The sequence below is a fragment of the Streptomyces sp. NPDC015220 genome (assembly GCF_043079345.1).
GTDB lineage: Bacteria > Actinomycetota > Actinomycetes > Streptomycetales > Streptomycetaceae > Streptomyces.
The window spans coordinates 1-112084 of sequence record NZ_JBIBUK010000013.1 but is presented as its reverse complement, the minus strand read 5'-3'; the positions used below and the strand labels follow the sequence as shown (position 1 = coordinate 112084).

General features: G+C 71.8%; 99 protein-coding genes and 6 pseudogenes (1 of these 105 cut by a window edge). 45 read left to right on the top strand and 60 right to left on the bottom strand.

The window, feature by feature from the left end; genetic code table 11:
- Positions 1-13: the 5' end (the start) of a LysR family transcriptional regulator gene (locus ACF061_RS24420; RefSeq protein WP_392269081.1), read on the bottom strand. Its footprint begins 932 nt before the window's first position; the window shows 13 of its 945 coding nt (coding positions 1-13); the start codon lies at positions 11-13; its stop codon lies off the left edge, out of view.
- Between the two features lie 206 nt (positions 14-219).
- On the opposite strand from ACF061_RS24420, the gene ACF061_RS24415 reads away from it, so the two are divergent.
- Positions 220-1368, top strand: a complete 1149-nt coding sequence (locus ACF061_RS24415) for an MFS transporter (RefSeq protein ID WP_392269169.1) — start codon at positions 220-222, stop codon at positions 1366-1368.
- Positions 1369-1443: 75 nt separating this feature from the next.
- On the opposite strand, the gene ACF061_RS24410 is transcribed toward ACF061_RS24415, so the two are convergent.
- The gene (locus tag ACF061_RS24410; protein ID WP_392269080.1) at positions 1444-2280 is read right to left on the bottom strand and encodes an alpha/beta fold hydrolase; all 837 of its coding nucleotides are present in this window, start codon (positions 2278-2280) and stop codon (positions 1444-1446) included.
- Positions 2277-2870, bottom strand: a complete 594-nt coding sequence (locus tag ACF061_RS24405) for a TetR/AcrR family transcriptional regulator (RefSeq protein WP_392269079.1) — start codon at positions 2868-2870, stop codon at positions 2277-2279. Before ACF061_RS24405 ends, ACF061_RS24410 begins: the two co-directional genes overlap by 4 nt.
- Before the next feature lie 310 nt (positions 2871-3180).
- Here ACF061_RS24405 and ACF061_RS24400 point away from each other — a divergent pair, with 310 nt between their 5' ends.
- On the top strand, positions 3181-3690 hold the full coding sequence (locus ACF061_RS24400) for a GNAT family N-acetyltransferase (RefSeq protein WP_392269078.1): 510 nt from the start codon (positions 3181-3183) through the stop codon (positions 3688-3690).
- Between the two features lie 81 nt (positions 3691-3771).
- Here the strand turns inward: ACF061_RS24400 and ACF061_RS24395 are convergent.
- Positions 3772-4654: pseudogene (locus ACF061_RS24395) on the bottom strand (NAD(P)-dependent oxidoreductase).
- A 96-nt stretch (positions 4655-4750) separates the two neighbouring features.
- Here ACF061_RS24395 and ACF061_RS24390 point away from each other — a divergent pair.
- Positions 4751-5113, top strand: a complete 363-nt coding sequence (locus ACF061_RS24390) for a winged helix-turn-helix transcriptional regulator (RefSeq protein ID WP_392269077.1) — start codon at positions 4751-4753, stop codon at positions 5111-5113.
- A gap of 9 nt (positions 5114-5122) precedes the next feature.
- Here ACF061_RS24390 and ACF061_RS24385 read toward each other — a convergent pair whose 3' ends face one another.
- From ACF061_RS24385 to ACF061_RS24375, 3 genes are all read right to left on the bottom strand, one after another.
- The gene (locus ACF061_RS24385) at positions 5123-5398 is read right to left on the bottom strand and encodes a hypothetical protein (protein WP_392269076.1); all 276 of its coding nucleotides are present in this window, start codon (positions 5396-5398) and stop codon (positions 5123-5125) included.
- A gap of 102 nt (positions 5399-5500) precedes the next feature.
- Positions 5501-6229, bottom strand: a complete 729-nt coding sequence (locus ACF061_RS24380) for an SDR family oxidoreductase (protein ID WP_392269075.1) — start codon at positions 6227-6229, stop codon at positions 5501-5503.
- 462 nt (positions 6230-6691) lie between these two features.
- Positions 6692-7045 (bottom strand): antibiotic biosynthesis monooxygenase family protein, encoded by a 354-nt coding sequence (locus ACF061_RS24375; RefSeq protein ID WP_392269074.1) that lies wholly within the window; start codon positions 7043-7045, stop codon positions 6692-6694.
- Between the two features lie 164 nt (positions 7046-7209).
- Here ACF061_RS24375 and ACF061_RS24370 point away from each other — a divergent pair, with 164 nt between their 5' ends.
- Entirely contained in the window at positions 7210-7950 is a 741-nt protein-coding gene (locus ACF061_RS24370; protein ID WP_392269073.1) for a class I SAM-dependent DNA methyltransferase, read from the top strand.
- Between the two features lie 503 nt (positions 7951-8453).
- Entirely contained in the window at positions 8454-8921 is a 468-nt protein-coding gene (locus ACF061_RS24365; RefSeq protein ID WP_392269072.1) for a DUF2690 domain-containing protein, read from the top strand.
- 438 nt (positions 8922-9359) lie between these two features.
- Here the strand turns inward: ACF061_RS24365 and ACF061_RS24360 are convergent, their stop codons facing one another.
- Positions 9360-9506, bottom strand: a complete 147-nt coding sequence (locus ACF061_RS24360) for a hypothetical protein (protein ID WP_392269071.1) — start codon at positions 9504-9506, stop codon at positions 9360-9362.
- A gap of 548 nt (positions 9507-10054) precedes the next feature.
- Here ACF061_RS24360 and ACF061_RS24355 point away from each other — a divergent pair.
- Complete coding sequence (locus ACF061_RS24355; RefSeq protein WP_392269070.1) at positions 10055-10930, top strand: patatin-like phospholipase family protein; 876 nt, start codon at positions 10055-10057, stop codon at positions 10928-10930.
- Entirely contained in the window at positions 10927-11988 is a 1062-nt protein-coding gene (locus ACF061_RS24350; protein ID WP_392269069.1) for a hypothetical protein, read from the top strand. Before ACF061_RS24355 ends, ACF061_RS24350 begins: the two co-directional genes overlap by 4 nt.
- A gap of 185 nt (positions 11989-12173) precedes the next feature.
- On the opposite strand, the gene ACF061_RS24345 is transcribed toward ACF061_RS24350, so the two are convergent.
- Positions 12174-12566, bottom strand: a complete 393-nt coding sequence (locus ACF061_RS24345) for a hypothetical protein (RefSeq protein WP_392269068.1) — start codon at positions 12564-12566, stop codon at positions 12174-12176.
- Positions 12567-13183: 617 nt separating this feature from the next.
- Here ACF061_RS24345 and ACF061_RS24340 point away from each other — a divergent pair.
- The 3 genes and pseudogenes from ACF061_RS24340 to ACF061_RS24330 form a co-directional block, all read left to right on the top strand.
- Positions 13184-14452 (top strand): pentapeptide repeat-containing protein, encoded by a 1269-nt coding sequence (locus ACF061_RS24340; RefSeq protein WP_392269168.1) that lies wholly within the window; start codon positions 13184-13186, stop codon positions 14450-14452.
- A gap of 43 nt (positions 14453-14495) precedes the next feature.
- Positions 14496-15104 carry a superoxide dismutase gene (locus ACF061_RS24335; RefSeq protein WP_392269067.1) on the top strand — a complete coding sequence of 203 codons (609 nt, stop codon included), beginning with the start codon at positions 14496-14498 and terminating at the stop codon, positions 15102-15104.
- Positions 15105-15307: 203 nt separating this feature from the next.
- Positions 15308-15430, top strand: a pseudogene (locus tag ACF061_RS24330) (hemin transporter); the annotation flags it as partial.
- A gap of 66 nt (positions 15431-15496) precedes the next feature.
- Here the strand turns inward: ACF061_RS24330 and ACF061_RS24325 are convergent.
- Positions 15497-16369 (bottom strand): helix-turn-helix transcriptional regulator, encoded by an 873-nt coding sequence (locus ACF061_RS24325; protein ID WP_392269066.1) that lies wholly within the window; start codon positions 16367-16369, stop codon positions 15497-15499.
- Between the two features lie 192 nt (positions 16370-16561).
- Between ACF061_RS24325 and ACF061_RS24320 the strand changes: the two genes are divergently transcribed.
- Complete coding sequence (locus ACF061_RS24320; protein WP_392269065.1) at positions 16562-17323, top strand: SDR family oxidoreductase; 762 nt, start codon at positions 16562-16564, stop codon at positions 17321-17323.
- Between the two features lie 356 nt (positions 17324-17679).
- Here ACF061_RS24320 and ACF061_RS24315 read toward each other — a convergent pair whose 3' ends face one another.
- From ACF061_RS24315 to ACF061_RS24300, 4 genes are all read right to left on the bottom strand, one after another.
- Entirely contained in the window at positions 17680-17949 is a 270-nt protein-coding gene (locus ACF061_RS24315; protein WP_392269064.1) for a hypothetical protein, read from the bottom strand.
- A gap of 312 nt (positions 17950-18261) precedes the next feature.
- Positions 18262-19512, bottom strand: a complete 1251-nt coding sequence (locus tag ACF061_RS24310; protein ID WP_392269063.1) for an MFS transporter — start codon at positions 19510-19512, stop codon at positions 18262-18264.
- Positions 19509-20645, bottom strand: coding sequence for a PLP-dependent cysteine synthase family protein (locus ACF061_RS24305; RefSeq protein ID WP_392269062.1), 1137 nt, complete (start codon positions 20643-20645; stop codon positions 19509-19511). The genes ACF061_RS24310 and ACF061_RS24305 overlap by 4 nt, the downstream gene beginning before the upstream one ends.
- A gap of 114 nt (positions 20646-20759) precedes the next feature.
- Complete coding sequence (locus ACF061_RS24300) at positions 20760-21203, bottom strand: hypothetical protein (RefSeq protein ID WP_392269061.1); 444 nt, start codon at positions 21201-21203, stop codon at positions 20760-20762.
- A 432-nt stretch (positions 21204-21635) separates the two neighbouring features.
- Between ACF061_RS24300 and ACF061_RS24295 the strand changes: the two genes are divergently transcribed.
- Positions 21636-22448, top strand: a complete 813-nt coding sequence (locus ACF061_RS24295) for a class I SAM-dependent methyltransferase (protein ID WP_392269167.1) — start codon at positions 21636-21638, stop codon at positions 22446-22448.
- A gap of 339 nt (positions 22449-22787) precedes the next feature.
- Positions 22788-23156 (top strand): hypothetical protein, encoded by a 369-nt coding sequence (locus tag ACF061_RS24290; RefSeq protein ID WP_392269060.1) that lies wholly within the window; start codon positions 22788-22790, stop codon positions 23154-23156.
- A gap of 180 nt (positions 23157-23336) precedes the next feature.
- On the opposite strand, the pseudogene ACF061_RS24285 reads toward ACF061_RS24290, so the two are convergent.
- Positions 23337-23633, bottom strand: a pseudogene (locus ACF061_RS24285) (helix-turn-helix domain-containing protein).
- Between the two features lie 60 nt (positions 23634-23693).
- Between ACF061_RS24285 and map the strand changes: the two are divergent.
- Positions 23694-24476, top strand: a complete 783-nt coding sequence (gene map, locus ACF061_RS24280; RefSeq protein WP_392269059.1) for a type I methionyl aminopeptidase — start codon at positions 23694-23696, stop codon at positions 24474-24476.
- A 679-nt stretch (positions 24477-25155) separates the two neighbouring features.
- Here map and ACF061_RS24275 read toward each other — a convergent pair.
- The 5 genes from ACF061_RS24275 to ACF061_RS24255 form a co-directional block, all read right to left on the bottom strand.
- The gene (locus ACF061_RS24275; protein WP_392269058.1) at positions 25156-25506 is read right to left on the bottom strand and encodes a hypothetical protein; all 351 of its coding nucleotides are present in this window, start codon (positions 25504-25506) and stop codon (positions 25156-25158) included.
- Between the two features lie 351 nt (positions 25507-25857).
- Positions 25858-28305 (bottom strand): DUF1963 domain-containing protein, encoded by a 2448-nt coding sequence (locus tag ACF061_RS24270; RefSeq protein ID WP_392269057.1) that lies wholly within the window; start codon positions 28303-28305, stop codon positions 25858-25860.
- Positions 28306-28449: 144 nt separating this feature from the next.
- Entirely contained in the window at positions 28450-29220 is a 771-nt protein-coding gene (locus ACF061_RS24265) for a sulfite exporter TauE/SafE family protein (RefSeq protein ID WP_392269056.1), read from the bottom strand.
- A 120-nt stretch (positions 29221-29340) separates the two neighbouring features.
- Complete coding sequence (locus ACF061_RS24260; protein WP_392269055.1) at positions 29341-30171, bottom strand: GntR family transcriptional regulator; 831 nt, start codon at positions 30169-30171, stop codon at positions 29341-29343.
- A gap of 830 nt (positions 30172-31001) precedes the next feature.
- On the bottom strand, positions 31002-31730 hold the full coding sequence (locus ACF061_RS24255) for a DUF4232 domain-containing protein (RefSeq protein WP_392269054.1): 729 nt from the start codon (positions 31728-31730) through the stop codon (positions 31002-31004).
- Between the two features lie 626 nt (positions 31731-32356).
- On the opposite strand from ACF061_RS24255, the gene ACF061_RS24250 reads away from it, so the two are divergent.
- On the top strand, positions 32357-32821 hold the full coding sequence (locus ACF061_RS24250; RefSeq protein WP_392269053.1) for an SRPBCC family protein: 465 nt from the start codon (positions 32357-32359) through the stop codon (positions 32819-32821).
- Between the two features lie 183 nt (positions 32822-33004).
- On the opposite strand, the gene ACF061_RS24245 is transcribed toward ACF061_RS24250, so the two are convergent.
- Complete coding sequence (locus ACF061_RS24245; protein ID WP_392269052.1) at positions 33005-33466, bottom strand: hypothetical protein; 462 nt, start codon at positions 33464-33466, stop codon at positions 33005-33007.
- 452 nt (positions 33467-33918) lie between these two features.
- Here ACF061_RS24245 and ACF061_RS24240 point away from each other — a divergent pair, with 452 nt between their 5' ends.
- Positions 33919-35259, top strand: coding sequence for a helix-turn-helix domain-containing protein (locus ACF061_RS24240; RefSeq protein WP_392269051.1), 1341 nt, complete (start codon positions 33919-33921; stop codon positions 35257-35259).
- Positions 35228-35596: pseudogene (locus ACF061_RS24235) on the top strand (hypothetical protein); the annotation flags it as partial. The gene ACF061_RS24240 and the pseudogene ACF061_RS24235, both read left to right, overlap by 32 nt.
- Before the next feature lie 121 nt (positions 35597-35717).
- On the opposite strand, the gene ACF061_RS24230 reads toward ACF061_RS24235, so the two are convergent.
- The gene (locus tag ACF061_RS24230; RefSeq protein ID WP_392269050.1) at positions 35718-36371 is read right to left on the bottom strand and encodes a CatB-related O-acetyltransferase; all 654 of its coding nucleotides are present in this window, start codon (positions 36369-36371) and stop codon (positions 35718-35720) included.
- A gap of 100 nt (positions 36372-36471) precedes the next feature.
- On the opposite strand from ACF061_RS24230, the gene ACF061_RS24225 reads away from it, so the two are divergent.
- From ACF061_RS24225 to ACF061_RS24210, 4 genes are all read left to right on the top strand, one after another.
- Entirely contained in the window at positions 36472-37098 is a 627-nt protein-coding gene (locus ACF061_RS24225) for a TetR/AcrR family transcriptional regulator (RefSeq protein ID WP_392269049.1), read from the top strand.
- The gene (locus ACF061_RS24220; RefSeq protein ID WP_392269048.1) at positions 37095-37283 is read left to right on the top strand and encodes a hypothetical protein; all 189 of its coding nucleotides are present in this window, start codon (positions 37095-37097) and stop codon (positions 37281-37283) included. Before ACF061_RS24225 ends, ACF061_RS24220 begins: the two co-directional genes overlap by 4 nt.
- A gap of 90 nt (positions 37284-37373) precedes the next feature.
- Positions 37374-37916, top strand: a complete 543-nt coding sequence (locus ACF061_RS24215; protein ID WP_392269047.1) for a dihydrofolate reductase family protein — start codon at positions 37374-37376, stop codon at positions 37914-37916.
- Between the two features lie 125 nt (positions 37917-38041).
- Positions 38042-38662 (top strand): hypothetical protein, encoded by a 621-nt coding sequence (locus ACF061_RS24210; RefSeq protein ID WP_392269046.1) that lies wholly within the window; start codon positions 38042-38044, stop codon positions 38660-38662.
- A 34-nt stretch (positions 38663-38696) separates the two neighbouring features.
- Here the strand turns inward: ACF061_RS24210 and ACF061_RS24205 are convergent.
- Positions 38697-38822 (bottom strand): annotated as a pseudogene (locus ACF061_RS24205) (IS630 family transposase); the annotation flags it as partial.
- A gap of 158 nt (positions 38823-38980) precedes the next feature.
- Here ACF061_RS24205 and ACF061_RS24200 point away from each other — a divergent pair.
- Positions 38981-39526: a GNAT family N-acetyltransferase gene (locus tag ACF061_RS24200; protein WP_392269045.1), complete on the top strand. Its 546-nt coding sequence runs from the start codon at positions 38981-38983 to the stop codon at positions 39524-39526.
- Positions 39527-39577: 51 nt separating this feature from the next.
- Here ACF061_RS24200 and ACF061_RS24195 read toward each other — a convergent pair.
- From ACF061_RS24195 to ACF061_RS24185, 3 genes and pseudogenes are all read right to left on the bottom strand, one after another.
- Positions 39578-40428: pseudogene (locus tag ACF061_RS24195) on the bottom strand (IS5 family transposase).
- Between the two features lie 68 nt (positions 40429-40496).
- Positions 40497-40925 carry a VOC family protein gene (locus tag ACF061_RS24190; RefSeq protein WP_392269044.1) on the bottom strand — a complete coding sequence of 143 codons (429 nt, stop codon included), beginning with the start codon at positions 40923-40925 and terminating at the stop codon, positions 40497-40499.
- A gap of 456 nt (positions 40926-41381) precedes the next feature.
- Positions 41382-42149 carry a glucose 1-dehydrogenase gene (locus ACF061_RS24185; protein WP_392269043.1) on the bottom strand — a complete coding sequence of 256 codons (768 nt, stop codon included), beginning with the start codon at positions 42147-42149 and terminating at the stop codon, positions 41382-41384.
- 178 nt (positions 42150-42327) lie between these two features.
- On the opposite strand from ACF061_RS24185, the gene ACF061_RS24180 reads away from it, so the two are divergent.
- Genes ACF061_RS24180 through ACF061_RS24170 form a run of 3 tightly spaced genes read left to right on the top strand, consistent with a single transcriptional unit; the run spans position 42328 to position 45184 of the window.
- A complete protein-coding gene (locus ACF061_RS24180; protein WP_392269042.1) occupies positions 42328-43461 on the top strand; it encodes an LLM class flavin-dependent oxidoreductase in 1134 nt (377 codons plus the stop codon).
- Entirely contained in the window at positions 43458-44201 is a 744-nt protein-coding gene (locus ACF061_RS24175) for a glucose 1-dehydrogenase (RefSeq protein ID WP_392269041.1), read from the top strand. Before ACF061_RS24180 ends, ACF061_RS24175 begins: the two co-directional genes overlap by 4 nt.
- Positions 44198-45184, top strand: a complete 987-nt coding sequence (locus tag ACF061_RS24170) for an alpha/beta hydrolase (protein WP_392269040.1) — start codon at positions 44198-44200, stop codon at positions 45182-45184. The genes ACF061_RS24175 and ACF061_RS24170 overlap by 4 nt, the downstream gene beginning before the upstream one ends.
- Positions 45185-45266: 82 nt before the next feature.
- Here ACF061_RS24170 and ACF061_RS24165 read toward each other — a convergent pair whose 3' ends face one another.
- The 7 genes from ACF061_RS24165 to ACF061_RS24135 form a co-directional block, all read right to left on the bottom strand.
- On the bottom strand, positions 45267-46928 hold the full coding sequence (locus tag ACF061_RS24165; protein WP_392269039.1) for an FAD-dependent oxidoreductase: 1662 nt from the start codon (positions 46926-46928) through the stop codon (positions 45267-45269).
- Between the two features lie 27 nt (positions 46929-46955).
- Positions 46956-47825: a MaoC/PaaZ C-terminal domain-containing protein gene (locus ACF061_RS24160; protein WP_392269038.1), complete on the bottom strand. Its 870-nt coding sequence runs from the start codon at positions 47823-47825 to the stop codon at positions 46956-46958.
- A 165-nt stretch (positions 47826-47990) separates the two neighbouring features.
- A complete protein-coding gene (locus ACF061_RS24155; RefSeq protein WP_392269037.1) occupies positions 47991-48491 on the bottom strand; it encodes a flavin reductase family protein in 501 nt (166 codons plus the stop codon).
- Complete coding sequence (locus ACF061_RS24150) at positions 48479-49372, bottom strand: VOC family protein (RefSeq protein ID WP_392269036.1); 894 nt, start codon at positions 49370-49372, stop codon at positions 48479-48481. The genes ACF061_RS24155 and ACF061_RS24150 overlap by 13 nt, the downstream gene beginning before the upstream one ends.
- Positions 49373-49389: 17 nt before the next feature.
- A complete protein-coding gene (gene hsaD, locus ACF061_RS24145; RefSeq protein ID WP_392269035.1) occupies positions 49390-50277 on the bottom strand; it encodes a 4,5:9,10-diseco-3-hydroxy-5,9,17-trioxoandrosta-1(10),2-diene-4-oate hydrolase in 888 nt (295 codons plus the stop codon).
- Positions 50278-50289: 12 nt separating this feature from the next.
- Positions 50290-51456 (bottom strand): 3-hydroxy-9,10-secoandrosta-1,3,5(10)-triene-9,17-dione monooxygenase oxygenase subunit, encoded by a 1167-nt coding sequence (gene hsaA, locus ACF061_RS24140; RefSeq protein ID WP_392269034.1) that lies wholly within the window; start codon positions 51454-51456, stop codon positions 50290-50292.
- Positions 51457-51710: 254 nt separating this feature from the next.
- Positions 51711-53330 carry a FadD3 family acyl-CoA ligase gene (locus tag ACF061_RS24135; protein WP_392269033.1) on the bottom strand — a complete coding sequence of 540 codons (1620 nt, stop codon included), beginning with the start codon at positions 53328-53330 and terminating at the stop codon, positions 51711-51713.
- A 678-nt stretch (positions 53331-54008) separates the two neighbouring features.
- On the opposite strand from ACF061_RS24135, the gene ACF061_RS24130 reads away from it, so the two are divergent.
- Complete coding sequence (locus ACF061_RS24130; RefSeq protein ID WP_392269032.1) at positions 54009-54884, top strand: IclR family transcriptional regulator; 876 nt, start codon at positions 54009-54011, stop codon at positions 54882-54884.
- A gap of 46 nt (positions 54885-54930) precedes the next feature.
- Here the strand turns inward: ACF061_RS24130 and ACF061_RS24125 are convergent, their stop codons facing one another.
- The 9 genes from ACF061_RS24125 to ACF061_RS24085 all read right to left on the bottom strand — a co-directional run bounded on the left by ACF061_RS24125 (position 54931) and on the right by ACF061_RS24085 (position 62697).
- A complete protein-coding gene (locus tag ACF061_RS24125; RefSeq protein WP_392269031.1) occupies positions 54931-55416 on the bottom strand; it encodes an SRPBCC family protein in 486 nt (161 codons plus the stop codon).
- Positions 55417-55438: 22 nt separating this feature from the next.
- The gene (locus ACF061_RS24120; protein ID WP_392269030.1) at positions 55439-56215 is read right to left on the bottom strand and encodes an SDR family oxidoreductase; all 777 of its coding nucleotides are present in this window, start codon (positions 56213-56215) and stop codon (positions 55439-55441) included.
- Between the two features lie 147 nt (positions 56216-56362).
- Complete coding sequence (locus tag ACF061_RS24115) at positions 56363-57460, bottom strand: 2Fe-2S iron-sulfur cluster-binding protein (RefSeq protein ID WP_392269029.1); 1098 nt, start codon at positions 57458-57460, stop codon at positions 56363-56365.
- The gene (locus ACF061_RS24110; RefSeq protein ID WP_392269028.1) at positions 57453-57680 is read right to left on the bottom strand and encodes a hypothetical protein; all 228 of its coding nucleotides are present in this window, start codon (positions 57678-57680) and stop codon (positions 57453-57455) included. The genes ACF061_RS24115 and ACF061_RS24110 overlap by 8 nt, the downstream gene beginning before the upstream one ends.
- Before the next feature lies 1 nt (position 57681).
- Positions 57682-58836 carry a Rieske 2Fe-2S domain-containing protein gene (locus ACF061_RS24105; RefSeq protein ID WP_392269027.1) on the bottom strand — a complete coding sequence of 385 codons (1155 nt, stop codon included), beginning with the start codon at positions 58834-58836 and terminating at the stop codon, positions 57682-57684.
- Between the two features lie 174 nt (positions 58837-59010).
- Positions 59011-60033: a 4-hydroxy-2-oxovalerate aldolase gene (dmpG, locus tag ACF061_RS24100; RefSeq protein WP_392269026.1), complete on the bottom strand. Its 1023-nt coding sequence runs from the start codon at positions 60031-60033 to the stop codon at positions 59011-59013.
- A 1-nt stretch (position 60034) separates the two neighbouring features.
- Positions 60035-60964, bottom strand: coding sequence for an acetaldehyde dehydrogenase (acetylating) (locus tag ACF061_RS24095; protein WP_392269025.1), 930 nt, complete (start codon positions 60962-60964; stop codon positions 60035-60037).
- A gap of 14 nt (positions 60965-60978) precedes the next feature.
- Positions 60979-61761 carry a 2-keto-4-pentenoate hydratase gene (locus tag ACF061_RS24090; RefSeq protein ID WP_392269024.1) on the bottom strand — a complete coding sequence of 261 codons (783 nt, stop codon included), beginning with the start codon at positions 61759-61761 and terminating at the stop codon, positions 60979-60981.
- 144 nt (positions 61762-61905) lie between these two features.
- Positions 61906-62697: an SDR family oxidoreductase gene (locus ACF061_RS24085; RefSeq protein WP_392269023.1), complete on the bottom strand. Its 792-nt coding sequence runs from the start codon at positions 62695-62697 to the stop codon at positions 61906-61908.
- Between the two features lie 213 nt (positions 62698-62910).
- Here ACF061_RS24085 and ACF061_RS24080 point away from each other — a divergent pair, with 213 nt between their 5' ends.
- On the top strand, positions 62911-63834 hold the full coding sequence (locus ACF061_RS24080) for a tyrosine-protein phosphatase (RefSeq protein ID WP_392269022.1): 924 nt from the start codon (positions 62911-62913) through the stop codon (positions 63832-63834).
- A 208-nt stretch (positions 63835-64042) separates the two neighbouring features.
- Here the strand turns inward: ACF061_RS24080 and ACF061_RS24075 are convergent, their stop codons facing one another.
- Positions 64043-64645 (bottom strand): helix-turn-helix transcriptional regulator, encoded by a 603-nt coding sequence (locus ACF061_RS24075; protein ID WP_392269021.1) that lies wholly within the window; start codon positions 64643-64645, stop codon positions 64043-64045.
- A gap of 628 nt (positions 64646-65273) precedes the next feature.
- On the opposite strand from ACF061_RS24075, the gene ACF061_RS24070 reads away from it, so the two are divergent.
- The 8 genes from ACF061_RS24070 to ACF061_RS24035 all read left to right on the top strand — a co-directional run bounded on the left by ACF061_RS24070 (position 65274) and on the right by ACF061_RS24035 (position 74823).
- Positions 65274-65735 carry a hypothetical protein gene (locus ACF061_RS24070; RefSeq protein WP_392269020.1) on the top strand — a complete coding sequence of 154 codons (462 nt, stop codon included), beginning with the start codon at positions 65274-65276 and terminating at the stop codon, positions 65733-65735.
- 837 nt (positions 65736-66572) lie between these two features.
- Entirely contained in the window at positions 66573-67886 is a 1314-nt protein-coding gene (locus ACF061_RS24065) for an ABC transporter substrate-binding protein (RefSeq protein ID WP_392269019.1), read from the top strand.
- 130 nt (positions 67887-68016) lie between these two features.
- Positions 68017-68982 (top strand): carbohydrate ABC transporter permease, encoded by a 966-nt coding sequence (locus ACF061_RS24060; RefSeq protein WP_392269018.1) that lies wholly within the window; start codon positions 68017-68019, stop codon positions 68980-68982.
- Positions 68979-69857, top strand: coding sequence for a carbohydrate ABC transporter permease (locus ACF061_RS24055; protein WP_392269017.1), 879 nt, complete (start codon positions 68979-68981; stop codon positions 69855-69857). Before ACF061_RS24060 ends, ACF061_RS24055 begins: the two co-directional genes overlap by 4 nt.
- Before the next feature lie 49 nt (positions 69858-69906).
- Positions 69907-72384: a glycoside hydrolase family 2 protein gene (locus tag ACF061_RS24050; protein ID WP_392269016.1), complete on the top strand. Its 2478-nt coding sequence runs from the start codon at positions 69907-69909 to the stop codon at positions 72382-72384.
- Positions 72377-73435 carry a LacI family DNA-binding transcriptional regulator gene (locus tag ACF061_RS24045; RefSeq protein ID WP_392269015.1) on the top strand — a complete coding sequence of 353 codons (1059 nt, stop codon included), beginning with the start codon at positions 72377-72379 and terminating at the stop codon, positions 73433-73435. The genes ACF061_RS24050 and ACF061_RS24045 overlap by 8 nt, the downstream gene beginning before the upstream one ends.
- 111 nt (positions 73436-73546) lie before the next feature.
- The gene (locus tag ACF061_RS24040) at positions 73547-74149 is read left to right on the top strand and encodes a hypothetical protein (protein ID WP_392269014.1); all 603 of its coding nucleotides are present in this window, start codon (positions 73547-73549) and stop codon (positions 74147-74149) included.
- Complete coding sequence (locus ACF061_RS24035) at positions 74146-74823, top strand: alpha/beta fold hydrolase (RefSeq protein ID WP_392269013.1); 678 nt, start codon at positions 74146-74148, stop codon at positions 74821-74823. The genes ACF061_RS24040 and ACF061_RS24035 overlap by 4 nt, the downstream gene beginning before the upstream one ends.
- 45 nt (positions 74824-74868) lie before the next feature.
- On the opposite strand, the gene ACF061_RS24030 is transcribed toward ACF061_RS24035, so the two are convergent.
- The gene (locus ACF061_RS24030; protein ID WP_392269012.1) at positions 74869-75876 is read right to left on the bottom strand and encodes a glycosyl hydrolase; all 1008 of its coding nucleotides are present in this window, start codon (positions 75874-75876) and stop codon (positions 74869-74871) included.
- A gap of 995 nt (positions 75877-76871) precedes the next feature.
- On the opposite strand from ACF061_RS24030, the gene ACF061_RS24025 reads away from it, so the two are divergent.
- From ACF061_RS24025 to ACF061_RS24010, 4 genes are all read left to right on the top strand, one after another.
- The gene (locus tag ACF061_RS24025; RefSeq protein WP_392269011.1) at positions 76872-78389 is read left to right on the top strand and encodes a phosphatidylinositol-specific phospholipase C domain-containing protein; all 1518 of its coding nucleotides are present in this window, start codon (positions 76872-76874) and stop codon (positions 78387-78389) included.
- 772 nt (positions 78390-79161) lie between these two features.
- Positions 79162-81336: a discoidin domain-containing protein gene (locus ACF061_RS24020; RefSeq protein ID WP_392269010.1), complete on the top strand. Its 2175-nt coding sequence runs from the start codon at positions 79162-79164 to the stop codon at positions 81334-81336.
- Between the two features lie 125 nt (positions 81337-81461).
- On the top strand, positions 81462-82550 hold the full coding sequence (locus ACF061_RS24015) for a DUF1996 domain-containing protein (RefSeq protein WP_392269009.1): 1089 nt from the start codon (positions 81462-81464) through the stop codon (positions 82548-82550).
- A 115-nt stretch (positions 82551-82665) separates the two neighbouring features.
- The gene (locus ACF061_RS24010) at positions 82666-85104 is read left to right on the top strand and encodes a beta-glucosidase (RefSeq protein WP_392269008.1); all 2439 of its coding nucleotides are present in this window, start codon (positions 82666-82668) and stop codon (positions 85102-85104) included.
- Positions 85105-85371: 267 nt separating this feature from the next.
- On the opposite strand, the gene ACF061_RS24005 is transcribed toward ACF061_RS24010, so the two are convergent.
- Genes ACF061_RS24005 through ACF061_RS23990 form a run of 4 tightly spaced genes read right to left on the bottom strand, consistent with a single transcriptional unit; the run spans position 85372 to position 89960 of the window.
- Complete coding sequence (locus ACF061_RS24005) at positions 85372-86733, bottom strand: GH1 family beta-glucosidase (protein ID WP_392269007.1); 1362 nt, start codon at positions 86731-86733, stop codon at positions 85372-85374.
- 29 nt (positions 86734-86762) lie between these two features.
- Positions 86763-87644, bottom strand: a complete 882-nt coding sequence (locus tag ACF061_RS24000) for a carbohydrate ABC transporter permease (RefSeq protein WP_392269006.1) — start codon at positions 87642-87644, stop codon at positions 86763-86765.
- Entirely contained in the window at positions 87637-88629 is a 993-nt protein-coding gene (locus ACF061_RS23995; RefSeq protein WP_392269005.1) for a carbohydrate ABC transporter permease, read from the bottom strand. The genes ACF061_RS24000 and ACF061_RS23995 overlap by 8 nt, the downstream gene beginning before the upstream one ends.
- 14 nt (positions 88630-88643) lie before the next feature.
- Positions 88644-89960: an ABC transporter substrate-binding protein gene (locus ACF061_RS23990; RefSeq protein ID WP_392269004.1), complete on the bottom strand. Its 1317-nt coding sequence runs from the start codon at positions 89958-89960 to the stop codon at positions 88644-88646.
- A 187-nt stretch (positions 89961-90147) separates the two neighbouring features.
- Between ACF061_RS23990 and ACF061_RS23985 the strand changes: the two genes are divergently transcribed.
- Positions 90148-91422: an ROK family protein gene (locus ACF061_RS23985; protein ID WP_392269003.1), complete on the top strand. Its 1275-nt coding sequence runs from the start codon at positions 90148-90150 to the stop codon at positions 91420-91422.
- Positions 91423-91649: 227 nt separating this feature from the next.
- Here ACF061_RS23985 and ACF061_RS23980 read toward each other — a convergent pair whose 3' ends face one another.
- Positions 91650-92690, bottom strand: coding sequence for a LacI family DNA-binding transcriptional regulator (locus ACF061_RS23980; protein WP_392269002.1), 1041 nt, complete (start codon positions 92688-92690; stop codon positions 91650-91652).
- Between the two features lie 417 nt (positions 92691-93107).
- Here ACF061_RS23980 and ACF061_RS23975 point away from each other — a divergent pair, with 417 nt between their 5' ends.
- Entirely contained in the window at positions 93108-94460 is a 1353-nt protein-coding gene (locus ACF061_RS23975) for a bifunctional folylpolyglutamate synthase/dihydrofolate synthase (protein ID WP_392269001.1), read from the top strand.
- 145 nt (positions 94461-94605) lie between these two features.
- On the opposite strand, the gene ACF061_RS23970 is transcribed toward ACF061_RS23975, so the two are convergent.
- From ACF061_RS23970 to ACF061_RS23960, 3 genes are all read right to left on the bottom strand, one after another.
- Complete coding sequence (locus ACF061_RS23970; protein WP_392269000.1) at positions 94606-95202, bottom strand: isochorismatase family protein; 597 nt, start codon at positions 95200-95202, stop codon at positions 94606-94608.
- A 1028-nt stretch (positions 95203-96230) separates the two neighbouring features.
- Positions 96231-97772 carry a M28 family metallopeptidase gene (locus ACF061_RS23965; RefSeq protein WP_392268999.1) on the bottom strand — a complete coding sequence of 514 codons (1542 nt, stop codon included), beginning with the start codon at positions 97770-97772 and terminating at the stop codon, positions 96231-96233.
- Positions 97773-98342: 570 nt separating this feature from the next.
- Entirely contained in the window at positions 98343-101792 is a 3450-nt protein-coding gene (locus tag ACF061_RS23960) for a CHAT domain-containing protein (RefSeq protein ID WP_392268998.1), read from the bottom strand.
- 337 nt (positions 101793-102129) lie between these two features.
- On the opposite strand from ACF061_RS23960, the gene ACF061_RS23955 reads away from it, so the two are divergent.
- Both ACF061_RS23955 and ACF061_RS23950 read left to right on the top strand, forming a co-directional pair.
- Positions 102130-102552, top strand: a complete 423-nt coding sequence (locus ACF061_RS23955) for a hypothetical protein (RefSeq protein ID WP_392268997.1) — start codon at positions 102130-102132, stop codon at positions 102550-102552.
- 2 nt (positions 102553-102554) lie between these two features.
- The gene (locus tag ACF061_RS23950; RefSeq protein WP_392268996.1) at positions 102555-103544 is read left to right on the top strand and encodes a hypothetical protein; all 990 of its coding nucleotides are present in this window, start codon (positions 102555-102557) and stop codon (positions 103542-103544) included.
- 678 nt (positions 103545-104222) lie between these two features.
- Here the strand turns inward: ACF061_RS23950 and ACF061_RS23945 are convergent.
- From ACF061_RS23945 to ACF061_RS23920, 6 genes are read right to left on the bottom strand one after another with little or no spacing between them, the layout of a single operon-like run.
- Positions 104223-104987, bottom strand: coding sequence for an ABC transporter ATP-binding protein (locus ACF061_RS23945; protein WP_392268995.1), 765 nt, complete (start codon positions 104985-104987; stop codon positions 104223-104225).
- Positions 104984-105784, bottom strand: coding sequence for an ATP-binding cassette domain-containing protein (locus ACF061_RS23940; RefSeq protein WP_392268994.1), 801 nt, complete (start codon positions 105782-105784; stop codon positions 104984-104986). Before ACF061_RS23940 ends, ACF061_RS23945 begins: the two co-directional genes overlap by 4 nt.
- Positions 105781-106650: an ABC transporter permease gene (locus ACF061_RS23935; protein WP_392268993.1), complete on the bottom strand. Its 870-nt coding sequence runs from the start codon at positions 106648-106650 to the stop codon at positions 105781-105783. Before ACF061_RS23935 ends, ACF061_RS23940 begins: the two co-directional genes overlap by 4 nt.
- The gene (locus ACF061_RS23930; RefSeq protein ID WP_392268992.1) at positions 106647-107612 is read right to left on the bottom strand and encodes an ABC transporter permease; all 966 of its coding nucleotides are present in this window, start codon (positions 107610-107612) and stop codon (positions 106647-106649) included. The genes ACF061_RS23935 and ACF061_RS23930 overlap by 4 nt, the downstream gene beginning before the upstream one ends.
- Entirely contained in the window at positions 107612-109126 is a 1515-nt protein-coding gene (locus ACF061_RS23925) for an ABC transporter substrate-binding protein (RefSeq protein ID WP_392268991.1), read from the bottom strand. The genes ACF061_RS23930 and ACF061_RS23925 overlap by 1 nt, the downstream gene beginning before the upstream one ends.
- Before the next feature lie 48 nt (positions 109127-109174).
- Positions 109175-109915, bottom strand: coding sequence for a DUF1684 domain-containing protein (locus ACF061_RS23920; protein WP_392268990.1), 741 nt, complete (start codon positions 109913-109915; stop codon positions 109175-109177).
- 225 nt (positions 109916-110140) lie between these two features.
- Between ACF061_RS23920 and ACF061_RS23915 the strand changes: the two genes are divergently transcribed.
- Positions 110141-110590, top strand: coding sequence for a VOC family protein (locus ACF061_RS23915; RefSeq protein ID WP_392268989.1), 450 nt, complete (start codon positions 110141-110143; stop codon positions 110588-110590).
- Positions 110591-110771: 181 nt separating this feature from the next.
- Here the strand turns inward: ACF061_RS23915 and ACF061_RS23910 are convergent, their stop codons facing one another.
- Positions 110772-111257: a hypothetical protein gene (locus tag ACF061_RS23910; protein WP_392268988.1), complete on the bottom strand. Its 486-nt coding sequence runs from the start codon at positions 111255-111257 to the stop codon at positions 110772-110774.
- A complete protein-coding gene (locus ACF061_RS23905) occupies positions 111185-111739 on the bottom strand; it encodes an MFS transporter (protein WP_392268987.1) in 555 nt (184 codons plus the stop codon). The genes ACF061_RS23910 and ACF061_RS23905 overlap by 73 nt, the downstream gene beginning before the upstream one ends.
- A 27-nt stretch (positions 111740-111766) precedes the next feature.
- Here ACF061_RS23905 and ACF061_RS23900 point away from each other — a divergent pair, with 27 nt between their 5' ends.
- Entirely contained in the window at positions 111767-111946 is a 180-nt protein-coding gene (locus ACF061_RS23900; RefSeq protein WP_392268986.1) for a hypothetical protein, read from the top strand.
- Positions 111947-112084 lie beyond the last annotated feature (138 nt).

Here is a 112084-nt window from a genome sequence, read left to right as displayed (position 1 = left end):
CGGTGGCGATCATGGTCATGTCCTCCAGCGGTACGGCCCGCGCGGGTGGCCGTGTCCCTGCTCCGCGCGGCATTCGATTAGCCCACCTCATGGAAGCATGAGAAGTTCGCGCTTGTTCCGCCCTCGGCCCGGGAGTTGGCTGGTGCCATGGCGAAGGTCGAGAATCTGTCCGTACGGCAGCCCGCACCGCGGCGGGCCGGGAGCAGCGGGTGGCCCGCGGTGGTGGCCGTGGCGGCCGGCACGTTCACCGTGGTCACGTCGGAGATGCTGCCGGTGGGGCTGCTCACTCCGATCGGCGGCGCCCTGGACGTCAGCGAGGGCACGGCCGGTCTGACGCTCACCGTCACCGGTCTGGTCGCCGCGTTCTCCGCGCCGCTGGTCACCTCGGCGGTGGGCCGGATCGACCGGCGTGTGGTGCTCTGTTCCCTGATGCTGCTTCTGGCGCTGGCCAATGTGATGGCCGCCTGGTCACCGAGCTTCGCGGTGATGATGGCGGCCCGTGTGCTGATCGGCGTCGGCATGGGCGGCGTGTGGTCGCTCGCGGGCGGACTCGGCGTCCGGCTGGTCGCGGCCAAGTCCGTCGGACCGGCGACCTCCATGATCTTCAGCGGGATCGCCGTCGCCTCGGTCCTGGGTGTGCCGGCCGGTGTGTACATCGGTGAACTGGCGGGCTGGCGCGAGGCGTTCCTCGCCGTCGCCGGGCTGGCCGTGGTGGTGACGGTCGCCATGGCCGTCCTGCTGCCCCCGCTTCCCGCCGAGAAGGCGGTCGCCCTGGGCGGTGTGATGCGGCTGTTCGGCGACTCCCGGGTGGTCACCGGGCTCGCCGTGGTGGCCCTGCTGGTGACCGGCCACTTCGCCGCGTACACCTATGTCCGGCCGGTCCTGGAAGAGGTGTCCGGCGTCCAGGACTCGGTGATCGGCACCCTGCTGCTCGTGTACGGCATCGCCGGTATCGCGGGTAACTTCGTGGTCGGCGCCCAGGTCGGGCGGTCGGTGCGGGGTGTTCTCGTGGTGATCAGCCTGGCGCTGGCGGCCTCCGTCATGCTGGTCCCGCTGCTCGGGCTCTCCGTGGCCGGCGCCGCGATCCTGCTGGTGGTGTGGGGTCTGGCCTACGGCGGTGTGTCGGTGAGCACCCAGACCTGGCTGGCGCTGGCCGCCCCCCAGGCCCGGGAGGGCGTGACCTCCCTGTTCGTTGGCGTGTTCAACGGGGCCATCGCCCTGGGCGCCTTCGTCGGCGGCCGGGCCGTGGACGGCCTCGGCACCGAGTCCGTGCTGTGGCTGGGCGGCGCGCTGGCACTCGGAGCCCTGCTGGTCAGCTCCCTCGGACGGGTCCCCTCGCCGGTCGCCCCGGCGGCCTCCGGGGACTGACCCGAGCGGCCGGACGGCTCCCCATGGGCCGTCCGGCTCGGCCCGGTGGCCGCGGCGAACCTCCGACTCGGGACACTATGCGCGGAACGCCTCGCGAAGGAGTTCGCCGAATTCGGTGGGGTGGGTGGTCAGGCCGGTGTGCCCGCCGGGAAAGAGCAGGAGTTCCGTTCCGAGACGCTCGGCCAGGAAGGCTGCCGGACGATGGGGAAGCTCGCCGCGCGAGTCCTGGCCGCAGGCGAGCACGAGCCGGTCCGACAGTGCCTCGAGCCGCTGGATGTCGGGGGCGTAGGACATGAAGCTCGGTACGATGCGTCCGACGAAGTACGGCAGGTCGCCCATGGTCTGCTCGGCCCGTGCCGCCGCCCGCGGCGGGAGCTCGACCTGGGCAGCGGGCCCGGTGATGTCACCGTCCTTCCGCATGCCCGCGGCGAACACGGTCATCGCCGGCATCAGCCCCTGGGTGCGGAATGTGTCCCGCACACGCGCGAGGAGTGCGCGGTGCGCGGCGGCGTCCGGGAGAACCTCCACCACCGGCGGTTCGTGCACGATGACACGTTCCACGCGCTCCGGGTGGGTGATGAGCAGGTGCAGGGCGGCGATCGCCCCCGAACTGGCGCCGAACACCCGGCCGGGCCCATCGGGTGACAGCACGTCCAGCAGCCGGAACGCGTCCTCGGCGTGCTCCTCCACCCTCTGCTCGGCCCCGGGATCGTCCAGCGTGCTCCGGGACATCCCTCGTGGGTCGTAGGTCGCCACCGTGTAGGCGTCGGCCAGGTCGGCGGCCACCGTGGCCAGGGAGGCCGCGCCGCCCGTTCCTCCCGGGATCAGAAGCAGGAGCGGGCCCTGGCCGCGCACCTCGTAGTGCAGGGTCGCGCCGTTGACACGCAAGGTCCCGACGGTCGGCTCGGTCATGCTCGGTCTCCTTCTCCTGACTGGGGCCAGCGCTCCAGAAGGGTGTGCAGGGCGTCGAGCGCGCGGACCCAGGAGTCCTGCGACGGGCGCTTGTGCGCGAAGCCGCCTGCCGCCTCCAGGGCGACGAACCCGTGGAACGTGCTGCGCAGCAGGCGGACCGCGTCGGTCAGGTCCGGTTCGGCCAGTCCGTAGCCGCGCAGCATGCCGTACGTCAGCTCGACCGCACGCCGCGGACCCGGCGCGTTCGCGGCCAGCTCGGGATCGATCTCGATCGAGACCTGGGTCGCCGCATAACGGCCCGGGTACCGGCGGGCGTAGTCACGCCAGGCGTCCGCGAACGCGACCAGCGCGTCCCTGCCCGCACGCCCGGCCGTCGCCTCCGCGATACGCATCGTCTTCTCGTCCGCCGCCAGCAGCGCGATCCGCCCACGCAGATCCTCGAGACCGCGAACGTGCGCGTAGAGACTCGCGTCCTTCACTCCGAGCCGCCGCGCCACCTGAGACATGGTCAGCCGATCGAACCCGACCTCGTCCGCCAGTTCGGCGCCCGCGATCGTCACCCGCTCCGCCGTCAGACCGGCCCGCGCCATACACACTCCACTCCCTAGGGGCATTAGCTTCAACCTAAGGCCCCTAGGATGGCAATCGGGAAGGCGTCCTGACAAGACCCGGCCCTTCCACGGGGTGATAACGTGTCCGGCGTTCGTGTCCTGTCCAGATCGAGGAAGTCGGGAGGTGGGGTCGATGACCGCGCCCAAGGCCACTGCCATGTGCTCTGCCCGGACCACCCTCACGTCCCGGGCCGTGGCCTGACCTCGTCCGGATCCGCCCCGCCGGGAGCGTGAGCCCGCGGGGCGACACACCGATACGAACCGACCATGAAACGGATCTCCGTCCATCATGAGCATCGACTGGATCACGCGCGCTGAGACCAGCGCCGACATCTCCACCCTTCGCGCCATCAGCCTCGCCGCGTTCGACACACCGCTGGAGGCCGACCTCATCGACGCCCTGCGCGCCGACCCCGCCTGGATCGACGGCCTGTCCATCGTCGCCACCGGCCACGACGGCAAGCTCGTCGGCCACGCGCTGCTGACCCGCTGTCACATCGACGACACTCCGGCCCTGTGCCTGGGCCCCGTCGCCGTCCGGCCCGAGTACCAGAAGACCGGCGCCGGCTCCGCGGCGATCCGCGCCTCGTTGCAGGCGGCCAAGGAACTGGGCGAGCGCTTCGTCACCGTCCTCGGGCACCCGGCGTACTACCCGCGGTTCGGCTTCACCCGCGCTTCCGAGCACGGCATCGGAATCGGCATCGACGTCCCGGACGAGGCCATGATGGCCCTCACCCTGGACGCCGACCACCCGCTGCCCAGCGGCACGGTCCACTACGCCGCACCGTTCGGCATCTAGGGCGTGCAGTGAAAGTGCTGGTCACAGTGGGTCGTTGTGTACTGTGACCAGCACGGTCGCTGCTGTGGCGGCGATGGGCCGTCACTTCACCAGCAGGTCGATCACACCCGTCAGGTCCTCCTCTCCGCTGCCCTCGGCCAGGCGGCGGCGCATCAGTTCGAAGTAGGGGGTGAGCAGTTCCGGGCTGACACCCTGCTGCTCGGCGGTGCCCAGGAAGGTCGGCGTGCCGGCCACCTGCATGGCGAGGTCGGAGACGACACCCTTGGTGTAGTCGCCGCTTCTCAGGTGGTCGGCGGTCCGGTGAACCGCCGGGGCCATCGCGATGAGCCAGTCGGCGAGCAGCGGGGCGAGCGCCGCGGGGTCGATGTCCTCCTTGCGGATCAGGGCGAAGGCGTGCGCGGCACCGGCGAACATCCCGTACATGGCGCTGAGCAGGGCCACGTCGTGCAGGGCCGCGAAGCCCGCGTCCTCGCCGACGTAGGTGGTGCCGACCGGGACGCCCAGGGTCTCCCGGTGCCGCTCGAACAGCCCCCGCGAGCCGCTGTAGAAGACGTAGCCGCCGGCGTCCGGGGCGCCGATCATCGGAGGGACGGCCATGATCCCACCGTCCAGGTAGCGGGCCCCGCGCTCGCGGGCCCACTCGGCGCGGGCACGGGCCTGGGCGGGGGTGCTGGTGGTCAGGTTGACCAGATCCCTGTCGGTCAGGTCGGTGCCGGCCAGAACCTCTCTTCGACCGAGGTGTCGTCCAGCAGGCAGACGACGATCAGGGTGTTCGCCGCGACCGCGTCGGCGGCGGTGTCCGCGACCCTCGCGCCCTCGGCGGCGAGTGCCGCGGCGCGGGCCGGGGTGCGGTTCCAGACGGTGAGCGGGTGGCCGGCGGCCAGCCAGGTGCGGGCCGCGCGGTGCCCATCGCGCCGAGGCCCAGCATCGTCACGGAAGTCTTCTCGACAGTGTGGTGTCCCATGCGGATTAGGCTGGTCGCAGGCCCGGTGGTGATCAAGTACGCACTTGGCGGTGGGTGGTTACCCCGGGGTGAGCGAGCACGTCGGAAGGGTGGGGCATGACGACGCTGAACCGGCCGGGCGCACCGGACGGACACGTCTGCGGGATCGACACCGTGATGGAGGTGATCGGCGGCAAGTGGAAGGTGCTGATCCTCTGGGCGCTCCACGAGCACCCCTGCCGTCGCTTCGGCGAGCTGCGTCGGCTGCTCCCTGGGATCACCGAGAAGGTGCTGGCCTCTCACCTGCGTGAGATGGAGGCGGACGGCGTCGTGCACCGCCTCTCCTACGACGAGGTGCCGCCACGCGTCGAGTACTCACTGACGGAGGACGGCATCCGCCTCAACGACGCACTCCAGCCGTTGGCCGCCTGGGGTCGTGGGCGGCCGGCCACTCGGGGACTGAAGGGGGCGGCGGGGTGAACGTGGCTGTCACAGCCGTTCGTTGACGGCCGCGACCAGCACGGTGGCTTCGTGGCGACGGGTCGGGGCGGTGGAGGCCGCGACCGGCGTACCGGAAGCGGATCGCGCAAGCCTCGCCGCCCGCCTCGACGTCGCCGGGCTCGCGGCAGTCGCCCGACAAACGGCGACCGACTGCGCCTCGATGCCGGCCGTGCTGCTGAACGGCGCCGGACGGCCGGATCGGTCGACGGTGTGCCTCCGGGTGGTCGTGATCGCCTGGCGTTCGGCTTCGAGGGCGCCTGTCATGGTGGAGTCGGGTACGGGAACTGTCCGAGTGCCTGCCGGCCGGGACGCCACGTGTCGTCCCGGCCGGTGTCGGTCACCGTGGGTGAGCATGCCGGGAACCGCTCATACCTGTTCGAAGTGGAACGCCTTGATGAAGCAGTCGCGGGGTTGGGCGACGGCGAAGAGGACGCACTCCACCAGTGACTGCGCGGTGAGGGCGTCCTTGGCCTCGCGCGGTGTGCTCTCCCACTCCTCGGAGAGCGGGTCGGGGTTGTCGAAGTCGGGCGGGTAGAGGGAAATCACCCGCACTCCTTGGGGCCGCAGTCGCTTGGAGAGGATCTCGGCGAACCCTGCCTGGGCGCTCTTGGCCGCGTAGAAGGCGTCGTGTGCGTCTGAACGGTGATGACCGGCTGTTCCGCAGGCGGAGATCATGGTCACCACATCCGGCTTGTCCGAGTTGAGCAGGAGGGGCAGGAAGTTCTTCACGGTCAGGACGGTGCCGGTGGCGCCGGATGCGATGGTGTCGACCACGTCGATGTCGGAGGCGGACCGGAGGTCCGGGCCTGCGAGGTAGCGGGAGCCGTTGTTGATCAGCACGTCGATGCGGTCGGTGAGGCGGGCGATGTCTGCGGCGAAGGCGTGGATCGAGGCAGGGTCTGTCAGGTCGCAGGCGAAGGCGTGCACCCGCTGGTTCCCTCGGTCCCGAATCTCGTCGCGCACACGCTCAGCGGCGGCTAGGGTTCGCGCGGAGAGGAAGACCTCGGCGCCGAGGTCCGCCAGCCGGATGGCCAGGGTACGGCCGAAATCGCGGCCTGCGGCGGTGATGACCACGCGGTGGTTGTCGAATCCCATATCGGTACTCCTGGTTCGTGGTCCGGATGCCGCGGTCGAGTGCGGCGGCTGACGTCGGCGGCGCAGCCGGCCCAGTCCCCGGCTGCGACCCGCCACGAAGTGCCCGCCCATGGTGCCGTTCTTCGAGGGGAGCCCAAGTCCAGGACGGCGTGGCTGGATCCGTCCCTCCCGGCGTTCCGAAGCGCCCTGGCCCCCTGGGTGAACGCGGTGAAGTCGCAGGCGCCAGCCCGTGCGTCCGCGTCATGGGTCGGCCGCTGCTCTCACTCAGGATCCCGGACTCCTCACAACCCGGCTGCCCTCACCAGTCACGGGCCCGCGCGGCCTGTTCCCGTCCCGCTCCGACCGGCACTCCCGCGCACCCTTCGGCGCGCCGGCCGGAGGAACTCGCCGCGCGATGGAGAGCCGCACGGGAGCCGGCGTCGGCCCGCTCCGGTCGGTCAGCCCCCGTCGGACTCCGCGGCCCTACGGTCGCGTGAATCCGTGGCTCCGCTCCACCTTCGCCACGTGCAGCGTGTAGTTCTGGTACCACTCTGCCTGCCCGCGCTTCTGCGCCGCGCGGTGCTCGGCGTTGTTCCGCCACTGCGTGAGGGCGTCGGCGTCGCGGAAGTACCCGACGGTGATGCCCAGCCCGCCAGGAGTCTGCGCGTGGTCCATCCCCAGGAACCCGGGGACGTCCTTCACCAGTTCTTCCATGCGTGCGTTGGTCTCGCTGTAACCGCTCTGCTCCCGGGTGCGCACCGTGGTGAAGACAGCCACGTAGTAAGGGGGTTCGAATGCCTCGACGGGCGCGACGGGCGCTTCCGAGTGATCGCTCATGGCACCACCGTAAGGCGGGCCGCGCCCAGCGCTCCAGCGTCTTTCCGCCCCCGGGCCGGGCGGTGTCCTGAAAGGACACCGTACCGCCGTGAACCGTGTGATCGGAGACGGTGCGAGGCAAATGCGTCGACAGCGCCCCGTGGCACCGGGCAAAGTAGCCGACCATGACGAGCAGTGAGCTCTGGACCCGTGCGACGGCGGACCGCTACGACGCCGAGGAGAGCGAGATGTCCTCGGCCGTCGTGCTCGCACCGACTCTCGCCTTCCTCGCCGAACTCGCCGGAGACGGCCGGGCGCTGGAGTTCGCCATCGGGACCGGACGAGTGGGCGTCCCTCTCCGGGAACGCGGCGTGCCCGTCGTGGGCATCGAACTGTCCGAGCACATGGCAGCGGTGCTGCGGCGCAAGATCGACGAGGAGACGCTCCCGGTCGCCGTCGGAGACATGGCCACCACCGCCGTCCCCGGCGAGTTCGCCCTGGTCTATCTCGTCTACAACACCATCACGAACCTGCTCACACAGGACGAGCAGGTCGAGTGCTTTCGCAACGCCGCACGCCATCTGAGGCCCGGCGGCCGCTTCGCCGTCGAGCTGGGCGTGCCGCCGCTGCGGTTCCTGCCGCCCGGCCAGGTCGCGGTGCCGTTCGACGTCTCCGAGCGGCATCTCGGCTTCGACACCCTCGATCCGGTCGAGCAGATCCTCGTCTCGAACCACTTCACCCGTGACGGCGACGACGGCCGCTACCGCCGCGGCAACTCCCGGCACCGGTACGCCTGGCCGGCAGAGCTCGACCTGATGGCACGGATCGCCGGCCTGGAGCTGGAACGTCGCGTCGCGGACTGGGACGGAGCGCCGTTCACCCAGGACTCCACGAAGCACATCTCCGTGTGGCGCAAGCCGGCCTGAGGTCGACCGCCCGGCCGTCGACGTACGCCGTGCCTTGTCGAGACTCCTACCGAGGGTTCCCGCGCCGCCGGTGCACCAGTGCGCATCCGGCGGGCGAGGCGGGCTTCGTGGATGTCGTCGCGCGTCTCCCAGCGGATCCGCGGGCGGCGGAACCAGTACAGGCGGGTAAAAGCTCCCTCAAAGAACCGGTGTCGAGTGCCAAGTCCGGATAACGTGCTCGATGCCCTCCGACAGGCGATTCACGACCGCCCAGGACGAATCAGCCGACCCAGCCTGCCCGGACGCGCGAACAGCACGCCTGACCTGCCGATCCCGCACATGAGCTGCGAAGAAGGAGGCTGTCTCTCGCAGCGCGGCCATCGATCAGAGCCGCGAAGCCGAGGGTCCGTTCAATCCCTCGGCTGCTGAAGTCGACCAGGTGAACGCAACGGGAGCACCCGTGGAAGCTCTCGGCCGAGGCTCTTCCGGTGACTCTCCCAGTGCATCGAGGAAGGGAAGACGAAATGCGCGCACTCAAGTCCGTCGGGATTGCCGCCCTCGCGCTGGCGGCGGGCACGACACTGGCCCTCGCCGGCCCCGCCGACGCCGCCACCCGCAAGTGGGACGGCAAGGATCCCATCGGCAGCGGCTGCAGCAGCACCGGACACATCGTCAAGAAGAAGACCGACAAGTACTACAGCTCGCGCTACCACCTGCACGTGTCGGTCACCGCGTCGCTGTGGTACAGCAGCGCCTGTCGCACCGTGTGGGCCATGGTCGACGCCAACGTCCCGGAGAAGTACTGGACCGGCAAGGGCTGCAACATCTGGCGCAACAGCGACATGAAGCACTACACGTGCAACCACACCACCGGCACCCGTGAGAAACTCTCGCCGATGCTCAACGACAAGAACACCACCGGCTTCGCCACCGCCTGGTCCTACATCGGCGACGACTCCCACGAGATGTTCGCCCGCACCGGCTCGTACTGACCCGCGGGACCCGGACCGCGCCGGGACGTCCCGCTACGCCACCGCCGAGCGCAGGCCACTGGCCACTGCGCCTCTGGCCACTGCGGATCGGAACCAGCGGTACCCGACGGACCACCGTCGGCGGGAGGCGTGCTTCGGGACGCCCCGGACCTGACCGTCCGGGACGTCGGCCGAACCGACGGCCGGTCGGCCCCGGCGCCGCCGGGCCCGACCGCCCCACAGGCCGGCCCGTCCCGCGCCGGCACCGGCTGCGAGACGACTGCCGTCATGACTGACGGCCACCACCGTGGACGTCGCCCGCCTGAGAACCTGACACGCTCCGCTCTCCCGCGGTGCCGTGATCAGCGCACGCGATACCGGTGTCGGACACCGGGCAGGGGACGCGGCTCGGCCACGGACACTCCCGCCCGGATCGGCCGGCCGGCGGGGCCGCCAGGCTCAGCGACGGGCGCGCAGCCGTTCGAAAAGCCGCTGCGCCTGGGCACGTCGGCGCGGGTCGCTCGCGGTGCGCCGCACCTGCTCGATCGTGCGCCGCCCCTGCGGGCTCCTCGCGAACTCCTTGATACGTCCCAGCACTCCGGACACGATGCTCCCTCCCTCGGTGGCCGCCCCGGCTCGGCGCCGGACCTTGGTCCTGCCCTACGGCTACCCGGAGACCGGCGTTCCAGCCCGGACGTCCAGCAGGGCGCCGCCGAATGCCGGACGGCCCGTTGCGCCGGCGGTGCTTCCAGCCGAGCGGTTCGACGCCTCGCCGCACCGAGTCGTGGCTCCGGGCCTCGGCAGAGGCCCCCTCACGCGGCTTGCACAGTGTCCTTGACGGCGTTGCCGGTCAGGCGTCCGCCACCACGGCCCGGCCGTGTCCATGATCTGGCTGGGCGGCGGTGCGGGGCCTCGTCGGGGCGCCGGTCCGTGGCCACCGGCCGCGCGGCGCGCCCGCGGGTTCGGCAGGCGGGCCGATCCGGCCCCGGGCCGGCGGGGGCGGGCGGTGCGGGGCGGGGCGTCCGATCACCGGCTCCATGCGTCCGGAGGCCGGCGACTCGCGCGAGGTCATCCGGGTGTGCTCCCACCCGTCATCGCGGTCGGTGGCAGGTTCCCCGGTGGTTGGCGACGCGGTGCCGGGGCACCCTTCGGCCATGGAGGACAGCCGGCCCACTCGCCCACCGACCCGCGCCTTCGTGCTGGGCGGCGGGGGTGCGCTCGGCGCGTACGAGGTCGGCATGCTCAAGGCCCTCTTCACCGCCGGCGTGCATCCGGACCTCGTCATCGGCACCTCCGTCGGCGCGATCAACGGGGCCGCCGTCGCGGCCGACCCTTCGCGGGCGTCGGTGGCCCGGCTCGCCGACCTGTGGACCGGCCTCGGACGCGCCGGCGTGTTCTCCGGGTCGCTGCTCGGGCAGCTGAGCACCGCCGTACGCAGCGGCACTCACCTGTACCACTCCACGCCGCTGCGCGAACTGCTCTCCACCCACCTCCCGGTGGCCCATGTCGAGGAACTGTCCCTGCCGTTCCAGTGTGTCGCCGCGAACATCGAACGGGCCGCCGAGCACTGGTTCACCGCCGGCCCGCTGGTGGATGCCGTACTCGCCTCGTGCGCGGTACCCGGGCTGCTGCCGCCCGTCCGGCTGGACGGTGAGCACTACGTCGACGGCGGCCTGGTCAACAGCATCCCCGTCGGCCGCGCAGTGGCCCTCGGCGCGAGCGAGGTCTACGTCCTGCAGGTCGGCCGCGTCGAGCGAGCCCTCTCCCCGCCGCGGGCTCCCTGGCAGGTGGCGCTGGTGGCATTCGAGATCGCCCGCAGGCACCGGTTCGCCCGCGACATGGCGGACCTGCCGCCCGGCGTCACGGTCCACGTACTGCCGTCGGGCTCCGGCCCGGAGGAGGGCACGGCCACCCTGAGGCAGTTGCGGTACCGCAGCTTCGGCCGCACCGCCGACCGCATCGAGCGCGCCTACGCGGCCTCCTCCCGGTACCTCGAAACCGCTCCCGACGCACCCGACGGAGCGCCATGAGCGCCGCCCGTGTGCCCCGGGCACGCCCGGTTCGACTGGCCGGCGCCGTGACGACGGGGCTGCGCCGCACGACCACCACCGCGCTCCTGCTGGCCCTCATACCCGTGGTGGCCGCGCTCCTCCTCGCCGCGGGCGTGCTGTGCGCTCCGGTCTCACTGGCCACGCGCGGCCCGTGGAGACCGGTGCGCATCACCGGCTTCGCCCTGCTGTACCTCCTGGTGGATCTGGCCGGACTGGTGGCCGCCGCCGGGATGTGGACGCGCCGGCTGCCGGACAGGCGGAACCGCGAGGAGCGGTGCGCCGCGGACGCCTTCGCCGTGCTGGAGAGGCTGCTGCGGCTACTTCGACGCGCGGGCGAGCGGATCTTCCGGCTCCGGGTGGAGGTGACGCCCCCACTGACGGACGCCCCCGGACACGGGGCGACGCCGGTTCTGGTCTTCGTGCGACACGCCGGGGCCGGCGACTCCTTCCTGCTGCTCCAGACGTTGCTCGGCCAGGCCGGACTGCGCCCCCACACCGTACTGAAGCGGACACTGCGCGCCGACCCAGCCCTCGACGTCCTGATCGGACGGGTCCCCCACTGCTTCCTTCCGCCCTTCGAGGGCCGGGCCGAGGAGGCGATCGGGGACCTGGCGGCCGGACTGGGCCCGGGCGACGCCCTCGTGATCTTCCCGGAGGGCGGCAACTTCACACCGCACCGCCGTCGGCGCGCGATCGCCTCGCTGCGTCGCCGCGGGTTGCGGCGCCGGGCGTCCCGCGCCGAACGGATGCACCACGTCCTGCCGCCACGGGACGCCGGCGCCCTCGCCGCGATCGCCGCCGCGCCCACGGCCGACGTGGTCTTCGTCGCCCACACCGGCCTCGACGTCGTCCACTCGGCGCGCACCGTCTGGACCGGACTGCCGCTGCGTGACGGTGTGCGGGCGCACTGGTGGCGCGTACCGGCGAGCCGCGTCCCACAGGGCGACGACGCCCGCAGCGAGTGGCTGCTCGCCCAGTGGGCCCGCGTCGACCACTGGATCGCCGACCACGCCACTCCGGACGCGACACACGCGTGAGACCCGACGGCATCCGCGTCGGCGTCCCTGCGGGAAGCGGCTCCACGCCGCGGCTCCCGCCCGTTCACGCGCCGGCACGGCGGGCTCGGCGGGCTCGGCGCCAGGAGCCGGCGGGGCCACGAGGGGCCTGCGCACCCCTGTGTCCCGGTTGTGTCCCGGTCCGCTGTCCGCCCGGCAGGCGGCGATCACGAGTGCTGCCCCGGTCCAGGAGACGGGTCGCTTCGCTTGTGCCGCCCGACGCGGACGCCACCGGCCCGACGGCGCGCCCGCCGCTGGGACACGCCCGCCGCCGTCACCGAGCAGGTCAGGAGCGGACCGGCGACCCAGTAGATAACGGCCAGCGGCCAGGCGGGCTCCTCACCGACCAGCATGGACGTCATCCTGACAGCCATACAGATGCCGAGCAGCACATAGCCGAGTCCCCAGGCGCGGACCACCCGCACGGGTCCCTGGATCGGCTGCGGGGGCCGGTCTGGCCGGAGCACAGCCAGCCCGCCCAGCCACGCACAGCCCAGCCCCACGGCCATCATGAACACTCCCCCGGCCGTCTCCAACGGATCGGTCTGGAAGTCGATCAACCCGCGCCTCGCCTTCTCACTTCACGCGGTCCCCAACGCCGAGGACCGCCGCCCTCGGTTCACCATGATGGCCGTCCGTCCCCGACCGTCTCGCCCACGGGGCACCACAAGCGGCTGGAGCAACTGCCCTCGGACCGTGGATCGTTCGGCTCCGACCCGTGATCGGTGGTAGCGCCCCGTGGCGGTCGCCGGAGCAGGACGCGGTGACGGAGGGGTTCGATGTGCGCTTCCCGGGGCGGGCGGTCCGCGTCCGTCCCCGTACACCTCTGCCTGCCGTGACAACTGCCCGCGAGCGCACCGCTGGTGCGGGTCCTCAGCGGAGTCGACACGACACCTGCAAGGTCGGGATACCGGGAACCGGCAGGGCGCATGGATCTCTTCCTCCGTACACGCGTCGGAACCAGGGTGCCGATGCGGCGCCGCCCCCGGTCCCGCATCGGCCATCGAGCTCGCGGAGCCCAGCTCGCGCTGCACCATCCGGGCGACTGATGCACGACATCTCGCTCTTTGCGCTATGAAATTCCTATTTACTCCTTTATCTAGATGCTGGAGCTGCCCTCACCGAAGACGGGCGTCCCGAAGCCGAGGAGAGTGGAAACGATGACGACATCACCTCGATGGCGATCTGTTGTGGCGTCAGCAGCCGTGGCCGGTGCGCTCTTCGCCGCACCGCTGGCCGGCGCGACGACCGCCTACGCCGACAGCCACCCCACCGCCCTGCAGCAGACACGCACACTCGACCGCGAGCACGGTTCCGACGAGCAGGGTTCCGACGAGCACGGTTCCGACGAGCACGGCTGCAAGGAGCGCGGCCGCGAGGAGCACGGCTGCGAGGAGCACGGCCGCGAGGAGCACGGCTGCGAGGAGCACAACTGCGACAACGACGAAAAGCGCCCGCACAAGCCGGAACTCGCCCGTACCGGCGCGGACCACACGAAGGAAGTGACCCTGGGCGGTGCGGCCGGCGCTCTGATCGCAGCAGGCGTCGGCACCATGCTGATCGCGCGCCGCCGCAGCAACCCGTAACACCTTTCCCAGCACATCCGTCGCCCCTGGAGCGTCCCGGTCGCACACCGAGCGCCCGGCGGACCCGGCGGCGCGTCCTATCAGTCGCCCACCATCCACCAGGGCGGCTCCCGGCGGCCGCGGGACAGGCCGTAGGCCGTCCGCCGCCGTCTCCACACCATGGACGAACTGCCGGCCCTCGCGGGCCGGCAGTTCGTCCATGGTCGGACCATGTTCTCCCGCGGCCGGCGGCCGGCCGCCTCGCAGAGGGCGACCCCCCGGCCGCCACCCGCGCCCTGGCCGTGACCGGACCCGAAGACAGCGTGACCGGCACCGCATCGAGGCAGGGCCGCCCCGCCCCGGCCGCTCGCCGACGTCGAGCAGCAGCTCGGCCCGCCGTTCGATTCCGTCCACTCGGCCTGATCCTGCGCGGCGCGCCGGACCGCCTTCTTCACGGCCCGCTCCAGCTCGTACCGGTTCTCCCCGGGTACCCCACCGCGGCGGAACCGGGTGCCACGCTCCAGGTGCGCTGGTCACCTTCGACGCTCTTGGCACTGACCCGCGAGCTCGTCAGGACGATGCGCGATGCCATTCCGCGACCGCGTGCTCGCCGACCGGGGTTGCCCGGGGAGACCGGCCCGGGCGAGCCGAAAACAGCCGCCGCCCTGTGCGACCAGCGCGCCCGAGTGGCCGACCGGAAGTCCATCGGCAGCGGGGTCGGCCGGGACCGGCGGGCGCCGGGTGAGAAGACGATCACTCTCCGGGAAGGATGCGCCGGACGGAAGGGCGCCCAGACACCGAAGACTGACGGGCCGACCCCGCCACAGATCATGTTGATGCATCTTGATAGTTGTTGCAAGTCATTCGCAATAAAGGCATAGGCTGTCCCCGGACGATCACCAACCCGGAAAGGGGACGTGCCTGATGGGCACCTACGCGCTTCCCGACCTGCCCTACGACTACGCCGCGCTGGAGCCGGCCATCACCGGGCAGATCCTGGAACTGCACCACGCCAAGCACCACGCCGCCTACGTCAAGGGCGCCAACGACACCCTGGAGCAGATCGCCGAGATCCGCGACAAGGACCAGATCACGCCCACCTCGCTGGTCGGGCTGGAGAAGACCTTCGCCTTCAACCTCTCCGGCCACGTCCTGCACTCGATCTTCTGGCAGAACCTCTCCCCGGACGGCGGCGACCGCCCCGACGGCGCCCTGGCCGACGCCATCGACGAGCACCTCGGCGGCTTCGAGCAGTTCAAGAAGCAGCTCACCGTCGCCACCAGCGGCGTCCAGGGATCCGGCTGGGGCGTACTCGCCTGGGAGCCCCTCGGCAAGCGCCTGATCGTGGAGCAGGTCTACGACCACCACGGCAATGTCGGCCAGGGCAGCACCCCGCTGCTGGTCTTCGACGCCTGGGAGCACGCCTACTACCTGCAGTACAAGAACGTCCGCCCCGACTACGTCACCAAGCTGTGGGACCTGGTCAACTGGGAGGACGTGGCCGCCCGGTTCACCAAGGCGGCCAACGGCTGACCAGCGGCACCGACGAATCACCACCGGGCCGGGAAGCGCCGGCGCTTCCCGGCCCGCCCCGCGTCGCCGGTGACCGGTGACCGGCCGGCACACCCGTCCACCTTCGGCGACGGCGGTCGCGGCGGGGGGCAGCCCGCCGCGGCCGGAGCCAGGGTGGGGCCGTGGTCAAGCGGACCCATGGCGGGCATGCTCTCGCACCTCTCTCCTACCTGTGCGGGCCGCTGCCGTTCCTCCAGGCCGTCCGCAGCCGGCTCATCGGCCACGGGGTCACCCCGTACGACATCCAGTACGAGGTCTTCGGCCCCGATCTGTGGCAGGCCGACACGGACTGGTCGTGGACGGTGCAGACGGCGTGGGTGCTCCTGCCGCGGCGCCGGGACGGCGCGTGTTCGTCAGGGTGCCTTCGCATGTGAATCGTCCGCCCGTCCGTCGTGCGCCGCGCCGGCGGACCCGGTGTGCGCGAGTGCGGCGAGGAGCCGCAGCTTCTCGTCGCTGTCGCTGTCCTTGTCCGGGTAGTAGACGACGAGGATGACGTCGTCGATGGGGAGTTTGTCGCGGTGGAGGCGTAGTTCACCGACGACCGGGTGGTGGACCGTGGTGGTGCCTCCGGCGAGACCGCGGACGTCGTGGCGGGCCCACAGGGTGCGGAATCGCCGGCTGGACAGTGCGAGTTCTCCGACGAGTTCGACGAACCGGGGGTTGTCGGTGTCGTCCCCGACAGTGGTGCGCAGGGCGGCGACGAAGTCGGCGGTGGCTTTGGCCCAGTCCTGGTGGAAGGCCTGTTCCTCGGGATCGAGGAGGAGGGAACGAAGCCGGTTCTGACCGGGCCGCAGGCGGGGGGAGAGCGCGACGGCCATGGGATTGGAGGCCAGGACGTCGAACGCGCGCCCTTCGACGAACGCGGGGATCTGGAGGTGGGCGAGCAGCTCGTGCACCCGCGCCGGTACGTGCTCGGGCCGTTTGCGGCGTGGCGCCCTGGGGCGTGTTGCGGCGAGGCCGTGCAGATATGTCCGCTCGATGTCGTCGAGCAGCAGGACGCGTGCGAGTGATTCGAGGACCTGGGGCGAGGGGTTCTTGTCGCGGCCCCGTTCCAGGCGCAGGTAGTAGTCGGGGCTGATCCCGGCGAGCAGGGCGACCTCCTCACGGCGCAGGCCGGGCACGCGGCGGTTGCCCCCGGGCGGGAGCCCCGCCTGCGCCGGGGTGACCAGCTCGCGCCGGGCACGAAGGTAGCTGCCGAGCCGGTTGCCGGATTCCTCGTCCTTCATACCGACACCGTAGTGCGATGCGTGTGTCTCGGAGGGGGCCCTGACAGGACCAGGTAGGACGGGGGTCCTGCCACACCTGTCGGATTGCGTCAAGACTGCGGTCGCACCGTTTCGAAAAGGACAGAGGTCATCGCTGTCCGCGCCGCGGGCCCGAACGCCACCGGCGCCCTGGACTGAAGAAGGGAAGATCCCATGGATCTCTCCAACCGCACCGTTCTCGTCGTGGGCGGAACCTCGGGTATCGGGCGGGAGCTGGCCCGCAGGTTCGCCGCGGCGGGCAGCACCGTGGCCGTCGGCGGCCGCAGCCAGGAGGCGCTGTCGGAACTCGCCGAAGAGGGTTTCGGCACGTTCGGCATCGACGTCACCGACAGCTCCTCCATCACGTCCGCCCGTGACGCCGCACTCGACCGGTACCCCGAGCTGGACACCGTGGTGATCATGTCGGGCGTCATGCTCCTGGAAGACCTGCGCGACCCCGCGCACTTCGAGGCGGCGCAGAGGACGATCGACACCAATCTGATGGGCACCATCCGGGTCATCGACGCCTTCACCCCCCACCTGGTCCGGCGGGGCGCCGGCACCTTCGTCACCGTCACCTCCGGCATCGCCTTCCTGCCGTTTCCGCCCATGCCAAGCTACGCCGCCTCGAAGGCCGCGGTGCACGCCTACTCCGAGGCACTGCGCGCGCAGCTCGACGGCACGGGCGTCGGCGTCGTCGAGCTCGTCCCCCCGGCCGTCGCCACAGCGGGCCAGGAAAAGGTGAACCCGCACGCGCTGCCGCTGGACGACTTCGCCACCGAGGTCATGCGCCTGCTCTCGCAGGAGCCCACCCCGCGCGAGATCCTGGTCAAGGGCGTCCTCATGCACCGCTGGGCCGAACGCGACGGCACCTACGACGGCCTCGTCGCACAGCGCTCCCAGGCCCTGGCCGTGCTCCGCGGCCACCGAGGCTGACTCCCCCGGCCGCGGCAGCCACCTCCTGCGTCACCCCGGGCCGCCGCCGAGCAGCCGGGCGTCCTGCACTCTCGAAGCTCCCCCCATTCGGTAGCGGTACGTAATGGCGGCTCGGCTGGTTCCCGCCACACTTCGGCGACGCTCCGCCCGGGTCCGTATCGGGAGGGACCGGGATGACGGACGGCTTCCCACACCGCGGACCGAGCCGGCGGGGCGGGAAGGGGGCGCTGCGGGGGGACCCAGGGAACAGTGCCTCGGCCAGCCGCTGGCGCGCGTCGAACCGCCGGTCGTCCACGGCACCCTGTACCGCCGGGTTCCCACCCTCGCCCTGGCCACCGGCATCGACCGGCTGGAGTTCAAGCACGACAGGCGCTGCGCCCGTGCGCGGAGGAGGGCCGCCGTACCATGGCCGCCACACCGGAGCGCAGCATCCGCACCCAGGCCTGCTCCAGTTCCACGCTCCAGTGCGCGCCGGCGCGGATCCGCAACGCCTCGCACAGTGCCGCCTCGAACGCCGCGTACTGCGCCGGGAGCAGACCGAGTCTGCGGTGTTCGCGGTCCCGACGATTTCGCCGGGCCGGTCCAGGTGCTCGATCAGATACCACAACGCCCTTGCATCGAGGCATCGGTGAACTCCTAGGGAAGTGACTGAAGGACAGTGGGCGACCGCACCCGAGCAACGGGCACTCCACCCGCAGAAACGCGGGCCAGTATGACACTTGGGACATATACCCCAACGTCCCGGCTGAGCAGGGACGTTGGGCCCTGGACAGGAGCCGGTCGGCTCGTTGTTCACCCGTTGATCGCCGCCCCCGCCCTGCCGGAAGGGGGGCGGCGACAGGGGCCCACCGTGCCCGCCGAGCCCGGGCGCCGGCGCGGTGACATGCCCGGGACCTCGTCGATCGGGAGTTTCCCGCCCGGTGCCCCGGTGTCGTGGCCTATCCCGCGGCGGGTAGCGCTTGCGGCGTGGCGAGGCGTCCGGTGCGGGCGAGGGCGGCGACCGCCGCGGCGCAGGCTGTGCCGGTCGCGGTCAGGAAAACCCAGGTCAGCCAGGTCGCGTCATGGTGTCCCGCGTAGTCCCAGAGCGCGCCGGTGCCCAGATTGCCCAGGGTGATGCCCAGCCCGGAGACGGTGTTGTAGAAGCCGTAGTGGGTGGCGACGAGACGGTTGCCGGACAGGGCGACGACGGTGCCCATCTCGAAGGGGTAGACGATGGCGGATCCGGCCGCGAGCAGGGCCACCGCCAGGATCAGGGAGACGAGTACGGCGGTTCGCGAGTCGCGGGGGCTGAGGGCGAGGGGGACGAACGCGAGTCCCATCGTCGCCAGCCCGCGTACCAGGGCTTCGCCGGGCCGCCACCGGTTCTTGGCCCAGTCGGTGAGGCGGAGCTGGCCCACCACGGCGACCGCGGCGGAGATGACGAACAGTCCGCTGGTGACGGCGGTGGCGCGGGTGCCGAGGGCGTCCGTCGCCGCGAGCGGGAGGGCGAGGTAGACCTGGAAACCCAGCACGTAGGAGCCGATCATGGCAGCGGAGAAGAGGAGGAAGGGCCGGTTGGCGACGACGCTGCGCCACTGGGTCAGGACGCCGTCCTGCCGGGTGGTCCCGGCGGGTGGGCGGTGAGCGGGCAGTGCGCGCCACTGCAGCACGGTGAGAGCGGCGAAGACTGCGGCGGCGACGGTGCACACGAGCCGGAAGTCGGCGGCCAGCAGGGCGAGTCCGACGAGCGGGCCGAGCAGCATGCCGGCCTGGTAGTAGACGTTGAAGGTGGCGAAGGCGTCCACCCGCCGCTCGCCGGCCTCGGCGGCGAGGTGGGCGCGGACGGCCGGGTTGAACAGGGCGCCGGCGAAGCCGGTCGCGGCGGAGGCCGCGATGAGGGTGGGGAGGTTGTCGACCCAGCCCAGCAGGGCGAAGCCGAGGGTGCGCAGGAGGCAGCCGGCCATGATGGGGATCTTGTGGCCGAGACGGTCGGCGAGGGTGCCGCCGATGAGGAACATGCCCTGCTGGGAGAAGTTGCGTACGCCCAGGACGAGGCCGACGGCCCAGGCGGCCAGGCCGAGCCCGCCCGAGAGGTGGGCGGCCAGGTAGGGCATGAGCATGTAGAAGGCGAGGTTGATGGCGAACTGGTTGGCCATCATCAGCCGTGCGCCCGGCGGGAAGGAGCGGGTCTGCGCCCACAGCTTCTTCATCGGCTGGCTCCCGCGAGGTCGTGGCCTTCGGACCGGGCGAGGGGATCGGTGACGCGGGTGCAGCGGGTCCAGCGGGTGACGGTGCGTTCCCGGCTGTCGGTGATCTCGTCGGGGTCCTCGGCGGGCAGGTGGCCGAGGAGGCCGTTGCCGCGGCAGTAGGCGTCGTCGAAGACGGTGCCGACGTAGCGCTGCGGCCCGTCCGGGAAGACGGTGACGATCCGGTTCTCCGCCGGGAGGGTGCGGGCCAGCCAGCGGGCGACCAGGGCGACGGCGCCTACGCTCCAGCCGCCGGTGGCGTAGTGGTGGCGGGCCAGCTTGCGGGCGGCCCACACCGCTTCGGGGGCGGCGACCCAGTGGACCTCGTCGAAGAGGCCGTAGGCGACGTTGCCGGGGTGGATGCTGGAGCCCAGGCCCCGCATGAGGCGGGCGGCGGCGGGCTGGCCGAAGATCGTCGAACCGGTGGCGTCGACTCCGACGACCCGCAGGTGGGGGAAGCGGTCACGCAGGACCGTGCCGACGCCGGCGGAGTGGCCACCGGTGCCGACGGAGACGACCAGGGTGTCGACGCGGCCGAGCTGGGTGATGAGTTCACGGGCGAGCGGGGCGTAGGCGGCGACGTTGTCGGGGTTGTTGTACTGGTCGGGGCACCAGGCGTCCGGATGGGCGGCGAGGAGTTCCCCGACCCGCTGCCGGCGGGCCTCCTGCCAGCCGCCCACCGGGTGCGGCCTGCTGACGAGGTCGATCTCGGCGCCGTAGGCGGTGAGCAGACCGGTCATCAGCGGTTCCATGCCGGGGTCGGTGACGATGGTGACCGGGTGCCCGTACTCCGCACCGGCCAGGGCCAGGCCGAGGCCGAGGGTGCCGGAGGTCGACTCGATGATGCGGGCGCCGGGCAGGAGCCGGCCGCGGTCGCGGGCCGCGCGGACCATGTGCAGGGCGGTGCGGTCCTTGATCCCGCCGGGGTTGTGGCCTTCTAGTTTGGCCCAGAAACCCCGTCCGGCGGCGGTGAAGGGTGCGCCGATCCACAGCAGCGGGGTGTCGCCGACGAGGCCGGCCGGGGTGTGCGGGGTGTGTTCGGCGTCGGCCGGCTGGGCCGGAGGCGTCGACGGCGCGATGCCGGTGGGGTGGTTCATGGCGTGCCTTTCCCTCGGCCGGTGCCTGTCGACGGCTGCCGGCCGGTGTGCGCGGAAGTGGACGTGATCGGTCGCCGTGCGGCCCGCCTCGCGGGTGCCCGGGCGAGGTTCCGATCAGGTCCGCCACACGCCGAGACCGGCCCGGGCCCGTTCGCCGGACGGCGCCGTGGACCGCGGCCCGCCCGGTCGAAGCGCCGCCGGGGCGAGGGTGGAGGAGCCACCGGCCGGGTCGGTCGGCAGAGCGGTGAGCAGTCCGGCTCCGGTCGGTTCCCCTTCGCGCGGTGTCCGCACCGCCGGCTGGTCCAGCCCCCGGCAGTGGCACCACTCGTCGGGCACCGGCGCGTCGTGCCCGGTGGCGGCCGTCCGCGGCGGCTCCGGGAGGAACTGAGCGCAGGAGGCCGCCCGGGCGCTGGACAGCGCGTCCGCTCGCGGAGCGTGGACCGGCGTCGGCCCGTGGGCGCATCCGAGGAGGTGCACGAGCGCGGCCAGCAGCACGACGACCACCGCTCCGGTCCATCCCACGGAGCGGTCGCCGCGCACAAGTGCCCCAGCCCGCATGACGACGAAGCGTAATCAGTCGAGCGCGTAAAGTTCTCGTCAGCGGCGTCGGGAGTCGCGGCCGGGTGGGCGGGCCCTGGATGCCCGGATCGCAGCCCCGCCAAGCTCTCCGGGGCCGGCACGACCGGGCGCGGGCCGGTGCCTTCCGTCACGACGATCACCGCATCGGGTGAGCCACGAACCCCGTCGCCGCCGCACCGGGCCCGGACCGGCGGGGGCGCCGACCAGGCCGGCCCGCGGAGCCGGGAGCGGATGCGCGGGCCGGCGGGCGAGCGGCCCCTGCTGAAGGCGATTCGGTTGCGTCGTAGGCGGTCAGCGCGCGCATGACCGGCCGGCCGCGCCTGAAGCCGCCTCCCCTCATCACGCCCCGTGGAATCGGTCGCCTAGGCTGACGCGGTGACTGATGAGCAGGAGCGGGTGCAGCCGTCGGGAGTGTGGGCCACGGCGGTGGGGGTGGCCAGAGTGCGGGCGCTGGAGACCGAGCGGGAGAACGCGCTGTTCCGCGACCCACTGGCACAGGCCTTCGCCGCCGCCGGCGGCCTGTGGCCCTCCTCGCCGCCGCCCGATGACGAGGCCGCGCGCCGCCGCCGGCTGGCCGTGTCGTTCTCCATCGTCGTCAGGACGAAGTTCCTCGACGACCTGTTGCGGCAGGCTTCCGCGTCCGGGGTCCGGCAGATCGTGCTGCTCGGCGCCGGCATGGACAGCCGGGCCTTCCGGATGGACTGGCCCGAGGGCACCCGGCTGTTCGAGGTCGACACCGCCGCGCCATTGGACTTCAAGGCTTCGGTGCTTCGTCAGGAGCGGGCCGTCGCACGCTGCGAGCGGATCACCGTCGCGGTGGATCTGCGTGAGGACTGGCCAGGCGCGCTGGCCGCCGCGGGGCACGACCCGGCGGTGCCGACCGTGTGGATCGCCGAAGGACTGCTGATCTATCTGCCCGAGGACGCGGTGGAGCTGCTGCTGGCCCGGATCGGCGCGCGGTCGGCGCCAGGCAGTCGGCTGGGGCTGACGTTGGGCTCGCGCGGCGTGATCGAGCGCTTCGGCGCGGACGCCGTGCCGGGATCGGCGGCGGCCATGTGGGTCTCGGAGATGCCCGACGACCCGGTGGGCTGGCTGGCCGGGCACGGCTGGGAGGCCGACAGCCACACCCTGCGCGAGCGCGCTGCCGCCTACGGCCGCCCGATCGGCACCCCGCCGCAGCACGAGGAGCGGCCCGGCGGACTGATCTCGGCGGTCCGCCGGTGAAGCGCCTCCCGGTTTCCCGGATGATCGATTCCAAGGGGGCCTGACGCAGGGGTGTCCGACTACGGCCACGCAACGGGCGGACAGCATCGCCATGTCCGCCTGCGCCGCGGACGGAGTACCGTTCGACGGCATCGTGGTCCAGAACAGCCCGGATCGGTGGACGACATGCTGGGGATCGAAGAGCTGGAGGCCGTGCTTCCGTCGATGACACGGTGGCGTGTGCCCGGGGGGCGCAGAGTGGACTGGGCCGCCCTGGAGGCGTGCCTCGGGACGGCTTTGCCTTCCGACTTCCGTTCCCTGGCGGAGGCGTATCCGGTGTTTGTCATCGACGATTTCCTCATGGTGTCCCTTCCGACGCACGGCGCCGAGGCATCATGGGCGTCCGAGTCCAGGGACGATGAGATCCTCCAGGATCTTTACGAGATGGGCGACACCGAGGACTACGTGCCCTACCCACGACCGGGCGGCCTGATCTCCTGGGCGTCGTCCAACTCGGGGGACGCCCTCTACTGGAGGACGAGCCCTGCGGACCCGGACGCATGGCCGGTGGTCGTCCGCACGGACAACGCCGAGTGGTTCGAGTTCCCGGTCGGTGCCGTCGAGTTCCTGGCCGGAGTGTACGGGCGCACCATCGACGTGCCGGGCATGCCCACGAGCTTCCCCGGCGGCTTCCCGCGGGTGCTGGCCCTGAGCGACCGCGTCGACTGATCGGCGACCGATCCGCAGGCGCAGGTGAGCGGCTCTCGCCCCCAGGGTTCCGGGGGGCGACGGTCATGGCTTCGAAGCGGGTGGGCAGGGTCTCGTCCTGTCCGGACCGCGGGAGGTTCCGACCTTCTCGTCACGCGCGGACCTGCGCCGGTTGGAACCGCCGGCTCTCCGGGCGCGGCGTCAGGAGACCGGCGATGGATGCCGAGTGACAGGCGGGACCGGCTGATCCTCGACGGTCCGCTCCGCCTGACTCACCCTGGGCCGGACGGCGTCGAGGGACAGGCCGAGGGTGTCGGCGATCGCCGCGACGGTCGGGAAGGCGGGGCAGCCACACGGTCGGATTCGATCTTCCGCGGAGTTTCCGGCGAGGTGTGCGAGGCGAGCGCCACGTCCGGCATCGAGCGGCGGTCCCGGGCTCGACGGAGCGTGGCGCCGGCCGCGTTCCACCTCGGCGGGGGTGAGCGGCAACCCGACCATGACCCCATTCTAATACCGGTAAAGTTAGGCGGGATAGTTATTGGACCAAAGGGGACCACCATGATCGAGATCCTCAACTCCGCGCGCCTGGAACGGGCGAGGGACACCGGCGCCCTGGTCGGGGACATCCTGCACTCGCTGAGGCAGCGCAGCACGGTCGGGACGAACCTGCTGGACATCGACCAGTGGACCAAGGAGATGATCAGCGAGGCGGGAGCGCAGTCCTGCTACGTCGACTACGCGCCCTCCTTCGGGCGCGGCCCGTTCGGGCACTACATCTGCACGGCCGTCAACGACGGAGTGCTCCATGGGCGGCCGTACGACTACACGCTGGCAGACGGGGATCTGCTGACCCTCGACCTCGCCGTGGCCAGGGGCGGGGTGGCCGCGGACGCCGCGATCAGCTTCCTGGTGGGCAGGGCCAGGCCGGCGGAGAGCGTAGCGATGATCGAGACGACCGAACGCGCACTCGCCGCCGGCATCGCCGCCGCCAAGCCCGGGGCGCGCATCGGCGACCTCTCCCACGCCATCGGCACGGTCCTCGGCAGTGCGGGCTACCCGATCAACACCGACTTCGGAGGCCACGGCATCGGCTCGACCATGCACCAGGACCCACACGTCGCGAACACCGGGCGGCCCGGCCGCGGATACAAGCTGCGCCCCGGACTGCTGCTCGCCCTGGAGCCCTGGGTGATGGCCGACACCGCCACACTCGTCACCGACGCCGACGGTTGGACGCTGCGCAGCGCGACGGGCTGCCGGACCGCGCACAGCGAGCACACCATCGCCATCACCGACGACGGAGCCGAGATCCTCACCCTGCCCACGCGGGCACGACCGTGAGGGAGCCCCCACCGCTGCCGCGTCGGCGGACCCGGCTGCCAGGCGCGGCCGGGCCTCGACCCACCCCGGCCGCCTTGCACAGGGGGTCGCCATGTCCGAGCCGATCGCCGCTCGCACACCGGACAGCCACCCGCACGGTGACGAGGAAGAGGGGGAACCGAGGAGGAGAGAAGGGCAGGGAAGGTGAGGGGAGACAGAAGGAACAGGCCGCCCGTCCGGGAAGGAGGGGCGGCCTGCAAGCGTGCCGGGGGCGCTACTTCGGGCAGGCGTCCTGGGTACCTTGCTAGGACGTCGGTGGTGACACCGTCCTGGACCGACCGGCAGCCGCCGGCGTGGTCGGACGGCACGCGGATGAGGCCGTTGGACGCGGACGAGTACGTCACGTACAGGTCACTCTCGGGGCGCTGTACCGCCTCGCGGACGTTGCCCTTGACGTAGCCCCACTTCTCCGGGACCGTCGACGCCGCCCAGCGATCTTCCTTGTGGGCGTTGAAGCCGTCGATCCCGTAGCCGTCGCCTTCGCTGTCGATGCTGTCGAAGCTGGCCAGGACCAGCTTGCCGCGGACCTGCCCGAGCGTGAGGGCGCGCGCCTTGCCGTTGCCCGCCACGGAAGGGGCGTAGAAGAGGTCGGGATACTTCGCCACGTAGGCGTCGAAGATCGATCGGGCCCTGGCCGGGGTCACCGAAGCCGGGTCGTTGGCGCAGTCCAAGGCGCCGACGTGCCCGCGCTGTCGCCGTAGTCCTCCTGCGTCTGCGCGGAGATCCCGACGTGGACGGCGAGCGTGTCATGGGTGCCGGGCAGGGACATGGCCGACAGCGGGGTGTCGCTCGCGATGCCCCACATCCACTCGGCCCGGTCCGCCTGCCCGAGGTTGCGGTAGGCGTCCTCGTTGGTCGACCCGGCCGCCCCGGCGGCGGTGGGCGTCAGCAGTGCCGCGCCCAGCGCGACACAGACCGTCATCAGACGTGCCAGTGGGCGGGACCGTCGGCGCGGTCCGGCGCCGGCGGCGTGAGGGGTGATGCGGGGCATGGGACTCCTGTCCGAGTGCGGGACGGTACGCGGCCCAGCCTGAGCCCCGCCGCTGTCGTGCCGCTGACGCCCCGCCCCGCACAGCGCAAACAGCCGGTCGGTCCAGGACCGGACCCGGATGACCGGCCGCCCCGGCAAGCGCCCGGGAGCGCGCGCCGGACGCCGCTCCTCGGGCGGACGCTGCCCTTCGCGGCACTTGCGGGCCGTCCGGCGGAAGGCGACACGCTCCTCCCACTCACATCCGAAGGCATGTTCCGGGTGCGGGGGGCCGTAGTAGCACGGCCCAGGTCGGCACGGCGCGTGGGATGCGGGAGGCGAACACCGCAGGGTCGCCGCCGGGGCCGGGAGACTTCACGGGTTGGCCCACATGGCGACCCGTACCGTGTCGAAGCGCTGTGCCGCGAGATCCTGCTCCCTGAGCGCCCAGAACATGGTGACGGACTCCAGGCCCGTCATCCGTGGGTGCCATTCGGCCAGGAGCAGCCAGTCCTCGTAGCGCGGCTCCTCGGCGGCTTCGGGGCGTCCGGCGTACACCGCCTCCGCTCCGGGGCCCTGCGCGCACGTCCTGACGGGGTCTCCCCATCCTTCGGAGTCCGACGCGTATCCGCCGATCTGAAGGTGTGACCACCGGTAGTGGTGGGTGCCGGAGCGGACGAACCGCCACACCTCGCGCAGTGCGTCGGCGTGCGGATGCGCGGCACCAATCGGGTCGTCCTCGAACTCGTGGTCCGGAAGCGACAGGTCGTACTTCATCCGCAGTTCGCCGCGGAGTTCGCCGTCGAAGTCCACATCGGCCAGGAAGTCGCCGGGCGGATAGTCGTAAGGCACGTCACGTTCCACGACTTCCGTTCCAGCCGGGACGTGGATGACGCTGCCGCCCGAACAGGTGGGGTCCGTGGACACGTCCAGATCGGGCCAGGCGAAGAACAGCAGGCTCCCGTCGGACGGAAGCCGCAGGTTCGTCGCGTCCTCGGCAATCGCCGCGAGGTCGAGGGTGGCGATCAGGTGCTCCGGTGCGAGGTCGTCGTCCTCGTCCTCCGCGGCCTGCCCGCCGGGTGCCCCGGGCAGGGGGACACCGCGCGGGAGCATCACCGGGGTGCCGAGGCGGCCCACGACCGGCCCGTCGACCTCCGGCGACACCACGACGCACCGCCGGGCCAGTCCCAGCCACGCCTCCACGTCCTCGGGCGGGACACCGCGCGCCAGCGCCTCGTCCCGGAAGCGGATCACGTCCTGTCGCATATCGGGCGTCCAGGAGTCGGGAAGCGCACGCCAGTCCACCTGAGGAAGGCCGGGCACCGAGGACCTGCGGGCGGGTGCGCCGGGTTCGGCCGGAGGGCGCGGGTGGGTCTCCACGGCGACGGAGGTCCCCCGATAGCCGACGGCGGGACCATGCCCGTACCGCAGTACGCCGGAGAACCCCCGCCGGGCGGGGGACCGGTCGTCCTGCTTCACCAGCAACTGCACCCGGTTGAGCTGGATCTCGCCGGCCCCCTCGGCGTTGGCGGTGATGTGCAGCCGGTACCGCCGGTACGGCAAGGCGTGAGCCACAGTGAATTCGCGCACCAGGAAGCGCTCGTGGAATGTCTCGTCGGCCCGCTGGTCCAGCGTCGTCCAGTAGTCGCCGTCGTACGACCCCTGCAGCACCCAGTCCTTCGGGTCCCGAGCGCAGTGGTCGTCGGCGGACGTCAGGGTGTACCCGGTGACGGCGGCCGGCTCGGGCAGCGTGAACTCCAGCCAGGCCGCCCGGGCGAAGACCAGCCACTTGGCCGCGTCGTCGGTGAGCAGGTTCGTTCCGTACTCGCGGTTCTGCCAGTTCTCGCCACTGGAGTCCAGACGGAGGCCGGACACGGGGGTGCCGATCATTCTGGCATCGTCCGTGGTGAGCAGTTCCACCCGGGTGAGCTGTGTCTCGTCGGCCCGGCCCCGATTGACGTCGATGTCGAGGCGGTAGCGTGTGTACGCCGTGGAGTTGACGACGGCGTACTCGCGGCTTTCCAGCCGTCCGGGGAACTCCTGGTCCGAGCGCGTGTCCAGGACGTACCAGGTGGTGCCGTCCAGCGAACCGCGCAGCCGCCAGTTGCGGGGGTCGCGATCCCGGTAGTCGTTGCCCGAGGTGAGTCGGTAGGCGGTGACGGCGGCCGGTTCGGCGAGGACGAAGTCCAGGGTTGCGGCCGGTTCGAAGGCGAGCCACTTGCCCGGCCCCGGGTCGAGCAGACGACCGGCGACCTCGCCGGCCGCCCGGTGCTCGGCGCTGGCGACGACCTCCTTCACCGTCACCGGCACGCAGGAGCGGACGGCGGGCCGGTCGCGCAGGACGACCGAGGCGAACGTGCCCCGTGCGTCGCGCCAGGTGACCCGCTCGACGGGGCCGCGGCCATCGTCCAGCACCAGACGCAGCCGGCGCGCGCCCGGCCGGCCGTCGCCGCTGCTCTCCCCGGTGTCCGTCCCGGTGTCCGTCTCCGTGTCCTCCTCGGTGGCGAAGAGGTACGACCGGCAGTCCTCTTCGATCTCCGCGAGGTCCCACCAGCGCCCGCGCTCGACGCCGCGGTACTCCTCCGGCGCGCCGTCGGTTCCTCTGCGGTGGCCGAGGAAGCTCCGCATCCCGCTGTCGAACGCGACGACGGCCTCGGCCCCGTTCCCCGAGCGCCAGGCGAGCTCCAGCAGCTCGGACGGCTCGTCCCGGTCCAGGTGGACCGTCAGCCGGGTGGCGCTGGCCCAGCCGGCACCGGTGCGCACCTCGGTGTCGTAGACGACGACCGGGGTGCCGGAGCGGCCGGCCACGGTCTGATTGTGCATGCGGTTCTCCTGTGTCGAGGTCCACCGGACGGAACACCCGTGCCGTCCGTGGTGCGGAGCACTCTCGCACAGGGGTGCGACAGACTCGCCGCCGCAGCGGCTGGGCACCTGCCCCCGTCCCGGCGCCCGCGGACCCGCACCTGGTCATCCGTGCAGGGCCAGGAAGGGGCCCAGCACCAGCAGGGTGACGACAAGGGCGTTCTTGAGCCGGTGGGCGGGGAGCGCTCGGGCGATCTTCCAGCCCAGCAGCACTCCGGCCAGTTCCGGGATCCCGACCACTGCCGCGAGGGGCCAGTCGATGGTGCCGTGCGCGAGGTATGCCAGCGTGCCGACGCCCGCGATGACGATCGACTGGGCCTGGGCGGAGGCCAGGGATTCCAGCACGGGCACGCCGAGAGCGACCAGCAGTGGCACGGTGAGCATGGGACCCCCGATGCCCACCAGGCCGCCGGCGGCGGACACCGCGAGTCCGAGCCCGGCGACAACGGTCGCCGAGGGGTGGGAAGTCGGTGCGGCCGGGGGCCGGCGGTGCTCGCGGAACCACACCAGCACGGCGGCGGCGACCACGAACAACCCGAGCACGAAGCCGAAGGCACGCTGGGACACCGCGGTGTTGAGCAGGACGCCGACCGGGGTACCGAGTACGGCGGTGCCGGCCAGCAGCGACGCCGTACGGCGGGTCGCGGGCTCGCGGAGTTCACCGGAGCGGGTGTACGCGGCGGTGGCCAACGCGCCGGTGGCCACGTGCGTGACGATGGCGGTCCCGGCCACTTCGGCGGGCGACATACCCGCCAGGAGGAACAGTGCGACCGTGGGCAGCACACCGCCCGGGCCGAGCGCGGTGATCCCGATACCGCCGCAGAGACCGATGAGCCCCAACGCCACCAGCACGGACGCGGACAAGTCGGCCGTCATCGCGTCTCCCGGGCGCGGATGTGGAATGTCGCCGGGCGGCAGGAAGCCATGGTGATCTCCCGTCGGGAAGGGACCGCGGAGGCGCGCCCTCGCGGCAAGCGGTCGCACGGGGCCGGGCGTTCAGCCGGCGAGGAAGGGGCGTTCGCGGTGCAGGGTGGTGTGCAGGGCCATCCGGTCGGCCCGGATGCGCAGCGACTCCACGTCGACCGGCCGCCCGTCGGACAGCCGGGTGAGACGTTCGATGGCGAACACCGCCGCCCCGACGGGAATCTCCAGCAGCGCGGCGGTGTCGGGGTCTGCGGTGACCGCGTGCACCGTCACTTCGGCGCGGCCCAGCAGACAGCCCGTGGTCTCCTCGATCAGGGCGAACACGTCCCGTCCGGTCAGGTCGCCCCGGAGGACACCGCGGCCGACTTCCGCGGGAAGGTGACTGGTGTCCAGTGACAGGGGCCTTCCGTCCAGGCGGCGCAGGCGCTCCAGGTGCAGCACGGCTGTACCGGCGGGGAGCTCCAGGCGTTCGGTGATCGCCGGCGGCGGGTCGGTGACGACTTCGGCGACTCGGACCTCGTTGGTGACCGTTCCGTGTCCGTTCAGCGTCTCGGCCAAGCCTGCCAGACGGTCCAGCCCGTGTCCGTACTTGGACGTCGTCACCGTGGTGCCCACACCGCGTCGCCGGGTGATCAGTCCCTCGTCCCGCAGGAGGCCCAGCGCCTCCCGGACCGCGTTTCGCGAGGCGCCCAACTGCGTGCCCAGGAGGCGTTCGTCCGGCAGCACCCCGCAGGGGAACGCGCCCGCCGTGATCCGTTGCCGGAGCACATCCGCCAGTTGGCGCGCCCGCTCGGCGCGCGGTCTCGACGACACCCACTCCGCGGGGATCCGGCGGGTCGTCGGGCCGGGTGGCCGCAGCCGGCCACCCGATGCCCGTCCGACGCCCTCGTTCATGTCACCCATGACTGAGAAGCTACGCCCGGGGTGTTACGCCGGAGTTACGCCACCCGATCTGACCTGCGCACTCCTGTGGCCAGCCCGTTCGACCGACGAGCGGAGCGCTCCGCCGGCCGGCGGGCCCCCTGCCGGTCATGAGCGATTCCCGCGGGACGAGGACGCACGGTCGGCGATCACGTGTGACGGCCGGGTCGCGGCTGACCGACGGCCGGAGCGGGTCGCCCGGATCCGTTCCACGTCCTCGGTGAACCGAGCGTCACCGAGCTGTCCGCCGGTGGCCGTGACGCCCAGGACAGCCGGCCCGCACCGGCCCCCGGCCCGCACCGGCCCCCGGCTCGCCGGGACGGCGCACACCCTGCCTGCTGTCGCCGCCCTGGTACGCGAAGAACCCCGCTTCCGACGTGTGGGAAGCGGGGCCTGTGTGGAGCGCCGGGCAGGCCTTGCACCTGCATCTCCCCGCAGGAAGCGGGGCGTCTTTCCTTGGACCACCGACGCACGGACGACCGACCGGAGTTCCGGCCGCCGGTTCGCGATCGATCGTAGCGCATGTGTTCGCGCGGTCCCGCGCCGGCCGGGGCGCTGGGGCCACGGGCGGCGCCGAGGGTGAGGGCGGCCCCTGCCCAGGGCGCGGAGTGCGGGCCCACCCGGGAACTCGGCCGAGCTGGACGACGAGGTCGAGGAGGGCGGCGCGGCCGGTGGCGCCGTGCCGCTCCAGGTGGTGCGTGTGTCGGCGCCCGCATGGCTGGTGGTTCACGCTCCCGCATTCGACGAGGCGGCCCGGCCGACTCGCCCACCGGACTTGACCTGGTCGCCACGACCGGTTCGGGTGCGGGTCCCTACTTGGTCGTGTGCGTGGGGTAGACCTGCACGTCGGTGTAGGCGCCCTTGATGCCACCCGCGCCCGTGGGCCACTTCAGGGTCACGGTGTGGGTCTCGTTCGGGGGCGTCACCAGGATGCCGGTCGGGGACGCGAGGCTCTTGCCGCTGTTGTCGATGTCGTAGGCGAGGTTGAAGACGGCGGCCTCGCCGGGCTTGAGGATGGTGACACGCGGCTGGGCGGGGCCGCGCTCGATGGGGTTCGAGGTGTGGTCGGCGTCCTTGATGTCGACGCCCGCGAAGCCCGTCGCCGAGCAGGTGGTCGAACCCCGGTTGACCATGGTGATGTCGATCCTGCCGGAGGCCGCGTCGGGCGCGGCGTTGCCGGCGTCGATGGCCAGGTCCTTCGTCTTGCAGAACGTGACCTTGCCGCCGGTCTCCGCAGCGCCGTCGGCGGCGCCGCCGCCGGCCTTGGCGCCCTCGCCGGAGCCCGACTTCGTGCCGCCGGCCCCCGCGCCGCCGGTGCCCGAACCGCCCTGCGAGTTCGCGCTGCCGGCCTGCGCGCCACCGGAGCCCGAACCGCCCTCCGGCTTCGCGCCACCGTCCGAGGACGAAGAGGACGAGGACGAAGAGGACGAGGAGCCCTTGGCGGACGAGTCGTTCCCGGAGTCGCCGCTGCCGCAGGCGGTGAGCGAGAGGGTGGCGGCGACGCCGATGGCGGCCAGAGCGGTGATGCGGGTGTACTTCACGGTGGTCCCCCAGGGGTTACGCGGTGCGTGCGGTCGGGAATATTTGTATCTCGCACCGAGTCACAGGCGGTCCTCCGCGATGTCTTCGTTCCGTCACAGGCGTATCGGCCGTACGGTCCGCCCAGGCATCCCCGTACGGTCACCTGCCTGGCCCGGGTTCCGACAACGACTCGAGCCCTCCATGTACGGCGCGCGAGCGGGGCGGCCCCGCAGCGCGCCTGCGGATTCCGCGGAGGAACCGCTCCCGACCGCCCAGTCGAAGGCCCGTCGACCGCTGCCGGAGGAGCCGCGCGGCATCGGTGGGCGCGAGATCGGGATCCAGGCGGTGCCGGGACGGCAGGTCACGCCGGCGTTGCTCCGACGTCCGGACGCTCTCGACGAGCAGTTGTTCCCCGGCGCCGAAACAGTGGATCAGCATGCGGTGACCGATGCCGATCGCGGCGCCCGGGCCGCGCATGCTCAAGTGCGCGATGCCGTCTGCCTCGACGATGCCGACGGCCGCGTCCACCAGTCGGCGCGCCGCTCCCCGCGCGTGCCGGGCGCGGCCTCGCCATCGAGGCGCCGACGCCGCATTCGCCACGTCGCGCGTCTCCCGATCGGTACGACTCCTCTGTACCGTCTGCCGCATGAAGCCCGTCACCGTGTCGATCGATGTACCGCAGACGCCCGAGCAGGTCTACGACTTCCTCGATGCCATGGCTCGCCACGAGCGCTTCACCGACCACTACCTGACCGACTGGCGCTACAGCGGTCCCGGTCGCGGCGTGGGATCGTGCGCCACGGTCACAGCCGCGCTGGGGGGCACGAAGACCGAGGTCGCCATAGAGGTCGTCGAGGCCGACCCGCCGCGGCGCATCGTCGAACGGAACGTCAGCGCGGCCGGCCGGCGCCTGGCCCACGGCACCTACACCATCGAACCGCTGCCGGGCGGCGGGAGTCACGTGTCGTTCACGTACGCCTGGGCGCGCGCCCCGCTCGCCGACCGCCTGCCTGCGCCCGTCGTCCGGGCCACGATGCGGCGCGCCAACCGCACGGTCATGCGACGCCTGGCCCTGGAGCTGGCTCGACAGGCGTCCACTCCTGGATCCTGACATCGGCACAGGCAGGCTCCTCTGGCCGGTGCGGGGCTCGATCCCCCCGGCTCCCCGCCAGTACCCGGGCCCGGACTGCCCGAGCCGGCGCCTCGTCCGGTGGCGCCGCGGGGGGCCACAGCCCGTCGCCCCCCGCGGCTCCACGAGGCGAACCTCAGTGACTGCGCTGCGTGGGTACAGCCGTCACTTCCCGCTGCTGCCCTTCTCCCCGATGTGGAAGATCCGGTGGCTGTCGCGGTTCATGTCGACGACCAGCGTGGTCGTGCTGGACTGACCCCAGGTGAGGGTGATCACGGCCTCCGTGCGGGTGGCGGTGGTGCCGTTGTCGGTGACCTTCCAGGCGAGCGGCACGTTCTGGGCGCGCAGGACGCCGTTGGCGTGGTTCTCCTCCTCCCAAACGTTCAGTTCCTTCTGGAAGCCGGCGGTGAGGTAGTGGCTGCGCAGGGCATCCCCGAGGCCACCGCTGTCCTCGTCGATCATCGCGTCGATGTAGGCGCCGTAGAAGTCGGCGATGCGGGTGATGTCGTCGGACGGCTTGCCGCTGACGCTGCGCGGGGTCCCGGCGGAGGCCTGGACACCGACGCCGACGCTGAGGGCGACGGCGAGGACGCCGACGGTGAGGGCGGTACGGGTCTTGCTGTTCATGTCTGTTCTCCGTTTTCGGGTGATCGGGTGGTCGGGTGGTCGGGTGGTCGGGTGATCAGGTTGTGCGGTGGTCGTCGGTGCCGGGCCGGCCTCCCGCCCCCGTGCCGGGAGGCCCGCCCCCGGCGGCCTCCTCGGCCGAGTCCGTTCAGGGCGTCGGTGGTCGTTCCTTGCTCGAACGCCTTCGCCGAAGCGCCCTCGGAGCTGCCGAGTCGCACCGGTTCACGACCGTGTCGGCGCGGCCGTCCCGCCCGGTCGACAGCGAGGGGGCGTCGCCCGGTTCGGCCGGTCGGTCCGGCCCGGTCGGTGCGACACCGAGAGCATCGGCGGTCACCGGAGCACGGCGCAACGGCTGTCGCCCTTTTGGCGACGGTGGAACCATCCCAGCCCACCTGACGTGCAGGTATGTGAGTGCCTGGGATACCGGATCGCGGGCGGACGGCGGGGGAACGGCGTTGGTTCGGGACGATGTCGAGGCATTCGCGGCGCTGTTGCGCAGGCTGAAGGACCGCACGGACCGGAGCTACGGCTCCCTGGCCCGCCGCCTCAACATGAACACCTCCACGCTGCACCGGTACTGCGCGGGCGAGGCGGTTCCGCAGGACTTCGCGCCCGTGGAGCGCCTCGCGGCCTTCTGCGAGGCGACACCTCAGGAACGGCTCGAGCTGCACCGGCTGTGGTTGTCGGCGGTGGCGGCCCGGCAACGGGTGCGCACGGCCGGTTCGGCGGAGGCGGCGGTTTCGGCGCCGGTACCCGGGCCGGCGCCGGACGGGGTGCTCGACGAGGAGAGCAGTTCCGCGGAGCAGCCCGGGGACGATCCCGGCCCGGACGAGGCCGCCCCGTACGCGCCCGCCCCTTCTCCGGTTCCCCGCCGCCCCTGGTACCGCCGTCGACGGGTCCTGGTGCGCACCGCCGTCGCCTGCGCGCTGCTCGCCACTGTGGGCGGCGTGTTCGCCCTGCCGGACGACCGTTCCGTCGAGGCGGACACCTCCCGCTCCGCGGGCCCGCGGACGACCGCCCCCGGCTCACCCCGCCGCTCGGCGGAACCGTCGGCCACCGACGCCCCCTCCTCTTCCCGGAGACTCGCGTCGCCCGGCCTCCGGCAGCAGGCCCCCGACCCACCCGCCACCGGCAGCGGTCCCACCAGGGCCGCGAAGCCGGCCACCGGCCTGCCCCTCACCTGGAGCGCCGACTCCCAGGTGTGGGAGACGGGCTGCGACCACGACTACGTCATCGCCAAGCCGCCCGCGCTGGTTCCTCCGCCGCCGATGCAGCAGGACGCCGGGGTGTGGGCGGCGACACAGGGCGCGGTGCACGGGCGGCAGACGATGGTGCAGATCGCGGTGCAGGGGCGGTCGTCCACGGCCGTGGTCCTGGAGGCGCTCCGCGTCCGCGTCGTCAGCCGCGGCGACCCGGTCACCGGGAACGCGTACTCCACGGCCCAGGGCTGCGGCGGCGAGCTCGCACCCCGCCGCTTCACCGTGAACCTCGACGTCGACCGTCCCCTCGCCCGCCCGGAGGACGGCGCCGACCGCGGACGCACCATCTCGGCCGTGCACTTCCCGTACCGGGTCTCCGCCGAGGACCCGGAGGTGCTGCTGGTCGACGCGACGACCCAGACCCACGACGCCCGCTGGTACCTCGAACTCGACTGGTCCTCCCAGGGCCGCACCGGCACGGTCCGCATCGACGACCACGGCCGCCCGTTCCACACCACCGGCATCAAGGGAAAGCCGCACTACTGGTACGGCAGGAACCCCGCGGGCGAGCGCGCCTGGGTCCCGTACGACGGCTAGCACCCCGGCGGCGGTCCGCTATCGAGCCTGGTCGGAGTGGCGCGGCGGATGGCGGGTGCCCCGGTTCCTCAAGGTCGAGTCCGCGTTCGGAAGGGTACGTCTGGATCTTTCCCGGGCGGTCATCGAGCATCCCGTCATCGGCATCGAGCCGCACCTCGGCACCGGCAGGGCCAGGATCACGGTGCCTGGCGACGCGGTCGTTGACGTCGAGGGTTCGCGCACCGGTCGGAAGGACCTGCGCCACGAGGCCACACGGCGTTCCAGCCCGAGCGAGCCGAGGATCCGGATCTCCGGGACCATGGGATGCGGTCGGCTGAGGATCCGCCACGCCCGACGTCGAGGCTCCATCCTGCACGGGGAACAGGCCGAACCTCGCGCCAGGGAGCGGCGACGGGGCACGGGCGATCACTCGTTCCCGGCGCGGGGACGGGTGCGGGCGGTGTGGCGAGGACGCGGTGTCAGGGCTGGTCGATCCGCGCGGCGGCCTCCTCCAGGTCGGCGACGGTCCCCGACATGATCGTCCGCACATGCCTGGTGACGTGCTCCACGGGCCAGTCCCACCAGGCCACGGCGAGGAGCCGGGCGATGTCCGCGGCGTCGTAACGGGTGCGGATGAGCCGGGCGGGGTTGCCGCCGACGATGCCGTAGTCGGGGACGTCGCCGGTGACCACGGCGCCGGCGGCGATGATCGCGCCGTTGCCGATGCGTACACCGGGCATGACCGTGGAGCCGTGGCCGAACCACACGTCGTTGCCGACGACCGTGTCGCCGCGGCCGGGCAGGTCGGTGATCAGGTCGAAGTGCTCTGCCCAGGAGCCGCCCATGGTGGGGAACGGGAAGGTGGAAGGACCGTCCATGCGGTGGTTGGCGCCGTTCATGATGAACCGGGTGCCCGTCCCCAGCGCGCAGTACTTGCCGATGACAAGCCGCTCCGGACCGTAGTGGTACAGGACGTTGCGCGTCTCGAACGCGGTCGGGTCGTCCGGATCGTCGTAGTAGGAGAAGTCACCGACCTCGATCAACGGCGACTTCACCAGCGGCTTCAGCAGAACCACGCGCGCGTGCTCGGGCATCGGGTGGAGCACGGTGGGGTCGGCGGGAACGAGCGGCATCGCGGAGGGGATTCCTCTCTGGTGAGCCTAGGGCGACAACTGTCGCGTTAAGATGCTGGCACAGCCCCGCTGCCTCGATCAAACCGGATACCGATTGCCGATGAGAGACCCACTGGACACGACGTCGGACCGCCGTCCGGGCGGTCGCACCGCCCGCGTCCGCGCCCAGGTTCTCGATGCGGTGCGCGCCGAACTCGCCGAGGGCGGTCACGAAGGACTCACGATGGAGGGTGTCGCCACGCGGGCCGGAGTGCACCGCGCCACGGTCTACCGGCGTTGGCGCGATGTCGGCGGCCTGCTCGTCGACGTCATCGACGCCGCTGGCGAGATCGACTGGCAGCCGCCGGACACCGGCTCGCTGCGCGGCGATCTGACCGCCCTCAACCAGGAGATCCACGACTCCCTGGTCCTGCGACCGTCGTTCGCCGTCGCCCTGATGGCCGCCTCGTTCCACTCCGAACAGGCCGCGCGGGCGCAGACGCGGTTGTGGACGGACCGGTACGCCCAGTGCGAGATCCTCGTCGAGCGCGCCACCGAGCGCGGTGAACTCCCCGCACGGCACACGGACGCGCGGAGCCTGCTGATCGCCGCCACGGCGCCGCTCTACCACCAGCTGGTCCTCCTGCGCGCCGATCCGGATCCGCAGCTCCCGGAACGGGCCGCGGAGGCGGCGGTCCTGGCGGCCGCCGCGGGCGCCTTCTCCGTCCGTCGGGAAGAGAGCGTGTGATCGAGGAGGCAGGTAGCGAACGCGGGCGCGGTCAGGAGCGCGACAAGACCTGGATCACGGTCCGGCAGGAGGCCGGCCCCGGGCGCGCGGCGGTGCAGCGCCTCTTCCTGCCCGGTTCTCCGCCGCCGGTTCCCGCACCGGCAGTCGACTTGGCCGACAGGCCGAGCGGACCGTTGTGGAAGTAGGTGCCGCCGAGTCGGATGCGTTGCCGTCGCCCTCCCCATCGGCCGGACTATGATGCGGCCCCGGGCCTCCAGAATCCTCGGAGAAGACGCATGAGCGATGTGAGCACCGGCACCGGCAAAGTGGTCGTGAACAGGGCGATGTCGCTGGACGGGTTCATCGCCGGTCCTGGCCACGCGATGGACTGGATCGCCGAGTACCTGACTGCGGACACGTTCCCGGAGGTCATGGCGGCCACGGGCGCCATGCTCGTCGGCCGGGGCACGTACGAGGTCGCCAAGCGTATGGCCGACCAGGACACCGCCTACGACGGGGGAGCACAGTTCGTCCTCACCCACGAGCCTCCCGCCGAGCCGGACCCCACCGTCACGTTCCTCACCTGTGACATCGAGGAAGCCGTTGCCACGGCCCGCGGCGCCGCGGGCGGCAAGAACCTGGAGATCCTCGGTGCCGACGTGGCCGCCCAGTGCCTGCGGCGCGGGCTCGTCGACGAGATCCTGGTGTACGTCCTACCGGTGCTGCTCGGCGACGGTGTCCGTTTCTCTCCGCCGAGCCTGGACAGGATCGGCCTGGAACCCGTCGGCAACACCCAGTCGGGCGCCGTCACGATGCTCCGCTTCCGCGTGCGAGAGTAGGCGCGGCGTCCAGTTGTCGACACCAGCACGTTCTGTCCGCGCCCGCCGGGGCGCTGTACGGACCGTCCCGTGACTGCCAGACCCCCGGGAGGGGCCATGTCAGTGGCTGGTGACAGGCTTGGCGGGTGTTGATCGAGGGATACGACGACGGCCCGTTGGACGCCGGGGAGTCACTACTGGCTCGCCCGGGCTTCTGGTCGAACTACCTATCGATGATCTGCGCTGGTGGAGCCGGCGCCGAGCGTCCCGTTCCGGAGTGGTTCGGCGAGGACGGTGCTGATGCCGATGCCTTGTCCGAGACCCTCTTCGATCCTGGACGCTGGCCGGTGCTCCGGGTCCCTGGTGCGGATGGCTCCGAAGTCGTGGTGGTCTTCCGCAACCTGGTCGGCGACTACGGCACCGACTTCCTGCTCATCCGTCCAGGCCGAAGCCATGCCCAGCGGATCGCCAGTTGGGAAGGGGAGCTCTCGGGGACCGGGCTGACATGGCGGGAACTGGTCCGCCTCGCCGACGACCCCGCACCACAAGCCGACGGCGTCGTCGAACCTGCCGCCCGCCTCCTGTTGCTCCTTCCACTTCTCGATGACCTGGAGGTGCCGGAGGAGGCGTCCGCACGGCTCAGTGCCGCCCTGACCGCAATGGGGCTGGCGCAAGACACAGCCCTGAGCACAACGGAGCGTCTGCTCACCGGCCTGGCCGGGAAAGCGTGGCACGATCCCGCGTGGGGCTCGCCCCTGAGCAGCTAGGGCTGCCGCGCGGGCCGCCGGTCACGAATGAGATGATCTCGTAGAACCGGTGGACCACACCGCGCACGGTGTCCTCGTCGGCCTGCACCAACTGGGCGACCACCGGCACACGGTTTCCGCCCCTCCTGGTCGGTCCGCGCACACGAACAGGCTCGGCCACCGCACATCCGGCGGTCGGATCGGACGTCACCGCCCATCCAACCGCCACACCCCCCGACCCGGCGCACCTACGCGGTCACAGCGGCCGGCCGGCCCCTAGTTAGGGCGTGTATCGAAAGTGGCTGGTTGTGACTCCGTGGCCTGTGCTTCCCTGCCGGAGTGAACATCGAGAATTCCGGGGTTGCTCTGGAGAGGCCAGGCCACTGGGTCCGGCGGAGGACAGATGGTGATGTCGAGAAGTGCGTGCGGGTTCTCGCGGAAGTCCATCAACGTGACGGTTACCCGGTGAACTGGCCTGACCAGCCTGATGAGTGGCTGTCGCACGCCTCCCTGTTGGGGGCCTGGGTCGCTGAACTCGGCGGCCGTGTCGTCGGCCATGTCAGCTTGTCCCGCAGCGGCGAAGGGGATCTGGCCCCCAGCTTGTGGAGCGACCGGAACGGGACGAGCAAGGACCTGACCGCGGTGGTCAGCCGGCTGTTCGTCGCCCCGCAGGCCAGGGGGTATGGAATCGGTGCACTGCTGATCGGCCAGGCCGTGGAGGAAGCACGAAGGCGTGGCCTGCACCCGGTGCTCGACGTCGTGGCGTCCGATGCCGCCGCGGCAGCCTTGTACGAGCGGCTGGGCTGGGAACTGATGGCCACGGTCGAGCAACGATGGAGCCCGTCTCAGCTGGTGGCCATCCACTGTTACGCGGCGGCATCGTGAGGTGGCTGGTCACAGCCACTCGTTGAAAGCGGCGACGAGAACGGTCGCCTCTTAGCGGACCGCGAGCTTGTCGTATCTCGTGGCCACGGCACGGTGTCTTTCGAGGCGGTTGATGCCGCACTCGACGGCGTGGCGCTCGCGGTAGTCGACCGGGTCGAACTTCGGCGGCCGGCCGCCGCGCGAGCCGCGTCTCTTGCGATTGCGGGCCTGGTCGGTCTTGTCCGGGATGGTGCAGCGGATCCCGCGCCGCCGCAGGTAGGCCCGGTTCTTGCGGGAGGCGCACGCCTTGTCGGCCCGGAGCCGCCGCGGCCGGGTGCGCGGTCGGCCCGGAGCCGCCTCGGCCGGGTGCGCGGTCGGCCCGGCCCGATCCTGGGAACCCGGACGCGGCCCAGGACGACCTCGAACTGCGGGGAGTCACCCCGCTGCCCGGCCGTGATGACGATCGACATGGGCTTCTGCCGCTGCTCGACGGCCAGGTGCAGCTTGGTCGTCAGGCCGCCGCGCGAGCGGCCGAGTCCATGGTCAGCGGGTTCGACGGCGACGCCGCCGGGTGGCTCCTTCTGCAGATCCCACCTTTGCGCGCCCCTGCGGCGCGTTGGTGGGCGCGGACGACGGTGGAGTCGACGTTGAGGTCCCAGGTGATCAGGTCCTTCGCGTCCGCCCGGGCCTGGAGGGCGCTGAAGATCCGCTGCCAGGTGCCGTTGCGCTGCCAGCAGCGGAACAGGTCGTACACCCGCCCCCAAGGCCCGTACTGCTCGGGCACGTCCCGCCATGGGATGCCGGTGCGGACCCGGAACCGTATGCCATCGATCAGCTGCCGCCGGGCCCATGTCGGCGGCCGGCCGGGCTTCTTGCCAAGGGGCAACCAGCGGCTCGAGCGCCGCCCATTGCTCGTCCGTCAGGTCTCCACGCGCCGCGAACCAAGATCATCTCACGCCAAGATCCACTTTCGATGCACGCCCCAGGACGCTCAGTCAATGCAGAACTCGTTGCCCTCGATGTCCAGCATCGGGATGCACGCGTCATTGCCGTCGTACAGCGTTCGCACGTGTACCGCGCCGAGCGGGAGCAGTCGCGCGCACTCTGCCTCAAGCGCGGCGAGGCGCTCTTCCCCTACGAGTCCGGTACCGACCCGCACATCGAGATGCAGCCGATTCTTCGCGGCCTTCCCTTCCGGAACGCGCTGGAAGAACAGTCGCGGGCCCACACCGGAGGGATCAACGCACGCGAACCATGCGTCCTGCTGCCCAGGTGGCAGCGAGCGCTTGAAATCGTCCCAGGTGGCGAACCCCTCCGGCGGCGGCGGGACGACGTACCCCAGCACCTCGCACCAGAAGCGAGCGAGACGCTCGGGTTCCGCGCAGTCGAAGGTGACTTGGAACTGCTTGGTCGATGACATCGGCGCACCCTACCGCGGAGGTTCCGTCACTCGTTTCCCCAGGCGGATCCGCATGCTGTCGGGAGGCCGTGCCCCAACTCCGCCGAGCCCGGGCCGGCTTGGACACCCGGTGATCGGTCCGAACGGCCCACGGGAACGACGCGGCCCTGGCGGCGTCGCTCACCGGCGGGGCCCGGGAGCCTGTCCCACCTACCACATGCCAAAGATCGGGACAGTCCCCAGCCCCGTCGGCAAACGTGGTCGGACCACCTCTGCCGGCGGTCCGCCGCGGCCGGGGCGGAGCCGAGTCCGGGGCCGGCGAGGCGGTCGCGGACCGTTGCCGGCGAGCGCCTCGTAGGCCGTTCCCGGGCTGCCGCGCGGGACGGGCATCACCACCGCCCTCCGGTTCCGAGCCCGCGAGACACCCGAGCGACCGTTCCGCTGGTTTTGGGGACCGGAGGGCCGGACCCGCACCCGTCACCCTCCGGCCGGTCGCCGCAGTGTCGGCCCCGCGGTCCACCCTCCGTCGACGGCCAGTTCGGCGCCGGTGATGTACGACGCCGCGTCCGACAGCAGGAAGGCGACGGCCGCCGCGACCTCCGGGGCTTCGCCGACCCGGCCCATGGGAGTGCGCGGGTACCTCCCCTCGCCCCGCTCGATGCCGACGTGGGCGGTCATCGGGGTGTAGGTCATGCCGGGGTGGACGGAGTTGACGCGGATCCGCGCGGTGCCCAGCTCCACGGCGGCGACCTTGGTCAGTCCGCGCACCCCCCACTTGGCGGCTCCGTAGCCGGCGGTCATGGCCAGGCCCATCAGGCCCGCCGCCGAGGAGATGTTGACGATCGAGCCGCCCGCGCCCTGCTTCATGAGCGGGACCACGGTGCGCATCCCGATGAAGACGCCGGTGAGGTCGATGTCCACGATCCGGCGGAAGTCCTCGACCGACTGCTCCTCGAGCAGGTGCGAACCACCCGAGATCCCGGCGTTGTTGACGAGGCCGTCGACCGCGCCGAACTCGGCGACCGTGTACCGCGCCACCCGCTGCCACTGCGCCTCGGAGGTGACGTCGTGCGGGACGAACCGGGCGGCGTCGCCGAGTTCGGCCGCGGTGCCGCGGCCTTCGTCCACCAGCACGTCGGTGAGCACCACACGGGCGCCGGCCCCGACCACCGCCCGGGCGGCCTCGGCGCCGAGTCCCCGTGCCCCGCCGGTGACGATCACCGTTCTGCCCCGGAGGTCCGTCATACGCCTCTCCCCTGTCCGGCCTGTCCACACGTCCACGGCGCCAGGACGGTACGTCCCCCGCGTCCGGGGGCGGAACCCGGTCCTCCCGCTGAGCGGGAGCGGGCGCTGTCCGTCCCTCCCCCGACGGGGGTATTACTGCTAGGCATATACCGAACCGAAACAACGAAGAGGAGTCGCCGTGAAGTTTTCGATGATCTTCGAGGCGCAGATCGCGGACCCGTCCCCCGAGCGGGAGCGTCAGGTCCTCCACGACTGCGTCGAACAGGCCGTCCTGGCGGAGGAGATGGGCTTCGACCGGATCTGGGCGGTCGAGCACCACGCGCTGACGCAGTACGCGCACATGAGCGCCTCCGAGGTGTTCCTCGCCTGGGTCGCGGCGAGGACGTCCCGCATCCGCATCGGCCACGGAGTGGTCACCATGCCCTTCGGCTACCAGCACCCGGTGCGGGTCGCCGAGCGCGCCGCCATGCTGGACGTCCTCTCGGGCGGCCGGGTCGACGTCGGCGCCGGCCGCGGCGCCACCCGGCAGGAGATGTCCATGTACGGGGTACGGCCCGAGGACACCTACCCGCAGATGGAGGAGGCGCTGCGGATCTTCAGCAGCGCCTGGCGCGAGGAGCGGTTCGAGTGGCACGGGTCGCTCGACATCGGTCCGGGGGCAGTCCTGCCCCGCCCGGTGCAGACCCCGCACCCGCCGCTGTTCATGGCCTGCAGCAAGCACGACACCCTCAGGCTCGCCGCCGAACTCGGCATCGGCGCGCTGGTGCTGGGCTTCGCCGGGGCCGACGACATCCGGGAGATGCGCACGATCTACGACGAGGCCATCGCCGGGCGCCGCGGCGACCGGTTCGTCTCCACCGAGGTCAACGACCACTTCTCCGCGCTGTGCCCGACGATCGTGCTGGACGACGCCGAACGGGCGTACCGCATCGGCACCCGCGGGCAGCGGTTCTTCGCCGAGTCCATCGCCCACTGGTACGGCAACGGCCCCGCGCCCACCGCGTACGACGAGGAAGAGGACCACGTGGCCGCCATGGAGCGCGACCGCGAGGTCCTGGTCGCCAAGCTGCACGAGGCGAACATCCCCGTCCGCCCGGCGGACACGGGCCAGTTCAACGCCGAGCACGCGTACGGCAGCGCCGAGACCGCCATCGCCTACGTCGACCGGCTGCGCCGGATCGGCGTGGACGAGGTCATGTGCCTGGTCCAGATGGGCACCGTCCCCCAGGAGGCGTGCGTGGAGACCATCCGGCAGTGGGGCGAGAAGGTCATCCCGCACTTCCGGGACCTGGAGAAGGAGCCGGCGGCATGACGGGGCGGCTGGAGGGCGGGACCGTCGTCGTCACCGGCGCCGGGCGCGGTCAGGGAGCCGCCGAGGCACGGCTGTTCGCGCGGGAAGGCGCACGGGTCGTGGTCACGGACGTACGGGAGGAGGAGGGCCGAGCGGTCGCGGAGGAGCTGGGCGACCGGGGACTGTTCGTGGCCCACGACGTGTCCGACGCGGCCGGCTGGCACCGCGTCGTCCGGGCGGCTCTCGACGTCTTCGGCCGGATCGACGCCCTGGTCAACAACGCGGCCCTGTGGCGCACCGCCCCGATCGAGGAGGACACCGAGGAGAACCTCCGGCGCCTGGTGGACGTGAACCTCGTCGGGCCGTTCCTCGGCATACGGGCCGTCGTCCCGGCGATGCGCGCGACCGGCGGCGGGTCCGTCGTCAACATCTCCTCCACCGCCGGCCTGGTCGGCATCGAGGGACACGCGTCCTACGGGGCCACGAAGTCCGCTCTGCGCGGACTGACCAGGTCCGCCGCCCTGGACCTGGCCCCGCACGGCATCCGGGTCAACTCCGTCCATCCCGGTGCCATCGACACGCCCATGGTCGCGGGCACGCTCGGCCCGGACGCCGGGCGGCGCGACTGGCCGAACGTGCCGCTGCGGCGCATGGGCCGTCCGGAGGAGGTGGCGGAGCTGGTGCTGTTCCTGGTCTCGGACGCCTCGTCGTACGTCACCGGCGCCGAGTTCACCGTCGACGGGGGGCTGACGGCGAAATGACCGATCGCTGCGGTCCGCGTGCCAGGACCGATCCGCTGACCGTCCGGGCCCGGGAACTCGCCGACGCCATGTCGGCGGGGTTTCCCGATCCCGCCCTGGGCCCCGTCGAGCCGGCCGCGATCCGGCGGGCCTCACGCGCCGGCGCCGGGAGGCGACCCGTGCGCGAACTGCCGCGCGTCACCGACCGGTCCGTACCCGGGCCGGCGGGCGCCCCCGAGGTGCCGGTGCGGATCTACGAGCCGGTGGTCGCCCCGGCCGCCGCGCCTGCGGTGGTGGTCTTCTTCCACGGGGGCGGCTGGGTGCTGTGCGGCCTGGACTCGCATGACGGTCTCTGCCGCGAACTGGCCGCCCGTACGAACGCGGTGGTGGTCTCGGTGGACTTCCGTCTGGCACCGGAGCACCGTTTCCCGTCCGCCGCCGAGGACGCCTGGGCCGCCACCGCCTGGGTGGCGGCCCAGGCGGCCCGGCTGGGCTGGGACCCCGGGCGGCTGGCCGTCGCGGGCGACAGCAGCGGCGGCAACCTGGCGGCGGCGGTGGCCCTGATGGCACGGGACCGCGGCGGCCCGGCCCTGGCGGCGCAGTTGCTGGCGTACCCGGTCCTGGACCACCGGATGGCCACCGAGTCCTACCGCGCCTACGCGACGGGGTTCTTCCACACGACCGCGCACATGCGGTGGTACTGGGAGCAGTACCTGGGAGAGGAGGGAGACGGTTCGCACCCCTACGCCTCCCCCGGTCTCGCCGCGGACCTGGCCGGGGTGCCCCCGGCGGTGCTGGTGCTGCCGGAGTGCGATCCGCTGCGCGACGACGCCCTGGCCTACGCGGGACGCCTTGAGGCGGCGGGCGCCGCCCCACGGGTGCGGGTGTGGCCCGGCACCTTCCACGGCTTCCTCGGTCTGACGGGGCTGCTGCCGGAGGCGGACCGGGCGCTCGCCGAGGCGGCGCGCGATCTGCGGGCGGCGCTGGAGCCGCCCGGTGGGTGATCCCGCGCGCACCACGGCCGGGGGACGCCGGGCGCGTACCAGGTACTGCCCGGCCTCCCCCGCCGCTGATGGGGTCGGAGGGTCATGAGCGTGCGATGTGGTCGGCCGCCAGCCAGCCGAACGTCATGGCGGGACCGATGGTCGCGCCGGGGCCGGGGTAGGTCTCCCCCATGACGGCGGCGGAGACGTTGCCGGAGGCGTACAGGCCCTCGATCACCGTGCCGTCCTCCCGCAGCACCCGCGCGGTGGCGTCGGTGACCAGGCCGCCCTTGGTGCCGATGTCGCCGGGGTGGACCGGAACGGCGTAGAAGGGGCCCTTCCGCAGGGGCGCGAGGCTGGGGTTGGGCAGGGTGGGGTCGCCGTAGTAGCGGTCGTAGACGCTGTCGCCGCGGTGGAAGTCCTCGTCGCGGCCGGCGCGGGCGAAGCCGTTGAAGCGGTCCACGGTGGCGCGCAGCCGTTCGGGGGCCGCACCGATCAGCCCGGCCAGTTCCTCGACGGAAGGGGCCTGCTTGACGAAGCCGCTCCTCCGCCACGCCTTGGGGAACGGCTGCCCGGGGAAGAGACCGAGGAAGAGGTAGCGGGCCTTGGAGGCGGCGTCGAGGATCAGCCAGGACGGCACGGTGGACGCGCCGGGCCGGTCGGCCGCGTACATGGCGTCGACGAACTCATGGTAGGGCGCGGCCTCGTTGGCGTAGCGTTCGCCCGCCGCGTTCACGATCACCATGCCCGGGATGCCGCGGTCGGCGACGAGGAAGAACGGTCTGCCGCCGGGCGGCACCACGGACGGCGCGCCCCACACCCTGTCCATGAGGTCCACGGCGGCGCCGGCGGCGATGCCCAGTTCCAGGCCGTCGCCGGTCTGCCCCTCGGGGGCCGAGCTCCATTCGGCGCAGGTCGGCGACGGCAGGTACTTCTCGCGCAGTCGCTGCTGGTGCGAGAAGCCGCCGGAGGCGAGGACCACGCCTCCCCCGGCCCGTACGGTGACCTCGCGGCCGTCGCGCAGGACGCGGACGCCCGCGATCCGGCCGCCGTCGGCGACCAGGCCGGTCAGCGGGGCGTTCAGCCACAGCTCGCCGCCGAGCCGGTCGAGCGAGTACCGCATCCGGGCGACCAGCGCCTCGCCGAGCGCGAGCAGTTGACGGCCGGTGGCCAGGGCGCCCAGGGCGCGGACGCCGACCTTGAGGGAGGTCCGCTTGCCGGCCCAGGTGCGGGCGACCATGTTCAGGTGCCGGAAGTCCCTGGAGGTGATGGTGAGCCCGTAGGTGGGCAGCCCGGCGCGGCGCAGCGTCGCGCGCTGCTCGGGCGCGAGCCTGTTCAGGTCGAAGATTCCCGGTTCGACCGAGCGGCCCTGCGGGGAGCCGCCGAGCCGTTCCGGGTAGTAGTCGCTGTAGCCGGGGGTGTGGACGAACCGTACGGCGGTGCGGTCGTGGAACTCCCGCACCATGCGCGGCCCGTGGGCGAGGTAGGCGTCCTTGCGTTCGGCGGGGACGCGGTCGCCCACGGTGGCGTCCAGGTAGGCGCGGGCCTTCTCGGGGGTGTCGGCGAGGCCGGCGGCGTCCAGGTGGAAGTTGTTCGGCACCCAGATCGCACCGCCGGACAGAGCGGTCGTGCCGCCGTAGCGGTCGGTCTTCTCCACCACCAGGGCGGTCAGTCCGCGCAGCCGCGCGGTGAGGGCGGCGGCCATGCCGGCGGCGCCGGAGCCGGCCACCACCACGTCGTAGGTGTGGTCCCACTCGGTGCTCATGCGGTCCTCTTTCGTGGGGCGGGGGTTTCAGTGGGCGGTGACGCGGGCGTCGGTGAGGACCGGCGCGTCGTCGCGGTCCGCCGCGGTCGCCGTGAGCCGATACCCGTCCGGGGTGTCCCACACGCGCAGCCGCAGCGTCTCGCCGGGGAAGAAGACGCCGGCGAAGCGGGTGCGGCACTGTGCCACTCGGGTGGCGTCGCCGCCGAGCAGGTCGTCGGTGACGGCCTTGACCGCCATGCCGAAGGTGCACAGGCCATGCAGGACGGGGCGGTCGAAACCGGCGCGGCGGGCGGTGGCCGGGTCGGCGTGGAGCGGGTTCCAGTCTCCGGTGAGGCGGTAGAGCAGGGCCTGCTGACGCAGTGTCGGGATCTCCAGCACCAGGTCGGGATCGCGGTCCGGTGCGGGCAGGCGGTCGGAGGGGCCGCGGTCGCCGCCGAAGCCGCCCTCGCCGCGGACGAAGACCTGGTTGCGCTGGGTGAGCAGCGGTTCGCCGTCCTCGCCGAGGAGGACGGACTCCTGGACGACGACGGCGGCGCTGCCCTTGTCGTACACGGCCGGGATCCGGGTGAGTGTGGTCGCCCGGGCCGCCGCGGGCAGGGGGCGGTGCACGGTGATCTCCTGGCCGCCGTGCAGCACGGCGGCCAGGTCGATGTCCACGCCCGGTGCGTCGAAGACCTGGAAGCCCACTCCCCCGGTGCCCCCGGCCACCACGCCGAAGGTGGGCAGCACCCGCAGGCCCCGCTCGTGTCCTTCGTGGACGTAACGGAGTTCGCCCGGGTCGGTCTCGGGGACGCCCGCGCCCAGCGCCAGGTGGTACAGGCGTACGTCGCGGTCGTCCCAGACCGCGGCGGCGCGCACGGGCGGGGCGGAGGTGGCCTGGAAGGGGTCAATCGGCATGGGACGGGTTCCTCCGCGCTCGGCCGGCGGCGGTGCCGGCTCGTCGTCCGGTTCGCGGCTGACTCAGGTCGGGGCTGTGGTCAGGTCGAGGCTCTGGTCAGGTCGCGGCTCTGGTCAGGTCACGGCTGTGCTCAGGTCACGGCTGTGCTCAGGTCACGGCTGTGCTCAGTTCGAGAACGTGCCGGTGGCGTAGCGGCTGCGGAAGTAGAGCAGCGGGTGCCCGTCCTCCCGGGCGGCGAGATCGAGGACCTCGCCGGTGACGATGTGGTGGTCACCGGCCTCGTGGACGTCGGCCAGGCGGCAGTCCACGGTGGCCAGGGCGCCGTCGAGGCGGACGGTGCCGTGCCCGGTGACGCTCCAGGGCACGCCGGTGAACTTGTCGGGGCCGCTGCGGCCCAGTGCCGAGCAGGTGGCCTGCTGGTCCTCGGCGAGGATGTTCACACAGAAGCGGCCCGCGCGCTCGATCCTCGGCCAGCTCGTGGACGACCTGCCGACGGCCAGCATGACCAGCGGCGGGTCGAGGGAGAGGGAGGCGAAGGACTGGCAGGCGAAGCCGACGGGTTCGCCCGCGTCCAGTCCCGCGACCACCGTGATGCCGCTGGCGAAGCGGCCGAGGACGTCCCGGAAGACGGCCGGAGCGATGCGTGGTCCGTTCAGCCGTTCCACTGGTGGCCCCAGAAGCTGTCGGAGGTGATCTCCTTGGCCACCCAGGTGGCGGGGTCGACGATCAGGCCGTCCCAGCCGTACTCCACCTGGAAGCCGCCGGGAGCCTGGGCGTAGAAGGAGACCATGTGGTCGTTGGTGTGCCGGCCGAGGCTGGAGGCGATCGGGATGCCGGCCGCGTTCATGCGGTCCAGGCCGTGGCCGACGTCGTCGAGGGTCTCCAGCTCCACCATGAAGTGCACGATGCCGGGCGGCAGCGCGCCGGGGTACAGGCCCAGGCTGTGGTGGCGGCGGTTGGGGCTCAGGAAGTGCATCCAGTGGAAGTCGCGCTGCTCGGCCGCGGCCGGGACGGCCTGCGGGGGCAGCTTCATCGAGTCGCGGAGCTGGAAACCGAGCACGTTCTCGTAGAAGTCCAGTGCGGCGTCGATGTCCGGCACCGGCAGGACCACGTGACCGAGGCCGAGGTCGCCGGTGACGAAGCGGTTGCCGTAGGGGGTGCCGAGCGGGGTGTGGTCCTGGGCCTGGCCCCAGTAGAGCTCCAGCGGGTTGCCGCAGGGGTCGGTGACGTGGATCAGGCCGCGTACGCGGCGCTCGGCGAGTTCGGCGGCGTCGGCCTGCTTGACGGGGAAGCCGGCGTCCTCCAGCTCCCGGGCCGCCTCGTCGAGGGCGCGGGCGTTCGCCACCTCCCAGCCGGCCGCCAGCAGCCGGTCGCCGGCGCCGGCCTGCACGACGAGGCGCTGGACGCGGTCGTCCATGCGCAGGCGGAGGGTGTCCTCGGTGGTGCCGGACGCCTCCACCATCCCGAGCAGGTCGAGCGCGTAGGTGCGCCAGTCGGCGAGCCTGGTGGTCTCCAGGCGCAGGTAGCCGAGAGCACGGATGTCCATGGGTCACCTTTCGGGGGTCAGTGCGAGAAGAAGTCGAGGGCGAGGCGGTTGAACTCGTCGGCCTGCTCGGCCTGCGCCCAGTGGCCGCAGTGCGGGAAGACGTGCAGGCGGGCGTCGGGGATGGTCTTCAGCGCGACCAGCGCGCCGTCCAGGGGATTGACGCGGTCCTCGCGGCCCCAGGTGAGCAGCACGGGGTGGGTGATGCGGTGGGCCTCGCGCCAGAGCATCCAGTCCTCGGCCCAGGCGGGGTCGGCGAAGGCGGCCGCCATGCGGGCGGTGCCGAGCCGGGTGTCGGGGTCGGTCGCCGACGCCCAGCGCTCCTCGACCAGTTCGTCGGTGACGATCGACTGGTCGTACGCCATCACGCCGAGGAAGGCGCGCAGTCGCTCCTTGGTCGGCTGGGGTGCGGCGTTGAACTCGAAGAGCCGCCTGACGCCCTCGGTGGGGTCGGGGGCGAAGAGGTTCAGGGAGACGCCGCCGGGGCCCATCAGGAGCAGCTTGCCGACCTTTTCCGGGTGGTTGAGGGACATCCGGACGCTGGTGCCGCCGCCGAGGGAGTTGCCGACGAAGTGGGCGCGGGCGATGCCGAGTTCGTCCATCAGGGCGGCGACGGCGTCGGCGCTGTAGGTGAAGTAGTCCCGGTCGAGCTCGGGCTTGTCCGAGCGTCCGAAGCAGGGCTGGTCGACGAGGAGGGTGCGGAAGCGTTCGGCGAAGACGGGAAGGTTGCGGCCGAAGTTGGACCAGGCGGAGGCGCCGGGGCCGCCGCCGTGCAGCATGATCACGACCGGGGCGGCGGCGTCGGCCGCCGATGTCCGCGTCCGGGGGGCCGCCTCGTGGTAGTGCAGGGTGAGTCCCGCTGCCTTCACGGTGCGGGAGGTCGATTCCCGGGTCGGTTCCTCTGTCATCTGGGGCACCTCTCAGGCCATCGAGTCGTGGATGTCCATGCCGAGCGCGGCCTGGCCGAACATCACCAGGGCCCGCTCGGGGTCGTTGGCGGCGTGGCCGCGACCGGTGTGGGCGTCGCGCCAGGCGCGCTGGACGGGGCCGGGACCGGTGCGCATGGCGTTTCCGCCGGAGTTCTCCATCAGCAGGTCGAGGGCGGCGACCGAGCGCTCGGTGGCGAGCACCTGGTCGCGGCGGGCGCGGGTGCGCAGGGCCATGGGGAGTTCCTCGCCCCGCGCGGCGAGGTCGTACATCTCGGCCATGTTGCGGGACATCTGCAACCAGCCGGCGTCGATGTCACTGGCGGCGCGGGCGATGCGGACCTGCGCGAACGGGTCCTCGGCGACCTTCTGCCCGTAGGAGACGCGGATCCGCTTCCGGGTGGCCTCGATGTAGGACTCGTAGGCGCCCTCGGCGATGCCGACGATCGGGGTGGAGATGGTGGTGGTGAACACGGCGGCGTAGGGCAGCCGGTACAGCGGCTCGGGGTTGAGCTCGTGGCCGGGCACCCGCAGGGCGGTGACCGGGCCGAAGCTGAGCGCGCGGTGCTCGGGGACGAAGACGTCCTCGACGACGATGTCGTTGCTGCCGGTGCCGCGCAGGCCGACGGTGTCCCACACGTCGTCGATGCGGTACTGCGAGCGGGGGACCAGGAAGGTGCGCATGTCGACCGGGGTGCCGTCGGCGTCCGGGACGAGACCGCCCAGCAGCGCCCAGTCGGTGTGGTCGCAGCCGGAGGAGAAGTGCCAGCGGCCGGTCAGCCGGAAGCCTCCGTCGACCGCGCTCACCTCGCCGGTGGGGGCGTAGGAGGAGCAGATGCGCGTCCTGGGGTTCTCGCCCCACACCTCCTGCTGGGCCCGCGGGTCGAACAGGGCGACGTGCCAGGGGTGGATGCCGACCACCGAGGCGACCCAGCCGGTGGAGCCGCACGCCTTGGCGATCTCCTTGACCGCGGCGTAGAACACGGCCGGGTCGGCGGCCCGGCCGCCGAACGGCTTGGGCTGGAGCAGCTGGAAGAAGCCGGTCTGCTCGATCTCCTCGACGGAGGTCTCCGGCACGCGGCGCAGGGTCTCGGCCTCGGCCGCGCGCTCGCGCAGGGTCGGTGCGAGGGCGCGGATCGCTGCCAGTACGTCTTCGGCCATGAACATCCCCTCTCGGGCGGTCGTGGTGGCGGAAGTGCCAGGAACGTACGCTTCGTTGTTCCGGAACGAAATACCTGGCTCCCGCTGAGCGGGAAGGAGGGGCGGCCCGGCGGGCGGGGTCCGCCCGCCGTCACCGCGCGAGGTGCGCGGCGGCGAGGTGCGCGAAGACCATGGCGGAGCCGGTCGGTGTGCCCGGGGGAGATGGCGCCGGCTGCCGTGCGCGCTCGGGCGCGGTGGACTTCGGGTGCGTGGGGTCAGGACGCCGCCGGCTCGCCTGCCGTCAGGCGCAGTTGCGCTTTGAGGATCTTTCCGGCGGCGTTGCGCGGCAGGTGCGGCACGGGGTGGAAACGGCGCGGGACCTTGAAGTTGGCGAGCCGTTCGCGCGCCCAGGCGGTCAGCTCCGCGGGGTCGGGCTGCGCCCCCGGGACGGGGACGTAGAAGGCGACACCGACCTCGCCGAGACGGGGATCGGGGGCGCCGACGACCGCGACGTCGGCGATCTGGGCGTGGCCGCGCAGAACGTTCTCCACCTCCGCCGGATAGGCGTTGAAGCCGCCGACGATGTACACGTCCTTGAGGCGGTCGGTGATGGAGAGGTAGCCGCGTTCGTCGAGCACGCCGATGTCACCGGTGTGCAGCCAGCCGTCCGCGTCGACGGTCCGGGCGGTCGCCTCGGGGTCGTCCAGGTAGCCGCGCATGACGTTGTAGCCGCGCACCACCACCTCGCCGGGCCGGCCGGGCGGCAGGGGCGCGCCCCCGGCGTCCACGACCCGCACCTCGGTACCGGGCAGCGCCGGCCCGGCGGTCGTCGCCACGGTCCGGGCGTCCTCGTCCGGAGGGCACACGCACACCACTCCGGTGGACTCGGTGAGGCCGTAGGCGTTGAAGACGGCCTGGACGTCCAGTTCCGCGCGCATCCGCTCGACCAGTTCGGGGCCGACGCCGCTGCCTCCCACGCCGGCCAGGCGCAGCGCCGTCAGGTCGTGCCCGGCGCGCCGGGGATGGTCGAGCAGGCTGTGGAAGACGGTCGGCGTGCCCATCAGGACGCTGATCCGTTCCTCGGCCACCCGGGGCAGGATCCGCTCCAGGTCGAAGACCTCCTCGGGGACCATGGTGACGCCCTTCAGCAGGCAGGCGACGATGCCGGCCTTGTAGCCGAAGACGTGGAAGAACGGGTTGACGAGCAGATAGCGGTCCCCGGTGCGCAGGGTGACCGCGCGGGACCACTCCCGAAAGACCCGCAGGGTGCGGCCGTGCGTGGTCAGCACGCCCTTGGAGCGTCCGGTGGTGCCCGAGGTGAAGAGGATGTCGCACAGGTCGTCGGGGCGGACGGCGGCGCTGCGGGCGGCCCGTTCGGACTCCGGCACCAGCTCGCCCCCCGCCAGGTAGTCGGCCCACCCGATCGTCCCTTCCGCCGGCTCCCCGCGCAGCACCACCGTGCCGCTCAGCCGTCCGAGGTCCTCGCCCGCGTCACGCAGCATGGCCACGTAGTCGATGCCGAGGAAGCCGCGTTCGGTGAGGAGCAGCCGGGCCCCGCTGCGGCGGATGACGTCGGCGGCCTCGGCGGCCTTGTAACGGGTGTTGAGCGGGACGAGGACGGCGCCGACGGACACCGCGCCGAGCACGGCGGTGATCCACTGGCGGGTGTTGGGCGCCCAGACGGCCACCCGGTCGCCGGGACGGACCCCTTGGGCGAGGGCGGCCCGGGCGCAGGCCGCGATCTCGTCCCGCAGCCGGGCGAAGGTCCAGCGCACCTCACCGTCGACGAGCGCCTCCTGCCGGCCGTAGGCGTCCGCGGCGAAGTCGGCGAGCTGCGCGAGGGTGGCGGGGGCCGGTGTGTGTGTCCCTGTCAGGTCGTTGAACACGCTGGTCATGCCTTTCCGTGGTACGTGACGGGGGTGCCGGGCGGCATGCTTCTTCCGGGAGCGACCGGTGGAGCGGCGCACGTGCGGGCGGGCCGAGGCCGCGCCGGGTTCGTGCACGGGGCGTCGGCCCGTCGGCGGGCGGTGGGGCCGTCGCGCTCGCCGGGGCGGGTGAGAGCAGGTGCCGTCGCGTTCCCCGGGCGCGCTCCCGGGGCCGCGGCCTGGCGCCCCGGGGCCCGTGCGCGCCGGGCGGCGGCGCGTCGGCGAACCGCTTCGTGCACGTCGTCGTCGCACATGCGCGTCCCTCTCGGGTCGTGCGGATGGTCCGGTACGGCCGCGCGTCGTACGGCCGGCCGGTCGTGACGGGCCGGTCCTACGGGCCGGATGCCCGGGCCGGCCGCCTGCCGTCCGGGTCACTCGCCCGGACCACCGGTCAGGCGTCCGGTCGTCCGCCGCGGTCGTCCGGGCCGCCGCGGTCGTCCGGGCCGGCGTCGGTCGTCCGGGCCGGCGTCGGTCGTCCGGTCGGGCATCCGGTCGTCGGGGCTGACGCGAGGGAAGGTACGCGTTACTGTTCCGAAACGAAACAACCTCTTCCCAGCAGGTGGGATCGGCTGGCAATCTCCCCGCAATACCGGAGATCACGGCCGCGGCCCGGGGCTGTCGGCCGTCCGTGTGTGAGGTGAGGTGCCGATGACGACGCAGGCCGCCACGACCGGATTTCCGCCACTGTCCCTGCTGGAGAAGGCGGCGAAGGTGCTGAGCGCCTTCCAGAGCGCCGAGCCCCGGCTCACCCTGACCCAGGTCGTGCAGCGCTCGGGCATCCCCCGGTCCTCCGCGCACCGCATCCTGGACCAACTGGTGCAACTGCGCTGGCTGGAGCGCGAGGGCCACGACTACCGGCTGGGCATGGGAATGCTGGAGCTGGGGGCGCTGGCCTCCCATCACAACCGGCTGCGGCGGGCTGCGCTGCCCCATCTGCACGCGCTGCACGAGTCCACCGGCCATCTGGTGCACCTGACCGTGCTCGACGGCGCGGAGGTGGTCTACCTGGAGCGGATCGGAGGCTCGGACGACGGCGGTGTGCCGTCGCGGGTGGGCGGGCGGCAGCCGGCGCACTGCACGGCGGCGGGCAAGGCGATCCTGGCCTTCGGCGACGCCGCCCTGGTGGAGCAGGTGATCCACGGCGGGTTGCGGGCGCGCACCCCGCGCACCATCACCCGTCCCGAGTCGCTCCGCAGGGAACTGGCGGCGGTGCGCGAGCGCGGCGTCGCCTTCGACCACGAGGAGGGGTTCCGCGGCGTGTCCTGCGTGGCGGCGCCGCTGCGCGGCGCCGGCCGGGCCGTCGCCGCGATCTCGGTGTGCGGCAACGGCGCCCACCGGGAGCTGGAGCGGATCGCCCCCTCCGTCCTCGGCTGCGCCCGGTCGGTGTGGCAGGACATGTTCGGTCCGGGCCGACGCGCGAAGAACCGGGCACGGTCCGAGCGTGCGGCGCCGTCCGTGCCCGCCGTGCCGCCGCACGCGATGGACGGCATGATGTCCTGGCTGCGGTTCAGCGAGTGGATGTGACACCGTCGCCGGTGACGTCGTGGCGGCGGCACCGGGCGCGGTCGCGTCAGCCCCGCGCGAAGCGCGCCCGCAGGGCCGCGAGACCGGCCGCGTAGGTGCCGTCGCCGAAGAGCGACTCCGTCCGCGCCGCGACCGCCTCGGTGCCGCGGTAGACGGCGGACCAGACGACCTCGGCGCCCTCCGGGTGCGGGTGGACCGCGAGGGTGGCCAGGTAGTCCGCCACCGGCAGCGGCACCGGGTCCAGGAGGGTGTAGCGGTACCAGTGGGCACCGGTGTCGCGCTCCAGCAGGCGCTCGCGGGCGACCACCTCGCCGTCGACGGTGAAGACCCGTACCGCGCCGAGGGCTTCCGGATCGCCGCCGTCCTCGGTGGTGGACGGCGGCACGAGCGGATGCCAGTCGGCGAGGCCGCCGAAGGCGCCGACGGCCGCCCACACCTCGGCCGGGGTGGCCGGGAGCACGGTGGAACGGCGCAGCGTGCGGGTGTCCGCGCAGGGCCCCGTGGGCCGGGTGTCCTTCCGGGGTGTGTTCACCGGGTCTCCTTCTCGGGTGCGCTCACCAGGTGACGTCGCCGCGCAGGACGGCGTCGGCGCCGCCGTCGGCGAAGACGACCTGCCCGGTCACATGGGTGTTCTCGGGGGAGGCCAGCCAGGCGACCAGCGGGGCGATCTGCTCGGGGCGGGCGTGGCCGTGCAGCGGCATGGGCACGCTCCGCTCGACGAGCCGGCGCATCTCGGGGTCGTCCAGCAGGGGCCGGGTCAGGGGCGTGAGGACGACGCCGGGTGCGACCGCGTTGAGCGGTATGCCCGCGCCCGCCCACTCGGCGGTGACCGCCGCGCGGCGGACCCAGCGGGAGACGGCGGCCTTGGAGGAGGAGTAGACAAGGTGTCCCTCTCCCCGGTCGACGGCCGCCCGGGACGCGGCCGCCGCCGTCTCCTCGTCGGCGGCGAGCGCCGCCTCCACGATCGCGGGGTCGGCCGGGTGCACGGAGTCGATCGAGCCGATGACCACGGCACGCGGGTCGTTGCCGGCGGCCAGCAGCGGGCGCAGTCCCTCCAGCGTGGCCACGGCACCGAAGTGGTTGACCCTGACGGTGAGCGCACGGAATTGCGCGGTGCCCGCGCAGCTGATGACGGCGTCGAGGCTTCCGCCGGACAACTCGGCGGCGCGCTGCACCAGTTCGGCACGTCCCTCCCGGGTGGAGAGGTCGGCGCGGATGTCGCCGTCCTGGAGGTCGGCGCCGATGACGGTGTGTCCCCGCGCGCGCAGGAGCGCGGCGGTGGCACGGCCGATGCCGGAGGCCGCTCCGGTGACGAGGTGGGTCCGGGGCATGGTCTGCTCCCTCGAAGGCGGGTTCGGGTGGTCGGGTGGCCTGTGGTCGGGGGATGAGCGTCGGACGCGCTCCGCGGCGGATCACGGGTGGCTGATCTCGACATGGTTGGCCTGCGGGCGTGGGCGTCGGACGCGCTCCGCGGCGAATCAGGAGTAGCTGATCTCGACATGCTCGGTCAGCGGCACCGCCTGGCAGGCCAGGACGTAGCCCTCCGCGATGTCCTCGTCGTCCAGGACGTCGTTGCGGACCATCTTCACCTCGCCGGAGACGACCCGGCAGGTACAGGCGCCGCAGCCGCCCTCCCGGCAGGAGTACGGCGCGTCGACGCCCGCGGCCAGCAGGACGTCGAGGAGGGGCGTGGACCGCGGCCACAGGACCGTGCGGGTCTCGCCGTCGAGTTCCACCCGCGCGGTGCTCGCGCCCTCGGCGGGCGCGGCCTCGGCAAGCGCGGCCTCGGGTACGGCCGGCACCTCGAAGACGTCCGCGCCGAGGGAGAAGAACCGCTCCCGGTGGACGCGGTCGCCCGGCGTGCCGAGGGCGCGCAGGCTCTGCTCGACGGCCCGCGTCATCGGCGCGGGGCCGCAGAGGTACGCCTCGCGGTCCGCGTACGGCGCGAGGACGGTACTCAGGCGGTCCGCCCCGGGGAGGCCCTGGAGCGACTCCAGCCAGTGGAACAGCACCAGCCGGTCCGGGTGGTCCTCCGCCAGCCGGCGCAGCTCGTCGCGGAAGATGACGGAGGATTCGTCGCGGTTGGCGTAGAGGAGCGTGAGCCTGCCGCGCCCGATCGCCAGGGCCGACTTGGCGATGGACAGCACCGGGGTGATGCCGCTGCCTCCGGCGACGAGCAGCAGATCGGCGTCGAGGGAGTCGGGGGTGAAGGTGCCGGCCGGCGGCAGCGTCTCCAGGTCGTCCCCCGGCCTCACCACGTCGCACACCCAGTTGGAGCCGTATCCGCCGGCCACGCGCTTGACGGTGACCTTCATGGGTTCGCCGGTGTGCGGCGAGCTGGCGAGGGAGTAGCAGCGGGCCTGTGGTCCCGCGCCGGTCCCGGGCAGCCTCAGGGTCAGGAACTGCCCGGGGCGGTAGGTGAAGCGATCCGCGCTCTCCGGGGGCGCCTGGAGCACGAGGGAGTGCGCGTCGGCCGTCTCGGCGATCACCTCGGTGACCCGCAGGCGGTGCGTGCGCGGCCCGGCCCCCGGGTCCAGCGTCGGTGGTGACGCCCGGTCGGGCTTCGATTCAGACATCGGCGACCTCCAGCGTGCCGTCCTCGACCGCGCGGTCGATGCTGTCGCGCAGCGCCCGGCAGGTCGGGATGCGGGCGGTGGTCCGCCCCTCGGTCACCCGGCCGCGGAACTCCGCGCAGACCACGGCCGCCTCCGAGGTCCACTGCACCGAGGTGTGGGCGATGCTGAACTTCTCGCACAGGACCTGATTGCCGCAGGTCGCGCACTCCACCGGCTGCATGTCAGACCTCGGTCCCCGTCCGTGCGGACCGGCGGGCCAGGTTCTCGGCGACCTCCGCGCGCCAGGCCTTGTTGGCCCGCTCGGTGTCGACCTCGAACTCGAAGCGGCGGACCATCTCGTCCTCGACGTCGTCGACGTCGACGTAGAACTGGTCGTACCAGCGGCGCAACTGGTAGACCGGGCCGTCCTCCTCGGTCAGCAGCGGGTTGTCGATCCGGGTCTTGTTCCGCCAGATCCGCACGTCCTGTTCGAAGCCGACGGTCGCGCCCTCGGCGGTGAGCCGTGCCGCCTCGGCGGCCTGCTCGTCGGTCATCCCGGGCAGCCGCTTGACGATCGCCCCGTACTGGAGCATGAAGCTGTCGGCGGTGATCGGATAGTGGCAGTTGATGAGGACGATCTCCATCTCGGTGCCGCCGCCGACGTCGCTGTAGAGGTGGTCGATCATGTAGGAGGGGCCGTAGTAGGAGGCGTCGGAGCGCAGGCGCCCGGCGCTCAGGGTGCCCAGCTCCGTGTCGCCGCGCGGGCTGCTCTCCATGTACTGGGTGGCGACGTGCCCGTCGAAGACGTTCTTGAAGTACTCGGGGAAGGCGTAGTGGACGTAGTAGAAGTGCGCCATGTCCACGATGTTGTCCACGATCTCACGGCAGTTGGCGCCCTCCACCAGGAGCGTGTTCCAGGTCCACTCGCTCCACCGGTCGGCTTCGGGGCCGTGGACGCCGGCGATCTCGGGGACGGTGACCTCGGGCGGCGGGGGGTTGCCCTGCGGGTCGTGCCAGACGAAGAGCTGTTCGTTGCGTTCCAGGGTGAGCCAGGAGCGGGTCTTGGCGCGCGGCGGGACCCGGCGGGCGTACGGGATGCCGGCGCAGCGGCCGTTGCCGGACCAGCGCCAGTCGTGGAACGGGCAGGCGACCGCGTCGCCCTTGACGCTGCCCTGGGCCAGGTTGCCGCCCATGTGCGGGCAGTAGGCGTTCAGGACGTGCAGGCGTCCGTCGTTCTCGCCCTGGAAGACCACCAGTTCGGTGCCGAAGGCCTCGATCTGGTGCGGTCGTCCGTCCTTGAACGCCTCGGCCAGGCCCAGGCAGTGCCAGCCCCGGGCGAAGCGGGTCGGTGGCGTGCCCGCCTCGATGACCCGGACCCCTTCGTTGAGCGCAGTCATCTCGTCCCTCCGATGTCTTTCTTCCGGACCTGCCTGCGGCCGTGTCGTCGCGTCCCACGGCCCTGTCTGTCGTCCCCGCTGCCGTGTCCGTGGGCCCTGCGGCCGTGTTCCCGGACCCAGCGGCCGTGATCGCGGCCCCCGCGAGGTGTCTGTGGACCCTGTCGGCGGTACGGCTCAGTTCCGTGCGGCGAGTTCCACGGCGATGTCGATGAGCTGGTCCTCCTGGCCGCCGACCAGGCGGCGCTCGCCCGCCCGCAGCAGGATCTCCGCTCCGGAGACGCCGTAGCGCTCGGCCTGGCGGTAGGCGTGCTTGAGGAAGCTGGAGTAGACGCCGGCGTGGCCCATCAGCAGGGCGAGCCGGTCGAGTCGGCATTCCTCGTCCATGACCGGGCGGACCACGTCCTCGGCCGCGTCGATGATCCTCAGGACGTCGATGCCGGTGCGGATGCCCATCTTGGCGCAGACGGCGACCAGCGCCTCGACGGCGGTGTTGCCGGCGCCCGCGCCGAGGCGGCGGGTTGAGCCGTCGATCTGCAGGGCGCCGGCCCTGATGGCGGCGATCGAGTTGCCCGTGCCCAGGGCGAGGTTCTCGTGGCCGTGGAAGCCGACCTGGGCGTCGTCGCCGAGTTCGGCGACCAGGGCCTCGACGCGGTCGGTGACGTCGTCCATGACCATGGCCCCGGCCGAGTCGACCACGTAGACGCACTGGCAGCCCGCGTCGGCCATGACGCGGCCCTGCCTGGCCAGCGCCTCGGGGGTCGTGGAGTGGGCCATCATCAGGAAGCCCACCGTCTCCAGGCCCATCTCACGGGCGAGTCCGAAGTGCTGGACGGCGATGTCGGCCTCGGTGCAGTGGGTGGCGACGCGGCAGACGCTCGCGCCGCCGGCGTGGGCGGCGCGGATGTCGTCCTTCACCCCGAGTCCGGGCAGCATCAGGAAGGCGATCTTCGCCTGCCGGGCGGTGTCCACCGCGACCTTGATGAGTTCCTGCTCGGGGGTCTTGGAGAATCCGTACGTGAACGACGAGCCGCCGAGCCCGTCGCCGTGCGTCACCTCGATCACCGGGACGCCCGCGTCGTCGAGGGCGGTGACGACGGACCGTACGTCGTCGGCGGTGAACTGGTGCCGTTTGGCGTGCGAGCCGTCGCGCAGCGAGGAGTCGGTCACGCGGATGTCGAGCGTGTCGGAGTAGGGCATCTCAGGACTCCCCGTGGGACTGGCCGGCGGTGATCCGCCGGGCGAACTCCTCGCCCACCTCGGTGGCGGCGGCGGTCATGATGTCGAGGTTCCCGGCGTACGGCGGCAGGTAGTCGCCCGCGCCCTCGACCTCCAGGAAGACCGCGACGCGCGCCATGCCGCCGTTCTCCGGGCGCGGGTCGTCGAACTGCGGCTCGCCGCGCAGCCGGTAGCCGGGTACGTACGCGGCGACCTGCTCGGCGATCTCCTTGACGGACTGGGTGATCGCGTCCCGTTCGGCGTCCTCGGGGATCGCGCAGAAGACGGTGTCGCGCATGACGACGGGCGGCTCGGCCGGGTTGAGGATGATGATCGCCTTGCCGCGCTCGGCGCCGCCGATGGTCTCGATGCCGCGGGAGGTGGTGCGGGTGAACTCGTCGATGTTGGCGCGGGTGCCGGGTCCGGCGGAGACGGAGGCGACGGACGCGACGATCTCCGCGTACGCCACGGGGACGACGCGGGAGACCGCGTGGACCATGGGGATGGTGGCCTGCCCGCCGCAAGTGATCATGTTGACGTTGGGTTCGTCGAGGTGCTCGCGCAGGTTGGCGGGCGGGACGACGGCGGGGCCGACGGCGGCCGGGGTCAGGTCCACGGCCCTGATGCCGAGTTCGGCGTAGCGGGGGGCGTTGGCACGGTGGACGTGGGCGGACGTCGCCTCGAAGACGATGTCGGGGAGTTCGTCCTGCGCGAGCAGCCAGTCGACGCCCTCGTGGCTGGCCTCGAGGCCGGCCCGGCGGGCGCGGGCCAGGCCCTCGCTGTCCGGGTCCACGCCGATCATCCAGCGCGGTTCGAGGAGTTCGGAGCGTCGCAGCTTGTACAGCAGGTCGGTGCCGATGTTGCCGGACCCGACGATCGCTGCGGTCGCCTTGGTCCTGGTGGTGGGTGTCATGGGGGTGCATCACCTCAGGTGAACGAGAGGGACACCGGGCCCAGCCCGGTGAAGTCCGCGGTGAAGGCCGCTCCCGCCGTCACGTCGACGGCCCGGGTGCAGGAGCCGGGCAGCACCAGGTGTCCCCTGCGCAGGGACACGCCGAAGCGGGCGACGGTACGGGCGAGCCAGGCGACGGAGCGGGCCGGGTCACCGAGCACGGCGTCGCTGCGGCCCTCGGCCAGCACCTCGCCGCCGCGGGTGAGCCGTGCCTCGATCGCCTTCAGGTCCAGTGCGCGCGGGTCGCGGCCCTCGCCGATGGCGAATCCGGCGGAGGACGCGTTGTCGGCGATGGTGTCGGCGATCGAGATCCGCCAGTCGCCGATCCGGCTGTCGATCAACTCCAGTGCGGGGACGACACGTTCGGTGGCGGCCAGTACGTCCGCCGTGGTGCAGTCCTCGCCCGGCAGGTCGGCGCCGAGGACGAAACCGACCTCGACCTCGATCCGGGGGAAGCAGTAGCGGGCGACGGGCACGGGCCGGTCGGCGCTCAGCTCCATGTCGTCGAGCAGATGGCCGTAGTCCGGTTCGTCCACGCCCATCATCTGCTGCATGACCGGGGACGACAGGCCGACCTTGTGCCCGCGCACCCGGGCCCCGGCATCGAGCCGGCGGCGGATGTTGACGAGCTGGATCCCGTACGCATCCTCGGTGTCGATCCCGGGGAAGGTCTCGGTCAGCGGGGCGACCGGCGTGACGCTGTGCTCGGCGGAGCGCAGGATCCGCGCCGCCTGCTGTCTTGCGGATTCCGTGAGCATGGGGGTCCTCTGCGGGGCGTCGGGCTGTGCCGGGAGGCTAGGCGAGGGCCGTTGCGCACGGGGAGCGGTAATTCCCGCTGACCGGGAAAGACGCGGACAGGGCCGGGGCGGGGAGGCTCGGGGCGGCGGGCGCCGCCCGGTGGCTCAGGGGCCGTCGGCCCGCCTGTCGACGTCGGCCGCGTCGAGGAAGGCGGGGCGTTCCCCTCCGCCGTGGACGTGCAGGCTCGCCCCGCTGATGTAGGCGGCCCGGTCGGAAGCCAGGAAGACGCAGGCGTCGCCGATGTCGGCGGGCGTGGCGAGGCGGCCGAGGGGCACGGTGCGGCCGACGGCGGCGATGCCGTCCTCGTCGCCGTAGTGCAGGTGCGACAGTTCGGTCCGGACCATGCCGGGGACGACCGTGTTCACCCGTATCCGCGGTGCCCATTCCACGGCCATGGAGCGGGCGAGGTGGTCCAGGCCGGCTTTGGCCGCGCCGTACGCCGCGGTGCCCGGCGAGGGCCGGTTCCCGCTGACGCTGCCGATCATCAGGATGGACCCGCCGCCGGCCTGGCCGCGCATCGCCTCGTACGCGGCGAGCGAGGCCGTCAGCGGCGCCAGGAGGTTCAGTTCGACGACCCGGGCATGCCGGGCGGCTCCGCCCTGGCCGAGCATCCGGAAGGGAGTGCCCCCGGCGTTGTTGACGAGGGTGTCCAGGCGGCCGTACTCCTGCCGCACCCGGCCGAAGAACGTGTCGGCGGCCTCGGGATCGCGCAGGTCGACGGGGAGGAAGCGGGCGGTGCGGCCGGCCGCCTCCACGGGCCGGTCCGGGGGGCGGCGCGCGCAGGTCACGACGTCCGCGCCGGCCGCCAGGAACGCCTGGGCGATGCCGGCGCCGACGCCCCGGGTTCCGCCGGTGACAACCGCCACGCATCCGGTGAGATCGATGATCGCCGTCAAGGGACACCTCCCGCAGCGCGCACTCCGCTGCTACCTTCTCGCCTAACAAATGTTTGGTGGGAAGGTAGCCGATGTTCATGGGTGTCTCCACCTCCGTCGAACTCCTCGACCGGATCACGGCGCGGACCCGGGCTTCGTCCTCGGCCGGCTGAGATCCGGCCTCCCTCCCCACTCGACCCAGGGAACTTCCGCTCTCCCCAGGGAGTCGATCCGATGCGTGCAGCCCGTCTCCGCCGGTCCGTCGCGGTCCTGATCTCCGCCGTGGCCTTCAGTTTCCCGCCCGCCCCCGCCGTGGCCCACACCGCGCCCCGCCCCCACGCCACGGCCTCGTACGGCACCACCGCCCCGGTACGCCACATCGCCCTCCAGGGCGCGGTCAACGTCCGCGACCTCGGCGGCTACCGCACCGAGCGGGACCGCCACGTCCGCTACGGCCAGGTCTTCCGCTCCGACGGACTCGGCAGGCTGACCGACTCGGACGTGGTGCGGCTGTCCCGGCTGGGGCTGCGCACCGTCGTGGACTTCCGGGTCCCGCAGGAGGTCCGGGGCGACGGCGCCGACCGCCTGCCGACGGGCCCGGCCGTGACCTCCCGGCCCGTACAGGACCGCGGTCTGTACGCCACGACGATGGAGGTGATCGGCTCGCGTGACCCGGTGAAGCAGCGGGACGTGCTCGGCGACGGCAAGGCGGCAAAGCTGATGCGGTCGATCTACCGCGCCTTCGTCACCGACCCGGGCGACCGCCGCGCGTTCGCCGAGACGCTCAGGGACATCGCGCACCACCGCCGGACCCCGCTGCTGTACCACTGCACCTCCGGCAAGGACCGCACCGGCTGGCTGAGTTACGTCCTGCTGCGGGCCGTCGGCGTCCCCGCCGCCACCGCCGAGAGGGACTACCTGCTCTCCAACGACTTCCGCGCGGCGGCCGACCTCCGCGTCCGGGAGGGACTGAAGCAGTCCGGTCTCATGCAGGACCCGGACCTGCTGGTCCCGCTGCAGGAGGTCCGCCCGGACTATCTCGGCGCGGCCCTCGACCAGGCCGAGCGGGACTACGGCGGCCTGCACGGCTACCTCACCCGAGGCCTCGGCCTGGGCGCCGCTGAACTGGCCGGGCTCCGTGCCCGGCTGGTCAGGTGACGGCTGATCCCGCGGCCGGCCACGAGTTCGCCGGGGCGGCCCGCCATGGCGGCGCGAACGGCGCGCCGCCGCTCGGCGGCGAGAGCGCGACAAGAGAGCGCGACCTGGGCGGCACCCTCCCCGGCGGCGACCACGCGAACGTCCTGGACCGGTCACCGCCCTGGCCCGGCGCACCCCTGCCACCGGCCCCGCCGTACCACCGCGGGACCTACGGCTGCCCGCGGTGGAGTTCCTCGATGTCGGCCAGCATCGCGTCGGCCAGGTCCCGTTCGGCGGCGTAGTGGCGCTCGGCCCACTTCAGGGTGAGCTCGGGGTAGGCCCACGCCTCTTCGCCACGGGCCCCCTCGACGTCGGCCGCGGCGCGCCGTCGCATGGACTCCGCGTAGGCCCGGTGCCGGCCGAGCACCTCGCGCATCTGCTCGGGCTCCAACAGGTGCCCCAGCCACATCCGGAGCATGACGCCGTGCTTCAGGACCGGCGGCTCCACCGGCGCCTCGCGGGCCCAGGTGCGGACCGCCTCCAGCCCCGCGTCGGTGATCCGGTAGACACGCTTGTCGCGGTTGCCGGTCTCCTGGGCGACCATCCGGGAGGTGGCGTAGCCGGCCTTCTCCAGCCGTTTGAGCTCGCCGTAGATCTGGCTGAACGACGGGCTCCAGTAGAAGAAACGCAGCGACCAGTCCGCCCACTTCTTCAGGTCGTAACCGGACAGCTCCTCACCGAAGGAGAGCAGCCCCAGAACCGCCCAGCTCGTCGCCGGCAGAGCCGGCCGCTCGTCACCGCTGTCCGCGCCACTCGTCCCGTACTCAGCCACACCCGCAGTCTACGAGGAGCTGTTCGGGCGATCACGTGCGGAGCGAGGTACGGAAGTCGGCCGGCACCGGCGACCGGTCTCGCACACCGACCCCGCCCGCCGCTCCGCCTTCACGCCCGCCCGGGACCGCCGGGGTCGCGAACTCGCGTCGCGTTCCCCCGGCGGCCGCCCACACCTGACCGCACCGGCGCGCGATCCCCCGATCGCTCGCCGGTGCGGACGGATAGGCCAAGCCGACGTGGAGACACGTCGGCACGACGGTCCGGCATCCCTGCCGAGGGCTCCTTCGCTCGCCGCCCCGGGGCGGTCCGCAGCCCTGGCCGGTCAGGCGCCGCGCTGCACCGGACCGACGAGGATGCCGCGGGCCACCTCGAGCCCTCGTCGGGCGAACTTCCCCTACGGCAGCGGGTGTTCGTCCGGGAGCTCTCGACCCTCTCCACGGTAAGCTGCGAGCCGCGGTCACCCGGGGCGCCGCCGGCCCGGCCGCCGCCCTCGCCACGGTGTTCGAGCTGGTCGAGGACCTCCAGGCAGGCCGGCGGGCGATCACCGGTGTTCAGCTGGTTCTGCGGGTTTTGGCGAGCGCCGGGTTCGAGAACGGCATCCTGGTCGAGCGAGGGGAGCAGGCCGCATGCATCACCACGAGGCCACGGGCGACGAGCCGGCCGAGCACCTTCGCTTCGCCGCCCATCTGAGCCGGCTCGCACAGGTCACCGCCGCCGAGGAAACCTCCGTGATCAGCGCCGTCCTCTCCGATCCGGACCAGGTGATGGCCCGGTCCGCCGTCCTGCGGCACCTGGACCTCCGGGCCGACCGCCTCCACCTCGACCCCACCTATCAGCCGTGGCAGGAGTCGATGGCCCACACGATCGCGCGCCACCCCTTCCTGGCCCGTCGTCTGCGGGAATGGACCCTCTTCCGCGCCATCGTGCTCAAGCAGTCCTGGAGCCCCGATGCTCTGCTCGCCTCGTCCGACTGGCTCCAGCGCAAGGTGGCCGCTGCATCGAATGCCCACGCCGTCGAGGTTCTGGCCGAGCGCGGTCGCACCAAGCGCGTTCGCGACATCGCCAGGACCACCGGCAAGCACCTGTGAACGCGTTGGACCGCGCATCAGCCGGTCCGTGACCCTTGGCACGCCTTGACGGATGCGCATCTTCGACGGCGGGAGCCGAGGGGCGGCCCCCGCCCCGGGTCGCGGCGGAGTGCGGGGCCGCCACAGCCGCCGTGACGTCCTGTCAGCGCCAGGCACGTCGAGGCCAGTACTCCAGCGATGTTTCGCTATCTGGCCTGGTCAGAGGCATGGTCGGAGTGTAGTCGGCTGGCTGGGTGTCAGGGGCGGTCTTGCCGGAATGCCCCTCCACCGTGTGCAACCGCCGCTGGTACTGATGACACCGGCGGGCGACGACCTGGCGTCTGCGGCTGCTGTCGGCGGTACCGACCGCACGGACCAGTGGACACCCGGAGGCAGACCGGGCCCCAGGCCGTGGTGGTCTCGCCATGTCCCGGCTCGGGCCATGGCGGAAGTGGGCTTTTGTGCTCATGTGCCGCCCCGCCCCGCCGGATGCTCTCCTGCGCCTCAGCCGATGAACCGAACGTCCGGTTCGCCGACTACTCATAGTGATGACCCTCCGAAGAGTGAGACGCGCAGCCAGGTCAGGACGGGCCACATCCGACCACGAGCGTGACAACGTTGTCCACATCTCTCGCACACCGGCTCCCGAAGCGCCTCCCGATCTCGTCCCGTTTAGTCAAAGTTTAGTAAACTCGCAGTTCAACGCGCCTAAGGTTGGCGAAAAGGATCTAGACCGGTCTATGGACATGGCCGCGAAGTTACGTCTACGTTGAGCGCTCGTCAGGGCCGGGCCCCGGGAGCCGATGGGGGCGATCCCCCGGCCCGGCATCGAAGTTCACGCAATGAGAGGTGACGGGGATGCGTAGGAGTTGGGTGGTTCTCGCGGCTGCGATCATGGTGGCGGCCACAGCCTGTAGCGGACAGGGAAGCGGCGACCGTGGTGAGATCGCCGCTCCCCCGAGCGACCCGGCGAAGGTGTCGGGCGAGATCACGGTCCTGACCAACAGGACCGACCAGATAGCCGACGGCACGCTGAAGAAGTACGCCGCCGAGTTCCGCAAGGTGTACCCGGGTGTGAAGGTCAAGTTCGAGGGACTGACCGACTACGAGGGCGAAACCAAGATCCGGATGAACACCGACAACTACGGTGACGTCCTGCTGATCCCGAACTCCCTCTCCATCAAGCAGTACCCCACCTTCTTCGCCCCCCTGGGCAAGAGCGCCGACCTGTCGGCGAAGTTCGACTACACCGACCACGCGACGGTGGACGGCCAGGTCTACGGTCTGGCCAACATCGGTGTGGCCAACGGGTTCGTCTACAACAAGGCGGTCTGGGCGAAGGCCGGCATCACCAAGTGGCCGGCCACGCCGCAGGAGTTCATCACGGACCTCGAGTCGATCAAGGCGAAGACCGGCGCCACGCCGTACTACACGAACTACAAGGACGGCTGGCCGCTCACCAACTGGACGAACGCCATCGGCTCCCCCACGTGCGACCCCGACTCCTACGACTCCCTGGCGACGACCAAGAAGCCCTGGAGCAAGGGGTCGGACCTGTACGCGATCGACAAGCTCCTCTACACCATCGTCGACGAGAAGCTGTCCGAACCCGACCCCACCACGACCAACTGGGAAGACTCGAAGGCGCGGATCGGGACGGGGAAGGTCGCCTCGATGTGGCTCGGCTCCTGGGCGATCTCCCAGATGCGGGCCGCGGCGAAGGCGGCTGGCAAGAGCCCCGACGACATCGGGTTCATGCCCTTCCCCGCGCAGAAGGGCGGGAAGTCCTGCTCCGTTCTGCGGCCCGACTACCAGTACGCGGTGAACGTCCACTCCGCCAAGAAGGCCGCCGCCCGGGCGTGGATCGACTGGTACATCACCAAGTCGGGCCAGGCCGCCGCCGAGGGATCCATCTCCTCCGTGAAGGGCGCCCCGCTGCCAGGGACGCTCAAGGCGTTCTCTGACAACGATGTCACGCTGATCCAGCAGCACCAGAAGAACCTCGCCCAGGTCAACACGATCGACAAGGCGTCCGAAATCGGCATCACCGCGCAGGACTACCGGCAGAAGCTGGTGGACGTCGCCCGCGGCGCGGCCGGCGGGGACATGAACAGCTACTTCGACGAGCTGAACGGAAAGTGGTCCGAGGCCCAGCAGAACCTCGGCGGCTGACCGCGTCCCGGCACGGCGAGACCACGTCCTGGGGAGCCGTCCCGGCAGCACCGGGATCCCGCGCTAACCGCCGCTCGCCGTGCCGCCACTCAGCACGCCCGACCGTGAACTCCTCACGAGGAACCATGAGATGACCGCTGTCCAGAAGACCCGTCCCGGCGCGCACGCCGCCGGCCGGCCCAGTGCTCCGCCTCCCGAGACCGCCGCCGACCGGCCACGCGGCCGCGGCCGCCACCGTGTCGCCGCCCTGACCCCCTGGCTCTTCCTGGCCGCACCCCTGACGCTGCTGGTGATGTTCACCTACCTTCCGGTGGCCGACATGGTGGGCTACAGCTTCACCGACTGGGACGGCGTCAGCCCCACCAGCTCCACCGTGGGTCTGGAGAACTACACCGACCTGCTCACCCGGCCGGCCCGGTTCGAGGTGTTCCTCGTCAGCGGCTTCTACCTGGCCGCCTCGGTCGTGCAGATCGCGGTCGCCCTGTACTTCGCGACGGTCCTCAGCTTCGACACGCGGTTCCGCAACCTGTTCAAGGGCCTGCTGTTCTTCCCCTACCTGATCAACGGTGTGGCCGTCGGGTTCGTGTTCCTGTACTTCTTCCAGCCCGACGGAACCCTCGACACGCTGCTGGGCCTGATCGGCGTGGACGGCAGACACTTGTGGCTGGGCGACCCGGACCTGGCCAACCCCTCGCTGGCCGGGGTGTCGGTGTGGCGCTTCACGGGGCTGAACATGGTGCTCTTCCTGGGCGCCATCCAGTCGATCCCGCCGCATCTCTACGAGGCGGCACAGCTGGACGGCGCGAATCGCTGGCAGCAGTTCCGGCACATCATCGCGCCCAGCATCAAACCCGTGATCAGCCTGAGCTTCATCCTCGCCGTGTCCGGTTCGCTGGCCGTCTTCGAGATCCCGTACATCATGACCGGCGGCGCCAACGGCACGGAGACGTTCGTCATCCAGACGGTCAAGCTCGCCTTCCAGTTCGACAAGGTCGGTCTGGCCTCGGCCTCGGCCGTCGTCCTGCTCGTCCTGCTCCTGCTGATCACCTGGGTCCAGCGCCGGCTGATCCCCGAGGAGAGGGTGGAACTCTCGTGACCGCCGACATCACGACCCCGGCCCGGCGTCCGGCCGGCACCGAGCGCGGCGCGCTGTCCCGGACCGCCGTCGCCCTGAAGTACCTGACCCTGCTGGCGGCATCGGCCGTCGTCGTCGTTCCGCTCGTCGTCGTCCTGCTGACGTCGCTGAAGACCCAGTCGGAGGTGGCGAACAGCGGTCCACTGTCGCTCCCCGGCAACTGGTTCAACTTCGCCAACTACACCACCGCCTTCCGACAGGGCGCGATGCTGCGGGCCTTCGGCAACACGGCCCTGATCCTGGTGGTCTCCACCGCCGGGACCGTGCTCATCGGCTCGATGACCGCCTACGCCCTCGACCGCTTCCGGTTCCGCCTGAAGAAACTGGTGATGGGGCTCTTCCTGCTGGCCGCACTGGTTCCCAGCGTCACCACCCAGGTCGCCACCTTCCAGGTCATCGACGATCTGGGCGCCTTCAACACCCGCTGGGCGCCGATCCTCCTCTACACCGGCACCGACATCGTCTCGATCTATGTCTTCCTGCAGTTCATCCGGTCCATCCCCACCTCCCTGGACGAGGCCGCCCGCATCGACGGCGCCAACTCCTGGACGATCTACTGGAAGATCATCCTTCCGATGCTGCGGCCGGCCGTCGCCACCGTCGTCATCGTCAAGGGCATTGCCGTCTACAACGACTTCTACGTGCCCTTCCTCTACATGCCCGATCCCGAACTGGGCACCATCTCCACCGCCCTGTTCCGGTTCAAGGGCCCCTTCGGCGCCCACTGGGAGACCATCTCCGCCGGCACCGTCCTGGTGATCGTGCCCACCCTGATCGTCTTCCTGGCGCTGCAACGCTTCATCTACAGCGGATTCGCGGCCGGGTCCACCAAGTAGCCCGCGCCCGTCCACCGCGCCCCGCACCACGTCTCACGAGGAGTCCCGCATGAAGGTCCGCACCCCGCTCTCCCAGGGTTGGACGCTGCGCCTGAACACCGACCGGCACACCCCCGAGCAGGCGCCCCCGGGGCTGGCCGGGACCGCCGTGCCGGCCCGGGTGCCCGGCTGCGTCCACACCGACCTCATGGCGGCGGGATGGCTGGTCGACCCCTACCTCGACCGCAACGAGCACGAGGTGGCCTGGGTGGGCCGTGCCGACTGGACGTACACCACCGAACTGCCGCGCCGGGACGCCGCCTTCGAGCGCGCCGAGCTGGTCTTCGACGGCCTGGACACGGTCGCCGCCGTCCACGTCGGCGGTCGGCTGCTGGGCCGCACCCGCAACATGCACCGGTCCTACCGGTTCGACGTCACCGAGCAACTCACCGACGGCGCCGCCCCGCTCGAAGTCGCCTTCACCTCCGCCTACACCGAAGCGGAGACGGTCCGGGCCACCCTCGGGCAGCGGCCCAACTCCTACCCGGAGCCGTTCAACTACATCCGCAAGATGGCCTGCTCCTTCGGCTGGGACTGGGGCCCCACCCTGGTGACGGCCGGTGTGTGGCGCGAGGCGCGGCTCGAGCAGTGGTCCACGGCCCGGCTGGCCACGGTACGCCCGCACGTCACCGTCGCCGAGGACGGCACCGGCGCCGTCGAGATCGTCGTCGGCCTGGACCGCACGGCGACCGGACGGGACAGGGAGCTGCGGCTGGTGACCGCCGTCGGTGACGCGTCCGCTGAGGTCGCGGTCGCACCGGGGCAGAACACCGCCACGGTGACGGTGCGGGTCCCGGACGCGGAGCTGTGGTGGCCGCGCGGATACGGCGCCCAGGCGCTGCACGGATGCACGGTCGTCCTCAGCGACCCCGACGGCGGCGGGGTCCTCGACACGTGGGAGCGCCGCATCGGCTTCCGCACGATCGAACTCGACACCTCCGCGGACGCGTACGGCAGCGCCTTCACCCTGGTCGTCAACGGCACACCCGTATTCGCCCGCGGGGTCAACTGGATCCCCGACGACGCCTTTCCCAGCCGCGTCACCGCGGACCGCTACCGCGACCGGCTCACCCAGGCGGCCGAGGCCGGTGTGGACCTGGTGCGCGTGTGGGGCGGCGGCATCTACGAGGACCGTGCCTTCTACGACCTCTGCGACGAACTGGGGCTGATGGTCTGGCAGGACTTCCTGTTCGCCTGCGCCGCCTACCCGGAGGAGCAGCCGCTGCGCTCGGAGATCGAGGCCGAGGCCCGGGAGAACGTGACCCGGCTGATGCCCCACCCGTCGCTGGTCCTGTGGAACGGCAACAACGAGAACCTGTGGGGCTTCGCCGACTGGGAGTGGGAGCGGACCCTCGCGGGCGACTCCTGGGGCGAGGGCTACTACCTGGGCCTGCTGCCCCGCGTCGTGGCGCAGACGGACCCGACCCGCCCGTACTGGGCGGGCAGTCCGTGGTCCGGGTCCTGGGCCCACACGCCCAACGATCCCGGCCACGGCACCAGCCACTCGTGGGAGGTGTGGAACCGCCGCGACTACAGCGACTACCTCACCACGGTGCCGCGCTTCGTCGCCGAGTTCGGCTGGCAGGCGCCTCCGGCGCTCGCCACCCTGGAGCGCGCCCTGGCCGAACGCCCGCTGACGGCCGACGCTCCCGGCATGCTGCACCACCAGAAGGCGGAGGACGGCAACGGCAAGCTGAACCGCGGGCTCGCCCGGCACTTCGCACAGCCCGCCGACTTCGACACCTGGCACTATCTGACTCAGCTCAACCAGGCGCGCGCCGTCGCCGCCGGCGTCGAGCACTGGCGCTCCCACTGGCCGCGCTGCGCCGGCACGGTGCTGTGGCAGCTCAACGACTGCTGGCCGGTCACGTCCTGGGCGGCGATCGACGGCGACGGCCGGCTCAAGCCCCTCTACTTCGAGATGCGGCGCCTGTACGCCGACCGGCTGCTGACGATCCAGGACCGCGACGGCGACCTGGTCCTCGCGGGCTGCAACCAGAGCGCGGCGGTCTGGGAGACCACCGTCACCGTCCGCCGGATGGCGGCGGACGGCACGGTGCTGGCGACCGCCGTGGTCGCGCTGAAGGCCGCGGCGCGGAACGTGGCACTGGAGCGGTTGCCGGAGTCGGTCGCGCGCCTCGGTGACGTGCGCGGGGAATTCCTGGTCGCCGACGCGGACGGCCTGCGCGCGGTGCGCTTCGCCTGCTCGGACCGCGAGTTCGCCTACCCGGCCGCCTCCTACGAGGTGCGGGTCGGTGAGGACGGCGAGGGCGGTGCGCTGGTCACGGTCACGGCCGGCGGGCTCGTGCGGGACCTGCTGCTCCAGGCCGACCGGCTCGACGCTCAGGCCCGCACCGATCAGGGCCGGGTCACGCTCCTGCCCGGCGAGAGCGCGACGTGGCGGGTCGCCGGCTGGCGGCGGCCCGACGCCCGGGCCGCCCGTGCGGCGCTGTTCTGCGTGAACGGGGGCGGATACGTCCATGGGTGACCCTCGCGCACGCCGGTCCAGGCGCGTCACGATCACGGACGTGGCGGCCCGGGCCGGCGTGTCCCGGGGAGCGGTGTCCCTCGCCTTCAACAACCGCCCCGGTGTCTCGGAGGCGACGCGCGAACGCATCATGGCGGCCGTCGCCGAGCTGGGGTGGGTGCCGAACCATGCCGCGATCAAGCTGTCCGGCTCGACGACCGGCGCGGGGGACACCGTCGGTCTGGTCATCGCCCGGCCCGCGCGGCAACTCGGCCTGGAGCCCTTCTACATGGAGTTCATCTCGGGGGCCGAGTCCGTGCTGGAGAGGCAGGGGTGCTCGCTGCTGCTGCACCTCGTGCGGGACACCGCCCAGGAGATCGCCGTCCACCGCCAGTGGTGGCAGTCCCGCCGGATCGCCGGTTCCGTCCTGGTCGACATCCAGCGGGACGACCCACGGATCACCGAACTGGCGACGATCGGGCTGCCGGCCGTCGCGGTCGGCCACCCGTCCCTGACCGGCGGCTTCACCTCGGTGTGGACCGACGACGAAAGCGCCGTGCACGAGGCGGTGCGCTACCTCGCCGCCCTCGGGCACCGGCGGATCGCGCGGGTGGGCGGTCATCCGGCGCTCGGCCACACCTTGATCCGTACCGCCGCGCTGAACGCGATCGTGGCCGAACTGGGCCTGGAGCCGGCCCGCAGCCTCACCACCGACTACTCCGGAGAGCAGGGCGCCCGGGCGACCCGGTCGCTGCTCGCCTCCCGGGAGCGGCCCACCGCGATCGTCTACGACAACGACATCATGGCGGTCGCGGGTCTGTCCGTGGCCGCCGAGATGGGCCTGAGCGTGCCGAGGGACGTCAGCCTGATCGCCTGGGACGACTCCCAGTTGTGCCGGCTGACCCATCCGAACCTGTCCGCCATGACCCACGACGTGTTCGGCTTCGGCGCCGATGTCACCCGTCGGCTGTTCGACGTCGTCCACCGCCGCGACCCCTCGTCGGGCCCCGCCGCGAAGCCCGTCCTGCTGCCCCGCGGCAGCACCGCGCCCCCGGCCGACACCACCGCCTGACCGCGGGCGGCCACCCGCGCGGGTGGCCGCCGTCCGACGTCCGCGCCCAAGGGCCCGGTACCGCCCACTTGTCCCCCGCTGCCTCCTCCTGGGCCGAAAGGCAGGGCCGCCATGCCCCGAAACCGCCGAAGAACCCTCGCCCGTCTCCTCGCGGTGAGCGCCCTGGCCGTCCCCGCCGCCGCGTACGCCACCGTGGCCGGCGACTTCCCCGGCGACCCCGGTCTGCTCGCGGCACCGCTGTTCGGCCACGTCCGCCTGGACGCGGGGGAAGCCCCGTATCCGGCGGCGGGGGTGCCGCACGCCTGCCTGCGGGGAACAGGCGTGGAGATCATGGCCGACTCCGACAACGTGCTGCGCCGCGGACTCACCGACAAGCACGTGGACACCGCGCTGCTGAGCGACGTCGTCGACCTCCGCGCCACCGCGCCGTCCGTCGTGCGTCCCGCGCCGGCGGCCGTGGCGGGCGAGCAGCGGTACGGCTGCCCGGCGGCGGAGTTCGCCCTGTCTCGGGTGGACGCGGGCGCCGAGGCGGTGTGCCTGACCGCCGCCGGGCCGCAGGTCCTGCTCTGCCTCGCCGGCCGGGCCCGGCTGGACGCGGGCCCGGCTCTCACCGCGGGTGCCGCCGCCTTGGTCCCGGTCGGCTCCCCCTGTCGGGTGTCCGGTGAGGGAGCGGTGCTCCACCGCGCCCGGGTGCCCCTGGGCGGGTCCTCATGAGGCTCGCGACCCGGGTCTGGGGCAACGGCCCGCGGACGGCCGTACTGGTGCACGGCATCATGACCGACTCGCGCAGCTGGAACCGCGTCGCGCCGGCGATCGCCCGGCACGGCTACCGGGTCGTCGCCGTGGACCTGCCCGGTCACGGAGCAAGCGGGCCCGCCGCGGACTACACACCGCACGCGCTCGCCGCGGCGCTGCTGGACGCCCTGCCCCCTGCCCCGGATCTCGCCGTCAGTCACTCGCTGGGCTCGGCCGCGCTGTTGCCGGCCGTTCCCCGGCTGCGCTGCGCCCGCGCCGTCCACTGCGACCCCGCATGGCTGCCCCGACCGCGGGACCTGGACGCCCTGCGCGCCGTCAGACACGCCACCTGGGCAGACCTGCGTGCCGCGCATCCGCGATGGCACGACGACGACATCACCGCCGAACGGCACGCCCTGGACTCCTGGGATCCCGCGTCCGTCACCGCTCTTCAGCATCTGCCGGGTCTGCCCGGCGCCCCGGCCGTCCCCTCGCTCGTCCTGCTCCCCGGCCCCAGCGAGCGCATCCCGCCCGCCGAAGCCGCGGCGCTGAGCCGGAGCGGCTGGCACCTACGGACGGTGGACGGTGCCGGGCACACCGTCCACCGTGACGATCCGGCCGGTTTCCTCCGGGCTCTGCGCGGTTGGCTGTGACCGGCCGGCTCCGCCGGCCCGGTCGTGCCGGGCCGGCGGAAGGCGTCAGGGCAGCGTGATCTCGCCCTGGTTCAGCACCCGGGGCAGGAAATACGCCGTCTGGATCTCGGCATTGGTGTTGTTCCCGCGCAGCTGTTCGGACCACATCATGAACCAAGCCCACTGCGGCTGGCTGTCCAGCAGCGAGGCAGTGGGCACCTTGCCCATCTCCGCGATGGCCATGGGCTTCGTTCCCGCGATGCTTCGCATCTGCTGGTAGTCGGCGGCGCTGGGGTAATTCTTGTACCAGGCGTCCAGCGAGACGACATCCACGTACTGATCGCCCGGATAGTAGTTGCTCCAGCCGCCGGCGGGATTGTCCTGAACGTTCCAGACCCATATCAGATTGTCCAGGCCCTTGGTCTTGGCGAGATAGTCATGGGTGATCTGGTAAAGGCGCGGACTGCCGTTGGCTCCCGGCCGGTTCCCCCACCAGTTCCATGACTCGTTCATCTCGTGCAGCGGCCGGAAGAGGACCGGGACGCCCGCGTTCTTGAGCTGCTGGAGATAGGGGACGACCTCGTCGAGGCGCCGCTTCCAGGCGGTGTTCAGGGCGCTGCCGTCGGTGATGATCTGCGAGAACTGCGCATTGGAGATGTTCGACTTCACGCCGCCCTCGAACGCGCAGGTCGAGCCGCCGGTCGGCGGGCAGACGTGCCAGGTGAGCGCGACCAGCGAGCCGTTCGTCCACTCGGTCCTCGCCTGGTCGATCACGCGCTGGCGGTTGGCCACGTCGGTGGCGTTGAACATCAGGTCGCCGCCCCACAGACCGGGATATTGCCCGGTCACGTCCTTGACCTGCTGCGTGTACTGGCCGGGCGCGGTGGCGGGTTCCTTGTTGTGCTGTCCGGAAACGATGTGGTTCCCGGAAATGGAGCGGAGGTAGTTCAGCACATTCTGCTTGGGAGTGGCCGGAAAAGCCTGCGCGGATCGCGTCGCCGGCCCGACGAAGATCGCCGCAGCGACAGCCGCGGCGGCCACCATGAAGGTGACGCGATGCCGAATTCTCCTCATGAGCACAGAAACTCCCTCGGTCGAACGGAATACGTGCCACCAAGTTGGCTACTGCGCCGGGTGCCCGTCAATGGTTCAGAGGGACATCGGCATCGCGCTCGCGGAATTATTTACTTAACGCTTTCTGAACGCCGTCTATTAGCCGGCCCTTTGTCCCGCATGCGCGTTTTCGCGCCGCGACCCGTCGGCCGGCCCGCCGAAGGCACTTGATCGCAGGGGGAGTGAGGTTCTCTCAGAGGCCAGGACCGCGTCCTGTGCGGTGAGCGCTCGTTGGCCGTCCATGGGGCGTGAGGGCTTTACGGCGGCGGGGCCGACGACGCCGGCTGCTCGATGCCGATGAGCGGGGCGGCACATGCCACTGCACGGCAGGGGAGGGCGTCGGCACGGACCGTCGGCGACCGACGGCGACGCCGCGCCTCCCGGATGCCCGACACGATCAGGACCGCGGGGGCGACGGGCCTCAGCAGCGTCACCAGGGTCGGGTCCGGTCCGGGCGGGCTGCGCCTCGCGCGAGGGCCACCTGGCGACACTTCGCCATCGGCGCGCCGCGGCTGACGGGGACGACCGGCATCGCCGCCCTCTTGCGACGGAAGGCCCATGAAGCGAACCGAACCGCCCGCTCACCGGCCTGGGTCCCGTGTGATCACGAACCGGACACCACAGGGCTTCGCGGAATCCCCGCACCCCGTGTCACGGCGGAGGAACGAGGTTAGCGCGGCGGCAGCGGAGCGTTAGCAGGAGCCGCCACCATGGATTCGCCGTGGCGGCACGGCCGTTGGGCCGTTCTTCGGGTGCGCGGACAAGACCTGCCGACGAAAGCCGGGCGATGAAGGGCAGAGCGGGATTGCCAGTGCCGTGGCCGCCTCGCGTCCGGGGATCCGAGCAAAGCCCTCCGTAGCTTCTCCTTGACCCTGAATGGGAGTCCCATGCCTCGTTCCTCTCCTCCCGATGTCCGCAACACCTCGTTGCCGTGGCTTCGTCGGCTGGCGCGCCGGATGACGACCGGTGTCTCGGCGGGCGCGATCGTGCTCGGTGTCGCAGGGAGTACGACGCTTCTGGCGCCTGCGCCCGCCCAGGCCCACGGCACGAACTGGGGGGACGCGTTCTCCAACCTCGGGCCGGCGACGCAGGCGGACTGGATGAAGGACCTCGCCGGCGGAACATGGCTCGCGGCGCTGTCCTTGCCCGGCACCCACGACACCCTCTCCATCAAGAACCTGCCGATATCGCAGACGCAGCAGGACTTCGGCGAGAGCGGCAACACTCTGACGGCGCAGTTGGAGCGGGGGATCCGTGCCATCGACATCCGGGTGCGTGTCACCGAGAACGGGTACTTCACGGTGCATCACGGAAAGGTGTACCAGAACGCCAATTTCGACGACGTGCTGACCAAGGCCCAGGATTTCCTCGGCAAGCACAAGACCGAGACGGTCGTCATGCGTTTGAGGGCCGAGTGCTCTCGCGGGACCGAGTCCGTCGGCGCCGGGGACTGCGAGAACGATCCGAAGACCGTCGACAGCGCGAAGATCGAATCGATCTTCGCGAGTTATGTGTCCCGCTACCCCGACCTGTTCTACGCCCCGTCGGTCTCCCAGGGGAAACCGGCTGGAGTGCCCCGGCTCTCGGATGTACGGGGCAAGATCGTGCTGGGCAGCTTCGACCACGTCGACCACCAGTACGGGATCAGGTCCTTCAACAATCACCAGGAGGACCACTACGAGCCGAACGGCATTCCGGAGAAGTGGAACTTCGTCAAGGCGAACATCGATCAGGCAGTACGCGACGGCAGTGGTGAGATGTTCGTGACGTACACGTCCGCGTCCGACTACAACGGGGACCTCATGTCCCCCGCCGATTTCGCCGGCGGCTACGGATGGGACGGCAAACAGCCTGCCGTCCAGGGCGTCAACTTCCGACTGATGCAGTACCTGAACGACGGCAACGGCAACGGCCATCTCGGGCTCGTCATGATGGACTTCCCCGGCTGGGCCGTGATCCAGGACATCATCGACCGCAACCAGAACTACGTCGTCACCGGTGGCCATCAGGCGATCTGGCTGGTCAACGCCGACAAGACCTACGTGGACACCAAGTACAACCGGTGCATGGTCCGGGGACCCGAGTTCGACAGTTCCAAGACCGGCGGCCTGGTCACCCAGCACGCGTGCCAGGCGACGGCGCCCAGCAGCCACCAGTGGGGCGCCGAGAAGCCGCCGTACGACGGCAAGGGCTACTACTGGATCAAGGCGAGCAACGGCAAGTGCCTGACCGTCCCCTACAACAACGGCACCCCGCCGGGCGCCGGCACCCAGCTGTTCTGGTGGGACTGCGAGACCCGCTGGTTCTCGGGCAGTCAGCTCTGGAACATCATCCCGACCCAGGTCGAAGTCGGGAGCGAGCGCAGGACGGCGTACAAGTTCATCAACAACTGGACGGGCCAGTGCCTGTCCGTGGACCCCGCCACCGCCCTCACCTCCGGCGGCAAGGTGACCCAGGACGTCTGCCCGAAGTAGACGTCTGCCCGAAGTAACGGCCCCATCGCGCCTGCGGCGCCCATGTCCTGGACATGGGCGCCGCAGGCATGCGCTGTGCGTGGTCGCCGTCGTGGTGGTCTGGGGCGCCGCGGGCATTCGCGTCTGCCACGCGGTCACGCCCGCGGTCCTCGGGCGGCTTCGCGATCGTCACCAGGGGTCCGGGATCTCGACGCACCGGGATCTCCGAGGCCGGGGTCCGCCGACCGCGTGGTGAGCCCGCGGGGTGTGCACTTCATGGCCGCGGGAGAGCCGGACGTCTCCCGGCCCCGGCCTGCGGCCGGTGCCGGCGTCTCGGCATGACGAGATCACCGCCCCGCCACCCGACATGATCGCCGAGGTGCTCGCCCCGCCTCGCACCCGGACGACCTGCGGCGCCTTCGTCCTCCAGTGACTGCGACGGGGTGTCGACGTGCGGACCCGCGTCGGTCCCGTCCGCGTCGTACCGACGCCGCCCCGCGCCTGCTTCGGCCCGATCGCACGGTCCTCGCCGCCTCGAACCCGGACCCCCGCGCCCCGTCCCGTCTCAGGACGCCTAGTCGCCGCATCCCCGGCCGGAGGCGCCTCGAACCCTGGCACCGACACCTTAAGTGAAGGCTAAAGAAAAGTCGGTTCAACTTCTTGACCGAGGCACGACTGCCGGGCATGGTTCCCGGAGAGCGCTCTCCCGACCGGTTCGAGGGCGCCGGAAAGCACGGCCCCCCTCCGGCACCACTTCCTGTCCCCGGCAACCCGACCCCACCAGGAGCACCCGTTGTCCAGATCGGCTTCCCCCACCTCCCTCCCACGCCGTGCGGCCGTGCCTCTTCTCTCGCTGGGCGCCCTCCTCGCGTCCTCGCTCACCGTCGCTCTCGCCCCGAGCGCGCACGCGGCCGACACCCTCCTGTCCCAGGGCAAGGCCGCCACCGCCTCCTCGCAGGAGGGAGCCGGCTACGCGGCCGCCGCCGCCGTGGACGGCGACCTCACCGGAACCCGGTGGGCCAGCCAGTGGAGCGACCAGCAGTGGCTCCAGGTCGACCTGGGTCAGGTGTCCACCCTCAGCCGTGTGGTCCTGACCTGGGAGTCGGCCTATGGCAAGGACTACGAGATCCAGGCGTCCGACAACGGCACCGACTGGCACACCCTGAAGACGGTGACCGGCGGCGACGGCGGCACCGACGACCTCGCCGTGTCCGGGAGCGGCCGCTACGTCCGGATGCAGGGCCTGGCCCGGTCCAGTGGATACGGGTACTCGCTGTGGGAGTTCCAGGTGTACGGCTCTGCCGGCGGAACCACACCGCCGCCCGCGGCCGGTGCCGTGAAGGTCGAGGGCACCCAGGGCAACTGGCGCCTGACCGTGGGCGGCCAGCCGTACACCGTCAAGGGAGTCACCTGGGGCCCGGCGATCTCGGACGCCCCCAAGTACCTGCCGGACGTCAAGGCCATGGGCGCCAACACGATCCGCACCTGGGGCACCGACGCGTCCAGCAAGGCGCTCCTGGACGCCGCCGCGGCCAACGGCATCCACGTGATCAACGGTTTCTGGCTGCAGCCGGGCGGCGGGCCGGGCTCGGGCGGCTGCGTCGACTACGTGACCGACGCGGCGTACAAGAGCAACATGCTCACCGAGTTCGCCAAGTGGGTGGACGCGTACAAGAGTCATCCGGCGACGCTGATGTGGAACGTCGGCAACGAGTCGGTCCTCGGTCTGCAGAACTGCTACAGCGGCAGCGAGCTGGAGGCGCAGCGCAACGCCTACACCAGCTTCGTCAACGACGTCGCCAAGAAGATCCACAGCATCGACCCCGACCACCCGGTCACCTCCACGGACGCGTGGACGGGTGCCTGGCCGTACTACAAGCGCAACGCGCCCGACCTCGACCTGTACGCGATGAACTCCTACAGCAACGTGTGCAAGGTCCGCCAGGACTGGATCGACGGGGGCTACACCAAGCCGTACATCGTCACCGAGACCGGCCCGGCCGGTGAGTGGGAGGTGCCCGACGACGTCAACGGCGTCCCCGACGAGCCGACCGATGTGCAGAAGGCGGACGGCTACACCAAGGCCTGGAACTGCGTGACCGGCCACCAGGGCGTGGCCCTGGGCGCCACCCTCTTCCACTACGGCACCGAGCACGACTTCGGCGGCGTCTGGTTCAACCTGGTGCCCGACGGGCTGAAGCGGCTGTCGTACTACGCCGTCAAGAAGGCGTACACCGGCTCGACGGCCGGTGACGACACTCCCCCGGTCATCAGCGGCATGACCGTCAGCCCGGCCTCCGCCGCGCCGGCCGGCGGCGAGTTCACCGTGCACGCCGATGTCCGCGACCCCGAGGGCGACCCCCTCACCTACAAGGTCTTCCTCAGCGGCAACTACGCGAGCGGTGACAAGCGGCTCGTCGAGGCGCAGTGGCGCTCGACCGGCAACGGGAACTTCGTCGTCACCGCGCCCCAGAAGCTCGGCGTGTGGAAGGTGTACGTCCAGGCCGAGGACGGGCACGGCAACGCCGGCATCGAGACCAGGTCCGTCAAGGTCGTCGCCCCGCCGGTGAGCGGGACCGACCTGGCGCTGAACCGGCCGGCGACGGCCTCCTCCTTCCAGCAGTCCTACGGCGACTGCCCCTGCGCTCCGGCGCTGGCCGTCGACGGCCGCGCCGAGACCCGCTGGGCCAGCGACTGGAGCGACCCGCAGTGGTTCCAGGTGGACCTCGGCGCGTCGAAGACCCTGCGCAAGCTGCAACTGGTCTGGGACCCGGCCTATGCCAAGTCCTACGAGGTGCGGGTCTCGGACGACGGCACCAACTGGCGCTCGGTGTACTCCACGACCGCCGGCGACGGTGACGTCGACACCGTCGACGTCTCGGCCTCCGCGCGCTACGTGCGCCTGCAACTGACGGCGCGCGGCACGAGCTGGGGCTACTCCCTCCACGAGCTGGGGATCTACAGCTGACGGCTGTGCCCCCGGACGCCGGTGGCACGGCCCGTGAGGGCTTCGCCACCGCCGCACCACCGATCGCACCACCCGCGTGACACGTGCGCGCGGGCCCTCTCCCCATCCCACGGGCAGGAGATCCCATGAGATCGAGTCCGAAACGGCTCCCCGCACTCCTCCTCGGCACCGCGCTGCTCGCCGGCGCCCTCGGCTTCGGCACCCTCGCCCGGGCCACCTCCGACAGCGACCGCGAGGCCTCCGTCGCGGCGGTCGTCGCCCACACCGGGCACACGATGGCCCTCTCCACCCAGGCGTCCGCCGACGACCCGGACGGCGACGGCTACATCCCGGCGGTACCGCAGGTCACGGGCGTCACACCGTCCACGGCCAATCCGCCCTCACGCTACTTCCACGAGTTCCAGGCGAACTGCTCGGTCACGCACACCGCCCCGGACGACCCGATCGTCTACCCGGGCCAGCCCGGCAAGTCCCACGACCACACCTTCATGGGCAACACGTCGACGAACGCGGGCAGCACCACCGCCTCCCTCTACGGCGGCGCCACCACCTGCAAGGCGCCCGCCGACGCCTCGGGTTACTGGATGCCCTCGCTGTACAAGGGCGACCAGAGGATACTGCCGACGGGCCCCCAGACGATCTACTACAAGTCCGGCGTCACCGACTACACCAGCGTGCGGCCCTTCCCCAAGGGGCTGCGGTTCGTCGTGGGCGACCCGATGCAGAGCGCCGACGCGTTCCGGCACCACCGCGGCTTCGTCGAGGGCTGGGAATGCGGCGACAGCTACTTCAACACCGACTTCCCCGCGAGCTGCCCGGACCGGGCCGACGTCCAGCTCAACATCCGTTTTCAGGCGCCCAGTTGCTGGGACGGAAAGTACCTCGACACCCCGGACCACAAGAGCCACATGGCCTACCCGGTCGTCAAGCCCGGCACCAACGACAACATGTGCCCCGCCGACCACCCGGTCGCCGTGCCGATGATCGAGTTCAAGATGGCCTTCCCGGTCAACGGCGACATGAGCCAGGTCCACCTGGCCAGTGGCCGCGGCTACTCCTTCCACTACGACTTCTTCAACGCGTGGGAGGAACGCACGCTCAAGGCCATGGTCGACCACTGCATCGTGGGCGGTCTCCAGTGCGACGCCCGCGGCTACGACCAGACGCACCCGGAGGCGGGCGCGACCCTCGGCCAGGACTACCGACTGCCCTGACCGCCGGCCCGATCCACCGGGCCCGGCCGGTCCCGTGCGCCACGCGCGGGGCCGGCCGGGCCCTCGGCCTGCTCCCGCCGCGGGAGCCGGCCTTCACGTCACACATGGGGTGGGGATGAACGACGACATGATCGACCGGTTGGTCGACGAGCTGAGCCTGGCGCGGAAGGTGCGGCTGCTCACCGGCGACACGACCTGGCGGACCGCCGCGGAGCCCGGGATCGGGCTCAGGCAGATGATCTGCTCCGACGGACCGGCGGGGGTGCGCGGGGAGAGCTGGGACGAACGGCGGACCGCCGCGCTGCTGCCCTCGGCCTCGGCCCTCGGCGCCCTCTGGGACGACGATCTGCTGGAGGAACTGGGCGGCCTGCTCGGCGCCGAGGCCGTCCGCAAGGGAGTGGACGTCGTCCTCGCTCCCACCCTCAATCTGCATCGCAGCCCGCTGGGCGGCCGCCATTTCGAGTGTCTCTCGGAGGATCCGGAACTGACCGGGCGCACCGGTGCCGCGCTGATCCGGGGCATCCAGGCGCAGGGGGTCGCGGCCACGGCGAAGCACTTCGTCGCCAACGACTCGGAGACCGAGCGGCTCACCGTCGATGTCCGGATCCGCGAGCGGGTGCTGCGCGAGGTGTATCTCGCACCGTTCGAAGCGGCGGTCGAGGCCGGGGTGTGGCTCGTCATGGCCGCCTACAACGCCGTCAACGGCACGACGATGACCGCCAGTCCCCTGCTGGAGGACGTCCTCAAGGGCGAGTGGGGTTTCGACGGGGTCGCCGTCTCCGACTGGGCGGCCGTCCGGACGGTGGAGGAGCCGGCCCGCGCCGCGCTCGACCTCGCGATGCCCGGCCCTGACGGTCCGTGGGCGACACACCTGACCGGTGCGGTGGAAGACGGCCGGGTACCGGAGAAGGCGGTCGATGACAAAGTACGGCGGCTGCTCCGGCTCGCCCACCGCGTGGGCGCCCTCGCTCCGGGCGCGTCCCGCAGGAAGCCGGTGATGCGCACGCGTGACACCAGGGCGCTGCTGCGCCGCGCCGTCGCCGCCGGCTCCGTACTGGTCGGCAACGGCGGCGGCGTGCTGCCGCTGGACCCGGGCGCGCTGTCGGCCGTCGCCGTGATCGGTGCGCACGCGGCCACGCCGCGCGTCCAGGGGGGTGGCAGTGCGGGTGTCCATCCCTCGGGTGTCGTCACCCCCCTCGACGGGATTCGCGCCCGGCTGCGCGGCCGGGCACGGGTGGTGCATGTTCCCGGCCCGGCACTCGGTCTCCCCCCGTCCCCCCTCGACCCGGGCCGGTGCACACATCCCGTGTCGGGGGCGCCGGGCGTCCTGGTGCGGCTGCTGGACGCTCAGGGCCGGGAACTGCACGCCGAACGTCGGCTGTCCGGACGCCAGTTGGAGCCCACGCTCGTGCCCGGCGCGCACACCGTGGAGATCAGCGCGCTGCTCGAACCGGAACGGACCGGCGAATGGAGGTTCGGCGTCGCCGGATTCGGGCGCATGACACTCAGCCTCGACGCACAGGTGCTCCTGGACGGCGACTTCCCCTGCCGGACGGATGATCCAGCGGTCGTGCACGTCGACCCGCCCCTGCACACCGTCCGGGCCACCCTGGTGTCGAAGCGGCCCGTGCACCTCGTGGCCAGACGCGAACTCGCGGCCGGCACCGGACGAGCCACGGTCCTCGCCGCCGCACCGCCCGAGGAGGACCCGGCGACGGCGCTCGCCGCGGCGGTCGACGCCGCCCGGCAGGCGGACGCGGCGGTCGTGTTCGTGGGCACCACCGAGCACAGCGAGACCGAGGGTCGCGACCGCACCGCTCTGGCCCTCGGCGGCCGGCAGGACGACCTCGTCCGAGCCGTGGCCGCGGCCAACCCGCGCACGGTCGTGGTCGTCAACAGCGGAGGGCCCGTGGAACTGCCCTGGCGCGAGGAGGTGGGCGCCCTGCTGCTCGGGTGGTTCCCGGGGCAGGAGGCGGGCGCGGGCATCGCCGATGTCCTCTTCGGCCATGCGGAGCCGGGGGGCCGGCTCCCCACCACCTGGGCCGCGTCCCTGGCGGACGCCCCCGTGACGGACACCCTGCCGATCGACGGCCGGCTGGACTACGCCGAGGGTCTGGACATCGGGTACCGGGCCTGGCTGCGCGCCGGGCGGGAACCCGCGTACTGGTTCGGTCACGGACTCGGCTACACGACGTGGGAGTACGAGACCGTGGACGCGCCGGCGCGGGTCGCCCCGGGCTCCGCGTTCACGGTCCGGGTCGGGTTGCGCAACACCGGGCGACGGCCGGGACGCGAGGTGGTCCAGGTGTACCTGGCGCGCCCCGGGTCGGCCGTGCGGCGGCCGGAGCGCTGGTTCGCCGGATACGCGGCGGTCCGCGCCGAGGCGGGCGCGAGGGCGACCGCCGAGGTGGTGGTGCGACCGCGTGCGCTGCGCCACTGGTCCGAGGCCGACCGTGCCTGGCGCACGGAGGCCGGTACGTACCGGCTCATGGTCGGACGCTCCGCGGGAGACCTGCGGTGGGACAACCCGCTGACGGTCACAGAGGCCCCCTGATCCGGCCGGGCGGCCCGGCAGGGGGCCGCCCGGCCTGCCGGGGACCCGAACGACGTCGGCCTCCACGACCCGGTCGTGGTCCTGGAGGCCGACGTCGTCGTAAGGGGTGGGCGCGGGTGCCGAGCGCTGCCGGCTGGGTGCCGGCGTGGCCCGGGACGAACGCGCCGCCCCGTCGACGCGGAGATCGACGGGGCGGGGTCGGCCGTGGACCGGCCGACGCTCCCGGTGCGTTCCGGCGGCCGGGCGCCTCGGTGGCTGCGGGCCGGATCAACCGGTGGCGGCGCCCTGCCGGTGCGCGCGGACGATCTCCGCGTAGCGTCGTCCGCTCGTCTTGACGGTGCGCTCCTGGGTCGCGTAGTCGACGTGGACGAGGCCGAAGCGCTTGTCGTAGCCGTAGGCCCACTCGAAGTTGTCCAGCAGGGACCAGGCGTAGTAGCCGGCGAGCGGGGCGCCCTTGCGCACGGCGCGGGCGCAGGCCGCCAGGTGCTGTTCCAGGTAGCGGGTGCGGCCGGGGTCGTCGACGGTGCCGTCGGGTGCGACGGTGTCGGGGAAGGCGGAGCCGTTCTCGGTGACGTACAGGCGGTTGACGCCGTAGTCGTCGGTGAGGCGCATGAGCATGCCCTCCAGGCCGTCGGCGTCGATCTGCCAGTCCATGCCCGTGCGCGGGACGTCGGGCAGGCGGACCTCGCGGGCGTACGGGACCGGTCCCTCGGGGTCGTCGGCGACGGTGACCGGGAAGTAGTAGTTGAGTCCGTGCCAGTCCAGCGGTGCGGCGATGGTCTCCGCATCGCCCGGGCGCTCGGGGAGTTCGACCCCGTACAGTTCGCGCATGTCGGCGGGGAAGCCGCGGCCGTGGATCGGGTCCAGCCACCACCGGTTGGTGTGGCCGTCCATCCGCGCGGCGGCCGCGACGTCCTCCGGCCGGGTCGAGGCGGCCGCGACGGTGGAGTGGTTGGTGACCAGGCCGACCTGGGCGCCCGGGGCGGCCGCCCGGATCGCCTGGGTGGCCAGGCCGTGGCCCAGCAGCAGGTGGTAGGAGGCGCGGACCGCCGCGGTCAGGTCGGTGAGGCCGGGCGCCATCCTGCCCTCGAGGTGGCCAATCCAGGCGGAGCACAGCGGTTCGTTCAGGGTGGCCCACCGGGTCACCCGGTCGCCCAGTCGCTCGGCGACGAGCGAGGCGTAGCGGGCGAGGTGTTCGGCGGTGGCGCGATCCGTCCAGCCTCCCCGGTCCTGGAGGGCCTGCGGGAGGTCCCAGTGGTAGACCGTCACGTTCGGGGTGATGCCCGCCTCCAGCAGGGCGTCGACCAACCGGTCGTAGAAGTCGAGGCCCTTGGCGTTGACCGGGCCGTCGCCGCCGGGCACCACCCGGGGCCAGGCGATGGACAACCGATAGGCGTCGGTGCCCAGTTCCTTCATCAGCGACACGTCTTCGCGCCACCGGTGGTAGTGGTCGCAGGCGGTGTCGCCGTGGTCGTCGTTGTCGATCTTTCCGGGGGTGTGCGAGAAGGTGTCCCAGATGGACGGTGAGCGGCCGTCCTCGGCGACGGCTCCCTCGATCTGGTAGGCGGAGGTGGCGGTGCCCCAGGTGAAGTCGTGGGGAAAGGCGGCGAGGTCGATCGGGTCGGACACGGTGAACCTTTCGGAAGGGGAGCAGGGCGTTACTTGACCGCGCCCGCGGTGAGTCCGGTGACGAGGTAGCGCTGCAGGAGGAGGAAGCCGGCGACGACGGGCAGGCTGACGACCAGCGAGGCGGCCATGATCTGGTTCCAGTAGACGTCGTTGAGGGTGGAGTAGCCCTGGAGGCCCACGGCGAGGGTCCGGGTGGCGTCGTTGGTCATGACCGAGGCGAAGAGGACCTCTCCCCAGGCGGTCATGAAGGCGTAGACGGCGACCGCGACGATGCCGGGGATCGCGGCCGGCACCACGATGCGGAACAGGGTTCTGAGCGGGCCGCACCCGTCGACCATGGCCGCCTCGTCCAGGTCGCGCGGCACCGAGTCGAAGTAGCCGATCAGCATCCAGATCGAGAACGGCAGGGTGAAGGTGAGATACGTCAGGATCAGCCCGCCGCGGGAGCCGAACAGGGCGATCCCGGTGGCGTTGCCGATGTTGACGTAGAGGAGGAACAGCGGCAGCAGGAACAGGATGCCGGGGAACATCTGCGTGGACAGCACGGTGACCGTGAAGACACGTTTGCCGCGGAAGGAGTAGCGGCTGACCGCGTACGCGGCGAACACCGCGATCACCACCGAGCCGGCTGTCGCCGCCCCCGCCACGATCAGCGAGTTCGTGAAGTATCTCGCCAGCGGGATGGTCGACCAGATGTCGATGTACGGGCGGAAGGTCAGGCCGCTGGGCAGCCAGCGGAACTTCCCGGAGACGTCCTGCAAGGGCTTCAGCGAGCTGGACACCATGACGTACACCGGCACCAGGACGAAGCCGGCCAGCAGGGTGAGGAAGACTCGCCGGGACCAGTGGAAGGAACGCGGCGGAGCCATCGGCGAACGGGTCGGCCGGGACGTCCGGACGGTGCTAGACATCGGCCGTCTTCCTTCCTCGGGAGGTCAGCAGCAGGTAGCCGCCGGTCACCACCAGCAGGAACAGCAGCAGCAGGACGGACATCGCCGAGCCGGTGCCGAAGTTCCAGGTGACGAAGGACGACTGGTAGATGTGGATCGACACGAGGTCGGCGGCCTCGGGCGCGGACTTGCCGAACAGGACGTAGGGGGTGTTGAAGTCGTTGAAGGTCCACAGGAACAGCACCAGGATCAGCACCTGGTTGACGGGACGCAGCGAGGGCAGGGTGATGCGGCGGATCTGCTGCCACATCCCCGCCCCGTCCAGGGCGGCGGCCTCGTACAGCTCCTTGGGGATGTTCTGGAGTCCGGCCATCACGATGAGGAAGGCGAACGGCCAGCCCTTCCACACCGAGACGGTCAGCAGCGCGTAGAAGCTGTTGTCGCCGATGAGCCAGAAGGAGGGTTTGTCGGTGAGGTGGAGCTGGTCGTGCAGGACGTGGTTCACCAGGCCGTTGTCGTGCTGGAACATGAACGCCCAGGTGATGACGGCCGCGTAGACCGGCAGGGCGTAGGGGATGAGGAACACCGTGCGCAGCAGTCCGCGGCCGCGGAAGGTGTCCTGCATGTAGATGGCGGCCGCGGTGCCGATCGCCCAGCACAGGCCGACCGAGAGCAGGGTGAACCCGACGGTGACGAGGAAGGAGTGCAGCAGGGCCTCGCCGACGGGGCCGTTGACGTCGACCGACAGCTTGTAGTTGTCCAGGCCGGACCAGGGCGCGGTGCCCCAGTCACGGATGTAGAACTGGGTGAGTTCCTTGAAGCTCATGGTGATGCCGATGACCATCGGCACCAGGTGGACGAGGAGTTCGAGGATCAGGGCGGGCAGGAGCAGCAGGTACGGCAGTCCGATGCGCTTGATCCGCCCGGGGCGGCGCGGGCCACGCGCCGCCCCGGGGGAGTTCTCGCGCACCGACCGCGTGTCCGTCTCGGGCATCGTGGTCGTCATGAGGGTGTCCGTGCTCACTTCGCCGGCATCTGCTGCTGGGCCTTCCGCAGCCTGGCCTTCACCGATTCGGTGGTCACCGCGTGTCCGGCCGCCGCCTCGGCGAACAGTTCCTTCACCGCCGTGCCCACGGCCGTCTCGAACTGGGACTCGTCGGCCACCTGCGGCAGCGCCTGCGCGCTGGTGGCGAGGGTCTGGCGGAGCACCGCGGTGCCCTGGGCGTTGAACGCCGGGTCCGACTGTGCCGACTTGACCGGCGGGATGGACCCGTAGGCGGTGTTGAGGATCTTCTGCTCCTCGTCACTGGTCATGAACTTCACGAACTTCGCGGCGCCGTCGAGGTTGTGGGTGTTCTTGAAGACCGCCATGTTGATGCCGGCCACCATCGAGTTGACCTGGGCGCCGGTGCCGGGAGTGCCGGCCTGCACCGGTGCCGGCGCGACGGCCCAGTCCGCGTCCTTCATGCCCAGCGACTTGAAGGTGGCGGAGGCCGTCTGCCACAGCACCATCGCCGTCTTGCCCTTGGCGAAGTCGCTCAGGGACTGGTTCTGCGCGTACTCGGCGTTGCTCTGCGGGATGGCCTTGTCCTTGGCCATCAGGTCGACGTACTGCTTGACCGCCGCGACCGCGCCGTCGTTGGTGAAGTCGGGCTTGCCGTCGGCGGTGAAGAAGTCCGCGTGGTGCTGCTTGGCGAGGACGAAGACCTGGTGGATGTTCTCGGAGAGGTTGGAGCCCTCCGTACCGAGGGCCTGCTTGCCCTTCGCCTGGATCTTCTTGGCGTCTGCGGTCAGCTCGGCCCAGGTGGCCGGCGGCTTGGCGATGCCCGCGTCGGCGAAGATCTTCTTGTTGTAGTACAGCGCGTACGACATCGAGTACAGCGGCACGGCGGCCGGGTCCTCGCTCCGCACTCCGGTCGAGCCGAGGGCCGAGTCGACGAAACGGTCCTTGCCGCCGATCTTGGCGAAGTTCTCCGCGTCCCAGGGCAGCAGCGCGCCGGTGGCCTGCAGGGAGGCGCTCCAGGTGTTTCCGATGTTCAGCACGTCGGGGCCCTGGCCGGAGGTGGTCGCGGTGAGGATCCGGTTCAGCAGATCCGCCCAGGGCACGACCTCCAGCTTCACCTTGATGCCCGTCCGCTTCTCGAACTTGTCGAGTTCGGGCTGGAGGACCTTCTTGTCCACGGCGATGCTCGCGCCCTGGTTGGAGGCCCAGTAGGTGAGCGTCTTCGGCGAGTCGTTGGTCCCGCCGCCACTGGACGAACCTCCTCCGCAGGCCGTGGCCGCGCAGGCGAGAGACAGAGAGACGGCGCCTACGGCCGCGGCTCGGATGTAACGCATGGCTCCTGGTGTCCCTTTCCGGGAGGCGAAAGCCGTGGAGGGCACCTGTCCGAGGACACCGCGCCCGTTCACACCCTGAACTACTCCACGGCTTAATTTATGATGTGAGTTAAGACCCACGGGAAGGGCGACGTCAAGGGGTTCGGTCCCGCGCCTTACCCGACCGCATCGGGGAGAAGAGGGCCAAGTGGTCGACCGGAGTGGCCGAACGGTCCGTGACCTGCGGCGCAAGAGCCGGGCCGGCGTTCTGCAACAGTTGTATTTCGACGGGCCGATGAGCCGTCACTCGCTCATCCCGGCGACCGGTCTGAGCTCGGGCGCGGTCAGCAACGTGGTGGCCGAGCTGATCGCCGACGGGCTGGTGGAGGAGGCCGGCAGTGTCGACTCCCGTCGCGGGCGGCCGCGCGTCCTGGTGCGCATCGCGCCCGGCAGCGGCCACCTCATCGGCGTGGACGTCGGCGAGACCGGGGTGCGGGTCGAGCTGTTCGACCTGTCCCTGGAGCAACTCGCCCGCAGCGAGATCCCGTTGACCCGGCGCTCCGGCCGGTCCTACGACGTCGACGCCGTCGTGCGAGCCATCGCCGACGGTGTCGCCGAGGTCCTGCGGACGTCCGCTGTCGATGCCGGCAGCCTGCTCGGCGTCGGCATCGGGGTGCCCGGGATCGTCGACAGCGGCGTCGAGGGCGGCGCGGTCGTCCACGGCCAGACGATCGGCTGGGAGGCCGTACCCCTGGAGCGTCTCCTGCGCCGCACCGGACGCCTTCCGGCGCACGTTCCGTATGTCATCGCCAACGGAGCCATGACCCTGGGCCAGGCGGAGATGTGGTTCGGTGCCGGGCGCGGCGCGCGCTCCGCAGTGGTGGTGCTCTTCGGCTCCGGTGTGGGCGCCTGCGTGGTCACCGACGGCGTCGAGCGGGGCCGGGCGGTCGAATGGGGTCACCTGACGGTGGAGGTGCGGGGGCGGCGTTGCCGCTGCGGCGCGTCCGGCTGTCTGGAGGCGTACGCGGGCGCCGAGGCACTTCTCGACCGCTGGCGCGAGGCGGGCGGCAGGTCCTCGGCGGGCGCCGACCAGGAGAAGGCGTTCACCGAACTGCTGACGGCGGCCTATCCGCAGCACGGGGGCAGAGCCGACCCCGTGGCGGCCGCGGTACTCGCCGAGACGGCCGAGTATCTCGGCGCGGGTCTGTCCGACCTGATCAACCTCTTCCAACCCGAACGGATCCTCGTCGGTGGCTGGGCCGGTCTCCTTCTCGGACCCCGTTTCCTGCGGTCGGTGCGCACGCACGCTCTCGCGCATGCGCTGCGGCACCCCGCCGCGCGGGTGGACATCGGGCTCGGGCGGCTCGGCGCGGACGCGGTGACCCTGGGCGCGGCCGCTCTGCCGCTCACCGACTTCTTCGCCCACGGCGGCCGCCTCCCCCGTCCCGCGCCCGAGCGGGCCCACTCCGGTGAGCCGGGCTGAGCCGAGGACCGGCTCACTGATCGCTTCGCGATCAGGGCGTGGACGGCCGACTCCTCACGCACAGCGGTGGCGGCCACGGCTTCAACGACTTCGCCGGGCACATCGCCGCCGGCTCGGTGGGCAGCGCCGCCCTCGCCGGCGGATGCCGGTCCGGCTCCCGGCCCGGTGAGCCGTCGGTCCGGCCCGACCACGACGTGTCGGCCGGCCGATCCGATGTCCACGACCGCTCAGGCGGTCACCCGCACGATCAGTTCGGGTTCGAAGAGGACGGACGTGGGATCGGTGCGTTCCTTCCGGATGTGCTCGTCGAGCAGCCGGGCCATCTCCGCCGCCATCCGCTCGACCGGCTGACGGACCGTGGTCAGCGGCGGAACGCAGGCGCGCGCGATCCCTGAGTCGTCGAAACCGATCACCGCGACGTCGTGCGGCACCCGCCTGCCCCGCTCGCGGAGCAACTGGCAGGCGCCCTGGGCCATAAGGTCGTTGGCGACGAACACGCCGTCCACGTCCGGGTGTTCGGCGAGCAGGCGCGCCATGGCGGCGACGCCGCTGTCGAAGGTGAAACCGCCCTCGGCGGCCGGCACGAACGCATGGCCGCCGCGGGCCAGCCCGTCACGGAAGCCCGCGAGCCGCTCCCGGCTCGCGGGAACAGCGAGGGGGCCGGAGACGGTGGCCGGTCTGCGGCAGCCCCGCGCCAGGAGGTGTTCCGCCGCGAGCCGCCCGCCGTCCCGGTGGTCCAGGTCCACGTAGCTGAGGCCCACCTCGCGTGCCGGGCGCGCGAACAGCACTGTCGGCAGTCCCGCCCCGGCCAGCATCGCGGGCAGCGGGTCGTCGGGGTGGGTCGAGACGACGAGGGCTCCGTCGGCGCGGCCCTGCCGCAGGTAGTCGAGCACCTCGTGCCGGTCGTCGCGCGATTCGACGAACATGAGCACCGGGTGCATGGAACGCGGACGCAGGAAGCCGACGACCCCGGAGACCACCCTGCCGAAGAAGGGGTCCGCGCAGGCCCGGGCGGCGAAGGCGTCCTGGGTGTCTTCGGGGAGGCCGCCCGCTCCGGACACCACGAGCGCGACCGTCTCGGCACGCCGGGTCACCAGCGACCGGGCGGCCCGGTTGGGGGTGTAGCCGGTGCGTTCGATCGCGCGGTGCACCAGTTCCTGGATCGCCGGGTCCACATTGCGGACCCTGTTCACGACCCGGGACACGGTCGCCCGGGACACCCCTGCCTCGCGGGCTACGTCCTCCAAGGTCGGGGCCTGGTTGCTCATACCCGCACCTTAACCGCGCGCCGCAAATACCGTACAGGGCGCTTCCCTTCGTCCCCGGGCCGCCGCGCGGCGGCTGTCGAACCGCGGTGGCGCACGACGCGTGTCGGTACGTCCTCAAGCGGAGTACCGAGGTTCCAGCGATGCTTCCGGTGTAGCCGTGCACCGGTGGAGCGGGGCGGCCGACGCGTGGCCCTCGGCGAGGCCGCGCGCGGACACTCCGATCACGGGCGTACGACGGGATCAGCCGCGGCCTCGGCCCACCGCCGAATCGCTACGGCCGCGATGGACCGGGGCGGCTCCGGTCGGGCGTCGGATCGGCCCGGCTGTCGTCGCCGAGCGCCCGGAGAGGAGTTGACGGGCACAGGGATTCTCACTCTGCGCTTCCGGACGATCGCGCACGGTGGCATGATCCTACGGGTGGACTACCAACGTTGCGTGGACATCCTCGCGAAGCTGCACGGAAACCCCCACGGACTTCCCCGGGAACTGCGACAGGCGAACGTCTCCAGGCTGCTGGAGGCGCTGGGCCGTCCTGAGCGGGGACTGCGCGGGATGCTGGTCGTCGGGACGAACGGCAAGGGATCGACCTGCGCGTTCGCGGTGTCGGCAGTCGCCTCGACCGGTGCACGGGTGGGTAGCATGCCCAGCCCGCACCTGCAGGAGCCCAGGGAGCGGATCCGGATCGATGGAGTTCCCGTCACGCGCGCCGAGTACACGGCGGCGTTCGCCGAGGTCTGGCGCGCGATCGAGCGGCACGGGCTGCCCGTGCTGGCTCAGGGCGTCTACACGGCCACCGCGGCAGTGCACTTCCGGCGGGCGGACGTGGCCCTGACGGTGGCCGAGGCGGGCATCGGCGGAAGCAGGGCCGCGGCCGCGGAGCTCGGCCTGGACGTGAAGGTCGTCACCGGTGTAGGGCTCGACCACACCCGGCTGCTCGGCGGTTCCCTGGCCCAGATCGCTCAGGCCAAGGTCGGAGCCGTGCGGGACAGGGACCATGTGGTTCTCGGACGGCTGGCCCCCGAAGCGGCCACCAGCGCAAAACAGGTCCTCGAGGAACGGACGGGACTGTCCGTGTGGCGCATGGACCACGAGATCCGCTACACGGCCCGAGCCGCCGGCTGCGACGGCGACCGCGGCTCGGTGACGCTGCTGGACGTCACCACTCCCCGCGCCGTACACCGCGGTCTGCCCTGCCCGCTGTCCGGTGCGCACCAGCACCACAATCTCGCGGTCGCCATCGCCGCAGTGGACGCCATGGCCGAACGCGGCCACATCCGTGAGCCGGACGGCGAACAGCTCCGTGCGCGACTGGCGGCCACCCGCTGGCCCGGCCGCCTCGAACTCGTCCCGCACGCCCGGCTGGGCGGCTGGACGGGCCGCGTCCTCCTGGAAGGCGCCACCAACCCGCAAGGTGTCGCGACCGTCGCACCGGAGTTCCTGCGTCATGCCCGCGCCGGCGGCCGCTCCGGTCCGCCCGTGCAGGTCTTCGCCGCGATGGACGACAAGGACGTGTCCGGCATGCTCGCCCCTCTCCCCTCCGACTGGCCCCTGGTACTCACCCGCACCGGCTCGCACCAGGCCGCGGACCCCACCGCCCTGCACGGCCGGCTCTCCCCCAGCCGTCAGGGACCGTGCCTGACAGCCGAAGACGCCCCATCGGCGCTGCACCGGGCCGCCGAACTCGCCGGACCGGGCGGCCTGATCATCGTCTTCGGCTCGCTGCGCCTCGTCGGTGAATGCCGCACCGCGCTTGCTCTGCCGCCCGGGTGAGGAAGCGGCGACCGGCCGGTTCCACCACGCCTGCACCACCGCCGGGGGGTTTCGGGGGCAGGTGCGCGTGAAGGCCGCCCCGGCGACAACGGGTCCGACCCGTGCTCCGCGCGAGCAGGGGCCGGACCGCTGGCGGGGCGAGACCTCACGTTCCGGCGACCACCGGGGCGCCCGACAGTTTCACGCCGGCCTGCCGGAGTTGTTCGCAGGCCTGCTCGATGGTGCCGTGGCTGACGCCGGCGGTCAGGTCCAGCAGCACCTGGGTGTCGAAGCCGGCCGCGGCCGCGTCCAGGGCGGTGGCCTTCACACAGTGATCGGTGGCGATCCCGACCACGTCCACCGCGCTCACGCCCCGCTCCCGCAGCCACGTCGCCAGTCCTGTGCCGTCCTCGTCGGCTCCCTCGAAGCCGCTGTAGGCAGCGGCGTAGGCGCCCTTGTAGAAGACGGCGTCGATCACCCCCGCCTGCACCGCGGGAACGAAGTTCGGATGGAAGCCGGATCCTTGCGTGCCGGCCACGCAGTGCACCGGCCAGGAGGTCTTGAAGTCGGGGTTGTCGGAGAAGTGGTCTCCTGGGTCGATGTGATGGTCCCGGGTGGCCACCACATGCGTGTACCCGGCCTCGTCGGCCCGTGAGACCAGGTCGCAGGCCTTCACCGCGATCTCCGCTCCGCCGGCCACCGCGACGCTGCCGCCCTCGCAGAAATCGTTCTGCACGTCCACCACGATCAGCGCACGTCCCATGTCACTGCCCTCCATTCCGCTCTCATGTACAAGATCTTTCGCTCAGCCACGCGCGCAGTACCTGCGTCAGCGGGGCTCCACGGGTCGTGCGTTGGCCGGTAGGGCCGGATGTGGCTGAGCAGGGCCTGCCAGTAGCAGCTCGCGAGGAGTGGCCGTCCGGCTCTTCGGTACTCCCTGACTGCTGATCGAGATGTGCGCGCCTCGTGCGGTCGCTGTTGACGGAGCGGACAGCGGGGTGTCGCCCGGCCCCTGGCGCGCTGTGCGGAACGGCGCGGGGCGAATGACGTGCGGCCGCCGTCCGGCCCCTGCCCGAACGGACCGGTCAGCGTGGCGCCGTGGCGACCGGCCGGCCCGACGAGGGGATCCCGTGCCGGGCGGATGCGGTGCGATCAGATGTGCCCGGAGGAGCGGCTGCCCGGAGCGTTCGGGTCACCGGAGTGGACGTACCCTTGTGCCGCACGGATGAACTCCTGCCGCGAGACGTGGCCGACACCGTCGAGGTCCGTCTTGCGGAAGGTTTCGAACGCGTCCGGCTGGGAGACCTGCCGGACCCTGCGGAAGTGGCCATGGCTCTGTCCTTCCGTGAGCGAGCTTCACAGGGGCATCCGCATTGTTACGGAATATTCACGTAAGGGATGCCATGACCGTTGCGTGTCGCCGAGGGACCGCTCCATCGACCGCATCTGCCACTGCGTCGCACGGCGGAACAGCCGTCGTGGATCGACCGGAGCGACGGCTGTCCGGCCGGCCACGCGACCAGCCCACCCGCACCGCGCCGGGTGTGGCCGCCGTCTCGGCGGTAGGCCGTGCTGCCGACGGGCGGTCAGAACGTCCTGTGGGTACGTGTTCCACCTGCCGTTCGAGGCGCCGGCCTGATCCCCGCGGGTCTCGTCGTACCCGCTGCCGTTCGTGGCCTGCCGACCCACCGGGCGGGGCCTTCCCTCCGTGATGAACCGTGGTGCCTGCGCTTCCCGCCGCAGCGGCGAAGGGGGGCCGGACTGTCCGACCCCCCTTGTCTGTGCCGGGAGTTACTCGGCGACCTCGTGGTCGTGGCCCTCGTGCAGACCACCGCCGCTGCCGGCCGACCCCCTGGTGTTCCGCGGCGCCACCGGCTTGCTCAGGAGGCCGGTGTCCCAGGCGTACTGGCCCGCCGCGTTGGCGATGACGTCGATGTTGACGTCGAACGCCTTCATGTCGATGTTCCTCAGGTCGTCGCAAGCGGCGTGGTAGCAAGCGTCGTACGCGACACCGGTCTTGCCGCCGTACGCCTTCGTCTGCTCGGCCGTCTTGACGCCCTCGGCACCGGTGAAGGTGCCGCCCGAGGGGATGCCCACTTCGATGAACGGCCCGTAGTCGGACCGGCCGGTGAAGTCGGTGCCCTCGTACGCGGCGCCCCGGCTGTCGAGGTAGTCGGTGATCTGCCGCTCCAGCTGCGCCGAGCCCTCCGGGCCCGGGCCGGCACCGACCTGGTCGGAGTCGTCGCCGTCATAGACGAACTGGGCGTAGTTCGGCGAGGCGATCATGTCGAAGTTCAGGTACAGCTTGACCTTGGCGAGGTCCGCCGCCGAGAGGCTGTCGACGTACGCCTCCGAGCCCAGCAGGCCGAACTCCTCAGCCGACCACCAGGCGAAGCGCACCTTGTTCTTGGTCTTCTCGTGGGCCAGGTTCAGGGCCACGTCGAGGATGCCCGCGGAGCCGGAGCCGTTGTCGTTGATGCCCGGGCCGTCCGCCACCGAGTCCAGGTGGGCGCCGAACATCACCACGTCGTCGGCGGCGCCGCCCTTGGTCTCGGCGATCACGTTGTAGGTGTGCCGGGTCTCCGAGAAGGTGCGGATCTCCAGGTTGACGGTCACCGCGCCGGCGGCGGCCTTGGCCGCGAGCGCCTCGCCGTCCGCCTGTGTGATGCCGCCGGCCGGGATCTTGGCGACGGACGGGTCTCCCAGGGTGCCGTTGAGCGCGCCCTCGGTGTTGTTGTAGATGATCGCACCGACCGCGCCCGCACCGGCGGCGGCCGCCTGCTTCTCCGCGAAGGTGCAGCCGCCGCGCTTGATCAGCGCGATCCTGCCGGTGAACGTCCCGGAGGCGTAGTCCTCCGGACCGCAGCCGGTGGTGTCGTCGACCGGCACCACCGCGACCTGGGCGGTGGTGCCGCCGACCGCGCTGTTGGCGGAGTACGTCATGGCGATCACCGGGACGTCCTGCTGCTGCGGCGACACCACCCGCAGGCTCTGCGCCAGCGTCTCGGTGAACGGGAAGTCGAACTCGTTCCGGGTCACCGAGTACCCGGCCTTTCGCAGCAGGCCCTCGACGTACTCGGCCGACTTCCGGTGCCCCTCCGACCCGGCCACCCGCGTGTTGCCGTTCTTGTCGGCGATCCGCTGGAACTGTCTCAGATGCTCGTAGGCGTCCTTGGCGTCGGACTTCTTGACGAGCTTCTTCGCGAGCTTGGCAGCCTCCTTGGCAGGGTCGCTGTGGGCGGAGGCGGTGCCCGATCCGATCAGCAGCAGCGGCATGATGAGCCCTGCGACGGATACGGCGGCTACCGTGGTGCGGCGGTTGCGAGCGTTCAAAGCGCTTCCTTCCGGCGGTCCATGAGGAATGGGCGTGAAACCGAAAACAGCCGAACGACGTGCAGCGGTACTCCGGGCAGGCAGGTACGGCCGGATCGCTCCGCCCCCTGCCACCGGCAAGGAGAAAGGTATCCGCTCGGTAAACGCTTCGTAATGGGTTGACGGGAATCTTCGGCGCCTACGAGCCGTGCTCACCACCCGTGGACCAACTCGGGAAGGACGTACCTCACCCGGGTGACCGATCGACAGGTCGCTCATCGAGAGCGGTGTTCGCGGTGTCGGCCGGGAAGGCGCGTCCGTGCCCGGCGCAGTGGACGACGACGGCACCGCCGACGGCTCCTCCCTCATCGACGAGATCGTCCGGGGGGCGCGCGAGGGACTTGAACTCGCGCCAGCAGCGGGCGTCGAGAGAACTCCCCGATCGACCAGGCCGCCTTTCGGCGCGACCGGCGCAGCGTCCTCAACGAGGACACCCCGGCGTGCCACTGCGCCCCGTCTCCCGGGGCGCAGTGCAGCCCTGCCCCTGGCCGCGTGGCCCCGAGGCCGATCGGGCCGGGGCCGGCGGCGCGGTCACGGCCCGGTGTGGAGGTGGGCGGCCCACAGGTAGGGCGAGCGGACGCGGTCCTGGCCGTGGCCCAGGTCGCGGCCGTCACGGACGTCCCGCACGGCGTGGTGCAGGGCGAGCGCCGCCCGGTTCGGATCGATCGTGCCGGCCGCGTTGCGCAACTGTACGTAGAAGGACTCCGCGACCCGCGCGGAGACCTCGTCGTCGATCTCCCAGAACGTGCCGATCACGTGGGGAAAGCCGGCGAGCTGGAAGGCGGCGGCAAGGTGGATGGACTCGTCCGTGAGCCGGAGGTCCCCGGTCCAGGCGGTGCGGCAGGCGGACAGGTAAGCGAGTTGGGCGCCGTCCAGCCGGACCGGGGCCAGACCGGCCACCGTCAGCGGGTCCTCGGCGTGGTCGTGGAGCAGCAGGCGGCTTTGCGAGGGGTCGGCGAGGTCGCTGGTGCCATGGCAGGCGAAGTGCGCGATCCGGCAGGAGGCGAGGCGCGCCAGGACGTCCGCTTTGACCGGAGGACGCTCCCCCGCGCCGGCGGGGGCGTCGGAGCCGATGAGGACGTCGAGATCGGGCACCTGTTCCCGGAGCGCCGCGACCTCCTGCGGGATGTGGCGGAGCCGTCCGCCGTCGGGGAGTCCGGGCGTGGTGGGCATCGCGGCGACAAACCCGCAGGGAGCGGTTCCGGCCGCGACCGGGGTCTGGGCCGCGAGCCGCTCGCGGCTGTGCCGCAGCGCCCGGATGGTCGGGGTGTACGAGGAGACCACCCGGTCCATGACGGTACGTCGGCCCGGCGCGTCGGACGGGTCGGTGTGGTGGCCGGCGGCATGCAGGGGCAGCAGGTTGAGGAAACCGGTGGGTATCCACCACACCCGTGGCCAGTCGGCGTCCGGGCCCGGTTGGCTGCGGTGGCCGAGCTCTTCCAGGACGGGACCGGTGACGGTGTCCCACAGCCACTCCAGCACCTCGGTCATGTTCTGCTGCGCCCACCGGCGGCGTCGCCGGTGCTCGCGGCCCGTCGCGGTGGCGATGGTGTGGACGGCTTCGGTGAAGCACTCGGCCGCGTCGATGAGGTCGGAGACCTCTAGACCGGGAAGGGGAAGGTGGGCGACGCCCGCTGGGGTGACGAGGATCGCGTCGGCCCGCAGGAGTCCGACGTTGAGCACGACGATCGCGCCGTGGCACGCCTCGGCGACGAGGACGTCCGGCTCGGGCGGCAGGCCGAAGCGGGCCATACCGTCCAGGGCACGGATCCGCACAAGGGTGTCCTCGAAGTCCGCGGCCACCCGGTGGCGGTCGTCGGCTCCCTCTCCGTGGTCCCAGGGCAGGGAACCGTCGGCGGCCCCCGCTGCGGTGGGCACGGCAAGCGGGCGGGCCGGGCCCGGCCGGTCGAGGCGGTCGCGTAGCCGGCTGAACCGCTCGGCGAGGGCCGGGGCAAGACGACGTACCTCGGTCAGGTCGTCGCGAGCCTCCAAGCCCTGGCTCAGCAGGATGGCGCGGCCTGATTCGAGCAACCCCAGGGCACGGGAGGCCCGCTGCTCTCCGGTTCCACGAGGGTCTGCGAGAACCAGTTCGGCGGCCTGCCCGGCGGTGCCCAGAAGGCCGTGGTCGTCGGTGAGGCCGGCGAGTTCGTGTTGCTGGTCGACGCGTCGCAGTTGCCGTGGGGCCACGCCGGCCAGCAGCCGCACCGCGCTCGCGGCGAGGTCTGCCGCCCGGCCGGGGTCCGTCGTCCTGAGCAGGGCTGCCGCCGCCCGGGCCGACCGGATGCGCAGCGACGGCGCGGCGGTCGGCACCTGGGAGGCGGTGGCGTACGAGTCGCACGCGCGTTCGCGGTCTGTCAGGTCGGAGGTGGCGCGGAACCGAGTGTGCTGGATCTCGGCCAGGACGGACAGGTAGACCGCCCTCAGGGGATGGTCGGGCGGTGTGGCGAAGATGGTGGACTCGGCGTTCTTCAGGGCCTCCTCCAGGGCGGCGCGATCTCCGTTGGCCTCGTACACGAGGCGGAGCGCGCGGGCCAGGGCGGAGCGGAACTCCGCCCGGTCGGGGTGCCGTGCGGTTGAGATGCTCAGCGCCCTGCGCAGCGCCCGGACGGCGCCGAAAAGGCAGTCCGGACGCCCGGTGAGCTGGTACAGGGCGAGCAGAGTGGTCGCGGCTTCGAACGGGGCGCCCGAGATCCAGGTGGTGTCGCGACCGACGGATTCGAGAGCACTGAACAGGTGGGCGGAGGCCATCAGCTGCCTGACGTCCGCGGTGCGCTCGCCCCGGACCCGCAGGACTGTCCCCAGGAGGGAGAGACAGCCGGGGAAGTCCGGACTGTCCGGGGAGACGGCGTCCATGGCGGCCTCGGCATGCGCGACCGCCAGGTCCAGGTCCGCCGTGTCGCGGAACAGCTCGTATCGCGTCCGATACGCCTCCGCCAGGGCCACCAGGCGGCGGATGGAGGCCGTGTCGTCGCCGGACGTGGTCTCGTAGGCTCGCTGGGCCGCCGCGACGGCAAGGTCGGCGTCCTCCCGGTTCCCGGTGCGCTGCGCGCGCGTGGCGAGGGCGTACGCGAGGTTGTGCTGACACTTCGACCAGTATGGGTCCTCCTGCGAACCCGCTCGTACGGCGCGCTGTCCGACGGTGACCGCCTCGTCGAGATCCGCCTCGTCCCTGTAGGCGCGGAAGCGTTCGATCAGCAGCACGATCAGGGCCGAGTTGTCCTCGAGCCAGCCCGTGTTCGCGGACGGGGCGGTGTCAGCGGTCTCCCCCCGGTGCTGGATGGCCTCGTCGAGTTCGGACCGCAGCCGACTCCGCTGGTAGCGCGAGAACAGCAGGACGGAGAGGTTGGAGAGGACCACCGGCCGCAGCTCGTGGCCGACCGGGGCGTACCTCAGGGAAGCGCGGGCGAGTTCGAGGGCCTTGTCCAGGTGGCGGTCGCTGCCGGTGAGTTCGAATCGGTCGAAGTGCCGGTTCGAGCGGGTGTTCAGCCACAGCACCGAGCCCGTGTCGCCGACCGGGGCTTCGTCGGAGCCGGGGACGGGTGCGTCCGGGGCCGTCACGCTCGCCGTGAAGAGCTCCGGCCCGTCGGCGGTCTCGTCGGCGGGGCCGTGCCGTCCGTTCTGCCGGAACAGTGCCCATAACGCGGTGGCCGACAGCGTCTCGTTCGGGTCCTCGCCGGTTGTCCCCCAGTCCAGCAGCGTCTCGGCCAGCGGCCTGGCCGCCTCGTCCACCAGGGGAAGCAGCACCTCCGGCACGACGTCGACGGCCGCCAGGCGGAACGGGACGAACGCCTCGACCGCCCGGTCGAGGTTTTCCTGGCGTTCCCCGTCCCGGCCCGCCAGGTACCGGCGGAGGTTGATGGTGCCCAGCGTGTACCGCTGGGGCAGCCGGTCGACGTCCAGACCGAGGGCGGAGGTGACGACGCGCAGTCTGGCCTGCGCCCGCGGGTCGAGGATCGTGTTGATGGCCGACCTCGTGCCCACGACGTCCGCGAACCAGCGCCGGACGATCGCCCGCCGTCTTCCTTCGGCCTTCGGCCTGTTCCGACGTCGCTCACGGTCTCTTCGCGCAGCCGACCACAAGGCACCCTGTTCTTCCCTGAAACGTTGGAAGAGTTCCCGCCGATTCGTGATCGTCACGCGTCCCCCGCTCTGTCTCCCCGTTCGCATGCTAGGACCGATGTCCCTGGCTCAGAAGGGAGTTGCTCCGATACGCTCGTGCGTCGTCCCGCCAGGGCGCACAGGAGTACACGGAGCTGGAGGGTCGGGGCGGCGGTGCCTGATCGGGTGCATGGCGGCGTGCCGGGAACTCAGGGGGGCCATGAGCGGCGAATCGGAATCGGTGGAGGCCGCCCGCACGGTGGCGGAGCGGCTGGCCGTGGTCTGCCGCAATCTGAACGAGATACGCGCTGACCTGAGCGACACTCCGAGTGGCGCCGATGCGGTGGACCGGGTGCTTGAGGCGGCTCGCGGCAGCGGAAATCTCGGTACGGCACTCTCCGCACTGCATGCGGCCCTCCAGGCCGCGGACCCGCACGGGCTGGACGGCTACACGGCGGACGGCCACAGCACCCGCGGGCCGGCCGGCGGCGCCTTGCCGGCCGGGACCGGGCGCTCCCGTCCTGGCGAGCGGGTCTACCTGTGTCCGGAACGGCGGTGCACCCGATACTGGTGGCCAGTGGCGGCGGTCGCCGTCCCAGCGTGCGCCGTCACCGGGACGACGATGCGGAGGGAACTGCTGTAGTGATGGGCGGACTGCTGTCGGAACTCGGCAAGGCTCTCGCCGAACGCTGGCTGTCGCTGCTCGCGCTGCCGGGAGCCCTGTTCCTCGCCGTCGCGGGTGCCGCCCACGAGTTGGGCCAGGCCCATCCGTTCCGCGTGCACCGTCTGGTGGACGCGGCCACGGCTGCGACCGCCCACCCGGCGGCGAGATCGGTGGGCGGGCAGATCATCCTGCTCGCCATGGTGCTGGCCGGCGCGGCGGCGGCGGGCCTCACCGCCCAGGCGCTCGGCTCGTTGGTCGAACGTCTCCTCCTCGCGGCTGACTGGCCGTCCTGGCCGCCCGTACTGCGCCAGTGGGCCGCGCGGCGCACCCTGTCGCGGCAGCTCCGCTGGGACTCCGCCGCTCAGGAGTACGACCGTCTCCGGGAACTGGCCGCCCGGAGCCTGGCCGCCGGCCGCCGTGCCGATCCGGCCGCCCGGCACGCCGCCGAGCAGCGGATGTCCCGTATCGCGGCCGAGCGACCACGGCGGCCGACCTGGTGCGGGAACCGGATCGACGCGGTGGCCGTGCGCCTCGACCGCGACCATGGCATCGACCTGGCAGTGGTTTGGCCGCAGCTGTGGCTGGTCATGCCCGAGGAGAGTCGCACCCAGGTCGTCACCGCCCGCGAGGACCTCGCGCGCGCCGCCGCCCTCTTCGGCTGGTCTCTGGTCTACCTTCCCCTCACCGTGTGGTGGTGGCCCGCCGCCGCCGTCTCCATCATCCTCGCGGTCATCGGCAACGGGCGGGTCCGGGCGACTGCGGACGCCTACGCGCTGCTGGTGGAGGCGGCGGCCCACCTGCACTTGAGGACGCTGGCCGACCACCTCGGCCTCGAGTACACCGGCCCGATGTCCCCGGAGGACGGTGACCGTCTGACCAACCTGCTCAGGCCGCCCGTTCCGCCCCGGCCACGCGTGACACTGCCCTCCCCGGCGTCCCCGGCCGGACCGGGCGATGGCGGCGGCCGATGACGGCGCGCCCTGCAGATGCATCGCCTGCCCGGTAGTTCATGACGTCCACCGGCAGACACCACGACGCAACGCGCTGGGCTCGGCCGTGTTCGCGGTGTTCGCGACCGCCACGACCGTGGCCCCTTCGTCGGTGGGCGGTTCGTCGACCGGTTCGGGCGGGCGGCGGCGTTGTGCGGAAGCGCGCTCCTCGAGGCCCGCGGACCGGCCCTGGTGATCTTCGTGGACAATCAGGCGGTCGCCGCCACGGCCGTTCTGTGGGGACTCGGCACGTCGCTCGGGTTCCCCGTCGCGCTCTCCGCGGCGGGCGACTCCCACGACGACTCCACCGCCCGCGTCTCGCTGGCCGCGACCGACGGCTATGTCGCTCTCCTGGTGGGCCCGCCCTCCCTCGGTCACCTCGGCGAGCACTTCGGGTTGCGGCACGCCCTGATCTGGCGCTCGTCCTGGTGGTGGCCGGGCCGCCCTGTTGGCCACACCGGCCGCCCGTTCGCCCCGGGAAGCGCCGGACACGGAACCGGTGACCCGGGGCCCGGTGCCCGTCGGACCGTCGGACCGCTCGGCGAGCATCCGCTCACCCCGCCCGTGGAGCCGAGTCGGAGCCCAGGTCGCCCAGGACTTCGCCGGCCGGTCTCGCACGGAGCGGGCGAGAGGGCCGGTGCCTCCGCCCGGCCGCCTGGCTCAGACCGGCAGGCGGGGCACGCTGTCGATCAGGCGCCGGGTGTACGGGTGCTCAGGCGCGCCCAGCACCCGGTCGGTGTCGCCCTGTTCGACCAGCCGCCCGCGTTCCAGCACCGCCGTGCGCTCGCACAGGGCCGCGACGACCGAGAGGTCGTGGCTGACCATCACCAGGGTCAGGTCGCGCTCCAGCTTCAGCTCGGCGAGCAGGTCGACGACCTTGACCCGGGTCGTCAGGTCGAGCGCGCTCACGGGTTCGTCCGCCAGCAGGACGCGCGGGTCGCACACGATGGCGCGGGCGATGGCGATGCGCTGGCGCTGGCCGCCGGAGAACTCGTGCGGGTAGCGGCCGGCCGCGTCGGCGGGCAGGCCGACCCGCTCCAGCGCGGCGGCCACCTTCGGCGCGGCGGTGGTACGGCTGTCCAGGCCGAGGGAGCGCAGCGGCTCCGCGACGATCGCGGCCACCCGCCGGCGCGGGTCCAGGGAGGAGTAGGGGTCCTGGAACACGCACTGCACGCCGCGCCGGAACCTGCTCATCTGGCGGCGGTCGCGCGGGGCGAGTGGCTCGCCGTCGAAGCGGACCGTGCCGCCGGTCGGACGGGCGAGGCCGAGCAGGAGGCGCAGCAGGGTGGTCTTGCCGGCTCCGGACTCGCCGACCAGGGCCAGCGACCGACCCGGTTCGACGGCCAGGGACACGCCCCGGACGACGTCGGCGGCGGCGCCCCGGTAGCGGACGGACACGTCGTCGAGTTCCAGTACGGGGGTCATCGCGCGCTCCTCAGGTCCAGGGCGGCTTCCAGCTTGCGGGCACCGGCGACGAGCGTCCTGGTGTACTCGGCCCGGGGGGCGCCGATGACGTCCAGGACCGGGCCCTCCTCGACGGCCCGGCCGTCCTTCAGCACGAGCGCGCGGTCGGTGACCTTCGCGACGACGGCCAGGTCGTGGCTGACGAACAGCACGGCCATCCCGCGCTCGCGCACCAGGGTGTCGAGGAGGTCGAGCATCTCGGCCTGCACGGACACGTCGAGGGCGGTGGTCGGCTCGTCGGCGATGAGCAGGTCCGGTTCGCAGGCGAGCGCCATGGCGAGGGCGACGCGTTGGCGCTGGCCGCCGGAGATCTCGTGCGGGAAAGCGCGGGCGATCCGGCCGGGTTCGGGCAGCCGCACGCGGTCGAGGGCCTCGCCGACGGCGGCACGCAGCCGCCTGCCCTTGAGGCCGGTGCGGCGGGCCAGGGGCTCGGCGACCTGGCGGCCCACCCGCATCAGCGGGTCCAGGGCGGTGAGCGGCTCCTGGAAGACCACGGCCACGCGGCGACCGCGTACGGCTGTGAGCTGCTTCTCGGTGGCGCCGACCACCTGGGTCCCGGCCAGGGTCACGCTGCCTTCCGCGCGCATGCCGTCGGGCAGCAGGCCCAGAAGGGCGAGGGTGGTCAGGGACTTGCCGGATCCGGACTCGCCGATCAGACCGAGGCGTTCGCCCGCGTCGAGACGGAAGGAGAGGTCGTCTACCAGGGTGCGCCCGTCGGCGGCGCGCACGGACAGGCCGGTTACGTCGAGGAGGGTCATGACCGCCTCCGTCGGGTCGCCGGGTCGAGGGTGTCGCGCAGTCCGTCGGCGATCAGGTTGACGCCGACGACGAGCAGGACCAGCAGGACGCCGGGGGCCAGGGCGCCGGCGGGGGCGGTCATGAAGGTGGCCTGGGCCTCCTGGAGCATGCGGCCCCAGGAAGCGTTGGGCGGCGGCGCGCCGAGGCCGAGGTAGGACAGTCCGGCCTCGGCCAGCACGGCGAGACCGAACTGGAGGGCCAGATTGACCACCAGGGTGGGCCAGATGTTCGGCAGGACGTGGCCGGTGACGGTGCGCGGCCAGGAGGTGCCCGAGGTGCGGGCGGCCGTGATGTAGTCCTGCGCGAGGACCCGCTTCACCAGGATCCGCACCAGCCGGGCGACGACCGCGCTCTGGGCCAGGCCGATCGCGAGGACGGCCGAGCCGAGGGTGGCCGAGCGTGCGGCGACGACCAGCATCGCCAGCAGCAGCGTCGGGAAGGCGATCAGGATGTCCAGGAACGCGGCCAGGGTGTCGTCGAGCCAGCCCTGGGCGAACGCGGCGAGCACCCCGAGGGTGACGCCGACGAGCGCGGCGATCAGCACCGAGCCGAGGCCCGCCTCGACGGCGATCCGCGAGCCGGTCATCAGCTGGGTGAACAGGTCCCGGCCCAGCTTGTCGGTGCCGAGCAGATGACCGCCGCCGGGACCGGCGAGCCGGCCGCCGGAGGTGTCGTCGGTGGCGTACGGCAGCCAGATGAGTGAGACCAGGGCGAGCAGCACGATCAGACCGGCCAGGGTGCAGCCGGCGAGCAGGGTCGCCGAGCGGCGGCGCGGCTCGGCGGGGGCCGCGCCCAGGACCTTTCCTGGTACGTCGGTCGTGGTCATCGGGTGCCTCCCGACAGCCGGCCGCGCAGCCGCGGGTCGACGATCCGCTGCACCAGGTCGGCGACGAAGCCGATCAGCAGGACGGCGAGGGTGGAGACGAACAGGACGCCCTGGATGACCGGGTAGTCGTGCTGGGCGATGCCGGTGGCGAGCAGGGAGCCCAGGCCGGGCAGCGCGTACACCGTCTCCACGACGACCGCGCCGAGCAGGGTCGAGGCGAGTTCGATGCCGAGCACGGAGATGACCGGCACGGAGGCGCTGCGCAGTCCGTGGCGCCACATGGCCGCCGGGAAGGACGCGCCGAGGGCACGGGCGGTGCGCAGGTGGTCGCTGCCGAGGACGTCGAGGGTGGCCGAGCGGACGTACCGGATCAGCGAGGCGCTCATCACCAAGGCGATGGTGACCACCGGCAGGACGAGGGAGCGTACGGCGTCGGCGGGCGCGGCCCAGCCGTCCTGCGGGAAGCCCCCGGACGGCAGCCAGCCGGCGTTCAGCGCGAACACCGCGATGAGGATCATGCCGAGCCAGAACACCGGGACGGCCATGCCCAGTTGGGAGATCCCGCTGAGCAGGGCGCCGTACCAGGTGTGCCGCTTGTGGGCGGCGACGAAGCCGACGGGTACGGCGACGAGCACGGCCAGCACGAACGCGGCCAGCGTCAGCGGGACGGTGACGTTCAGACGGGCGGTCACCTCGGGGCCGACCGGCAGCGAGCTGACGAAGGAGGTGCCGAGGTCGCCGCTCGCCAGCTGCCCGAGCCAGTGGGTGAACTGCTCGGGCAGCGGCCGGTCGGAGCCGATGGAGTGGCGGGCCGCGGCGATCTGCTCCGGGCTCGCGCCCACCGAGGTCAGCGCGTTGGCCGGGTCGCCGGGCAGCAGGCGCAGCAGCACGAACAGCACCACGCTCGCCAGGACCAGCGACACCGCCAGGAAGGCGAGACGTCTGAGGAGATAGCGCCCCATCAGTCCTTCTTCTTGATGTCGAAGGCGTAGAACTGGGAGTTGAGGCCGTTGAGCGGGTAGCCGGAGAGCTTGGTGCCGGCGACCACGATCTGCGGGTAGAGGTAGAGCCAGTCGCTGGCCGCGTCCTCGGCGGTCTTGCGGTTGACCTTCTTCAGCAGTTCGGTCTGCCGCGCGGTCGTGGTGGCCTCCTCGGCCTGCTCGACCCACTTGGTGACCTGCTTGTCGTCGTAGCCCCAGTAGAAGTCGGGGTTGCCGTACCAGACCAGGTCGCGGTCGTTGACGTGCTCCTGGAGCGTCGCCGTGAAGTCGTGGTTCTTGTAGACCTTGGTGTACCACTCGTCGGGCGTGATCGTGTTGATCCTGACGGTGATGCCGACCTTGGCGAGCTGCGACTTGATGAAGGTCGCCGCGGTGGGGTGCGGGTCGTAGTTGGGGGTGTCGAGGGTGAAGGAGAAGCCCTTGGCGTAACCGGCCTCGGCGAGCAGCTTCTTGGCCTTGGTGACGTCGTAGGCGTTGACCTTGGTGAGGTCCTCGTACCAGGGGTCGGTGGGCGGCACCATCGAGCCGATGAGCTTGCCGTAGCCGCCCCAGACGGACTCCAGGAGCTTCTTGTCGTCGATGGCGGCGGAGACGGCCCGGCGCACCCGGACGTCCGTGAAGGGCTTGGCCTTGTCGTTGAAGGCGAGCAGCAGCTTGGTGGTGGAGTCGCCGTCGTTGACCTTGTAGTTCTGGTTGCTCTTGAACTGGTCCAGGGCGTCCGGCGACTGCTCGCCGGTGACCACGTCGACGGCGTTGGTCAGCAGGGCGTTGTTGAGGGCGGTGGCGTCCTTGAAGTAGTGGAAGACGACCTGCTTGTTGGCCGCCGGGGCGCCCCAGTAGCCGGCGAACCGGTTGAGGCCGAGCGCGGAGCCGCGGGTCCACTTGCCGAGGGTGTAGGGGCCGGTGCCGTCCTCGCTGGTCTTCAGGTTCTTCGCCTGGGAGTTGATGATCCAGACGTAGGAGAGGTTGTAGACGAAGGAGATCGACCGCTTCGACAGCGTGACCTTGACGGTGTGCGCGTCGGGGGTGGCGATGTCCTTGACGACCTCCAGGTTGCTCTTGCGGGCGGACTGCGAGTCGTCGGCGAGGACCTTTTGCAGGCTGTACTTGACGTCGGCGCTGGTGAGTTCCTTGCCGCTGTGGAACTTCACGCCGCTGCGCAGGGTGAAGGTGTAGGTGAGGCCGTCGGCGCTGGTCTTGTAGTCCTGGGCGAGGAGCTTGTCGACCTTGCCGTCGTCGGTGAGCCGGAAGAGGCCTTCGTAGACGTTGCCGTTGAGGGCCTCGGTGACGCCCTGACCGCCGCCCGCGGTGTTGTCGAGGTTCTGCGGCTCATACAGGGAGCCGATGTTGACGGTGGCGTTCTTGTCCCAGGTGCCGCCGGAGGCGCTGGTCGCGGAGCCGCCGCAGGCGGTGAGGACGAGCGCGAGGGTGGCGGTGGTCGCGGCGGCGTACAGGGCGGGCTTGTTCAGTCTCATGACGTACGAGTGCTTTCGTGCTGCGGTACGGGCGGGGGCGGCGGGCGGTCAGTGCTGCGCGGGGAAGCCGTCGCGGAAGACGGGGCGCTTCTCGCCGGCCTCGACGGGCAGGTGGAAGCGGTTCTGCCGCGGCGGCATCGGACAGTTGTACTGATCGGAGAAGCCGCAGGGCGGCACGAAGGCCCGGTTGAAGTCGAGGACGACCCGGCCGGCGTCGTCGGTCCGCTGGACGAACAGGAAGCGGCCGGCGCCGTAGGTGGTGTCCCCGTTGGTGGGGTCGCCGAAGACGAGCAGCAGGGTGCCGTCGTCGTCGAAGGCGCTGAGGGTGTAGTCGCGGCCGTCGACGGTGAGCGCGATGTCGCCGGGGACGACGAGGTCGCGGGTGCCGCCGTTGTCCCGGATGTGCTCGAAGGGGATCCGTCGGGCGCCCGGGACCGGCGTGTAGGTGGCCTTCAGGACCCAGGCCGGGTCGTACGGGAAGGCGTCCACGTCCTCGAAGTGGCGGATGGCGGGCGCGTCGGCGTCCCAGAAGCGCAGGCCGTGCTCGGGCTCGCCGGTGACGAGGTCGGTGCGGCTGAGTGTGGTGATCGTCACCGAGTCGGGCTGCCCGGCGCGGGCCGCGTCGGCGTCGGCCTCCTCGCCGGCCGGGAGCCAGCGGGTCTCGACGAGGGCGAGGTTGCCGGTCGGCGAGGTGAGCGCGCGGCGGCGCTCGGCGCGCCAGGCGTCCCACTCCTGCCGCGGGTCGACGGGGGCCGGAGAGGCGGAGGAGTGGGACACGGCGGTACTCATTCGGCTAGCAGGGTTGGATCACCACGGAAAGTCAATGCGTGGCCAAAGTAGGTACTTTATCGGCCATAAGATCGCCTAATGTCAAACGGTCGTCTCATCCACTGAGACGATGAATGGACGAGTCGGCGGCGCGACCGTACGCGCCCGCCCGCGAGGCGGGGTGCCGGGTCGCTCGTTCCTCCGACTGGGCCGTTCGGACGGGGCCGTTCCGGGCACCGGGATCCCATGACCGACGACGCAAGCCGCATCCGGCTGGTGCAAGCCGTGCTCGACACCACCGACGCCCGCCGACTCGCCGAGTTCTACCGGTCCCTGCTGGGACTCGTCTACGCCGAGGGGGACGAGCCGCCGTCGGCCGGGCAGCCGGACGAGCACGGCGGGGACTGGCTCGTACTGCGCGACCCCGACGGCGGCCCGCGGCTCGCCTTCCAGCAGGTGACGCGCCTGCGCGAACCGGACTGGCCGGACGGCCCGGTGCCTCAGCAGATGCACCTCGACCTGAGCGTCACCTCGCTGGAGGAGCTGCGGAACCAGCACGAGCGCGTGCTCGCCCTCGGCGGCGCCCTGCTCAGCAACCGGGACCGGCCGGACCCCGACGACGAGGAGCGCTTCCGCGTCTACCGGGACCCCGAGGGCCACCCGTTCTGCGTCTTCGTCGCGGAGCGGAACGAGTAGCCCGCCGGCGCGAGTCCGTCCCCGGGCGGCGGACCGGTGCACGGCCGTGCCGCCCGTGCGATCGCTCCGGCGGGCGGCCCGGACGTCTGTCGTGCCGCCCGGACGGGGGCGGGCCGGGCCCTGCGCGGGGGCCCGGTCCGAGGCTGCGCGGCCCCGGGCCGACCGCCGGACCAGGGCCCGTTCAGGGCGCGCCCGCCGGCGCGGCGGCCCGGTCTCCTGGGGAGGCTCGGGACTGAGGCTGTCCAGGGTGCGGACCTTGCGCAGCGGGGACAGGGCCAGGAAGAGACTGGTGCTCAGCAGCCCCACGGTCCCGACCAGAAGCCGCTCCGAGCAGCCCCGGACGGGTGCCGAGCCAGCCTCCGAGCAGCGAGCCGACCGGCTTCACGCCCAGGGCGACGAAGAGGTAGGCGGCGTTGGTGCGTCCCAGGAGCCGCTGCGGGGTCACCGTCTGCCGGATCGTCATGGTGTGCACGTTGCAGGCGGTGATGCCGAACCCCTGCACGAAGAACGCGGCGGCGAACAGCGGAGCCGCCCATGTGCCGCGGTGTACGGCCGGCAGGAGCAGCGGTGCGAGATCGCCGACCACCGCGGCGATCACCAGGGTGCGGCCCAGGCCCACCCGGTGGGCGAGACGGTCGGTGAGCGCCGCGCCGAGCAGTGCGCCCACGGCGCCGATGGACAGCAGCAGTCCCGCGGACAGGGCGAGGATCGTGGGGACGATCTGCCAGCACAGGTTGTGACCGGCGGCTTCGCCGAGAGTGGCCCGCAGGTACCCGCTGTGCGGTAGGCGATGGTGAAGAACACCCGCGCCGTTCCGGACGCGCGGGCCAGCGCCAGCAGCCGGCCGAACGTCAGCAGGTCCGGCGCCGCCAGCATGGGGATGGCGCCGATCGGCAGCGCCTGTCCCAGGTTGCAGAGGATCAGTACGCCGCGCCGCTGCCAGCGGTCGACGAGGAGGCCCGCGGGCAGACCGAGGATGACGTACGGGGCGAACGTCAGCGCGCCCAGCAGCCCGAACTGCGCCGGTGTGGCGTCGAAGGTGAGTACCGCGGTCAGCGGCATCGCCAGCTGGTACACCTGGCTTCCGACCAGCGAGGCGGTCTCGTCGGCCCAGACGAAGTTGAAGTCCCCGCGCCAGCCCTCGGCCACGAATGACCCGGCGGTGAACTGCGGCAGGTGCGCGAGACCGAGGTGCCCGTCTCCGACGCGCCACGGCACGTCCACCGCGTCCCCCGGCCCCTCGGTGTCGTCCTGATGGTCTACGAAGTGCGGCCCACCGTCACCGTGGACGGCGCCCTGCTCCCGGTCGCCGTCGGAAACGCCGCGCTGCTGCGCGGCGACGTGACTCGCCTCTGATCGACCCAGAAGACGACCTGAAACGCAGAAAACCCCGCACCACAAGGTGCGGGGTTTTCCTCAAAATTTGTTCGGCGGTGTCCTACTCTCCCACAGGGTCCCCCCTGCAGTACCATCGGCGCTGTGAGGCTTAGCTTC

Bases quoted from the DNA above. Each gene is read 5' to 3' on its own strand.
- ACF061_RS24410 (WP_392269080.1), bottom strand. From the start codon at position 2,280: ATGACCGAGCCGACCGTCGGGACCTTGCGTGTCAACGGCGCGACCCTG.
- ACF061_RS24405 (WP_392269079.1), bottom strand. From the start codon at position 2,870: ATGGCGCGGGCCGGTCTGACGGCGGAGCGGGTGACGATCGCGGGCGCC.
- ACF061_RS24400 (WP_392269078.1), top strand. From the start codon at position 3,181: ATGAGCATCGACTGGATCACGCGCGCTGAGACCAGCGCCGACATCTCC.
- ACF061_RS24390 (WP_392269077.1), top strand. From the start codon at position 4,751: ATGACGACGCTGAACCGGCCGGGCGCACCGGACGGACACGTCTGCGGG.
- ACF061_RS24385 (WP_392269076.1), bottom strand. From the start codon at position 5,398: ATGACAGGCGCCCTCGAAGCCGAACGCCAGGCGATCACGACCACCCGG.
- ACF061_RS24380 (WP_392269075.1), bottom strand. From the start codon at position 6,229: ATGGGATTCGACAACCACCGCGTGGTCATCACCGCCGCAGGCCGCGAT.
- ACF061_RS24375 (WP_392269074.1), bottom strand. From the start codon at position 7,045: ATGAGCGATCACTCGGAAGCGCCCGTCGCGCCCGTCGAGGCATTCGAA.
- ACF061_RS24370 (WP_392269073.1), top strand. From the start codon at position 7,210: ATGACGAGCAGTGAGCTCTGGACCCGTGCGACGGCGGACCGCTACGAC.
- ACF061_RS24365 (WP_392269072.1), top strand. From the start codon at position 8,454: ATGCGCGCACTCAAGTCCGTCGGGATTGCCGCCCTCGCGCTGGCGGCG.
- ACF061_RS24355 (WP_392269070.1), top strand. From the start codon at position 10,055: ATGGAGGACAGCCGGCCCACTCGCCCACCGACCCGCGCCTTCGTGCTG.
- ACF061_RS24350 (WP_392269069.1), top strand. From the start codon at position 10,927: ATGAGCGCCGCCCGTGTGCCCCGGGCACGCCCGGTTCGACTGGCCGGC.
- ACF061_RS24340 (WP_392269168.1), top strand. From the start codon at position 13,184: ATGGCGATCTGTTGTGGCGTCAGCAGCCGTGGCCGGTGCGCTCTTCGC.
- ACF061_RS24335 (WP_392269067.1), top strand. From the start codon at position 14,496: ATGGGCACCTACGCGCTTCCCGACCTGCCCTACGACTACGCCGCGCTG.
- ACF061_RS24325 (WP_392269066.1), bottom strand. From the start codon at position 16,369: ATGAAGGACGAGGAATCCGGCAACCGGCTCGGCAGCTACCTTCGTGCC.
- ACF061_RS24320 (WP_392269065.1), top strand. From the start codon at position 16,562: ATGGATCTCTCCAACCGCACCGTTCTCGTCGTGGGCGGAACCTCGGGT.
- ACF061_RS24315 (WP_392269064.1), bottom strand. From the start codon at position 17,949: ATGCCTCGATGCAAGGGCGTTGTGGTATCTGATCGAGCACCTGGACCG.
- ACF061_RS24310 (WP_392269063.1), bottom strand. From the start codon at position 19,512: ATGAAGAAGCTGTGGGCGCAGACCCGCTCCTTCCCGCCGGGCGCACGG.
- ACF061_RS24305 (WP_392269062.1), bottom strand. From the start codon at position 20,645: ATGAACCACCCCACCGGCATCGCGCCGTCGACGCCTCCGGCCCAGCCG.
- ACF061_RS24300 (WP_392269061.1), bottom strand. From the start codon at position 21,203: ATGCGGGCTGGGGCACTTGTGCGCGGCGACCGCTCCGTGGGATGGACC.
- ACF061_RS24290 (WP_392269060.1), top strand. From the start codon at position 22,788: ATGGTGTCCCTTCCGACGCACGGCGCCGAGGCATCATGGGCGTCCGAG.
- map (WP_392269059.1), top strand. From the start codon at position 23,694: ATGATCGAGATCCTCAACTCCGCGCGCCTGGAACGGGCGAGGGACACC.
- ACF061_RS24275 (WP_392269058.1), bottom strand. From the start codon at position 25,506: ATGCCCCGCATCACCCCTCACGCCGCCGGCGCCGGACCGCGCCGACGG.
- ACF061_RS24270 (WP_392269057.1), bottom strand. From the start codon at position 28,305: ATGCACAATCAGACCGTGGCCGGCCGCTCCGGCACCCCGGTCGTCGTC.
- ACF061_RS24265 (WP_392269056.1), bottom strand. From the start codon at position 29,220: ATGACGGCCGACTTGTCCGCGTCCGTGCTGGTGGCGTTGGGGCTCATC.
- ACF061_RS24260 (WP_392269055.1), bottom strand. From the start codon at position 30,171: ATGGGTGACATGAACGAGGGCGTCGGACGGGCATCGGGTGGCCGGCTG.
- ACF061_RS24250 (WP_392269053.1), top strand. From the start codon at position 32,357: ATGAAGCCCGTCACCGTGTCGATCGATGTACCGCAGACGCCCGAGCAG.
- ACF061_RS24245 (WP_392269052.1), bottom strand. From the start codon at position 33,466: ATGAACAGCAAGACCCGTACCGCCCTCACCGTCGGCGTCCTCGCCGTC.
- ACF061_RS24230 (WP_392269050.1), bottom strand. From the start codon at position 36,371: ATGCCGCTCGTTCCCGCCGACCCCACCGTGCTCCACCCGATGCCCGAG.
- ACF061_RS24225 (WP_392269049.1), top strand. From the start codon at position 36,472: ATGAGAGACCCACTGGACACGACGTCGGACCGCCGTCCGGGCGGTCGC.
- ACF061_RS24215 (WP_392269047.1), top strand. From the start codon at position 37,374: ATGAGCGATGTGAGCACCGGCACCGGCAAAGTGGTCGTGAACAGGGCG.
- ACF061_RS24190 (WP_392269044.1), bottom strand. From the start codon at position 40,925: ATGTCATCGACCAAGCAGTTCCAAGTCACCTTCGACTGCGCGGAACCC.
- ACF061_RS24185 (WP_392269043.1), bottom strand. From the start codon at position 42,149: ATGACGGACCTCCGGGGCAGAACGGTGATCGTCACCGGCGGGGCACGG.
- ACF061_RS24175 (WP_392269041.1), top strand. From the start codon at position 43,458: ATGACGGGGCGGCTGGAGGGCGGGACCGTCGTCGTCACCGGCGCCGGG.
- ACF061_RS24170 (WP_392269040.1), top strand. From the start codon at position 44,198: ATGACCGATCGCTGCGGTCCGCGTGCCAGGACCGATCCGCTGACCGTC.
- ACF061_RS24165 (WP_392269039.1), bottom strand. From the start codon at position 46,928: ATGAGCACCGAGTGGGACCACACCTACGACGTGGTGGTGGCCGGCTCC.
- ACF061_RS24160 (WP_392269038.1), bottom strand. From the start codon at position 47,825: ATGCCGATTGACCCCTTCCAGGCCACCTCCGCCCCGCCCGTGCGCGCC.
- ACF061_RS24150 (WP_392269036.1), bottom strand. From the start codon at position 49,372: ATGGACATCCGTGCTCTCGGCTACCTGCGCCTGGAGACCACCAGGCTC.
- hsaD (WP_392269035.1), bottom strand. From the start codon at position 50,277: ATGACAGAGGAACCGACCCGGGAATCGACCTCCCGCACCGTGAAGGCA.
- hsaA (WP_392269034.1), bottom strand. From the start codon at position 51,456: ATGGCCGAAGACGTACTGGCAGCGATCCGCGCCCTCGCACCGACCCTG.
- ACF061_RS24135 (WP_392269033.1), bottom strand. From the start codon at position 53,330: ATGACCAGCGTGTTCAACGACCTGACAGGGACACACACACCGGCCCCC.
- ACF061_RS24130 (WP_392269032.1), top strand. From the start codon at position 54,009: ATGACGACGCAGGCCGCCACGACCGGATTTCCGCCACTGTCCCTGCTG.
- ACF061_RS24120 (WP_392269030.1), bottom strand. From the start codon at position 56,215: ATGCCCCGGACCCACCTCGTCACCGGAGCGGCCTCCGGCATCGGCCGT.
- ACF061_RS24115 (WP_392269029.1), bottom strand. From the start codon at position 57,460: ATGTCTGAATCGAAGCCCGACCGGGCGTCACCACCGACGCTGGACCCG.
- ACF061_RS24110 (WP_392269028.1), bottom strand. From the start codon at position 57,680: ATGCAGCCGGTGGAGTGCGCGACCTGCGGCAATCAGGTCCTGTGCGAG.
- ACF061_RS24105 (WP_392269027.1), bottom strand. From the start codon at position 58,836: ATGACTGCGCTCAACGAAGGGGTCCGGGTCATCGAGGCGGGCACGCCA.
- dmpG (WP_392269026.1), bottom strand. From the start codon at position 60,033: ATGCCCTACTCCGACACGCTCGACATCCGCGTGACCGACTCCTCGCTG.
- ACF061_RS24095 (WP_392269025.1), bottom strand. From the start codon at position 60,964: ATGACACCCACCACCAGGACCAAGGCGACCGCAGCGATCGTCGGGTCC.
- ACF061_RS24090 (WP_392269024.1), bottom strand. From the start codon at position 61,761: ATGCTCACGGAATCCGCAAGACAGCAGGCGGCGCGGATCCTGCGCTCC.
- ACF061_RS24080 (WP_392269022.1), top strand. From the start codon at position 62,911: ATGCGTGCAGCCCGTCTCCGCCGGTCCGTCGCGGTCCTGATCTCCGCC.
- ACF061_RS24070 (WP_392269020.1), top strand. From the start codon at position 65,274: ATGCATCACCACGAGGCCACGGGCGACGAGCCGGCCGAGCACCTTCGC.
- ACF061_RS24065 (WP_392269019.1), top strand. From the start codon at position 66,573: ATGCGTAGGAGTTGGGTGGTTCTCGCGGCTGCGATCATGGTGGCGGCC.
- ACF061_RS24060 (WP_392269018.1), top strand. From the start codon at position 68,017: ATGACCGCTGTCCAGAAGACCCGTCCCGGCGCGCACGCCGCCGGCCGG.
- ACF061_RS24050 (WP_392269016.1), top strand. From the start codon at position 69,907: ATGAAGGTCCGCACCCCGCTCTCCCAGGGTTGGACGCTGCGCCTGAAC.
- ACF061_RS24045 (WP_392269015.1), top strand. From the start codon at position 72,377: ATGGGTGACCCTCGCGCACGCCGGTCCAGGCGCGTCACGATCACGGAC.
- ACF061_RS24040 (WP_392269014.1), top strand. From the start codon at position 73,547: ATGCCCCGAAACCGCCGAAGAACCCTCGCCCGTCTCCTCGCGGTGAGC.
- ACF061_RS24035 (WP_392269013.1), top strand. From the start codon at position 74,146: ATGAGGCTCGCGACCCGGGTCTGGGGCAACGGCCCGCGGACGGCCGTA.
- ACF061_RS24030 (WP_392269012.1), bottom strand. From the start codon at position 75,876: ATGAGGAGAATTCGGCATCGCGTCACCTTCATGGTGGCCGCCGCGGCT.
- ACF061_RS24025 (WP_392269011.1), top strand. From the start codon at position 76,872: ATGACGACCGGTGTCTCGGCGGGCGCGATCGTGCTCGGTGTCGCAGGG.
- ACF061_RS24015 (WP_392269009.1), top strand. From the start codon at position 81,462: ATGAGATCGAGTCCGAAACGGCTCCCCGCACTCCTCCTCGGCACCGCG.
- ACF061_RS24010 (WP_392269008.1), top strand. From the start codon at position 82,666: ATGAACGACGACATGATCGACCGGTTGGTCGACGAGCTGAGCCTGGCG.
- ACF061_RS24000 (WP_392269006.1), bottom strand. From the start codon at position 87,644: ATGTCTAGCACCGTCCGGACGTCCCGGCCGACCCGTTCGCCGATGGCT.
- ACF061_RS23995 (WP_392269005.1), bottom strand. From the start codon at position 88,629: ATGACGACCACGATGCCCGAGACGGACACGCGGTCGGTGCGCGAGAAC.
- ACF061_RS23990 (WP_392269004.1), bottom strand. From the start codon at position 89,960: ATGCGTTACATCCGAGCCGCGGCCGTAGGCGCCGTCTCTCTGTCTCTC.
- ACF061_RS23980 (WP_392269002.1), bottom strand. From the start codon at position 92,690: ATGAGCAACCAGGCCCCGACCTTGGAGGACGTAGCCCGCGAGGCAGGG.
- ACF061_RS23970 (WP_392269000.1), bottom strand. From the start codon at position 95,202: ATGGGACGTGCGCTGATCGTGGTGGACGTGCAGAACGATTTCTGCGAG.
- ACF061_RS23955 (WP_392268997.1), top strand. From the start codon at position 102,130: ATGAGCGGCGAATCGGAATCGGTGGAGGCCGCCCGCACGGTGGCGGAG.
- ACF061_RS23950 (WP_392268996.1), top strand. From the start codon at position 102,555: ATGGGCGGACTGCTGTCGGAACTCGGCAAGGCTCTCGCCGAACGCTGG.
- ACF061_RS23945 (WP_392268995.1), bottom strand. From the start codon at position 104,987: ATGACCCCCGTACTGGAACTCGACGACGTGTCCGTCCGCTACCGGGGC.
- ACF061_RS23940 (WP_392268994.1), bottom strand. From the start codon at position 105,784: ATGACCCTCCTCGACGTAACCGGCCTGTCCGTGCGCGCCGCCGACGGG.
- ACF061_RS23935 (WP_392268993.1), bottom strand. From the start codon at position 106,650: ATGACCACGACCGACGTACCAGGAAAGGTCCTGGGCGCGGCCCCCGCC.
- ACF061_RS23930 (WP_392268992.1), bottom strand. From the start codon at position 107,612: ATGGGGCGCTATCTCCTCAGACGTCTCGCCTTCCTGGCGGTGTCGCTG.
- ACF061_RS23925 (WP_392268991.1), bottom strand. From the start codon at position 109,126: ATGAGACTGAACAAGCCCGCCCTGTACGCCGCCGCGACCACCGCCACC.
- ACF061_RS23920 (WP_392268990.1), bottom strand. From the start codon at position 109,915: ATGAGTACCGCCGTGTCCCACTCCTCCGCCTCTCCGGCCCCCGTCGAC.
- ACF061_RS23915 (WP_392268989.1), top strand. From the start codon at position 110,141: ATGACCGACGACGCAAGCCGCATCCGGCTGGTGCAAGCCGTGCTCGAC.